The organism is Martelella lutilitoris (genome assembly GCF_005924265.1).
GTDB classification, from domain to species: domain Bacteria; phylum Pseudomonadota; class Alphaproteobacteria; order Rhizobiales; family Rhizobiaceae; genus Martelella; species Martelella lutilitoris.
The window spans coordinates 169654-284996 of the sequence record NZ_VCLB01000003.1 but is presented as its reverse complement, the minus strand read 5'-3'; the positions used below and the strand labels follow the sequence as shown (position 1 = coordinate 284996).

Annotated in this window: 99 protein-coding genes, 1 tRNA gene and 1 riboswitch (2 of these 101 only partly in view); of the genes, 52 read left to right on the top strand and 48 right to left on the bottom strand. The window is 62.1% G+C overall.

Going from position 1 to position 115343, the window contains the following annotated elements; translation table 11 throughout:
• The 6 genes from FF124_RS06375 to FF124_RS06350 form a co-directional block, all read left to right on the top strand.
• Nucleotides 1–730, top strand: the 3' portion of a protein-coding gene (locus FF124_RS06375; RefSeq protein ID WP_138747651.1) for an ABC transporter substrate-binding protein. The gene continues 302 nt to the left of window position 1, outside the view; the window shows 730 of its 1032 coding nt (coding positions 303–1032); its start codon lies off the left edge, out of view; it ends in the stop codon at nucleotides 728–730.
• A gap of 356 nt (nucleotides 731–1086) precedes the next feature.
• Nucleotides 1087–1914, top strand: a complete 828-nt coding sequence (locus FF124_RS06370; RefSeq protein ID WP_138747650.1) for an ABC transporter permease — start codon at nucleotides 1087–1089, stop codon at nucleotides 1912–1914.
• Nucleotides 1907–2710, top strand: a complete 804-nt coding sequence (locus FF124_RS06365; RefSeq protein ID WP_138747649.1) for an ABC transporter permease — start codon at nucleotides 1907–1909, stop codon at nucleotides 2708–2710. Before FF124_RS06370 ends, FF124_RS06365 begins: the two co-directional genes overlap by 8 nt.
• 10 nt (nucleotides 2711–2720) lie before the next feature.
• Complete coding sequence (locus FF124_RS06360) at nucleotides 2721–3752, top strand: ABC transporter ATP-binding protein (protein WP_138747648.1); 1032 nt, start codon at nucleotides 2721–2723, stop codon at nucleotides 3750–3752.
• Between the two features lie 195 nt (nucleotides 3753–3947).
• Nucleotides 3948–5381, top strand: a complete 1434-nt coding sequence (locus FF124_RS06355) for an aminobutyraldehyde dehydrogenase (protein WP_138747647.1) — start codon at nucleotides 3948–3950, stop codon at nucleotides 5379–5381.
• Between the two features lie 41 nt (nucleotides 5382–5422).
• Nucleotides 5423–6352 carry a LysR family transcriptional regulator gene (locus FF124_RS06350; RefSeq protein WP_246072216.1) on the top strand — a complete coding sequence of 310 codons (930 nt, stop codon included), beginning with the start codon at nucleotides 5423–5425 and terminating at the stop codon, nucleotides 6350–6352.
• A gap of 25 nt (nucleotides 6353–6377) precedes the next feature.
• On the opposite strand, the gene metE is transcribed toward FF124_RS06350, so the two are convergent.
• The 4 genes from metE to modA form a co-directional block, all read right to left on the bottom strand.
• Entirely contained in the window at nucleotides 6378–8699 is a 2322-nt protein-coding gene (metE, locus tag FF124_RS06345; RefSeq protein WP_138747645.1) for a 5-methyltetrahydropteroyltriglutamate--homocysteine S-methyltransferase, read from the bottom strand.
• Between the two features lie 106 nt (nucleotides 8700–8805).
• A riboswitch (cobalamin riboswitch) is annotated at nucleotides 8806–9025 on the bottom strand.
• 56 nt (nucleotides 9026–9081) lie between these two features.
• Entirely contained in the window at nucleotides 9082–10158 is a 1077-nt protein-coding gene (gene modC, locus FF124_RS06340; RefSeq protein ID WP_138747644.1) for a molybdenum ABC transporter ATP-binding protein, read from the bottom strand.
• Nucleotides 10155–10820 (bottom strand): molybdate ABC transporter permease subunit, encoded by a 666-nt coding sequence (modB, locus tag FF124_RS06335; RefSeq protein WP_138747643.1) that lies wholly within the window; start codon nucleotides 10818–10820, stop codon nucleotides 10155–10157. The genes modC and modB overlap by 4 nt, the downstream gene beginning before the upstream one ends.
• Before the next feature lie 34 nt (nucleotides 10821–10854).
• Nucleotides 10855–11613: a molybdate ABC transporter substrate-binding protein gene (modA, locus tag FF124_RS06330; RefSeq protein ID WP_138747642.1), complete on the bottom strand. Its 759-nt coding sequence runs from the start codon at nucleotides 11611–11613 to the stop codon at nucleotides 10855–10857.
• Nucleotides 11614–11824: 211 nt separating this feature from the next.
• On the opposite strand from modA, the gene FF124_RS06325 reads away from it, so the two are divergent.
• The 10 genes from FF124_RS06325 (at nucleotide 11825) to FF124_RS06280 (ending at nucleotide 26361) form a co-directional block, all read left to right on the top strand.
• Nucleotides 11825–14269, top strand: a complete 2445-nt coding sequence (locus FF124_RS06325; RefSeq protein WP_138747641.1) for a beta-mannosidase — start codon at nucleotides 11825–11827, stop codon at nucleotides 14267–14269.
• Between the two features lie 189 nt (nucleotides 14270–14458).
• Complete coding sequence (locus FF124_RS06320) at nucleotides 14459–16267, top strand: ABC transporter ATP-binding protein (protein ID WP_187326834.1); 1809 nt, start codon at nucleotides 14459–14461, stop codon at nucleotides 16265–16267.
• Between the two features lie 285 nt (nucleotides 16268–16552).
• Nucleotides 16553–16969, top strand: a complete 417-nt coding sequence (locus FF124_RS06315; protein WP_187326833.1) for a universal stress protein — start codon at nucleotides 16553–16555, stop codon at nucleotides 16967–16969.
• Nucleotides 16970–17031: 62 nt separating this feature from the next.
• Nucleotides 17032–18645 (top strand): BCCT family transporter, encoded by a 1614-nt coding sequence (locus FF124_RS06310; protein WP_138747640.1) that lies wholly within the window; start codon nucleotides 17032–17034, stop codon nucleotides 18643–18645.
• 346 nt (nucleotides 18646–18991) lie between these two features.
• The gene (locus FF124_RS06305) at nucleotides 18992–21073 is read left to right on the top strand and encodes a hydantoinase/oxoprolinase family protein (RefSeq protein WP_138747639.1); all 2082 of its coding nucleotides are present in this window, start codon (nucleotides 18992–18994) and stop codon (nucleotides 21071–21073) included.
• Nucleotides 21073–22764 carry a hydantoinase B/oxoprolinase family protein gene (locus tag FF124_RS06300; RefSeq protein ID WP_138747638.1) on the top strand — a complete coding sequence of 564 codons (1692 nt, stop codon included), beginning with the start codon at nucleotides 21073–21075 and terminating at the stop codon, nucleotides 22762–22764. Before FF124_RS06305 ends, FF124_RS06300 begins: the two co-directional genes overlap by 1 nt.
• A 4-nt stretch (nucleotides 22765–22768) precedes the next feature.
• Nucleotides 22769–23749, top strand: coding sequence for a TRAP transporter substrate-binding protein (locus FF124_RS06295; RefSeq protein WP_187326832.1), 981 nt, complete (start codon nucleotides 22769–22771; stop codon nucleotides 23747–23749).
• Between the two features lie 95 nt (nucleotides 23750–23844).
• Complete coding sequence (locus FF124_RS06290) at nucleotides 23845–24360, top strand: TRAP transporter small permease subunit (protein WP_138747636.1); 516 nt, start codon at nucleotides 23845–23847, stop codon at nucleotides 24358–24360.
• Nucleotides 24353–25642 (top strand): TRAP transporter large permease, encoded by a 1290-nt coding sequence (locus FF124_RS06285; protein ID WP_138747635.1) that lies wholly within the window; start codon nucleotides 24353–24355, stop codon nucleotides 25640–25642. Before FF124_RS06290 ends, FF124_RS06285 begins: the two co-directional genes overlap by 8 nt.
• Complete coding sequence (locus FF124_RS06280) at nucleotides 25639–26361, top strand: GntR family transcriptional regulator (RefSeq protein WP_138747634.1); 723 nt, start codon at nucleotides 25639–25641, stop codon at nucleotides 26359–26361. The genes FF124_RS06285 and FF124_RS06280 overlap by 4 nt, the downstream gene beginning before the upstream one ends.
• Before the next feature lie 28 nt (nucleotides 26362–26389).
• Here FF124_RS06280 and FF124_RS06275 read toward each other — a convergent pair whose 3' ends face one another.
• From FF124_RS06275 to FF124_RS06260, 4 genes are all read right to left on the bottom strand, one after another.
• Entirely contained in the window at nucleotides 26390–27325 is a 936-nt protein-coding gene (locus FF124_RS06275; protein ID WP_138747633.1) for a 5-oxoprolinase subunit C family protein, read from the bottom strand.
• On the bottom strand, nucleotides 27319–28035 hold the full coding sequence (gene pxpB, locus FF124_RS06270) for a 5-oxoprolinase subunit PxpB (RefSeq protein WP_246072214.1): 717 nt from the start codon (nucleotides 28033–28035) through the stop codon (nucleotides 27319–27321). The genes FF124_RS06275 and pxpB overlap by 7 nt, the downstream gene beginning before the upstream one ends.
• A gap of 66 nt (nucleotides 28036–28101) precedes the next feature.
• Nucleotides 28102–29016, bottom strand: coding sequence for an NAD-dependent epimerase/dehydratase family protein (locus FF124_RS06265; protein WP_138747631.1), 915 nt, complete (start codon nucleotides 29014–29016; stop codon nucleotides 28102–28104).
• A complete protein-coding gene (locus tag FF124_RS06260) occupies nucleotides 29013–29771 on the bottom strand; it encodes an SDR family NAD(P)-dependent oxidoreductase (RefSeq protein ID WP_210237446.1) in 759 nt (252 codons plus the stop codon). The genes FF124_RS06265 and FF124_RS06260 overlap by 4 nt, the downstream gene beginning before the upstream one ends.
• A 225-nt stretch (nucleotides 29772–29996) precedes the next feature.
• Here FF124_RS06260 and FF124_RS06255 point away from each other — a divergent pair, with 225 nt between their 5' ends.
• Nucleotides 29997–30398: a hypothetical protein gene (locus tag FF124_RS06255; RefSeq protein WP_138747629.1), complete on the top strand. Its 402-nt coding sequence runs from the start codon at nucleotides 29997–29999 to the stop codon at nucleotides 30396–30398.
• 274 nt (nucleotides 30399–30672) lie between these two features.
• Here FF124_RS06255 and typA read toward each other — a convergent pair whose 3' ends face one another.
• The 9 genes from typA to uxaC form a co-directional block, all read right to left on the bottom strand.
• The gene (typA, locus tag FF124_RS06250; RefSeq protein ID WP_138747628.1) at nucleotides 30673–32496 is read right to left on the bottom strand and encodes a translational GTPase TypA; all 1824 of its coding nucleotides are present in this window, start codon (nucleotides 32494–32496) and stop codon (nucleotides 30673–30675) included.
• A 192-nt stretch (nucleotides 32497–32688) separates the two neighbouring features.
• Entirely contained in the window at nucleotides 32689–34527 is a 1839-nt protein-coding gene (gene feoB, locus FF124_RS06245; RefSeq protein ID WP_138747627.1) for a ferrous iron transport protein B, read from the bottom strand.
• 124 nt (nucleotides 34528–34651) lie between these two features.
• Nucleotides 34652–34939, bottom strand: coding sequence for a FeoA family protein (locus FF124_RS06240; protein WP_210237445.1), 288 nt, complete (start codon nucleotides 34937–34939; stop codon nucleotides 34652–34654).
• The gene (locus FF124_RS20895) at nucleotides 34936–35058 is read right to left on the bottom strand and encodes a hypothetical protein (RefSeq protein ID WP_281285243.1); all 123 of its coding nucleotides are present in this window, start codon (nucleotides 35056–35058) and stop codon (nucleotides 34936–34938) included. The genes FF124_RS06240 and FF124_RS20895 overlap by 4 nt, the downstream gene beginning before the upstream one ends.
• A 298-nt stretch (nucleotides 35059–35356) precedes the next feature.
• Nucleotides 35357–36886, bottom strand: a complete 1530-nt coding sequence (locus tag FF124_RS06235; protein WP_425462514.1) for a UxaA family hydrolase — start codon at nucleotides 36884–36886, stop codon at nucleotides 35357–35359.
• A gap of 80 nt (nucleotides 36887–36966) precedes the next feature.
• Complete coding sequence (locus FF124_RS06230) at nucleotides 36967–38436, bottom strand: mannitol dehydrogenase family protein (RefSeq protein ID WP_138747831.1); 1470 nt, start codon at nucleotides 38434–38436, stop codon at nucleotides 36967–36969.
• Nucleotides 38414–39163, bottom strand: coding sequence for a 2-dehydro-3-deoxy-D-gluconate 5-dehydrogenase KduD (gene kduD, locus FF124_RS06225; RefSeq protein WP_138747625.1), 750 nt, complete (start codon nucleotides 39161–39163; stop codon nucleotides 38414–38416). The genes FF124_RS06230 and kduD overlap by 23 nt, the downstream gene beginning before the upstream one ends.
• The gene (gene kduI, locus FF124_RS06220; protein ID WP_138747624.1) at nucleotides 39163–39984 is read right to left on the bottom strand and encodes a 5-dehydro-4-deoxy-D-glucuronate isomerase; all 822 of its coding nucleotides are present in this window, start codon (nucleotides 39982–39984) and stop codon (nucleotides 39163–39165) included. Before kduI ends, kduD begins: the two co-directional genes overlap by 1 nt.
• Before the next feature lie 322 nt (nucleotides 39985–40306).
• Complete coding sequence (gene uxaC, locus FF124_RS06215) at nucleotides 40307–41710, bottom strand: glucuronate isomerase (RefSeq protein ID WP_138747623.1); 1404 nt, start codon at nucleotides 41708–41710, stop codon at nucleotides 40307–40309.
• Nucleotides 41711–41816: 106 nt separating this feature from the next.
• Between uxaC and FF124_RS06210 the strand changes: the two genes are divergently transcribed.
• Together FF124_RS06210 and FF124_RS06205 are read left to right on the top strand one after the other, a co-directional pair.
• The gene (locus FF124_RS06210; protein ID WP_138747622.1) at nucleotides 41817–42518 is read left to right on the top strand and encodes a GntR family transcriptional regulator; all 702 of its coding nucleotides are present in this window, start codon (nucleotides 41817–41819) and stop codon (nucleotides 42516–42518) included.
• Nucleotides 42515–43423, top strand: coding sequence for a sugar kinase (locus FF124_RS06205; RefSeq protein WP_138747621.1), 909 nt, complete (start codon nucleotides 42515–42517; stop codon nucleotides 43421–43423). Before FF124_RS06210 ends, FF124_RS06205 begins: the two co-directional genes overlap by 4 nt.
• Before the next feature lie 3 nt (nucleotides 43424–43426).
• Here the strand turns inward: FF124_RS06205 and FF124_RS06200 are convergent, their stop codons facing one another.
• Nucleotides 43427–44344: an AraC family transcriptional regulator gene (locus FF124_RS06200; RefSeq protein WP_138747620.1), complete on the bottom strand. Its 918-nt coding sequence runs from the start codon at nucleotides 44342–44344 to the stop codon at nucleotides 43427–43429.
• A gap of 325 nt (nucleotides 44345–44669) precedes the next feature.
• Here FF124_RS06200 and FF124_RS06195 point away from each other — a divergent pair, with 325 nt between their 5' ends.
• The 5 genes from FF124_RS06195 (at nucleotide 44670) to pglA (ending at nucleotide 51556) form a co-directional block, all read left to right on the top strand.
• On the top strand, nucleotides 44670–45554 hold the full coding sequence (locus FF124_RS06195) for a carbohydrate ABC transporter permease (protein WP_138747619.1): 885 nt from the start codon (nucleotides 44670–44672) through the stop codon (nucleotides 45552–45554).
• A 2-nt stretch (nucleotides 45555–45556) separates the two neighbouring features.
• Nucleotides 45557–46468 (top strand): carbohydrate ABC transporter permease, encoded by a 912-nt coding sequence (locus tag FF124_RS06190; protein WP_138747618.1) that lies wholly within the window; start codon nucleotides 45557–45559, stop codon nucleotides 46466–46468.
• A 5-nt stretch (nucleotides 46469–46473) separates the two neighbouring features.
• A complete protein-coding gene (locus tag FF124_RS06185; RefSeq protein WP_138747617.1) occupies nucleotides 46474–47586 on the top strand; it encodes an ABC transporter ATP-binding protein in 1113 nt (370 codons plus the stop codon).
• Between the two features lie 35 nt (nucleotides 47587–47621).
• On the top strand, nucleotides 47622–48896 hold the full coding sequence (locus tag FF124_RS06180; RefSeq protein ID WP_425462510.1) for an ABC transporter substrate-binding protein: 1275 nt from the start codon (nucleotides 47622–47624) through the stop codon (nucleotides 48894–48896).
• 65 nt (nucleotides 48897–48961) lie between these two features.
• Nucleotides 48962–51556, top strand: coding sequence for a polygalacturonase PglA (gene pglA / locus FF124_RS20945; RefSeq protein WP_342777052.1), 2595 nt, complete (start codon nucleotides 48962–48964; stop codon nucleotides 51554–51556).
• Between the two features lie 65 nt (nucleotides 51557–51621).
• Here the strand turns inward: pglA and FF124_RS06170 are convergent, their stop codons facing one another.
• From FF124_RS06170 to FF124_RS06155, 4 genes are all read right to left on the bottom strand, one after another.
• Nucleotides 51622–52419 (bottom strand): ABC transporter ATP-binding protein, encoded by a 798-nt coding sequence (locus tag FF124_RS06170; protein WP_138747615.1) that lies wholly within the window; start codon nucleotides 52417–52419, stop codon nucleotides 51622–51624.
• A complete protein-coding gene (locus FF124_RS06165) occupies nucleotides 52419–53357 on the bottom strand; it encodes an ABC transporter permease (RefSeq protein ID WP_138747614.1) in 939 nt (312 codons plus the stop codon). Before FF124_RS06165 ends, FF124_RS06170 begins: the two co-directional genes overlap by 1 nt.
• 1 nt (nucleotide 53358) lies before the next feature.
• Nucleotides 53359–54339 (bottom strand): ABC transporter substrate-binding protein, encoded by a 981-nt coding sequence (locus tag FF124_RS06160; protein ID WP_138747613.1) that lies wholly within the window; start codon nucleotides 54337–54339, stop codon nucleotides 53359–53361.
• A gap of 196 nt (nucleotides 54340–54535) precedes the next feature.
• On the bottom strand, nucleotides 54536–54907 hold the full coding sequence (locus FF124_RS06155) for a DsrE family protein (protein WP_138747612.1): 372 nt from the start codon (nucleotides 54905–54907) through the stop codon (nucleotides 54536–54538).
• A 132-nt stretch (nucleotides 54908–55039) separates the two neighbouring features.
• On the opposite strand from FF124_RS06155, the gene ung reads away from it, so the two are divergent.
• Together ung and FF124_RS06145 are read left to right on the top strand one after the other, a co-directional pair.
• The gene (gene ung, locus FF124_RS06150) at nucleotides 55040–55741 is read left to right on the top strand and encodes a uracil-DNA glycosylase (RefSeq protein WP_138747611.1); all 702 of its coding nucleotides are present in this window, start codon (nucleotides 55040–55042) and stop codon (nucleotides 55739–55741) included.
• Between the two features lie 155 nt (nucleotides 55742–55896).
• Nucleotides 55897–56286 carry a RidA family protein gene (locus tag FF124_RS06145; protein ID WP_138747610.1) on the top strand — a complete coding sequence of 130 codons (390 nt, stop codon included), beginning with the start codon at nucleotides 55897–55899 and terminating at the stop codon, nucleotides 56284–56286.
• A gap of 127 nt (nucleotides 56287–56413) precedes the next feature.
• On the opposite strand, the gene FF124_RS06140 is transcribed toward FF124_RS06145, so the two are convergent.
• The 7 genes from FF124_RS06140 to FF124_RS06110 all read right to left on the bottom strand — a co-directional run bounded on the left by FF124_RS06140 (nucleotide 56414) and on the right by FF124_RS06110 (nucleotide 64405).
• Nucleotides 56414–58129 carry a GH32 C-terminal domain-containing protein gene (locus tag FF124_RS06140; RefSeq protein ID WP_342777051.1) on the bottom strand — a complete coding sequence of 572 codons (1716 nt, stop codon included), beginning with the start codon at nucleotides 58127–58129 and terminating at the stop codon, nucleotides 56414–56416.
• 214 nt (nucleotides 58130–58343) lie between these two features.
• Nucleotides 58344–58925, bottom strand: a complete 582-nt coding sequence (locus tag FF124_RS06135; RefSeq protein ID WP_138747609.1) for an NAD(P)H-dependent oxidoreductase — start codon at nucleotides 58923–58925, stop codon at nucleotides 58344–58346.
• 1 nt (nucleotide 58926) lies between these two features.
• Nucleotides 58927–60336, bottom strand: coding sequence for an FAD-binding oxidoreductase (locus FF124_RS06130; protein WP_138747608.1), 1410 nt, complete (start codon nucleotides 60334–60336; stop codon nucleotides 58927–58929).
• Nucleotides 60337–60338: 2 nt separating this feature from the next.
• Nucleotides 60339–61649 (bottom strand): cytosine deaminase, encoded by a 1311-nt coding sequence (locus FF124_RS06125; RefSeq protein WP_425462509.1) that lies wholly within the window; start codon nucleotides 61647–61649, stop codon nucleotides 60339–60341.
• Nucleotides 61649–62503 carry an ABC transporter permease gene (locus FF124_RS06120; protein WP_138747606.1) on the bottom strand — a complete coding sequence of 285 codons (855 nt, stop codon included), beginning with the start codon at nucleotides 62501–62503 and terminating at the stop codon, nucleotides 61649–61651. The genes FF124_RS06125 and FF124_RS06120 overlap by 1 nt, the downstream gene beginning before the upstream one ends.
• Nucleotides 62503–63321: an ABC transporter ATP-binding protein gene (locus FF124_RS06115; RefSeq protein WP_138747605.1), complete on the bottom strand. Its 819-nt coding sequence runs from the start codon at nucleotides 63319–63321 to the stop codon at nucleotides 62503–62505. The genes FF124_RS06120 and FF124_RS06115 overlap by 1 nt, the downstream gene beginning before the upstream one ends.
• A 76-nt stretch (nucleotides 63322–63397) precedes the next feature.
• Entirely contained in the window at nucleotides 63398–64405 is a 1008-nt protein-coding gene (locus FF124_RS06110; protein WP_138747604.1) for an ABC transporter substrate-binding protein, read from the bottom strand.
• A 192-nt stretch (nucleotides 64406–64597) separates the two neighbouring features.
• Here FF124_RS06110 and FF124_RS06105 point away from each other — a divergent pair, with 192 nt between their 5' ends.
• Complete coding sequence (locus FF124_RS06105) at nucleotides 64598–65539, top strand: LysR family transcriptional regulator (RefSeq protein WP_138747603.1); 942 nt, start codon at nucleotides 64598–64600, stop codon at nucleotides 65537–65539.
• Here the strand turns inward: FF124_RS06105 and FF124_RS06100 are convergent, their stop codons facing one another.
• Nucleotides 65540–66340 carry a creatininase family protein gene (locus tag FF124_RS06100; RefSeq protein WP_138747602.1) on the bottom strand — a complete coding sequence of 267 codons (801 nt, stop codon included), beginning with the start codon at nucleotides 66338–66340 and terminating at the stop codon, nucleotides 65540–65542. It lies immediately after the preceding gene.
• 127 nt (nucleotides 66341–66467) lie between these two features.
• Nucleotides 66468–67358 carry a DMT family transporter gene (locus tag FF124_RS06095; RefSeq protein WP_138747601.1) on the bottom strand — a complete coding sequence of 297 codons (891 nt, stop codon included), beginning with the start codon at nucleotides 67356–67358 and terminating at the stop codon, nucleotides 66468–66470.
• Nucleotides 67359–67570: 212 nt separating this feature from the next.
• On the opposite strand from FF124_RS06095, the gene FF124_RS06090 reads away from it, so the two are divergent.
• The 3 genes from FF124_RS06090 to FF124_RS06080 are packed head-to-tail and all read left to right on the top strand — an operon-like array spanning nucleotide 67571 to nucleotide 71524.
• Nucleotides 67571–68869: an adenylosuccinate synthase gene (locus FF124_RS06090; RefSeq protein WP_138747600.1), complete on the top strand. Its 1299-nt coding sequence runs from the start codon at nucleotides 67571–67573 to the stop codon at nucleotides 68867–68869.
• Nucleotides 68870–68920: 51 nt separating this feature from the next.
• Nucleotides 68921–70876 (top strand): hypothetical protein, encoded by a 1956-nt coding sequence (locus tag FF124_RS06085; RefSeq protein WP_138747599.1) that lies wholly within the window; start codon nucleotides 68921–68923, stop codon nucleotides 70874–70876.
• A 54-nt stretch (nucleotides 70877–70930) separates the two neighbouring features.
• Entirely contained in the window at nucleotides 70931–71524 is a 594-nt protein-coding gene (locus FF124_RS06080) for a nitroreductase family protein (protein ID WP_138747598.1), read from the top strand.
• Between the two features lie 132 nt (nucleotides 71525–71656).
• Here FF124_RS06080 and rpoH read toward each other — a convergent pair whose 3' ends face one another.
• Both rpoH and FF124_RS06070 read right to left on the bottom strand, forming a co-directional pair.
• Nucleotides 71657–72574: an RNA polymerase sigma factor RpoH gene (gene rpoH, locus FF124_RS06075; RefSeq protein ID WP_138747597.1), complete on the bottom strand. Its 918-nt coding sequence runs from the start codon at nucleotides 72572–72574 to the stop codon at nucleotides 71657–71659.
• Between the two features lie 174 nt (nucleotides 72575–72748).
• Nucleotides 72749–73774: an RluA family pseudouridine synthase gene (locus FF124_RS06070; protein ID WP_138747596.1), complete on the bottom strand. Its 1026-nt coding sequence runs from the start codon at nucleotides 73772–73774 to the stop codon at nucleotides 72749–72751.
• A gap of 73 nt (nucleotides 73775–73847) precedes the next feature.
• On the opposite strand from FF124_RS06070, the gene FF124_RS06065 reads away from it, so the two are divergent.
• Both FF124_RS06065 and FF124_RS06060 read left to right on the top strand, forming a co-directional pair.
• Nucleotides 73848–74240 carry a hypothetical protein gene (locus tag FF124_RS06065; protein WP_138747595.1) on the top strand — a complete coding sequence of 131 codons (393 nt, stop codon included), beginning with the start codon at nucleotides 73848–73850 and terminating at the stop codon, nucleotides 74238–74240.
• Nucleotides 74240–75067, top strand: a complete 828-nt coding sequence (locus FF124_RS06060; RefSeq protein WP_138747594.1) for a TrmH family RNA methyltransferase — start codon at nucleotides 74240–74242, stop codon at nucleotides 75065–75067. The genes FF124_RS06065 and FF124_RS06060 overlap by 1 nt, the downstream gene beginning before the upstream one ends.
• A 6-nt stretch (nucleotides 75068–75073) precedes the next feature.
• On the opposite strand, the gene FF124_RS06055 is transcribed toward FF124_RS06060, so the two are convergent.
• Nucleotides 75074–75346: a hypothetical protein gene (locus FF124_RS06055; protein ID WP_138747593.1), complete on the bottom strand. Its 273-nt coding sequence runs from the start codon at nucleotides 75344–75346 to the stop codon at nucleotides 75074–75076.
• A 13-nt stretch (nucleotides 75347–75359) separates the two neighbouring features.
• On the bottom strand, nucleotides 75360–75980 hold the full coding sequence (locus tag FF124_RS06050) for a DUF1134 domain-containing protein (RefSeq protein ID WP_138747592.1): 621 nt from the start codon (nucleotides 75978–75980) through the stop codon (nucleotides 75360–75362).
• A 205-nt stretch (nucleotides 75981–76185) separates the two neighbouring features.
• Between FF124_RS06050 and chpT the strand changes: the two genes are divergently transcribed.
• The 3 genes from chpT (at nucleotide 76186) to FF124_RS06035 (ending at nucleotide 79595) form a co-directional block, all read left to right on the top strand.
• Complete coding sequence (gene chpT / locus FF124_RS06045; protein WP_138747591.1) at nucleotides 76186–76827, top strand: histidine phosphotransferase ChpT; 642 nt, start codon at nucleotides 76186–76188, stop codon at nucleotides 76825–76827.
• A gap of 172 nt (nucleotides 76828–76999) precedes the next feature.
• On the top strand, nucleotides 77000–78208 hold the full coding sequence (locus FF124_RS06040) for an efflux RND transporter periplasmic adaptor subunit (RefSeq protein ID WP_187326831.1): 1209 nt from the start codon (nucleotides 77000–77002) through the stop codon (nucleotides 78206–78208).
• 79 nt (nucleotides 78209–78287) lie between these two features.
• A complete protein-coding gene (locus FF124_RS06035; RefSeq protein ID WP_138747589.1) occupies nucleotides 78288–79595 on the top strand; it encodes a TolC family protein in 1308 nt (435 codons plus the stop codon).
• A gap of 70 nt (nucleotides 79596–79665) precedes the next feature.
• Here FF124_RS06035 and ctrA read toward each other — a convergent pair whose 3' ends face one another.
• A complete protein-coding gene (ctrA, locus tag FF124_RS06030; RefSeq protein ID WP_138747588.1) occupies nucleotides 79666–80367 on the bottom strand; it encodes a response regulator transcription factor CtrA in 702 nt (233 codons plus the stop codon).
• 432 nt (nucleotides 80368–80799) lie between these two features.
• Here ctrA and FF124_RS06025 point away from each other — a divergent pair, with 432 nt between their 5' ends.
• Nucleotides 80800–81150: a flagellar export protein FliJ gene (locus FF124_RS06025; protein WP_138747587.1), complete on the top strand. Its 351-nt coding sequence runs from the start codon at nucleotides 80800–80802 to the stop codon at nucleotides 81148–81150.
• A 163-nt stretch (nucleotides 81151–81313) separates the two neighbouring features.
• On the opposite strand, the gene sciP is transcribed toward FF124_RS06025, so the two are convergent.
• Nucleotides 81314–81589, bottom strand: coding sequence for a CtrA inhibitor SciP (gene sciP, locus FF124_RS06020; RefSeq protein ID WP_138747586.1), 276 nt, complete (start codon nucleotides 81587–81589; stop codon nucleotides 81314–81316).
• Nucleotides 81590–81974: 385 nt separating this feature from the next.
• Here sciP and FF124_RS06015 point away from each other — a divergent pair, with 385 nt between their 5' ends.
• A complete protein-coding gene (locus tag FF124_RS06015) occupies nucleotides 81975–83855 on the top strand; it encodes a DUF2264 domain-containing protein (protein ID WP_138747585.1) in 1881 nt (626 codons plus the stop codon).
• 51 nt (nucleotides 83856–83906) lie between these two features.
• Here the strand turns inward: FF124_RS06015 and FF124_RS06010 are convergent, their stop codons facing one another.
• From FF124_RS06010 to FF124_RS06000, 3 genes are all read right to left on the bottom strand, one after another.
• Nucleotides 83907–84668: a FadR/GntR family transcriptional regulator gene (locus FF124_RS06010; RefSeq protein WP_246072212.1), complete on the bottom strand. Its 762-nt coding sequence runs from the start codon at nucleotides 84666–84668 to the stop codon at nucleotides 83907–83909.
• 125 nt (nucleotides 84669–84793) lie between these two features.
• Nucleotides 84794–85588: a DUF7402 domain-containing protein gene (locus FF124_RS06005; RefSeq protein ID WP_138747584.1), complete on the bottom strand. Its 795-nt coding sequence runs from the start codon at nucleotides 85586–85588 to the stop codon at nucleotides 84794–84796.
• 12 nt (nucleotides 85589–85600) lie between these two features.
• Nucleotides 85601–87391, bottom strand: a complete 1791-nt coding sequence (locus FF124_RS06000) for a heparinase II/III domain-containing protein (RefSeq protein WP_138747583.1) — start codon at nucleotides 87389–87391, stop codon at nucleotides 85601–85603.
• Between the two features lie 301 nt (nucleotides 87392–87692).
• Here FF124_RS06000 and FF124_RS05995 point away from each other — a divergent pair, with 301 nt between their 5' ends.
• From FF124_RS05995 to galE, 10 genes are all read left to right on the top strand, one after another.
• Nucleotides 87693–88634 carry a carbohydrate ABC transporter permease gene (locus FF124_RS05995; protein ID WP_138747582.1) on the top strand — a complete coding sequence of 314 codons (942 nt, stop codon included), beginning with the start codon at nucleotides 87693–87695 and terminating at the stop codon, nucleotides 88632–88634.
• A 13-nt stretch (nucleotides 88635–88647) separates the two neighbouring features.
• On the top strand, nucleotides 88648–89484 hold the full coding sequence (locus FF124_RS05990; RefSeq protein WP_138747581.1) for a carbohydrate ABC transporter permease: 837 nt from the start codon (nucleotides 88648–88650) through the stop codon (nucleotides 89482–89484).
• Between the two features lie 3 nt (nucleotides 89485–89487).
• Nucleotides 89488–90663, top strand: a complete 1176-nt coding sequence (locus FF124_RS05985; protein ID WP_138747580.1) for a glycoside hydrolase family 88 protein — start codon at nucleotides 89488–89490, stop codon at nucleotides 90661–90663.
• Nucleotides 90664–90693: 30 nt separating this feature from the next.
• On the top strand, nucleotides 90694–91803 hold the full coding sequence (locus FF124_RS05980; protein ID WP_138747579.1) for an ABC transporter ATP-binding protein: 1110 nt from the start codon (nucleotides 90694–90696) through the stop codon (nucleotides 91801–91803).
• 36 nt (nucleotides 91804–91839) lie between these two features.
• Nucleotides 91840–92574 (top strand): DUF624 domain-containing protein, encoded by a 735-nt coding sequence (locus FF124_RS05975; RefSeq protein ID WP_138747578.1) that lies wholly within the window; start codon nucleotides 91840–91842, stop codon nucleotides 92572–92574.
• Between the two features lie 14 nt (nucleotides 92575–92588).
• Nucleotides 92589–93848: an ABC transporter substrate-binding protein gene (locus FF124_RS05970; RefSeq protein WP_138747577.1), complete on the top strand. Its 1260-nt coding sequence runs from the start codon at nucleotides 92589–92591 to the stop codon at nucleotides 93846–93848.
• Between the two features lie 170 nt (nucleotides 93849–94018).
• Complete coding sequence (locus tag FF124_RS05965; protein WP_138747576.1) at nucleotides 94019–95176, top strand: galactokinase; 1158 nt, start codon at nucleotides 94019–94021, stop codon at nucleotides 95174–95176.
• Nucleotides 95177–95192: 16 nt separating this feature from the next.
• Nucleotides 95193–96248: a UDP-glucose--hexose-1-phosphate uridylyltransferase gene (locus FF124_RS05960; RefSeq protein ID WP_246072211.1), complete on the top strand. Its 1056-nt coding sequence runs from the start codon at nucleotides 95193–95195 to the stop codon at nucleotides 96246–96248.
• A gap of 78 nt (nucleotides 96249–96326) precedes the next feature.
• Nucleotides 96327–99347 (top strand): beta-galactosidase, LacZ type, encoded by a 3021-nt coding sequence (lacZ, locus tag FF124_RS05955; RefSeq protein ID WP_138747575.1) that lies wholly within the window; start codon nucleotides 96327–96329, stop codon nucleotides 99345–99347.
• A gap of 54 nt (nucleotides 99348–99401) precedes the next feature.
• Complete coding sequence (gene galE / locus FF124_RS05950) at nucleotides 99402–100394, top strand: UDP-glucose 4-epimerase GalE (RefSeq protein ID WP_138747574.1); 993 nt, start codon at nucleotides 99402–99404, stop codon at nucleotides 100392–100394.
• A gap of 21 nt (nucleotides 100395–100415) precedes the next feature.
• Here galE and FF124_RS05945 read toward each other — a convergent pair whose 3' ends face one another.
• Entirely contained in the window at nucleotides 100416–101960 is a 1545-nt protein-coding gene (locus FF124_RS05945) for a DHA2 family efflux MFS transporter permease subunit (protein WP_138747573.1), read from the bottom strand.
• Nucleotides 101953–103128: an HlyD family secretion protein gene (locus tag FF124_RS05940; RefSeq protein ID WP_187326830.1), complete on the bottom strand. Its 1176-nt coding sequence runs from the start codon at nucleotides 103126–103128 to the stop codon at nucleotides 101953–101955. The genes FF124_RS05945 and FF124_RS05940 overlap by 8 nt, the downstream gene beginning before the upstream one ends.
• A 159-nt stretch (nucleotides 103129–103287) precedes the next feature.
• Between FF124_RS05940 and FF124_RS05935 the strand changes: the two genes are divergently transcribed.
• The gene (locus FF124_RS05935; RefSeq protein ID WP_138747571.1) at nucleotides 103288–103884 is read left to right on the top strand and encodes a TetR/AcrR family transcriptional regulator; all 597 of its coding nucleotides are present in this window, start codon (nucleotides 103288–103290) and stop codon (nucleotides 103882–103884) included.
• A gap of 129 nt (nucleotides 103885–104013) precedes the next feature.
• On the opposite strand, the gene FF124_RS05930 is transcribed toward FF124_RS05935, so the two are convergent.
• Nucleotides 104014–105180: a pyridoxal phosphate-dependent aminotransferase gene (locus tag FF124_RS05930; protein ID WP_138747570.1), complete on the bottom strand. Its 1167-nt coding sequence runs from the start codon at nucleotides 105178–105180 to the stop codon at nucleotides 104014–104016.
• A 164-nt stretch (nucleotides 105181–105344) separates the two neighbouring features.
• Here FF124_RS05930 and FF124_RS05925 point away from each other — a divergent pair, with 164 nt between their 5' ends.
• Nucleotides 105345–108848: a PAS domain-containing hybrid sensor histidine kinase/response regulator gene (locus FF124_RS05925; RefSeq protein WP_138747569.1), complete on the top strand. Its 3504-nt coding sequence runs from the start codon at nucleotides 105345–105347 to the stop codon at nucleotides 108846–108848.
• A gap of 208 nt (nucleotides 108849–109056) precedes the next feature.
• Here FF124_RS05925 and FF124_RS05920 read toward each other — a convergent pair whose 3' ends face one another.
• The gene (locus FF124_RS05920; protein ID WP_138747568.1) at nucleotides 109057–110106 is read right to left on the bottom strand and encodes a DUF475 domain-containing protein; all 1050 of its coding nucleotides are present in this window, start codon (nucleotides 110104–110106) and stop codon (nucleotides 109057–109059) included.
• 411 nt (nucleotides 110107–110517) lie between these two features.
• On the opposite strand from FF124_RS05920, the gene FF124_RS05915 reads away from it, so the two are divergent.
• Nucleotides 110518–110591: transfer RNA gene (locus tag FF124_RS05915), tRNA-Gly, on the top strand.
• A gap of 37 nt (nucleotides 110592–110628) precedes the next feature.
• Here FF124_RS05915 and FF124_RS05910 read toward each other — a convergent pair.
• The 4 genes from FF124_RS05910 to FF124_RS05895 all read right to left on the bottom strand — a co-directional run bounded on the left by FF124_RS05910 (nucleotide 110629) and on the right by FF124_RS05895 (nucleotide 114662).
• A complete protein-coding gene (locus FF124_RS05910; RefSeq protein WP_138747567.1) occupies nucleotides 110629–112569 on the bottom strand; it encodes a glycosyltransferase family 2 protein in 1941 nt (646 codons plus the stop codon).
• A 166-nt stretch (nucleotides 112570–112735) separates the two neighbouring features.
• A complete protein-coding gene (locus FF124_RS05905) occupies nucleotides 112736–113152 on the bottom strand; it encodes a tellurite resistance TerB family protein (protein ID WP_138747566.1) in 417 nt (138 codons plus the stop codon).
• 77 nt (nucleotides 113153–113229) lie between these two features.
• Nucleotides 113230–113910: a S24 family peptidase gene (locus tag FF124_RS05900; RefSeq protein ID WP_138747565.1), complete on the bottom strand. Its 681-nt coding sequence runs from the start codon at nucleotides 113908–113910 to the stop codon at nucleotides 113230–113232.
• A 104-nt stretch (nucleotides 113911–114014) separates the two neighbouring features.
• The gene (locus FF124_RS05895) at nucleotides 114015–114662 is read right to left on the bottom strand and encodes a response regulator (protein ID WP_138747564.1); all 648 of its coding nucleotides are present in this window, start codon (nucleotides 114660–114662) and stop codon (nucleotides 114015–114017) included.
• Nucleotides 114663–114921: 259 nt separating this feature from the next.
• Here FF124_RS05895 and FF124_RS05890 point away from each other — a divergent pair, with 259 nt between their 5' ends.
• Both FF124_RS05890 and FF124_RS05885 read left to right on the top strand, forming a co-directional pair.
• Nucleotides 114922–115269, top strand: coding sequence for a DUF952 domain-containing protein (locus FF124_RS05890; RefSeq protein ID WP_138747563.1), 348 nt, complete (start codon nucleotides 114922–114924; stop codon nucleotides 115267–115269).
• Nucleotides 115266–115343: the beginning of a quinone-dependent dihydroorotate dehydrogenase gene (locus FF124_RS05885; protein ID WP_138747562.1), read on the top strand. It continues 1005 nt past the right edge of the window; 78 of the gene's 1083 nt are visible here — the first part of the coding sequence; it begins with the start codon at nucleotides 115266–115268; the stop codon falls past the right edge of the window. Before FF124_RS05890 ends, FF124_RS05885 begins: the two co-directional genes overlap by 4 nt.

Here is a 115343-nt window from a genome sequence, read left to right as displayed (position 1 = left end):
TCCGTCGAAACTTTCGAACGCCGCCGATCTCTACCCCTTCGCCGGCGCCAATATGGAAAAGGGCGAAGGTCCGGCCTACCAGATCGCGGCCATCGGCCTGCTTTACAACAGCGACGAGCTTGCCGAGGCACCGGCGAACTGGGTCGACCTGATGAAGCCGGAAATGGCGGAAGGCCTGGTGCTGACCGACATCTCCAACACCTACGGCCTGTTCGGTTTCCTGATGTTGAACCAGGTTGCCGGCGGCGATCTCGACAATATCGAGCCGGGCCTCGAGGCGGTGAAATCGATGCTTGAAAACGGCGCCTATGTCGTTTCCAAATCGCCGGAAATCCAGCAGTCCTTCGCGCAGGGCGGCGCGTTCATTGCGCCTTACGCCTCCGACTATGCCTATACGCTGAGAAAGGCCGGTCTGCCGGTCAAGTTTCAGCAGGGCGCGGAAGGCACGCCGGCAAGCTACATCACCACCAATCTGGTGGCGGGCCGCGACAATGAGGATCTGGCGCTGAAGTTCATCGATATCGAGCTCTCGCCCGAAGCCCAGGCCTGCTTCGCCGATGCGCTGCGCTACACGCCGACCAATTCCAAGACCGAACTGCCGGAAGAGGTTGCAGCCGACGTCGCCTATGGCGAGGAGGGCGTGAAGAGCCTTCTGCGTTTCGATCCGGCCGTGATCGAAGCAAACCGCGCCGACTGGGTCGTCGAGTGGAACAAGGCCATCGCCCAATAAGACGGGGTGCGCCCACGCCCCGCATTCCGGACCCCACCGGAATGCGGGGCGAACAAATCGCGCGATGGCAAATTTCAGCCGGATCCCGCGAAGAGCCGATCTCCCTCGTTCAAAGAGGGCGTTTCGGAGTGACGACAAGCCGGTTTGCAATCGCGCGCAATGCGCTCATCCTCTGTCCGTGATCCCGGACTTGATCCGGGGTTAAGGGCTGCGGAACGCCTTGCATGCAACGGGTTTATTTTTGATAGTCCTCGATATCCGGCCTTTTAAGTCGGGTCAGGCCCGGCATGACGGACCTGCCTGTGGACCCTCGTCAAAAACTGATTGCCTTAGCATCAAAGTCGAGAGGAATTTGGATGAAGACCGATCGTGCAGAAAATGCGCTCCTGGTTTCACCGGGGCTCCTGTTGCTGGCGCTTGCCTTCTTCCTGCCCATCGCGCGCATGCTGGGGCTTTCGGTGATGGCGAAGGAGGGGGGCTTTACGCTTGACCACTTCGTCCAGTTTATCAGCGAGCCTTATTATCTCGGGGTCTTGTGGCGCACGATCCGGCTTTCCTTCATCATCACTGCCATCTCCGCCCTGATCGGCTTTCCGCTCGCCTATATCATGGCGCGGACGGGACCGCGCGCGCGGCTGTGGCTGATCATCGTCATCCTGCTGCCGCTGATGACCAGCGTCGTCATCCGCACCTTCGGCTGGATGGTGATCTTCGAGCGCGGCGGCATCGTCTCGACCACGCTTTACGATCTCGGCCTGGTGAAGCGGAGTTTTACCCTGATGCGCACGGAAACGGCGATCGTCATCGGCATGGTGCAGGTGCTGCTGCCCTTCATGACGCTGTCGATCCTCGGCGTCATTACCCGCATCGACCAGCGGCTGGAAGAAGCCGCGCGCACCATGGGCTGCAATTTCCTCCAGTCCTTCCGCCATGTGGTGCTGCCGCTTTCCATGCCGGGAATTGCCGCCGGATCCCTGCTTGCCTTCACGCTGTCGGCTAGCTCGTTCGTTACGCCGAGCCTGCTTGGCGGGCCGAGGCTTCAGGTTCTTGCCGCCTCGATCTATTCATCGGTGACGCAGACCCTCGACTGGCATTTTGCCGCCGCCCAGGCGGTGATCCTGTTCCTCGGGATCGCGCTCACCCTTATTCCCTATTTCAGGCTCACGGGAGGCCGGCATGGTTAAGGCTGTTCCGCTCTGGCTGAAGATCACGACCTATATCTTCATCGCACTGATCGTCGTGCTGATGCTTGCGCCGCTTGTCGTGGTGGTCGGCACGTCATTTTCGGCCAACCAGTTCATTGCCTTCCCGCCGAAGGGCTTTTCGCTGGAATGGTATCAGAAGGTGCTGTCGTCCGATGCCTATCTCGGATCGGCCGGCCTCAGCCTGGCGATCGCGCTTCTGGTCACGCTTTCCGCCGTCATCATCGGCGGTGCTGCGGCGATCGCGATCCACCGGCGGCAATTGCCGAAATCGGAGCTGCTCGGCGCACTGTTCCTGTCGCCGCTGATCCTGCCGACGATCATCTACGCGATTGGCTTGTTGATGTTCTGGAGCGCCACCTTCGGCCGAGTTTCCTTCGTCACGCTGTGGATTGGCCATACGGCCATCACGCTGCCTTACGTGGTGCGCACCACGCTTGCCGTGCTGACGGAATCCGATCCCTTCATCGAGGAGGCGGCGCGCACCATGGGGGCGGGACGCCTGCAGCGGCTGTTCTTTGTGGTGCTGCCGCAATGCCGGCCGGGCCTTGCCGCCGGCGCTTTCTTTGCCTTCAACATCTCGTTTGACGAGGCGGTGCTGTCGCTGTTCCTCAGAACCCCGGACCTCACCACGCTGCCGGTGCAGATCTACGGGCAACTCGAATTCAGCCCCGACCCTTCCGTCGCCGCGGTCTCCACGATCATGATCGCGCTCACCGTCCTGCTCATTCTCGTGATCGACCGCGTTCTCGGGATCGGCAAGTTCGCGAGCGCATAGGAATAAAATCATGTCAGACATTCATCTCGACCAGATCAGAAAATCCTATGGCCATGTGGAAGTGCTGCACGGCATCGACCTGGAGCTTGCCTCCGGCGAATTCGTCAGCCTTCTGGGCGCTTCGGGCTGCGGCAAGACCACGCTGTTGCGCACCGTGGCGGGCCTTGAGGCGGCGACCGCCGGGCGGGTGGTCATCGACAATCAGGACGTCACCAATTTGCCGCCGGAACGGCGCGACATCGCGATGATGTTCCAGTCCTATGCGCTGCTGCCGCACCTCTCCGTCTATGAAAATGTCCGCTTCCCGCTGCGCATGCGCCGCATCGGGACGCGGGCCGAACAGGACCAGCGGGTGAAGGACGCGCTGGAGACCGTGCAATTGCCGCATCTGTCCGATCGCTACCCGCGCCAGCTTTCCGGCGGCCAGCAGCAGCGCGTGGCGCTCGCCCGCGCCATCGTCTCAAACCCGAAAGTGCTGTTGCTCGACGAGCCGCTCTCCAATCTCGATGCCCGCCTTCGCGAGGACATGCAGGTGGAGCTGATCGAGATCCATCGCCGCCTCGGCCTGACGACGCTGTTCGTCACCCACGACCAGGAGGAGGCCTTGAGCCTTTCCGACCGGGTCGTGCTGCTGAACGCCGGCAAGGTTGAGCAGGAAGGCGCGCCGGAGGCGATCTATGCCGAGCCGGCCACCGAATTCGTTTCCGGCTTCATCGGATCGGCCAATATCCTGCCGGCGAAAATCGAGGCGGGCGCGGCGGTGCTGGACGATGGACAGCGCCTCGACCTGCCGATGACCGACAGGCCGGACGGTCCCGTCTCCGTTGCGCTCAGGCAGGAAGACCTTGGCGTTGCCGCCGATGGCGCCGGCCTGATGGCAAAGGTCAAGACCCGCGTCTATCTCGGCGGGCGCAACCGTTATGTTCTGACGCTTGCCGGCCAGACCATCCGCATGCTGACGGCAAACGAGGTCGTGCTCAAGCCGGGCGAAGAGGTGAGGCTTGCCATCGCCGCAGACCGCATCCGCATTCTCGATCGCTAGTGGAATGAATTTGACATTTGCTTCCCGTCGCAGCGAGCGCATACATCAAATGTCAAATTCGAAAATTCCACTAGAAACATAAACTTGCTAGTGGTCCTGTTGATTCCAGCATTTGGCGCCGAGGTCGCTGAAACGGGAACCAAATGTTGGAATCGGACCACTAGAGCGCCTGATTTCAACCGAAGGAAGAACCCCATGTCGGATTTCGAAACGCGACTTTTCATCAATGGCCGGTTCGAGGCCGGCGAAGGCAGTCCTGAAACCGCGTTCGAGCCCGCGACCGGCCGAAAGCTCGCGGATGTCGCCTCCGCGAGCGAGGCGCAGGTGAACCGCGCCGTCGAAGCCGCCGACGCCGCCCGGCATGGCTTTGCGATGACGACGCCGAAGGAGCGCGCTGCCGCCCTCAACGCCATCGCCGACAAGGTCGAGGGCAATGCGGATCTCGCGGCAATCGAATCCGTCAATGCCGGCAAGCCGCTGCGCTTTGTGATCGCCGGCGAGCTTGCCAATGTGGCCGATGTCTTCCGCTTCTTCGCTTCCGCCGTCCGCAACATGCCGGCAACGGCGGGCGGGCACTATCGCTCGTCCGCGATGATGAGCGTGATGCGGCGTGATCCGGTTGGCGTGATTGCCCAGATCGCGCCGTGGAACTATCCGCTATTGATGGCGGCGTGGAAGATCGCGCCGGCCGTGGCGGCCGGCAATACGGTGGTGATCAAGCCCTCCGAGCACACGCCCCTCAGTCTGTTGAAGCTTGCCGAGATCATCGGCGACATCCTGCCGCCGGGCGTCGTCAATGTCGTGCTCGGCAACGGGCTTGCGGTCGGCCAGACGCTGATTTCCCATGACCTTGTGCGGATGATCTCGCTCACCGGCGATGTGCGCACCGGCCGCGCCGTGCTGCAGGCAGCCGCGGGCCCGATGATCAAGCGCACCCATCTGGAGCTTGGCGGCAAGGCGCCGGTGATCGTCGCCGACGACGCGGATCTCGACAAGCTTGTCGCCACGCTGCGCGAGGCGAGTTTCTACAATGCCGGGCAGGACTGCACCGCCGCCTGCCGCATTCTCGTCGACCGCTCGCGTGCCGATGAACTGAAAGAGCGCCTCGTCGCCATGATCGGCGATCTCACCTATGGCGCGCCGGAACGCGACGATGTCGAATTCGGCCCTGTCATCACCGCCCGCCACCGCGACCGCATTGCCGGTTTTGTCGAGCGCGCGAAAGCCGATGGCGGCACGGTGCTGGCCGGCGGCAAGGCGCCGGAAGGCGAAGGTTATTTCTTTCAGCCGACGCTGGTGGAAGCGCGTGCAGAAGCCGAGATCGTGCAGAAGGAGGTCTTCGGCCCGGTGATTTCGCTCACAAGCGTTGCCGACGAGAGGGAAGCGCTCGCCATCGCCAATGCGTCCGAATACGGGCTCGCCTCCTCCGTCTGGTCGAAGGACAGCGCACGCGCGGCCCGCATTGCCGGCGCGCTCGAATACGGCGTCACCTGGATCAACACGCACGGCGTTTTCGCCACCGAGATGCCCCATGGCGGCATGAAGAATTCGGGCTATGGCTCGGACCTCTCCATGCAGTCGCTTCTCGACTATACCCAGGTCCGCCATGTGATGACGGCGCTCGACTGAGCCAGATTGTCTGCTGCAAGGGAGGCTGATAAAAGATGCCCATGCGCATCATCGATATGGCCACCTTTGTTGCCCTGGCACGCAACCGGCATTTCGGCCGGACGGCGCAGGAGCTCAACACCACGCAGCCGGCCATTTCCTCGCGCCTTGCCATTCTGGAGCGCGAATATGCCTGCCGGCTGGTGGAGCGCGGCGACCGCGAATTCCGCCTGACGCCCGCCGGCGAAGAGGCGCTGATGGTGTTTCAGGAGGTGCTGGAAAAGCTCAACACGCTGAAATCCGACCTGAAGGAAGGCGGCAGCGACGCCGCCTATATCGTGCGCATCGGCGCGATCGATTCCGTCGTCGCCACCTGGATGCCGGATTTTATCGAGGCGCTCAGCCATGCCATGCCCAATCTCAGGGTGGAGCTGACCATCGAGGGCACGCGCGATCTGGTCGCCGGCCTGTCGCGCGGCGAGTTCGACCTGATCTTCGGCATCGAGCCGGCGATCGGCGATAATTTCCGCTCCTTCATCGTCTGCTATTACGAGATGGTCTGGGCGGCAGCGCCCGCCGTGATCGACGAGAAGACCACCTACAGCGTCGACGAATTGTCGAACATGCCGATCATCACCTTTCCCAAGGGCACGCCGCCCTACGCCTATGTCGCGCCCTATTTTCAGGACGAGCGGGTGCTGGCCTCCAAGCTCACCAGTTCGAACTCGCTGTTTGCCATGATCAACCTTCTGATCGGCGGTTTCGGCGTTGCCGCCATCCCCTCGGTTGCCATTGCGCGGGAACTCGAAAACCGGTTGCTCTGCCGCGTCAGCGTTGCAAAGCCGTTTCCGCCCATGCCGATCGTGGCGAGTTACCAGACCGCCGTCGGCCAGAATATTCTGCGGGCCGTGGCGGAGGAGGCGCGCAAGAGCGCTGCGAGTTTCTGCGACAATGCGGCCTCCGAAAGCGCCTGGGTGCCGCCGGCGCCGTGAAGCGCCGAGGGCTTTTCAGGCAGGCCTATCCCCGAAGGGCTTTGGCGGCCGCCACCATGTTGGTGAGCGCCGGCCTTACCTCGTCCCAGCCGCGCGTTTTCAACCCGCAATCGGGGTTGATCCAGATCTGGCGATCGTCGAGCCGTTCGCGGGCAAGGCTCAAGAGATCGGTTATCTCTGAAGTCGCCGGAATCCGGGGCGCGTGGATGTCGTAGACGCCAGGTCCGATCTCGCTTGGATAGTCGAAGGCGGTGAAGGCATCGAGCAGTTCCATCCTCGAGCGCGAGGTCTCGATCGAGATCACATCGGCATCCATTGCCGCGATTGCCGCGATGATGTCGTTGAACTCCGAATAGCACATATGGGTGTGGATCTGGGTCGCGTCCGAGACGCCGGAGGCCGCGAGCCTGAAGGCGTCGATCGCCCAGTCGAGATAGGTCTTCCACTGCGATTGTCGAAGCGGCAGGCCTTCGCGCAGCGCTGCCTCGTCGATCTGGATGATCGCCGCGCCCGCCCGTTCGAGGTCTTGAACCTCGTCGCGGATCGCCAGCGCGATCTGGCGGCATGTCTCGGCGCGGGGAATGTCATCGCGCACGAAGGACCAGTTGAGGATGGTGACCGGCCCGGTCAGCATGCCCTTGACCGGCTTTTCCGTCTTCGACTGTGCGAATTGCCACCAGTTGACCGTCATCGGTTGCGGTCGCGAGACATCGCCGAAGATCACCGGCGGGCGCACATAACGCGAGCCATAGCTCTGCACCCAGCCATGTTTGGTAAAGGCGAAGCCGGAAAGCTTCTCGCCGAAATACTGGACCATGTCATTGCGCTCGAACTCGCCATGCACCAGCACGTCGAGGCCGATCTCCTCCTGAAACCGGATCGTCTTCTCGGTTTCCGCCTGAAGAAATGCGTCATAGGCCACGCGGTCGAGTTCGCCGCGGTTGAAGGCGGCGCGGGCCTTGCGCACATCGCCCGTCTGCGGAAAGGAGCCGATCGTCGTGGTCGGAAACTGCGGCAGCCGCAATTTCTCGCGCTGAAGGGCGATGCGCTCGGAAAAGCCGTTTCGGCGGTTCCGGTCCGCTTCCGTGACGCGGACAAGCCTTGCCGCAACCGCCTTATTGTGAACCCGTGCCGAGCGCCGTCTTCCGGCGCGCGCGTCGTCTGAGGCCGCAAGCGCTGCCGCGATGTCTTCGCCGCCGAGACCCCGCGACAGCGCAGAGAGTTCATCAAGCTTCTGCACCGCAAAGGAAAGCCAGCTTTTCAGCTCGGCATCGAGTTCGGTTTCAAGCGCGACATCGATCGGCACATGGAGAAGCGAGCAGGAGGGCGCGATCTGGACCCTGTCTGCGCCCCGGGCGGCGATGACGGGCCGCAGCCTTTCCATCAGCGCCGCCAGATCGGCGCGCCAGATATTGCGGCCGTCGATGACGCCGAGGGACAGCACCAGATCGGCCGGCACTTTCGCCAGAACGTCCCCAAGGGCGTCGGGCGCGCGCACGAGATCGAGATGAAGGCCTGCGACCGGCAGGTTCAGTGCCGTGTCGAGATTGTCGCCGGGATCGCCGAAATAGCTTGCGAGCATCAGCTTGACGTCCGGCACGGCCCTGGCGATGGCATCATAGGCTTCAACAAAGGCGGCGCGCTCGCCTTCTGTCAGGTCGAGGGCCAGCGCCGGCTCGTCGACCTGCACCCACGCCGCGCCCGCATTCCTGAGCCGGACAAGAAGTTCGGCATAGACCGGAATAAGGCGCGGCAGCAGCGTTATCGCCGAAAAGTCACCGTCACGCGCCTTGGAAAGCTTCAGGAAGGTGACAGGCCCCAGAATAACCGGCCGCGTCTCGATGCCGAGCGCTTTTGCTTCGTTGAAATGATCGACCGGCTTGGTCGTGGAAAGCGCGAAGGTCTGGTCCCTGGCAAGCTCCGGGACGAGGTAGTGGTAATTTGTGTCGAACCACTTGGTCATTTCCAGTGCGCGCACGTCGCGGCCATGGCCCGGATGGCCGCATCCGGCTGTATCGCCTGTTGTCTGGGCACCGCGCGCCAAGGCGAAATAGATATCAAGCGGCACATCGCCGCCCGTCCAGCCATAGTCCGGCGGGATCGCGCCGACCATGACGGCCGTGTCGAGCACGTGGTCATAAAGAGAGAAATCGTTCGAAGGGATGACATCGATCCCCTTGTTGCGCTGCAGCAGCCAGGTCTTGCGCCTGAGATGCTCGGCCGTATCAAGAAGTTCGCCGGCGCCGGACTTGCCGGCCCAGAAGGATTCGAGCGCGAATTTCAGTTCGCGCCGGACGCCGATGCGCGGAAAGCCGAGGCTCGCGGCTACAGGTTTGGTAACAGACATTTCATACCCCAAAATTGTTGGGGGCATGGGCTGGCGGAAAGCATGGGAAAACGCGCGGAGGAAAACCGCGCCGGTTTCACAGGCACCACCGGGACACCCCGCCCGTGGACAGTAAAGCACTCTGGCAGGTCTCCTGGCTTGCGGGTCATAACGCCTTTCCGTCTTCCCGGTTTCCCAGTGACATCGTGGAAAGGCACTCACCGCTTACAGTTGCGGGGGCAGCCCCGGACTTGCCGCCGACGGTAAGGTCGGCGAGCGCACCGGATTCCCTCTTGGCGCACACGCGGCGACAGACCGCATGGCGAACCAGAGCGGGGGCAATGTCACTGAAGAAAAAGCGAATGTCAACAACACATAAAGATATATTTATATGTTGATTTCTTTAATCGATTATCGCCGCTGATTTGATCTGGGCGAAGACATTCATTCCTGGCTTCAGGTCGAGCAGATAGGCCGAGCGTGCCGTCACGCGGGCCATGATGACCGTGTTGCCCATTTCAAGCGCGATGATCTGCACCGAAGGATCCTCGCTGCGACGGATCTGGCGGATTATCGCCGGCACCCGGTTGACGATCGAGACCTTGGGGTTCTCGACCAGCGCGATCGAGACATCGCGGGCATGGATCATCAGCCGCACGCGCTCGCCTACCGCCTTTCCGGTATCGCCGATCCACAGCGCGCCGCCGTCGAACTTGGCGAGTGCAAGGTGCCATTTGAGGTCGATGTCGGCGATCGTGGCATCGACCGCGATGCCGGCCTGGCGCTCATGCGCGATCGGCAGGTCCAGCCGCGCAAGCGTTTCCGCCGTCGGTCCGGCGCCGATCACCTTGCCCTCGCGCATGACGACGAGATGATCGGTGAAGCGGGCCACCTCCTCCGGCGCATGGGTGACGTAGAGAACGGGGATGGACAGCGTGTGGCGGAGGTTTTCCAGATAGGGGAAAATGTCCTGACGGGCCTGCAGGTCGAGCGCCGACATGGGCTCGTCCATCAGCAGAAGACGAGGGGCGGAAAGCAGCGCCCGAGCAATGCCGACGCGCTGGCGCTCGCCGCCGGAAAGCCGCCCCGGCATGCGCTCGAGAAGATCGCCAAGGCCGAGCAGAGATGTCAGTTCGTCGAAACGGCCGGCGTTTTCGCCCTTCGCCCGCTTCATGGCGAAGCGCAGATTGTCCCGCACCGTCAGGTGCGGGAAAAGATTGGCATGCTGGAACACATAGCCGACCGCGCGTCGGTGGGCGGGCCGGAAGCGCCGTCCGTCCTGCCAGACCTCGCCGTCGATCGAGAACGCGCCGCCGCTCAGGTGTTCAAGGCCCGCAAAGCAGCGCAGAAGCGTCGTCTTGCCGCAGCCGGACGGACCAAAGAGCGCGGTCACGCCGTTTTGCGGAAAGTCGAATGCCGCATCAAGCGAGAACGCGCCGAGCCTTCCGGCAAACCGGGCTTCAAGCATGGCATCGCTCATGGAAACCGCCTCCTGACGTGACGCTCGATCAGCATGGTGGACAGGATCACGGCAAAGGAAAAGGCCACCATGCCGAAGGCGAGGATATGGGCCTTCTGCCACTGCAGCGTCTCGACATAATCATAGATTGCGACGGAGAGAACCTTCGTTTCGCCGGGAATATTGCCGCCGATCATCAGCACGACGCCGAATTCGCCGACGGTGTGGGCAAAGCCGAGGATCGCGCCGGTCAGAAGGCCGGGGCGCGCCAGCGGGAGCGCGACATTGAAGAAGCGGTCCAACGGCCCGGCCCTCAGCGTCGCCGCCGCCTCCAGCGGATCATTGCCGATCGCTTCGAAGGCATTGCGCACGGGCTGCACGGCAAAGGGGAGGGAATAGATCACCGAGCCGACCACCAGCCCGGCGAAGGTGAAGGGCAAAGAGAAGCCGGTGACCGCCTTGATCGCCTCGCCGAGCGGGCTCTGGGGAGCAAGCGCGATCAGAAGATAGAAGCCGAGGACCGTGGGCGGCAGGACCAGCGGCAGGGCCACGATCGTGCCGATGACTTCCTTCCACCATCGTTCCGAGCGGGCAAGCCACCAGGCGAGCGGCACGCCCAAAAGCATGAGGAAGAAAGTGGTGACGGCTGCCAGTTTCAGTGTCAGAAATACGGCCTCGCCCATCTCTCCTCCTTGCCTTTGCCGGAATTTGCGGGAATCACGGAGCGATCTGGTAGCCGTGGTTCTGGACTATTTTGTGAGCGGCATCGCTTTTCAGGAACGCCATGAAGGAGAAGGCGGCTGGATTGTCCGCGCCGGATGTCAACAGGACGGCATCCTGGGCGATGGGGCTGTAGAGGTCCTGCGGCACGCGCCAGCGCGATCCGCCCTTTTTTCCGGCGACCTGCGAGAGCGCGACGAAACCGATATCGGCATTGCCGGTCGCCACGAACTGGAAGGTCTGGGTGATGTTTTCGCCCCGAACGATCCGGTCCTTCAGCCTGTCGTAGAGTTTCAACGCTTCAAGCGTCTCGACGGCGGCTGCGCCGTAGGGCGCGGAGGCCGGGTTGGCGATGGCGATGCGGTTGAAATCGTCGGGCCGCTCGAGAATGCCGCCGTCATCAACGAGGTCTTCCTCGGCGCTGAAAAGAACGAGGGCGCCGAGCGCATAGGTGAAGCGGCTGTCGGCAAGCGCCAGACCTGCCTCGACCGCAAGGCGCGGGCGTTCCTGATCGGCCGCGAGGAAGACGGAAAACGGCGCGCCGTGCAGGATCTGGGCATAGAGCCTGCCGGTAGAACCGAAGCTGAGCAGGGCCTCGTGTCCGGTCTCCTCGGCAAACAGGGCGGCAATCTCCTCGGCCGCTGCGGTGAAGTTGGCGGCGACGGCGACATTGACGGTTTCGGCAGACGAGGGACGCGTGGCGGCAAAGGCCGCGGCGATGACGAAAAGGGCGACGACGAGGTTTCTTTTTTTCATGGTGACGCCTGGCTGTGAGAGATGCCGGCAACTCTGCATCGCCAAAGGGCCTGCGTCAAACCGCGATCGGCAATGGCCGCGCCGGGTCGGTCAAAATTTCGGCAATTGCGTCGACAAGCCGGTTCGCGACCTGACTTAAATGGATTAAAAGGCTGGGAGACAACGCCGCCGGGTACATGACCCGCCGGGCAGGAAACGGGACGGGAGCATCATGACAGCAGCAGCAGAAACGCTGAACCTCAATGACGGCTGGACGGCAACGTGCGAAGAGGCGGCGGTCTCCGTCGCGCTTGCCGTGCCGGGCGACGTTCACTCTGCCCTGCTTGCCGCCGGCAGGATCGAGGATCCCTACTGGCGCGACAACGAGACGAAGACGGATTGGGTCCATCGCTCGGTCTGGATCGCGCGGCGGTCGTTCAGCCTCGAAAACCTGGATGGCGGCCATTTCACGCTCCGCTTCGAAAGCGTGGATTGCCTAGCCGATGTCATCGTCAACGGCAAGCCTGCCGGGCGCTGCGAAAGCCAGTTCCTGCGTTATGACTTCGACGTGACCGCTCTTCTCAATGAGGGCGAGAATGTGATCGAGGTCGTGTTTCACTCCAATTCGCTGGAGGCGGAAAAGCGGGCGGAGAATTCCGAATTTCCGATGCCCTACAGCAAGAACAGTCGCATCGGCCATCTCAACTTCCTGCGCAAGACGCAGTGTCACGGTGGCTGGGACTGGGGGATCGCGCTTTGCCCGCTCGGCTTTTACGGCGATATCACGCTAGAGCGCACCGGCGCGCTTCGCCTCGATGACGTCGCCATCCGTCAGCGCCATGAAGAAAACGCCGTCGAACTGGATGTGACGCTGCACGCCTTCGCCTTCGCGCCTGCCGTCGAGGACGCTCAGGTCGAGATCGACGGCCACGAGGCGACGGCAACGCTTCACGCCTATCCGGGCGAAAACCGCATCTGCGTCACCGTGAGGGTGGATAATCCACGCCTGTGGTGGCCGGCAGGCCAGGGGGATCAGGCCTTCTACGACCTCGCCGTCTCGCTTGGCGGGCAGAAGCGGGAGTTCCGCATCGGCCTGCGCGCCGTCGCGCTTCTGACCGACGCCGACGCCATCGGCAACCGCTTCGCCTTCCAGGTCAACGGTCGCGAGATCTTCATGAAGGGCGCGAACTGGATCCCGGGCGACGCGCTGCCCGAACGCGCCTCGAAGGAACAGGTGCGCGATCTGCTGGTCTCGGCGGTCGAAGCCAATATGAACATGATCCGTATCTGGGGCGGCGGCCAATATGAGGCCGACTGGTTCTATGAACTCTGCGACGAACTCGGCCTGATGATCTGGCATGACTTCATGTTTGCCTGCAATCTCTACCCCGCCCATGAGCGTCCCTTCCTCGACCTCGTGCGCAAGGAGGCGCGCCAGCAGTTGCGCCGCCTTTCCCGCTTTGCCGCCATGGCGCTGTGGTGCGGCGACAATGAGCTTGTCGGCGCGCTGACCTGGTACAAGGAGAGCCTCGAGAACCGCGACCGTTACCTGGCGATTTACGACCGGCTCAACCACGTTCTGGAAGAAGCGGTGGAAGACGAGGCCCTCGGTCTGCCCTTCCGGCCCTCCTCGCCCTCCGTCGGACGGCTCGATTTCGGCGACGGCTGGCATGTGGATACCTCCGGCGACATGCATTTCTGGGACGTCTGGCACTCGGCCAAGGATTTCGAGCATTATCGCAGCGTCAGGCCGCGCTTCTGCTCGGAGTTCGGCTTCCAGTCCTTCCCGTCCATGCGCGTGATCGAAAGCTTCACCGAAGAGGTCGACCGCAACGTCTCCTCCGCCGTCATGGACGTTCACCAGCGCAATGAGGGCGGCAACAGCCGCATCGTGGAGACAATTGCCCGCTATTTCCGCTTTCCCGACAGCTTCGAGGACATGGTTTATCTCAGCCAGATCGGCCAGGGCCTGGCGATGAAGACGGCGATCGAGTTCTGGCGTTCCAACCGGCCGCGCACCATGGGCACGCTCTTCTGGCAACTGAACGACACCTGGCCGGTGGCAAGCTGGTCGAGTCTTGAATATGGCGGCGGCTGGAAGGCGACCCAGTATCTCGCCCGCCGTTTCTTCGCCGACCTGATGGTGACGGCGCAACCGGATGCCGAGACCGGCGCGATCACGCTGCTCGCCGTTTGCGACGGGCTTACGGACATTCCAATCACGGTTCGGCTCCTGAGCGTCGGCGCGGCGTCCGGAACCGTGAAGGAGATCGGCGCCTATCCCGTCACCGCATCGGCCCAAAGCGTCGTTGAAGTCGCCCGCATCCGCCCGGAGACTTTGGATGACGACGCGTTTCTGGTCTTCGACTGGCAGGATGCGGAAGGCAACATCCTCGGCGAAAACGAGTATCTGCCGCAAAGGCCGAAGGCCTACCGCTTTACAGAACCCCAAATCGAAACGGTGGCTGAAACGCTTGGCGACGGCACGCGCCGCATCACGCTGACCAGCGACCGCCCGGCGCTCTACGTCACCTATGACCACGGCGGCGACGATATCTATTCGGACAATTGCTTCACGCTTCTGCCCGGCCTCGCCAAGACGATCACCGTGAGCCGCGAGCGGCGGTCCCGCCTTCCGCAAGGCGGCGCGCCAGTCGTTAGCTATTTGAGGGGCTGAGAAAGGTTCAGGGCCGGGAACAACCAGAGATCGCCGGGGGCGAATAGGGCGGATAAACGAAGGCTTGCTCTTGCAGGCCGTTTGCCCTATTCCTCTCGCGCCGAGGCCGATCAGGGACCGGAACGCCAAGACAGGCGTCGTCCCTTCGAAGAACGGAGGCCACGAACCTATATGGAAATGCGGATCCCCATGCAGCTATCCAAGCCTTTTGCCGGTTTGCTCAACGCACTGGCGGCGCGGTTCCTTCCGAGAGCGAACCGCAGCCTGCTCTACCGCCTTTTGTCGGAGAACCTGCGCGACCAGGCGCCCTGGTATGCGCTGGCGACCATCGCGATGCTGATCGTTGCCGGCATGACCTCGCTCAGCGCCTGGATCATGAAGGACGTTGTCAACGAGACGGTGGTCTCGCAGAACATGAACCGCATGTTCATGCTGGCCGGGGGCGTGGCGACGATCTTCATCGTCAAGGGCATCGCGACCTATTTCCAGATCGTGATTCTGAGCAAGGCCGGCAACAATATCATCGCCAAGACGCAAAGCAGCATCTTCAGCCGCATCCTGCAGCAGGATCTGAACTTCTTCATCCGGTTTCCGTCCTCCGACCTTGTCATGCGCCTGACCAACAATGCCCAGGCGGCAAGGACGGCGATGGATCTGATCCTGACCTCGGCGATCCGCGACCTGTTTTCGCTGATCGGGCTGGTCATCGTGATGTTCATCCAGCAGCCTATCCTATCGCTTGTTTCCTTTATTCTCGGACCGGCGGCCTTTATCGGCGTTCGCTACCTGACCAACAAGGTCCGCCATATCATGCAGCAGGAACTGACCGCCTTCGCCAAGATCATCGAAAGCGTTCAGGAAGCCTCCACAGGCGTTCGCATCATCAAGGCATTCGGCCTCGAGGAGCACATGCGCAAACGCATGGACGTGCAGGTCACCCAGGTGGAGCATCGCGCCAACAGCATCGCCCGGCTTTCCGCCGCCACAAGCCCGATCATGGAAACGCTGTCGGGTCTGGCAATCGCCGGCGTGATCGCATTGAGCGGTCTTTGGGTCATCGGCGGCCAACAGACGCCCGGCGAGCTGATGTCGTTCATCACGGCCCTGCTTCTGGCCTATGAGCCGGCGAAGCGCCTGGCGCGCATGCGCGTCAATCTCGAAAGCGCCATGGTCGGCGTCAGGATGATGTATGAACTGAAGGATCATCCGATCATGCTGAAGGAGGCCGAGAACGCCCAGCCGATTCCGCCCGGCGGAGGCGAGATCCACTTCGAAAATGTCGTTTTTTCCTATGACGAGAACAAACCTCTGTTCAAGGGCCTCAACCTGGTCTTTCCGGCCGGAAAGACCACGGCCCTGGTCGGCGCTTCGGGCGGTGGCAAGTCAACGATCATCAACCTGGTCATGCGCATGTTCGACCCAGATGAGGGCGTGATCACGGTGAACGGCCTTGACCTGAGGCAGGTTTCCTTCGAGTCGCTGCGCGCGCACATGTCCTATGTCGGCCAGGATACGTTCCTGTTCAACGGCACGGTGCGCGAGAACCTGGCGCTTGGCCGCCAGGGCGTTTCCGAAGAGGAGATTATCGAGGCGGCCAAGGCGGCGCATGCCCATGACTTCATCATGAACATGAACAATGGCTATGATTCGCTTGTCGGCGAAAACGGCGGAAATCTCTCCGGCGGCCAGAAGCAGCGCCTGGCGATTGCCCGCGCCATGTTGCGCGACGCCGATATCCTGATTCTTGACGAAGCCACCAGCGCGCTCGATTCCTATGCCGAATCACTGGTGCAGGATGCGCTTGCGCGGCTGACGAAGGATCGCACGACGATCGTGATCGCCCACCGTCTGGCGACCATCACCTCGGCGGACAATATCGTCGTGCTCGAAAACGGCGAGATCCTCGAACAGGGGCCGCAGCGCGATCTGCTCGCCCATGACGGACCCTACCGCCGTCTTTACGAATTGCAGATTTTGCCTCAGCTCGAAGAGGCTTGAGCCTCGGTTCCAGTCCGGTGTCCAGGAAAAGCCCCATCGCGCAAAGCGGTGGGGCTTTTTTGTTTCGAGGTCGTTCACGTCATTTCACATTGCCTCTCCGGACGACCGGCCGTCGGCTGGAAGGGGATTGATTTGCATGGCGGCTTTGGCGATGTTAGTTGAAATATGGCATTTTCGTGTCCGGCTTTGTCGAGCCGTACCGGCCCCGCCGTTTACGGCGCGGCAGAAGAGGAAGGAAAGATGCGGGTCGGCAAACCCGCGAACGGTGAAGGACCGTAACTCAACATGTTCAAGAAAATCATGGTGCCCGTCGACCTTGCGCATGCCGACAAGTTGACGCGCTCCCTCACGACGGCGGCCGAAATCGCGAAACTCTATGACGCGTCCGTCATCTATGTCGGGGTGACCTCTTCGGCGCCCGGCGCGCTCGGCCACAATCCCAAGGAATTCGAGGCAAGGCTGAAGGCCTTTGCCGAGGAACAATCGGCCCGATACGGCGTTGCAACCGAGAGCCGATCCGTCGTCGCGCATGATCCTGCGGTTGATCTCAACCAGTCGCTTGCCCGTGCCGTCGATGAATTCGGTTGCGACCTGGTGATCATGGCCACCCATGTGCCCAATCTCGCGGATCACTTCATGCATTCGCATGGCGGCCAGCTCGCCACCCATACCGAGGCATCGGTATTTCTGGTCCGCGGCTGACGCTGCGATTGCCCGGCCTGCAGGGGCCGGCGCGAAACGATTGCAAAACAAGGAGATTATTTATGACCGACACGGGGATTCCCGAGCCCGAGGGCGAAACTGAGATTATCGAAACCGATTACGAGATCGGCCAGGATAATATCACGACGAACATCGGTCCCTTCGGGCTGGATATCCATAACCCGGTCTTTCTGATCTCCGGTCTCGCTGTTGTCGCCTTCGTGCTGGCGACGCTGGCCTTTCAGGAAGAGGCTGCGACCATCTTCAACGGCATGCGGGACTGGCTGACGTCGACCTTTGACTGGTTCTTCCTGATCGCCGGCAACATCTTCGTCCTGCTCGGCATCTTCCTGATCTTCTCGCCCTACGGCAAGATCCGCCTCGGCGGCGCGGAGGCCACGCCGGACTATACCTATACCGGCTGGTTCGCGATGCTGTTTGCCGCGGGCATGGGCATCGGCCTGATGTTCTACGGCGTGTCCGAGCCGATATCGCACTTCACATCTTCCGTCGCCGAAAACGCCGGAACGGCGGAAAGCTGGGCGCCGCTCGGCGGCGCGCCCGGAAACCCCGCGGAGGCAAAGAGCCTGGCGATGGCCGCGACCATCTTCCATTGGGCGCTTCATCCCTGGGCGATCTATGCGATCGTTGCGCTGGCGCTGGCGCTTTTCTCCTATAACAAGGGCCTGCCGCTTGCCATGCGTTCGGTGTTCTATCCGATCTTCGGCGACCGCGTCTGGGGCTGGACGGGCCATGTCATCGACGTGCTCGCCGTGCTGGCAACCCTCTTCGGCCTCGCCACCTCGCTCGGCATCGGCGCCGAACAGGCCAATGCCGGCTTGAATCACATCTTCGGGCTTCCCGTGGACGATCTCTCCAAAGTGGTCCTGATCATCGCGATCACCGGCATTGCGCTGGGTTCGGTCGTTGCCGGCATGGATGCCGGCGTTCAGAGGCTTTCGATGATCAACATGGCGCTGGCGGGCATCCTGCTGTTCTTTGTGATTATCGTCGGGCCGACCCTGACCATTCTCGGCAGCCTGTTCTCGAACTTTTTCGACTATGCGCGCTACCTGCCGGAGCTTGCCAATCCGTTCGGGCGAACCGACAAGAACTTCCTTGACGGCTGGACCTCGTTCTATTGGGCGTGGTGGATTTCCTGGTCGCCCTTCGTCGGCATGTTCATCGCCCGCGTTTCGCGCGGCCGCACGGTGCGCGAGTTTATCACCTGCGTGCTGATCATCCCCTCGCTCGTCTCGATCGTGTGGATGACGGTGTTCGGCGACACGGCGATCCATGAGATCATCGTCAACAATTACGAAGCGCTCGGAAACGCGCCGCTCGATCTGAAGCTGTTCATCATGCTCGAGGCATTGCCGCTGGCGACGATCACCTCGATCATCGGCATCGTGCTGGTCATCGTCTTCTTCGTGACCTCGTCGGACTCCGGCTCGATCGTGATCGATACAATCACGGCCGGCGGCAAGGTCGATGCGCCCGTGCCGCAGCGTGTGTTTTGGGCGAGCTTCGAGGGCCTGGTCGCCATCGCGCTTCTGCTCGGCGGCGGACTGACGGCGCTCCAGGCGATGGCTGTGTCGACGGGCTTCCCGTTCACCATCGTTCTGCTGCTGGCCTGCTTCGCCATCATCAAGGGACTGAGAAGCGAGCCGCGCTAGAGCATTTCGCAGTCAGATGGAAACATCTGACGCCCGCGAAAATGCGCCAAAACAAATAGATAGAGCGGATGCGCGTTTCCATGAAAGGCGGAACCGCGCTAGAGCGTCGGGCGAGAAAGTGGAGCCCGGTTTTCGCAAAGCACGGCGCTCTACGACCGACAGCAATGGTTTGACATTTCGGGCGGCGGTCCTTTCGGGGCCGCCGCCCGACCAATTGGTGGAGACTTTCGTCGGAAGTCTCTTCGAAATCGTGGTCGCGCCCCTTTTTTCTTGGTATGAGAGTAACGGTTGCAATCGGAACCGCTCTCCTCTTGACGCCTGCTAAAAAGTACGAACATAATATCTTATGTTTAGACTAGCGATTGATATTGGCGGAACGTTCACGGATATGGTGCTGGAGGGCGACGGCCTCTCCTCGCTCAAGGTCCTGACGACACCGGAAGCGCCTGAAAAGGCAGCGCTTGAGGGTAGCCTGGCACTGCTTTCCGAAAACAATGTGGAATTTGCCGACGTTTCCGCCGTCATTCACGGCACGACGCTTGCGACCAATGCGCTGATCGAGCGGCGCGGCGCAAAGACGGCTCTGGTTACGACCAGGGGTTTCCGCGACATTCTTGAAATGGGCTATGAGCGACGCTTCGAGCAGTATGACGTCAATCTGCAACTGCCCGCGCCGCTGGTGCCGCGCGAGCTGCGGATGACCGTCGACGAACGCATGGATGCCTATGGCAAGGTGATCCGCGCGCCGCAGGAAGACGAAATCGACGCGATCGCGGCGCAACTGCTGGAGAAGCGCGTGGAGGCTGTCGCCATCGGCTTTCTGCACTCGACCGCCAGCGATGCGCATGAGCGGCAGGTGGCCAAGTGGTTGCGGGCGCGTCTGCCGGAGGATGTGACCATCTGCCTGTCAAGCGAGGTCTCTCCTGAAATCCGGGAGTATGAGCGCTTCTCGACCGTTGCCGCCAATGCCTATGTGCGGCCGCTAATGTCGCGCTATCTCAACCGTTTCGACGCGGCAATGCGCGAACGCGGTTTTGCCGGCGAATTCCTGCTGATGCTGTCGGGCGGCGGGCTGACGACGGTCGACCAGGCCGCGCGCATGCCGATCCGGCTGGTGGAATCGGGGCCTGCCGGCGGAGTCGCGCTCGGCGCGCGGGTCTCGCGCGAGGTCGGTATCGCGAAAATGCTTGCCTTCGACATGGGCGGCACGACGGCGAAGATCTGCTTTCTGGAAAATGCGCAGCCGGCCACGGCGCGCCGTTTCGAGGTGGCGCGGGCCTGGCGCGACATCAAGGGGTCCGGCCTGCCGGTGCGCATCCCGACGACGGAGCTGGTCGAGATCGGCGCCGGCGGCGGGTCGATTGCCCGGCGCGATACGCTTGGCCGGCTTGCCGTCGGGCCGAAGAGCGCCGGCGCTGCGCCGGGGCCGGCAGCCTACGGTCTCGGCGGAAGCGAGCCGACCATCACCGACGCCAATGTTGTGCTCGGCAAGCTCTCGCCGGAAGGCTTTGCAGGCGGGCGGCTTGCGCTCAGGCCGGAGCTTGCGGTCGCGGCGATAAAGGAAAAGGTCGTCGGACCGCTTGGCATGAGCTCGCCGGAATGGGCCGCCGCCGGCATCACCGAAATCGGCGAGGAAGCGATGGCCAATGCGGCGCGCGTCCACGCCGTCGAACAGGGCAAGAATGTCTCGGCCTACACGTTGATGGCCTCCGGCGGGGCAGGGCCGCTTCATGCGGTGCGCCTTGCCGAAAAACTCGGCATTTCCCGCGTCGTCATCCCCGCCTTTGCCGGCGTCGGTTCGGCCGTCGGGTTCCTGAGCGCGCCGATTGCCTATGAAGTTGCGCGCAGCGTGCTGGCGCCGCTTGGCCGGATCGACCTCGATCGTCTGAAGCGGCTGCAGTCGGAGATGGCCGAGGAGGCCAATGCCGTGGTTAGGCCGGCGCTTGCCAGGGGAACGCAGCCGGATATCGCGATTGCCGCCGAGCTGCGCTACGAAGGTCAGGGCCATGCTCTCAGGATCAATCTTGACGGTCCCGTGGAAACGGCTGAAGCGCTTGAAAAAATGCGCGTCGCCTTTGTCGAGACCTATCGCGCGGTCTATGGCGCCGAGCATTCCGGCAATGCGATCGAGCTTGTCGCACTCAGCCTCGTCGCCAAGGGTCCGGAACCGGTGGTCGCGACCGCGACCGACGGCTCCTTCGATCCGCGTCCGGCGACAGCCATCGGCACGGCCGAGGTGTTCTCGCCGCTCTCAGGCGAACGGGTGACCTTCGCGCGCTATCGGCGCGGCGATGAACGCCCGGGCGCGGTCTTCGAAGGGCCGATGCTGATCGTCGAGGACCAGACGACGATTTATGCGAGCGAGGGCTGGCAGGGTTATATCCATGCGCTGGGTCATGTCGTGCTGGAGCGGGAAGGAAACGCCTGATGACAGAAGAGCATCTTACCGACGCCGACATCATTGCCATGAACGTCATGTGGAACCGCCTGATTTCCGTCTGCGAGGAACAGGCGAATGCCCTTTTGCGGGTTGCCTTCGGCGCCATTGTGCGCGAGGCGGGCGACCTGTCGGCCGGCATTTTCGATGCGAGAGGGCGGATGATGGCCCAGGCCGTCACCGGCACGCCCGGCCATGTCAACACCATGGCGAAATCGGTCAATGCCATGCTGGAACACGTGCCGGCAGAGACCCTGGAAGAAGGCGACGTGCTGGTGACCAACGATCCCTGGCTCGGGGCCGGTCATGTCTTCGATTTCGTGCTGGTGACGCCCGTTTTCAGGAAGGGGACGATCGTCGCCTATATCGCCTCGACCTGTCATGTCGTCGATATCGGCGGGCTCGGCTGGTCGGCGGAGGCGCGCTCGGTGTTCGAGGAGGGCGTGGTCATTCCGGTGACCAGGCTTCGGCGCAAGGGCGTCGTCAACGAGGAACTGCTTGCGCTGATCGCCGTCAACTCCCGCGTCCCGCGCGAGGCGCGCGGCGACGTGATCTCGCTGATGAGCTGCAATGACGAGGGGCTGAGGCGGTTGCTCGCCCTGATGGACGAATATGACGCAAGCTCGCTCGAACCGCTGGCGGCGTTCATCTTCGCCCGCTCGGCAGAGGCGACGCGGGTGGCGATCGAGAAGGTGCCGGAAGGCGTCTACCACGCCGAGATCGAACTTGACGGCTATGATGCGCCGATCCGGCTGAAGGCGGAGATGACGGTCAGGGACGGCGAGATTTCGGTTGACCTCAAGGGATCGTCGCCGGCCGTCGCCAAGGGCATCAACTGCCCGCTTAACTACAGCCAGGCCTATGCCTCCTTCGGCATCAAGGTGGCAATTGCCCCGGAAGTGCCGAACAACCATGCCTCGCTTGCGCCGATCCGGATCGATGCGCCGCCGGGCCTGATCGTCAGCGCCGAACGCCCCTGGCCGGTGACGGCGCGCCATGTGGTGGGGCAGGCCCTGCCGGATCTCATGCTCGGCTGTCTGGCGGAGGCCAAGCGCGGGGAAATTCTCGCCGAAAGCGCCGGCGCTCTCTGGGTTCTGGCAATCACGGCGGAGGGCGAGGGCGGCTTTGCCTCGCTCAATGTCGCGCTTGGCGGCATGGGGGCGCGTCCGGCCTCCGACGGTCTTTCGACCACGGCCTTTCCTTCGGGCGTCGGCACGGTGCCGGTCGAGGTGGCAGAAACCGTGGCGCCGCTGATCTACGAGAAGAAGGAATTCGCGCCGGACAGCGGCGGAGCGGGCGAATATCGCGGCGGCCTCGGCCAGGAGATCCGCATCCGTTCGGCGCGCGGCCAGAGCCTCACCTTGTCGGCGGCAGCGTTTGAACGCCTGAAAAAGGGCGCGGACGGGCGTGAGGGCGGCAAGGCCGGCGCGCCGGGCCACGCTGAAATCACCGACGGAACCGTGATCACCAGCAAAGGGCTCTACACCATCCCCCCGGGCGAGGCGTTGATCCTGCGCACGCCGGGCGGCGGCGGTTTCGGTCCCCCTGAGCGTCGTGATCCGGGAAAGCTCGCGATCGATCTTGAGCGCGGCCTCGTCAGTTCCGTGTCGGCCGATCGCGATTACGGGTACAATGAAAATGGGCACAATGGTAGGATGCAACCAGCCGACAGAGGAGAATAGGGCAATGCGAACGATATCAATGCTGGCCGTTGCGGCCGTCAGCCTGAGCGCCGCTCAGGCTTCTGCACAAACGACATTGGACTTCTCGACCCCGTGGCCGGATACCAATTTTCAGGCCAAGGCCGCGCGGCAGTTTGCCGAAGCCGTTGCCAAGGCGACTGACGGCGATGTCCAGATCAACGTCTTCAACGCCGGCGAAATCGGCGTGTCGGGCTCCGAGAGCATGGCGGCGGTCGAGACCGGCATCGTGCAGATGGCTGATTTCCTGCTGTTCCTGCAGGCGGGCGAAGAGCCGCTTCTGGCGATGGACACGCTTCCCTATCTGATCCAGGGGCAGGAGCAGATGGCGACCTTCCTCGAAGTGGCCTCGCCGGTGTTCGACGAGATCGCCGCAAGCCATAATCAGAAGATCCTCTATTATGTCCCGTGGCCGTCGCCGGGCCTCTACTCACGCTCGGAGATTACCACGGCCGAGGATCTGCAAGGCCAGCGCATCCGTGCCTTCAATCCGGCCAGTTTCGAATTCCTGACCAAGCTTGGCGCCGCCCCGCTGGAAATGCCCTGGGGCGACGTCGTGCCGGCGCTTGCCGCCGGAACGATCGACGGCGTGGCGACCTCGACCTCCTCTGGCGTCGATGGCAAGCTGTGGGACACGACCTCCTATTTCAACCCGCTGCAGTGGTCGACCTCGACCGATGCGGTAACCATCAACCTCGACGCCTGGAATGCGCTTTCGGAGGAGGACCAGGCCGCAATCGAGGGCGTGGTCGAAGAACTTGAGGCCGAGTTCTGGGCCCAGAGCGCCGCCGAGGACGAGGGAAAGACGGAGATCCTCGTCGAAAACGGGATGACCGTGACCGAGGCCGAGGATTCGATGAAGGCAGTCATGTCCGAGGCCGGGCACGAGATGTGGGGCAGCTTCATCGAGCGCGTCCCGGCCGCAGGTCCGATCATCGAACAGTACACCGAGGCGGCCGGCAAATAGCCGCCATTGCCCGCCGTCTGTTTCTGCGGGCACGTCTTTCATGAACGAGGGTTCCGGGGTTGCGGCCCCGGAAGCCGCCTTGCGCTGGATATTCGATGGTTCGTGCCTTTCTGACATTCACCGACTGGACCGCCAGAATTGCGCAGACCATTGCCATGGTGCTGCTCTATTGTTTCTGCGCGATGATGCTGGCGGAGGTCTTCAGTCGCGGCTTCTTGAGCCGGAGCCTTGCCTTTTCCTGGGAATATTCGGCCTTCGCCATGTGCGGCGTGTTTTTGCTGGGCCTCGGGCCAGCGCTGCAGCATGGCACGCAGGTGCGGGTCTCGCTGCTTCTCTCCCGTGGCCCCCGCTTTGCGCGGCTCGTCGATATCGCCGCCACGCTGGTCGGGCTGGTCCTCGCCTGTCTGCTGCTGGAAGCCTTCTGGACCGTCTTTCATGCCTCCTTTACGCGCGGGCTGCGCCAGTCAAGCTTCATGAATACGCCGCTCGCCATCCCCCAGGCGCTTGCGGTCGCCGGCGCGGCGGAGTTCGTGCTCGCCATGGCGGCGCGGCTTTTGCGGCTTCTTCTCGGCCTGGAACCGGAGCTTGAACGGGAGGCGGAGGATGGTTGAGATCGGCCTCGTCACGTTGCTGCTTTTTGCCGTGCTGCTTCTCGGCTCCGTCTGGGTCGGCCTGTCGCTCTTCGGCGTCGGCTATATCCTGCTTACGGTCTACAAACCCAATATCCCGCTTGAGGCCTTCGCCGGCAAGCTGATGTGGCAGGCGGGCACGGCGCAGGAACTGCTCGCCCTGCCGCTGTTCATCCTGATGAGCGACATTCTCGTGACCGCACGCCTCGGCCGCTCGCTGTTTTCGGGCCTTGCGCCCTGGGTCAGCCGGCTTCCCGGCGGGCTGGTGCATGTCAATGTCGCCGGTTCCACCCTGTTTGCCGCCGTCTCCGGCTCGTCTGCGGCAACGACGGCGATCGTCGGCCGGGTGACGCTTCCCGAGCTTCAGGCGCATGGTTATGACCGCCGTCTGTCGATCGGTTCGCTTGCCGGCGCAGGCACGCTTGGTTTTCTCATTCCGCCATCGATCATCATGATCATTTACGGCGTCGTTTCCGAACAGAGCATTCTCAGGCTGTTCATCGCCGGCATCGTGCCCGGCCTGCTGCTCGCCTGCCTTTACAGCCTCTATATCGCCGCCGCCCACACGGTTTCCGGCGGACGGGCGAGTGCCGAGCGTTACAGCTGGCGCGCGCGCTGGCGGGGGCTGGTCGAGATCGCCCCGATGGTGGCGCTGATCGCCGGCATCATGGGCGCGCTTTATTTCGGCCTTGCAAGCCCGACGGAACTGGCCTCCGTTGGTGTGCTCGGCGCGGTCATCCTGGCGGCGCTCCGGCGTGAACTGACCTTCGCCAATCTCCTGAAAGCCGGCAACAGCGCGGTGCGCACCAGCGCGATGATGGGGCTGATCCTGATCGGAGCGGCGCTTCTCAATGCCGCGCTCGGCTTTCTCGGGCTGCCGCGCGCGATCGCCGGCTGGATCGCCGCGCTTGATCTCGCGCCCTTCGCCCTGATCACCATCCTTCTGCTGTTCTATGTGCTGATCGGCATGTTTCTGGACGGGACGTCGATCATCGTCATGACATTGCCGATCACGCTACCTTTGGTTACATCTGCAGGTTTTGATCCGATTTGGTTTGGTATTTTTGTCGTTGTTGCTGTAGAGATATCCCAGATAACGCCACCGGTGGGATTCAACCTGTTCGTCATACAGGCGCAAACCGGCGAAACGATTGGAAGACTGGTCCGCGCCGTCGCGCCGTTTTTCCTTATTCTGGTCGCCTTTGCGTTGCTTTTGGCGATCTTCCCGCAGATCGTTCTTTGGTTGCCTGGAAAAATGGAATGAGCGCACCGAGACATAAATTGCTGACCCGCTCTTTGCGCGAGGAGATCACTTCCGGTCGCTGGAAGGTCGGTGACCGTCTTCCGCCGGAGGTGGAATTTGCTGTCGAACGGGGCGTGAGCCGCACGACGTTGAGGCGCGCGCTGAGCGAACTCGAGTCCGAAGGCCTGGTTGCACGGCGCAAGCGGGTGGGCACGGTGATCGCCTCGCAGACCCCGCAGCAGCATTTCCGCATGGCCACCAACAGCATGCCGGAATTGATGCGCGTGACGCGGGAAACAGTGCTGGAAGTCTGGACGTCGCGACATGTGGAGAACCATTCCGATCCGGCGCTCGGCGGCCATGAAAGCGCCACCGGCTTCTGGCTGGAGGTCATCGGCGTCAGGCGCATCCCCGGCAGGTTGAGGCCCTTCAACTGGTCGCGCATGTTTGTCGCCGGCCCCTATGCCGGCATAGAGCCGTCGCTCTCGCGCCACCGGGTCGGCTCGGTCTACAATCTGATCGAGGAGATGTTCGACCGGCCGATCGTGCGCGTCAGCCAGAGCGCCAATGCGATCGCCTGTCCGCAACCGGCGGCCGATGCCATCGGCCTGTCGGTTGGAACGCCGGTCCTTTCCATCGATGCCGAGCTCTACAGCCACAATGGCGAGCTGGTCGAGATTTCCCAGGCGATTTACGATCCCGCCCGCTTCCAGCTGCGCAATGACGTGCTGCTGAAATAGAGCGGAAACGCGTTTCCGCGGAGCGGGTTCAGCCCTCTTCGATTTCGGCGATGATTGCGTCGACGGCGCGCCTTGCCGTGCCGAGGCTTTCTTCCGCCTGTTCCTGTTCCACCAGCGCAAAACGGAAGGGCAGGCCGCCCGGCATCTGCGCCAGGCGCGGCAGGTCCGCCGAAATCACCGTCGCGATCTTGGGATAGCCGCCCGTCGTCTGGCGCTCGGCCGTCAGGACGGTTGCCGTGCCCGAACCCGGCACCTGGATCGAGCCGGGCGGGGTGCCGTCGGAGATAATATCGTGGCCGCGCGCGGCATGAAGCGCCGGGCCGAAGAGCAGGCTCGCCATCCGGTCGCGCCGCGTCGAGACGGCGAAGGGCTCCTCGAGAAACAGCGACCAGGCGCGGGCGTCGAAATAATCATCCTGCGGGCCTGCGATCGTCCGGATCGGTCCGGAAGGCCTGCGGAAGATCGAGCGCATTTGGCGCGGAAAAAGCGTCGCCGACGGAAACAGGGTCAGCATGTCGCCATCGGCGAGCGCGCGGCCTTTAAAACCGCCCATGGCATTGCGAACATGGGTGGTGCGCGACCCGAGCACGACGGGAACGTCGATGCCGCCTGAAAAGGCGATGTAGCCCCACATGCCGCCGCGCAGAACGCCGACATCGAGCCTTTCGCCGGGCTCGAGCAGATGGCTTTCCCAGCATGGCACCGCCTGGCCGTTGATCAGCACTTCCGCAGCACCACCGGTGACGGCGACAAGCGTGGGTTCGGAGACGCGATAGCTTCCGCCCGTCTGGGCAAATTCAAGCGCGGCAGCATCCGCATTGTTACCGACAAGCGCCTGTGCGATGCGGAAGGCATCCTCATCCATCGGGCCCGACGGCGAGACGCCGGCGGCCAGATAACCGTTGCGCGGCTTTGCCTGGACCGTCACCATCAGGCCGGCCCTTGCCACTTCCAGCATCACCATGGCGCTTCAGCCTCCACGATCATTTCGCCAAGGGCTGCCCGCCGGTCGAGGTCCGCCATTTCCTCCGGCGGGATGGCGGCAAAGCGGATGATGTCGCCGGCGCGGAAAAAGGCCGGGTCGCTTCGCTCGGGATCGAACAGCCTGAGCGGCGTGCGGCCGATATAGCGCCAGCCGCTTGGGCCGGGAAGCGAGTTGATTGCCGCCTGCCTGCCGCCGATCCCGACCGCGCCGGCGGGTACGCGTTGGCGCGGTTCGGCAAGGCGCGGCGTTTCAAGCGCTTCCGGCAGGCCGCCGAGATAGGCAAAGCCGGGAGCAAAGCCGATCATGAAGACGCGAAAGGTCGCGCCGGTGTGAAGGGCGACGACGTCGTCGGGGTCCATGCCGCGTTCGGCCGCCACGGCATAAAGGTCGAGCGCATCGGCGCCCCGATAGCAGACCGGCACGGTGAAATGGCGCGCGTCCGCCGTACCGGGCGTTGTCGCTGCGTCGACGCGGGCCTCCAGATGGCGCGCCAGATCGCGGCCGCTGAGCACCATCGGGTCGTAGAACACCAGAAGCGAGCGGTAGGTCGGAACGGTCTCCGTAATCCCGGCGAGCGGGTCGTTCTTTAGGGAACGCTCAAGCGTGATCACGCGGGCGCTGACCGCCTCGTCGATGCTGTCGCCAAATTCTATCGTCACGGCCTGATCGCCGGCCGGCTTGATCCGCACCAAAAGCCTGTCCCTGGCTCGATATTGTCCGCACGGCTCTTTTTTCGCCGCGCGGCCCTATATCTATCAGCTATCGGCAGTCGCGCGAAAGGCCTCAATCGTACGGCGGGTGCCTTCTTGGAGGGAAACGGCGTTCCAGTCGCCGAGAAAATCGCGCAGCGGCGCGTTGTCGAGCGCGTCCGGCATCGGTCTTGGCCGGTCGGCAATGGTGATCCGCGCCTCCGGCACCACCGTGCGGATCGCCTCTGCCACATCCTCGCTCGAGCCGATGGCCGTCGTGAGGTCGCTGACGATCGGCGCGGGCGCCGGGCGGTCGAGCGATCGCAGGAAAATCTCGGCCACCTCGTCGATATGCTGGAAGCACATCTTTCCGGAAAACGGGATCTCGTAAGGTTCTCCGCGGGCTGCGGCCCGCATGGCAAGCGTGATCGCCGCCGTCTCCCCGCTGGTGCGGCCCGGCCCGTAAACCACATGCGGCCTCAGGCCCACCGAGCCGAGGCCGTGATCGAGGAAATAGACCTTGGAGATCTCCTCGCAGCAATGCTTGAACGCGCCATAGAGGTTGACGGGCGAGGCGAGGGGGCCGCGGGGGCGGGCGGCAAGCGAGCTTGCGTAGACGATGCGGGAAATGCCGGCCTTCAGCGCCGCCTGCATGATGTTGATATGGCCGACGACATTGACCTGGGCGCCGAGCGCCGGATTTGCCCGGCAGGCGGGAATGACGAGGGCGGCAAGATGCAGGATCGCCTCGGTCCCGAAGCGCGCGATGGTCCCTTCGACCGAGTCCGGTTCTGTGATGTTGCCCTCGACATAGGTGACGCCGGGAATGCGCGCCATCTCCGCCGGAAGTTTGAGGTCGAGAACGGTGACCTGGTCGCCGCGCGCGGCAAGCGCCTTCGTCAGCGCCTGGCCGAGAAATCCTGTTCCGCCGGTGACCAGGACCTTGAGCGGCGTACGTTGTGTATTGTCGGTGTCGCTCATGATGCCATTCCCTGTCCGCCGTTGACGTCGAGAAGTTGGCCGGTGATGAAACCCGCCTCATCGGAAGCGAAGAAGGCGACGGCGGCGGCCACATCCTCCACGCGGCCATGGCGGCGCACCGGCACGCCTTCAAGCGCGCGCTGGCGTTCTTCCGGCGTCATGCGCTCATTGAGCAGCCGTTCGACGCGCGGCGTGGAGATCGCGCCGGGGCAGACGGCGTTGCAGGTGATGCCCTTCGGCCCGAATTCCTGCGCCATCTGCAGCGTCATCGACTGGATGGCGCCCTTGGCAGCCACATAATTGGCGCCGGTGAACAGGCTGCCGTAGCGCCCGGCCTTGGAACCGAGATTGATCACCCGCCCGAAACCGGCTGAAATCATGCCCGGCAACACATGGCGGCTGATCCTGACGGCGGCCGTGACATTGAGCGTCATGACACGGTCCCAGTCCTCGTCCGTCTCCTCCAGAAAAGCGCGCGGGGTGTGCAGTGAACCGCCGGCATTGTTGACGAGGATGTCGAAGACCATGTCGCGCGCGGCAAAATCGGCCATCATCCTGGCAATGTCGTCACCGTCGGTCAGGTCGCCGGCGATGAAGACGGCGGAGGCCAGGCTCTCGCTCTGCCGCGCCTTTTCAATTGCCTCTTCGGATCGGTCGATGATGCCGATGCGCGCGCCCTCGCTTGCAAGCCGTGCCGCGATTGCCGCGCCCAGCCCGTCGGCCGCGCCGGTCACCAGCGCGGTTCTTCCCATCATTCTTCTCAAAACTTTCCTCCCAGTGGACTGAAAAGAGTCCGACCATCAGTAAAATGGTACATAATACCACTATGCAGAACTTATGATCGGCAGGCCAGTGGTTTTTGTGCCGAATCGCCGGGCGGCTGGGAATAGGTGGAAAATTCATGATAAAGATGTGCAAGGCGGACGCCGCCAATCATCGCGACCCGCCCTCTGCGACCTTTTTTGGGAACCCTTGCGCGCATGATCCCCCTTCTTTCTCAGGCTGCCGTCGCGTTTTCTTTCGCAGCCTTCTTCTATTTTATCGTCTCTTACCAGGTCACGGTGGGGTTTCCGCCCTTTTATGTTCCCTTCGGTTCCAAAGACGTTATTTCGCTGAACCGTGCGGTCTCTTTCGTTTTCGCAATGATGTTCGCGATGGCGCTGTATGCGACCACCAAGTTCACCATTTTCTCCTTTGCGTTCGGCTGTATCGCATTGGCAGGAGGCATCGATGCCAGAGGCCGCATGAAGAAAAAGGTCGCCGAGATTGGACTGCCTCAATGGATGTGGATTAGGCTCACGCTCAAATGGCCGATGCTCGTTTTTGATGTCTGGACGATCGCTGCGAGCTGTTATGTCTTCTGGGTTTTATTCCAAAAATAAAAGCGACCGCGATGGGCCGCCTCTAGACTGCTGACAAAGTTCGCCCCACCCTCATCCGTCATGCCGGCCTTGAGCCGGCATCCAGAGCCAAGAAGCGAGAACCATCGCGATTAAAGTGCTGTTATGAATACTGTTTTTGTGGCCCTGGACCCCGGCTCAGGGCCGGGGTGACGGAGAATGGGAGCAGGTTCTTTGCCATTGCAACAGGCTTTTCAACAAAATAAAGGCGACCGCGATGGGCCGCCTTCTTCGTCATCACATACTGATCGCTTGATCAGCCTGCAGCGCGGGTCTTCTCAAACCGCTTGCGCTCGTTGGAGTCGAGATAGAGCTTCCTGAGGCGGATCGACTTCGGCGTGACTTCCATCAGCTCGTCATCCTGGATCCAGGAGAGCGCGCGGTCGAGCGTCATGCGGATCGGGGGCGTCAGCTTCACGGCTTCGTCCTTGCCGGCGGAACGGATATTGGTGAGCTGCTTGCCCTTCAGAACATTGACCTCGAGGTCGTTGTCGCGGGTATGGATGCCGACGATCATGCCGGCATAAACCTTGTCGCCGGGCTCGATGATCATCGGGCCGCGATCTTCAAGGTTGAACATGGCGTAAGCGACGGCCTCGCCGGCCTGGTTCGACAGAAGAACGCCCTGGTTGCGGCCGCCGATCTCGCCCTTGTAGGGCTGGTAGTTGTGGAACAGGCGGTTCATGATCGCCGTGCCGCGCGTATCGGTCAGAAGCTCCGACTGGTAGCCGATCAGGCCGCGGGTCGGGGCAAAGAACACCAGACGCACGCGGTCGCCGCCCGAGGGACGCAGCTCGACCATCTCGCCCTTGCGCTCGGCCATCTTCTGCACGACGATGCCGGAATGCTCCTCGTCAACGTCGATGACGACTTCTTCGACCGGCTCCATCAACTGGCCGGTTTCCTCATTCTTGTGCATGACCACGCGTGGACGCGAAACGGCGATCTCGAAGCCTTCGCGACGCATGGTTTCGATCAGGACGGCAAGCTGGAGTTCGCCGCGACCGGACACATAAAAGGAATCCTTGCCCTCGGCTTCCTCGATCTTCAGCGCGACATTGCCTTCGGCTTCCTTCATCAGCCGGTCGCGGATGACGCGGCTCGTCACCTTGTCGCCCTCGGTGCCGGCGAGCGGACTGTCATTGACGATGAAGGACATGGTGACCGTCGGCGGATCGATCGGCTGCGCCTGAAGCGGCTCGGTCACGGAGGGATCGCAGAACGTGTCGGCAACCGTGCCCTTGGAAAGGCCGGCAATGGCGATGATGTCGCCGGCCTGCGCTTCCTCGATCGGCTGGCGCTCGATGCCGCGGAAGGCGAGGATCTTCGAAACGCGGCCGGTTTCGACGGTCTTGCCGTCCTGGGAGAGGACCTTGACCGGCTGGTTCGGCTTGATCGATCCGGAGAAGACGCGGCCGGTGATGATGCGGCCGAGATAAGGATTGGCTTCCAGCAGCGTGCCGATCATCTTGAACGGACCTTCGGCAACCTTTGGTGCCGGAACATGGTCGACAACAAGGTCGAGCAACGGGCCGAGGCCCTGGTCCTGCGGACCTTCCGGCGCGGTGTTCATCCAGCCCGCGCGGCCGGAGCCGTAGAGGATATGGAAATCGAGCTGCTCGTCGGTGGCGTCGAGTGCGGCGAAGAGGTCGAAGACCTCGTTGACGACTTCATCGGCGCGGGCATCCGGACGGTCGATCTTGTTGATGGCGACGATCGGCTTGAGGCCGACCTTCAGCGCCTTGCCGACCACGAATTTGGTCTGCGGCATCGGGCCTTCGGCGGCGTCCACCAGAACGATCGCGCCGTCCACCATCGACAGGATGCGCTCCACCTCGCCGCCAAAGTCGGCGTGGCCGGGCGTGTCGACGATGTTGATGCGGGTATCCTTCCAGACGACCGAGGTCGCCTTGGCGAGAATGGTGATGCCGCGTTCCTTCTCGAGGTCATTGCTGTCCATCACGCGCTCATCAACGCGCTGGTTCTCGCGGAATGCGCCGGACTGCTTCAGGAGCTCGTCAACGAGCGTCGTCTTGCCATGGTCAACGTGCGCGATGATCGCGATATTGCGAAGTGCCATTTTTATCGATCTCTGGGGCTGGGCGCGGGTCTGTAGGAGCGGTGGGAGGACCGCTGCCGGAAAAGGGGCGCCTGTTACACTTGCCGCGCTCTTACACATTTTTTGACGAAAACGAAAGAGAATGTTTTGTGGCAGGGGCTTTGCGGCCGTCGTCAGAGCGCGATAGACGCCTCGCAGCCCTGTTCCCGCGACCTATTCAAAGCCCAAGAGCAAGGCGCCCTGGTAGAACAGGAAGGCGATCGCCCAGGCGTAGACGAGCGAAAAGATCAGCGAGAAGACCATGAAGCCCCAGGACCGGCTTTCGGCCTTCACGGTGGCCACCGTCGTCAGGCAGGGCGTGTAGAGCAGGCAGAACAGGCAGAAGGAATAGGCGGCAGCCGGTGAGACCGAGATGGCGATCTGGTGGGCGACGAGGCCCGACGACATGGCATAGATCGTCGACAGCGACCCGATCACCACTTCCTTGGCGATGAAGCCGAAGATCAGCGCCAGCGTCAGATAGGGGTTGATGCCGATCGGCGCCATGACCGGCTGGAGAAGCTCGCCGAGCTTGCCGCCCCAGGTCTCAAGCCCGGTGGCATCGGTCGGGAAATTGGTCAGGAACCAGACGGCAATCGTGCCGATAATGATGAAATTCGTCGCCCGGTGCAGGAATTCCCGGAGCTCGCCATAGCCGCGCAGCCAGACCTGGCGAAGCGTCGGCACACGGTAGGGCGGCAGTTCCAGCACGAAGGGCTCGGTATTCCTGAACTGCCTCGAGCGCGAAAAGATCGCGGCGGCGAGGAAGGCCGCGGCAAAGGAGATGACGTAGAAGGAAAACAGGACGATCGGGCCCTGGGCGGGCGGGAAGACGGCGGCGATGATGAAGACGAACACCGCCAGGCGCGCCGAGCAGAGCGAAAACGGGATGATCAGCATGGAGAGCAGCCGGAGTGGCTGCGAGCGCATCACCCGCGTCCCCATCAGCGCCGGCACATTGCAGCCGAAACCCATCATCTGCATGACGAAGGAGCGGCCGTCGAGGCCGATGCGGCGCATCCAGGTATCCATCAGATAGGCCGCGCGCGACAGATAGCCCGAATCCTCCACAGCCGCCATGCAGAAGAAGAACAGCATGATTAGCGGCACGAAGGACGCGACGGTGGCAACGCCGAGCCAGATGCCGTTTATGACGAAGTTCTGCAGCCAGCCCGGGCCGAGGCTGAGCACCGGCTCGAGAATGCGGTTCTGGATCCAGTCGGTGATGACGCCGACCCAGTCCTGCGATGGCAGGCCGATGGTCCAGACGATGTAGAAGACGAACAGCATGACCGCGAAGAACAGCGGCAGGCCGAAAACCGGATGAAGCAGGAAACGGTCGAGCTTCTGGGTGATCGTCTTCGGCGGAGCTTCGGGATAGACGACCGCGCCGGAAAGCGTTTCCGACAGCGTTTCCTCGGTCATCAGCGTCGAACGTAGCGTCTCGTAGTCGGCCAGCACCGGAGGCTGACCGGCGCGTGCTTCGAGCATGGCGGAGACGCTTTCGATCGCCTTGGGATAGCCCTCGCCATATTTGGCGCTGATCAGGTGGACCGGCAGGCCGAGGCGGGCGGACAGCGCGTCCGTATCGATCTCGATGCCGTTCTTGCGCGCTTCGTCGGCCATGTTCAGCATGACGACTGCGGGCAGGCCGAGCTGTTTGACCTGCAGCGGCATCAGGATCTGCCGGTCGATCTGGCTGGCATTGATGACGATGATGACGAGATCGACGGGATAGGTCTTGAGGAAGTCGGCGACGATGGTTTCGTCCTCGGAAAAGCCTTCGAGGTCGTAGATGCCGGGAAGATCGACGAATTCCAGTGTCTTGCCGCCGCGTTTGACGCGCGCATTGGAGAGCGAGACCGTGATGCCCGGCCAGTTGCCGACATAGGCGCTGGCGCCGGTGATGCGGTTATAGAGCATCGACTTGCCGGTATTCGGCTGGCCGATCATGGCGATGCGCGGAACGTCGTTGAGGTCGAGATTGGCTTCTGCCGGCGAACAATGGGACATGGCGTCTTCCGGAGCTTTGGCGGGCGGTGGGCCGCCTGCCAGTCTTGTCGTTTTGCTCGGTGTGGGCCCGCCGGGCATGCTTTCAGATAAACGAGGCGTACCGGTGCGATCCGCCTCGCTCCATTCAGTCTTCGATCTTGCGCACCTTGACCAGTTCGGCCTCCGTGCGGCGGATCGCGATCTCTGTCGCCTTGCCGGCGCGCACAACCAGAGGCCCGCCGAACCAGGCGCGCCGGACCACGGAAACCTGGTGCGGGCTCGACAGGCCAAGCGCCCTCAACCGCACTGACAGGCCGTTCTCGAAACTGCCGGCCTCGACGATTTCGACAATGCCGCTTTCGCCGGGCTGGAGGCTTTCAAGCGAGACGATCCGGCCCTCGCGGAGCGTCTCCATGGTTGGATCGTTGCTCATTTCTGCCCCATGCCCGCGATTTCGCGATCGATGAAGTCATTGGCGTGCGGACCTTCGCCGTTCAGGCGTTCGCCGATCTGCGGCGCTATGGCGCCGGCATTGGTTATGGTCATGCGCATGCCCTTTCGTCTCCTCTCCATCTCCCTTCTGTATGACACGCGGCATGATTGCGCGCAAGATACTTTACTGAAATAGGCAGGATTAATTAAGTCTCTGTAATCATGCCAGAAAACATACGACGCTTGATGGATGTCTATTTTCTAAGGTCAGTATTAGCTAACTAAATAGAGATTTGCCGTCGGCACGAAAAAGCGATGGCGCTTTGCGAAACCGCTATCCTTCCCAAAAAAGGCAAAAAAAAGCCGGACGCCTGTCGGCATCCGGTCTCTCTGAAAAGCGTTCTGATGTGGCGCCGGACTACATCGTCGCGCCAACCTGCCAAGGCACGAATTCATTGTCGCCGAGGCCGAGCGCTTCCGATTTGGTCTTCTGCCCGGAGGCTGTGGCGATCAGATAATCGAGCAGTTCCTCGCCCTTCTTGTGAAGGTCTGCGCCGTCGGAGAGAATGTCGCCGCAATTGAGGTCCATGTCGTCGGGCATGGAGGCATAGAGGGCGGAGTTGGTCGCGACCTTCACCGTCGGCGTCGGCTTGGAGCCGAAGGCCGAGCCGCGTCCGGTGGTAAAGCAGAGGATTTGCGCGCCGCCGGCGATCTGGCCGGTGGCCGAAACCGGATCGTATCCGGGCGTATCCATGAACAACAGGCCCTTTTCGCGGATCTGCTCGCCATATTCGAGAACATCCATCAACGGCGTGCTGCCGGCCTTGGCGACCGCGCCGAGGGATTTTTCCAGTATGGTTGTCAGTCCGCCCTGCTTGTTGCCGGGGGAGGGATTGTTGTCCATCGAGCCGTGGTTGGCGTCGGTATAGTCCTCCCACCACTTGATGCGGGCGAGTAGCTTCTCGGCCACATCTTTGCTGGCCGCGCGGCGGAGCAGAAGCTGCTCGGCGCCATAGATTTCCGGCGTTTCCGACAGCACGACCGTGCCGCCCATGCCGACGAGAAGGTCGGAGGCGATGCCAAGCGCGGGATTTGCGGTGATGCCGGAAAAGCCGTCGGAACCGCCGCATTGCAGGGCAAGCTTCAGTTCGCAAACCGGTATTTCGACCCGGCGGGCCTCATTGACCTTGGGCAGGAGCTCCTTGATGTGGTCAACGATCTTGTCGATCGATTTCTGCGTACCGCCGTTCTCCTGGATGGTCATCATGAAGAAACGGCTCTCGTCCATCTCGCCGTGGATCTCGCGCATGCGGGCAAGCTGCATCTGCTCACAGCCAAGGCCGACGAAAAGCGCGGCGCCCACATTCGGATGCGTCGCATAGCCCCACAACACGCGCTGCAGATTGTCGAAGCCGGGGCCGGAACTGGCCATGCCGCAGCCGGTGCCATGGGCAAAGGCGGCAACGCCGTCGATATGCGGGTAACTATCGAGAATGCCGGACTGGTTGATGATGTCGGCAGCGCGGCGGATCACCGTCGCCGAACAGTTCACCGTGCCGCAGATGGCGATGTAATTGCGCGTGCCGGCGGAGCCGTCGGCGCGGCGATAGCCCATGAAGGTGCGGGGCGCGACTTCGGGGATGGCGGCCCTGGCGGCTTCCAGATCGACGCCGATTTCGTAATCGCGGCCATGGTCGCCGAAAGTGCAATTGTGCACATGCACGTGCTCGCCGGCCTTGATGTCGCGCGCGGCATAGCCGATCAACTGGCCGAACTTGAAGATGCCGCCGCCTTCGGGAATGTCGGTATTGGCGATCTTGTGCCCACGGGTCACGGGCTTGTCGAGCGGCACGCCGAAGCCAAGCGGCGTATCACCCTTGTCGGCGCGTCCGGCAAGGATGGACACCGTGTCCTTGGGGTGAAGTTTGAGACAGAGTTCAGCCACGATAATACCTCCCGACCGGGTGCTCCCCGGGATAACTGCATTGGTCCGGGCGTCGCCGCAGACGGGCGACGCCCTGCGCTTGCCTATCTCACGACCGCTTCGGCCATGGCGCGGGCGCCCTTTTCAACGAGCCCCTCATAAGCGGCGGCGAGACCTTCAACGAAGTCCTTGTTGTCCTGAAGCGCCTTGGGGAACACGTCGGAAACGCCGATCAGCGCCTCGACCTTGTCGCGCGGCGTTGCGCCGGCGTCGGACAGCGCCTTGAGCTTCTCGGCGAGCGGATCGCGCACGTCGATCGGATTGCCGCGTTCGTCGACGCCGCCGATGTAACGCATCCAGGCCGCGATCGCGAGCGAAAGGCCGGGAACCGGGCGACCGGCTTCGAGATCTTCCTGCACCGTTTCGAGAATGCGCTGCGGCAGTTTCTGCGATCCGTCCATGGCGATCTGCCAGGTCAGGTGGCGAATCGAAGGGTTGGAATAGCGCTCGAAAAGGGCGGCGGTGTATTCCTTGAGGCTGACGCCTGGAGGCGCGTCAACGGCGGGAATGATTTCCTTCTCCCACAGGAATTTGCAGTAGGCCGCAAACACCGTGTCGGAGACCGTGTCATAGATCGTTTCCTTGCCGGCCAGATAGCCGAGATAGGAAATCGAGGAATGCGTGCCGTTGAGGCAGCGAAGCTTCATGTGCTCGAACGGGGTCACGTCCTCGACAAGCTGCGCGCCGACAGCGCCGATATCGGGGCGCTCTCCGTCCACGAACTTGTCTTCGACAACCCACTGGCGGAAGGGCTCGTGCATTACCGGAACCGGATCGTAGACGCCGGTGAGCTCCGCGACGCGCTCGATGTCTTCCGGTTTGGTGGCCGGCACGATGCGGTCGATCATGGTGCAGGGGAAGGTGACTTCCTTTTCGATCCAGGCTTGAAGCTCGGGATCGATCATGCCTGCAAGTTCGACAACGACGGCGTGGACGACATGGCCGTTGTTCGGCAGGTTGTCGGAGCTCATCATCGTGAACGGACGGTGGCCGGCCTTGCGGCGACGGTCCAGCGCGCGGACGATATAACCGAGCGCCGATTTCGGCTTGTTTTCGTCCTTCAGGTCTTCAATGATGAAGGGGTGTTCGCGGTTGAGCTTGCCGGTCGAGGGGAAATGGCAATAGCCCTTTTCGGTCACCGTGGAGGTGACGATCTTGATCTTCGGATCGGCCATCAGGGAGAGGACGGCCTCCGGATCATCCGGCGCATCAAGCACATCGTTCAGCACAGGGATCACCTGCGGCTCGATGCCTTCCGGCGCGAGCGAGACGGCCGTATAGGCAAAGCCCTGCGGCTCGAAGATCTCGCGCTGTTTCGGGGGCGTCATCAGATTGACGCCGACAATGCCCCAGTCGCCACCGGACGTTTGCATTGCTTCATAAATGTAAATTGCGCCGTGGGAGCGATAAAACGCTCCCAGGCCCAGATGCACAATCCCCGAGCCCGGACGCGGCGCGTCCGGACGTTTTAAGCGGGGAAGGCTTTCGGCATTAGCGGGCAAGCCACCCTCCATCGACATTAAGGATCGCCCCGTTGATGTAATCAGCGGCGGGCGAAGCAAGAAAGACGGCCGTGCCGCCCAGGTCAGCCGGGTCACCCCAGCGATCGGCCGGAATCCGGCCAAGGATTTCCGCAGAGCGCTTTTCATCGGCGCGCAGTGCGGCGGTGTTGTTGGTGGCGATATAGCCGGGCGCAATCGCGTTCACATTGATGCCCTTGGCCGCCCACTCGTTGCACATCAGCTTGGTGATGCCGGCAACGCCGCTCTTCGACGCGGTGTAGGAGGGGACGCGGATACCGCCCTGGAAGGACAGCATCGAGGCGATGTTGATGATCTTGCCGGTGCCGCCGCGCTCGAGAACCTTCTTGGCGAAGCCCTGGCAGGTGAAGAACACAGCCTTGACGTTCATGTCCATGACGTCGTCCCAGTCCTTTTCGGAAAAGTCGACGGCGTCATCGCGGCGGATCAGGCCCGCATTGTTGACCAGGATATCGATCGGCTTGTCATAGGCCTCGATGAACGTCTTGCCGTTCATCGGATTGGAAAGATCGAGGATCTCGCTGACGGCCTTGCCGCCGGCGTCCTTGATGATCTTCACGGTTTCGTCGCTGTCCTGATGGCTGGTGCACAGCACTTCCGCTCCGGCCTCGCCAAGGGCAATCGCGATGCCCTGGCCGATCCCGGTGTTGGCGCCGGTCACCAGCGCGCGCTTGCCTTCAAGAGAGAAAGAAATAGCCATTACTTGAGGGTCTCCATCGATACCATTTCAACATCCTTGTAGTCGACATTGTCGCCGGCCATAGCCCAGATGAAGGTGTAGTTGGACGTGCCGGCGCCGCAATGGATCGACCAGGGCGGAGAAATCGCGCCTTCCTCGTTCTTCAGCACCAGATGGCGGGTCTCGTCGGGCTCGCCCATCATGTGGAACACGCGGGCGTTTTCATCGAGGTCGATATAGAGATAGGCCTCCATGCGGCGGTCGTGAACGTGGGCCGGCATGGTGTTCCAGATCGAGCCCTTCTGCAGCTTGGTCATGCCGACGACGAGCTGGCAGGACTTCATCACGTCGGGATGGACGAACTGATAGATGGTGCGTTCATTGCAGTTTTCGGGCGCGCCCAGCGTCACATTGGCCGCTTCGGCGATCTTGATCAGGCGCGAGGGATAGGTCTGGTGCGCCGGCGCGGAGAGGATGTAGAAGCGGCCTTCGCCCGAGAAGGTGACCTTTCCGGCGCCCATGCCGAGATAGAGCATGTCGCCGTGGACCATGTCGTATTCGGCGTCGCAGGTGACCTTGCCGGGGCCGCCAAGCTTCACGATCGTCATCTCGCGGCGATCGAGGATCGAAGCCGTGCCGCAGGGCGCGACATGGTCGAGTTCCAGCGGGCCGTCTGCCGGGCAGGCGCCGCCGACGATCATGCGGTCATAATGGGTGTAGATGAGATTGATTTCACCAGGAACGAACAGGTTGCTGGTCTGAAAATGTTCGCGCAGTTCGCTCGTGTCGAACGTGCTCGCCGTGACCGGATCGATCGCATGGCGAATTTCGATATTCAACATCTTATTCTCCTTCACTTTATTGAAAAGACTTCACGCTCGGGACGTAAAGGCATCGGTCACCATGCCCCGTTCATGCCTCCGTCAGCTTTTGGGACCAAGGCCTCTGCCTTGTCGGTGACACCCCCGCCGGTTTCGGCGAGGGAAGGTTTTTCCCGACCGGCCTTTCGGGTGCCTGCTCTGACGGCAAAAAAAGACCGGGGCAGGCCCTCACATAGGGCAGCCGCGCCCGGGAGAAAGGCGCGGCATTGATGGTTGCACAATTTGGCGTCCCGGATTTTTCAAGCGTTTCAAAAATACTCTCCCTGCTTGAAAATGGCTGTTGTTACAGCCGGTATGCGCGCTTGACCAGATTGTAGGTCAAGTCGCGCGCGACTTCCGGTGCCTCGTCTTCGTCCAGGCGTCCGGTGGCGACGAGGGTCGCCAGGAAGGCGCAGTCGACGCGGCGGGCGACATCATGGCGTGCGGGGATCGAGCAGAAGGCGCGCGTGTCGTCGTTAAAGCCGACTGTGTTGTAGAAGCCTGCCGTTTCCGTGACCATTTCACGGTAGCGGCGCATGCCCTCGGGGCTGTCGTGGAACCACCAGGCCGGGCCGAGACGGAGCGCGGGATAGACGCCGGCAAGCGGGGCCAGTTCGCGCGAATAGGCTGTCTCGTCGAGCGTGAACAGCACGATCGTCAGGTCCGGTTCCATGCCCACGGCATTGAGCAGCGGACGCAACGCCTCGACGTAACTGGTCTGAACGGGGATATCGAAGCCCTTGTCGCGACCGAAACGTGCCATGACCTCGTCCGAATGGTTGCGGGATGAGCCCGGATGGATCTGCAGAACGAGGCCATCCTCGACACTCATGCGGGCCATTTCGGTCAGCATGTGGCCGCGGAATGCATCGGCTTCCTCGGCCGAGCATTCGCCCTTCAGAGCCTTGGCAAAAAGTGCCTCGACGTCGGCTTTCGGCAAGTCCTCGGTGCGCGCGGTCGGGTGACCGTGGTCGGTCGCGGTGGCGCCATACTGCTTGAAGAAAGCGCGGCGGATGCGGTGGGCTTGAAGATAGTTCTCGTATTTGGTCGCGTCGACGCCGGTCAGCTCGCCGAACTTCTCGACGTTTTCGGCAAAGCCTTCAAACTCTGGATCGACAACCGGGTCTGGACGATAGGAGGTGACGACCTTGCCGCCGGTCCAGCCCGAATCGCGGATCATCGCGTGCCATTTCAGGTCATCGAGCGGGCTTTCCGTGGTCGAAATCGCCTCGATGTTAAAACGCTCGAACAGCGCACGCGGTCGGAATTCCGGCTTTTTCAGACATTCGTCGATATGGTCGTAGAACTCATCGGCGGTTTCGGGGCCGAAGCGCTTTGTGAGGCCGAAGACATGCTCGAAGGAATGTTCCAGCCAGCCGCGGCTCGGCGTGCCGCGCAGCAGGTAGAAGTTCTCGGCGAAGAGGCGCCAGATCTTGCGGCTGTCGGTTTCCGTCTCGCCGCCGTCAACGCGCGGCACGCCCAGGTCGGTCAGTTTCACGCCTTGCGAGCAGAGCATGCGGAAGACATAGTGGTCGGGAACCACGAACAGTTTTGCCGGATCAGGGAAAGGCTCGTTCTCGGCGTACCAGCGGGGGTCGGTGTGGCCGTGCGGGCTGACGATCGGGAGCGTGCTGATTTCGTTGTAAAGCGCGCGTGCCAGGTCCCGCGTCTTTGGTTCGGTCGGAAAAAGCCGGTCCTTGTTGAGCATGTCTTAGTCTCCCGCATCGGGTTTTTTTGTATGGTCGAAATGCGCGATTGCATTTCACACGAAAACTAATATGTTAGTATGCGAAACCTGTCAATGGGAGGAATGAATGGTCGGGAAATTAAAAATCGGGGCGCTGGAACAAGCCCGTCAGCCGACCGTAACCGATCTGGTCTATGATCACCTTTATCGCCAGGTCATCGAGAATGAACTGCCGCCGGGCTCCAAGCTCTCGGAAGTCGAGGTGGCGCGTGTTCTCGGCGTCTCGCGCCAGCCCGTGCGCGACGCCTTCTACAGACTCTCGCAGCAGGGCTTCCTGCTGATCCGACCGCAGCGGGCGACGCTGGTTACCCATATCTCAAAGCGGGCGGTGATGCAGGCGCATTTCATCCGCAGCGCGCTCGAACTGGCGACAGTAGAGGCGGCCGCCCGGTGCTGCACGCGGGAAGACGCCGATATCCTTCGGGTCAACATCGCCGAACAGGACGCCGCCATCCGCGCCGGCGACAAGACCGGCTTTCACGTCCTCGACGATGAGTTCCACAAACAGATCTGCGAGCTTTCCGGTCATGGCGACGCCTGGGCATTGATTCGCGACCACAAGGCGCATATGGACCGTGTGCGGTATCTCAGCCTGTCCTTCGGCGCGACAAGTGCGCTCAACGAACATGCCGGGATACTGCACGCGATCGAGGCGCATGACGTGGAGGCGGCCGTTTCGGCCATGCGGGAGCATTTGTCGCAGATCGCCAAGATCGTCGAGCGTATCAACGTCTCGCATCCGGCCTTTTTCGAAATGGAAGACGAATGAAAAACCTCCCCAAGACTATCCTGTGCATCGGCGAATGCATGGTCGAGATGGCCCCGCGCGAAGACGGCGCCTACACGCGCGGCTTTGCCGGCGACACCTTCAATTCCGCCTGGTATCTCGCTCGCACGTTGCCCGATGACTTCACCGTCGATTATTTCACCGGCGCGGGAACCGACACGGTCTCCGACGAGATGCTGACCTTCATGGAAAAGGCGGGCGTGGGAACCTCCTCGGTCCGTCGCATCGACGCGCGCACGGTCGGGCTTTACATGATCGCACTGAAGAATGGCGAGCGCAGCTTTTCCTACTGGCGCGGCCAGTCGGCGGCAAAGCTTCTGGCAGAGGACCCCGAGGCGCTGAGAAAGGCGCTTGCCGGCCGAGGGCTCGTGCTCTTCTCCGGCATCACCATGGCCGTTGTCAATGAAGAGCACCGCCAGACCCTGCTCGACCTTCTGGCCGAAGCGCGCGCTGCGGGCACCGTCATCGCCTTCGATCCCAACATGCGCGCACGCCTCTGGCCCTCGCGCGCGGTCATGGCCGAGACGATCATGAAGGCGGCTGCCGTCAGCGACATCGTGCTGCCCTCCTTCGACGAGGACGGCGCGGTGTTCGGCGATGAAAGCCCTGAGGCGACGATCGCCCGCTACCGGGCTGCGGGCGTGAAGACCGTGATCGTCAAGAACGGACCCGACACGATCCATGCCGAGGACGAGGAAGAAGGTCCGGTCACTTTCAAGCCGACACCATCGGAAAACGTTGTTGACACCACCGCCGCCGGCGACAGTTTCAATGCCGGCCTGATCGCGGCGCTGATGACGGGCGCCCCGCTGGTTGAGGCGCTGGAACAGGGGTCGGCGCTTTCGGCTCGCGTCATTGGCGCGCGCGGCGCGCTGGTTGCCGTCTGACGCTCACTCCGCCTGGCGCAGCAGGGGGAAGACGGCCATGCCGTCTTCCTCGCCGCGGGGAAAGGCGCCTTCCTGGTGGCGCTTGTTCAGCATCTTGTAGCCGGCCGGACTGACGCCGATATAGCGCTTGAACATCCGCGAGAAATAATAGCTGTCGTCATAACCGACAAAGGCGGAGGCCTGTTTCACGGTCTGGCCGCTGGCCAGCAGCGCCATCGCCCGCTCCATCCTCTTGAACTCCTGATATTTCGGCGGCGTGAGACCGACCTGTTTCTTGAACTCGCGGCGGAAATAATCCTGGTTGTAGGGGATGGAGCCCAGAACGCGGTCGACCGTGTCCGGGTTCAGGGGGTCGGCGGCGATCTGCGATGCTGCGACCATGACCGAGAGCGACAGGCTGTCCGGATTGTTGACGGCGACGTCCTGCTGCGGCCGCCAGCGGATGAAGGCGGCTTCGACGAACTCTATCAGCAGCACCATAAAAATGTGGTGCTGGACAAAGGTTGTCGAGGACAGAGGGGCGGTTTCGCGATAGTGGCGTGCCAGCGGGGCGATCATTTCCCAGCGCGGCAGATCGACCCAGATCCGGCAGTCCATTTGCTCGAAAAGGTCCATCCGGCCGAAGACCTCCGCCCTGAAATGCTGTGCGACACCGGTATAGAGTTCATCGGATGTCGAGCGCCCAACGAAACGTTCTCCGGCGGGGATCAGCATGGCCCGGCCCGGTTTCATCTCGAAGGTTTCGCCGGAGACCTCGTATTCGGCCCTGCCCGTCAGGCAGATGACGAGGTCATGCACCTTGTTGACCTTGTCCGCCGTCCAGGTCGAGGTGTGCAGCATCCTGATGGTCGAGCGGGTCAGCGTCAGATTGAGGGCGTTAACCGCAAGACCGTCAAGAACCCCACCTTCGATTTTATCCATCCTTTTGTCCGAAACCCTCTATTCCAAAATTGTGGCCAAACATGATTATGAACAGTGGAAGCGCCGAAATAAAGGCGTATCGCATCAAGAAACATCTGGGAGGATGTCGCTCGTATGGGAAAAATCAAAACCCGACTGGGTTGATCCCTCGCCTGCGCCTTAGCGCCATGCACAAATCAGAACACAACAACATCCGTGCTGCCCTTCGGGGTCGGCTGCCTTTTCGCATGCCCTCAGCTCACCGCCTTGACGGTGGTCAAGGCCGTGGCAATGCGCTCCCACGGGTCAGTCGCGCCTGCCGGAACCAACCAACGGGAATGCGGTCATGAGCGGTGAAAATCGTTTCATGGGGCTCGCCTATCTGTCCCCATATATCATCGGGCTGCTGCTGTTCACGGCAGTGCCATTTCTTGCGTCATTCGTGTTGTCGTTCACCGACTACTCGCTGATGAGTTCGCCCCACTTTGTCGGGCTGAAGAACTACATTCGCCTGTTCACCCATGACCGCACCTTCAACAAGTCGCTGTCGGTCACGCTGATCTACGTGTTCTCGACGGTGCCGCTGAAGCTCGCCTTCGCGCTCTTCATCGCAGTGATCCTGAACTACAAGCTGAAGTTCATAAACTTCTTTCGCACGGCCTTCTATGTGCCGTCGATCCTCGGAGGCTCCGTCGCGATCGCGGTGCTCTGGCGCTACCTCTTTGCCGATGTCGGCCTGATCAACATGATGCTGGAAGGCATCGGCCTTCAAAGCGTCAACTGGTTCGGCGATCCCAACAATGCGCTGTTCACCATCACCCTTCTGCGTCTGTGGCAGTTTGGTTCGGCCATGGTGATCTTCCTGGCCGCCCTTCAGAGCGTCGACAATTCGCTCTACGAGGCAGCCGCCATCGACGGCGCCGGCAAGTGGAAGACCTTCTTCTTCATCACGCTGCCGCTGATCACGCCGGTGATCTTCTTCAATCTCATCATGCAGACGGTCCAGGCCTTCCAGGAATTCAACGGTCCCTACATCATAACCGGTGGCGGCCCGCTGAAATCCACCTATCTGCTGCCGCTCTACATCTATGACGAGGCCTTCAAGAACTTCCGCATGGGATATGCCTCGGCCATTGCCTGGGTCATGTTCGCCATCATCATGGTCCTGACGCTGATCGCCTTCTGGTCATCGCGCCACTGGGTCTATTACGCCGGCGACAAGAGGAGCTGATCATGACAGAGCAAACCTTGTCGAGCATGCTGTCCGCCCGCGATCTCGAAGCCATCCGCGCCCGCAAGCGCGAGCAGCGCAAGATCCTCATTTCGTCGATCATCCGCTATGTGATCCTGTTCGTGGTCGGGCTGATCATGCTCTATCCGCTGATCTGGCTGATCGGCGCATCATTCAAGACCAATGCCGAAATGTTTACGAGCGCCGGCTTCTGGCCGACCCACCCGACCGTCAGCGGCTATATCGAAGGCTGGAAGACCTCGACGCCCTATACGTTCGGCCGGTTCTTCCTCAACACCTTTCTGATCCTGATCCCGAAGATGATCGGAACCGCGATCTCGGCCACCGCCGTCGCCTATGGCTTCGCCCGGTTCGAGTTTCCCGGCAAGAAGGTGCTGTTCGCATCGCTGATCGCGATCCTGCTCCTGCCCAACGTCGTCACCCGCATTCCGCAGTATCTGCTGTTCCGTGAATTCGGCTGGCTCGATAGTTTCCTGCCGCTGTGGGTGCCCTCGGCGCTCGCCGGCGATGCGTTCTTCGTCTTCATGCTGGTCCAGTTCCTGCGCGCCATCCCGCGCGACATGGAAGAGGCCGCGCGCGTTGACGGCGCGTCGAGCTGGCAGGCCCTTCTCTTCATCGTCGTACCGCTGCTCACGCCGGCCCTCATCTCGGTCTGCCTTTTCCAGTTCATGTGGACGATGAACGACTTCCTCGGGCCGTTGATCTATCTGTCCTCGGTCGACAAATACCCGGTCTCCCTGGCCCTCAAACTGTCGATCGATACCACCGAAGCATTTGCCTGGAACAAGATCCTGTCCATGTCGGTGCTCGCGATCACGCCCGCCCTCGTCGTGTTCTTCATGGCACAGAAATATTTCATCGAAGGTATCTCCGCTGGCGGAGTCAAAGGATAAAAACCATGGCCAGAGTTCAGCTGAAAAGTCTCGAAAAGGTCTACGGCAAGTTCAAGGCCGTCCACGGCATCGACCTGGAAATCGAGGATGGTGAGTTCATGGTGCTGGTCGGCCCGTCCGGCTGCGCCAAGTCGACAACGCTCAGGATGATTGCCGGTCTGGAGCGCATCTCCGGCGGCGAGATCCGCATCGGCGACGATCTCGTCAACGACAAGCCCCCGGGCCAGCGCGGCATCGCGATGGTGTTCCAGAACTATGCGCTCTATCCGCATATGAAGGTGAAGAACAACCTCTCCTTCGGCCTGCGCCTCAAGCATGCGCCGAAGGCGGAGATTGCCGCCTCGACCGAGGAAGTCTCGCACATCCTCGAAATCGAGGACTATCTGGAGCGCCTGCCCAAGCAGCTTTCGGGCGGCCAGGCCCAGCGCGTCGCCGTCGGTCGCGCGCTGATCAAGAAGCCGCAGGTCTTCCTGTTCGACGAACCGCTGTCGAACCTTGATGCAAAGCTGCGCGCCTCGATGCGCGTGCGCATCACCGACCTGCACAAGCAGCTGCTGGCGGAAGGCATGCACTCGACCGTCGTCTACGTCACCCATGACCAGACGGAAGCCATGACCATGGGCAACCGCATCTGCGTGATGAAGGAAGGCCGGATCATGCAGGTCGCCGATCCCTTCACCCTCTATCGCAAGCCGGCGAACGCCTTCGTTGCGGGCTTCATCGGCTCGCCGGAGATGAATATTGGCGATGCGACGCTGGTCGACGGCAACAAGCTCAGGATCGGCACGCAGACCTTTACCATCGACGACAAGGCCCGCGCCCGCATCGACAAGGATGCGCCGAGCGAGGTCACCTTCGGTGTTCGTCCGCAGCACTTCACGGTGGTGGACCAGAATGCCGAAGAAGGGCTTCTCGGCCGCATCTCCCATGTCGAGTTCATGGGCCACGAGGTCTACCTCTATATCACGGTGGAGGACCAGTCCTTCATCGTCGTCGTCCCGGCAACGGGCATCGAGCGTCAATATCTGCGTGACGATGCCATTCGCATCATGCCGCAGGAGGACGCCCTGCACATCTTCCACCGCCGCACCGGCGAGAACATCTCGCTGTCGGCATAAGTCTTCGAAACCGTCTTTTTCAAAGGGAGGAAAATATGACCATGAAATTGACAATCCTCGCCGGCCTCATGGCCGCAACATCGCTTTCGGTCGCCAATGCCGCCGATCTTCGCATGTCCTGGTGGGGCGGCGACAGCCGTCACCTTGCAACCCAGGAAGCGCTGAAATATTGCGGCGAAAAGCTCGGCCACAGCATTTCTCCGGAGTTCACCGGCTGGTCCGGCCATCAGGAGAAGATCACCACGCAGCTTGCCGGCGGAACCGAAGCCGACATCATGCAGATCAACTGGCCCTGGCTGCCGCTGTTCACCCCGACCGGCGAAGGCTTCGCCGATCTCAACGAGTTCGCCGACATCATCGACCTTTCGCAGTGGACCGATACGGAACTCGCCACCCCGACGGTGAACGGTCACCTTCAGGGTCTGCCGCTGTCGATCACCGGCCGCCTGCCCTGGTTCAACCAGACGACCTTCGAAAAGGCAGGTCTTTCGATCCCGACCACCTGGGACGAGCTCGAAGAAGCCGGCAAGGTCTTCAAGGAAAAGCTCGGCGACGACTACTATCCCTACGAGGCAACCGGCACGGACGGCCTCGACGCGCGTCTTCTGATGACGGCCTACCTCACCCAGAAGACCGGAAAGACGATGATCGATCCGGAGACGCTGGAATTCAACTACACGATGGACGAGTTGGTCGATGCGCTGGAAATGTACAAGCGCTACACCGACGAAGGCGTGATCATCCCCTGGCCGAAGGTCGCAGCCGGCGGCAATCTGGTTCTGCATGAAAACCCGGCCTGGGCCGATGGCCATATCGCCGGCACCTACCAGTGGGATACGGTCTATTTCAAGATTTCCGATCCGCTGCAGGAAGGCCAGGTTCTGGTTCCCTCGAAGATCCTGCTGGCCGAAGGCGCGACCAATGACGGCGTCTACCGCAAGCCGTCCATGCTGTTCTCGATCTCGCGCAACTCCGACAATCAGGAAGCCGCCGCCGAAGTGGTCAATTGCCTGCTGAACGACGGGGGCGCGATCGACATCCTCGGCACGACCCGCGGTATCCCGGCCTCGAAGAAGGCGTTCGATCAGTTGACCGCTGAAGGCGCCATCGAGCAGGAACAGATCGACGCCCACCAGATCATCCTGGATGCGACAGGCCCGACGATTTCGCCCTATTTCGAGCATCCGCAGATCGCTTCGGCCATCGGCGACACGCTTGAAGAGTTCGCCTACGGCCAGATCGACGCCGAAACGGCCGCCGATGACATCATCTACAATGTCGATGAGGTGCTGGACCGCGTCCGCAACTAAGCCTTGCCGGGGGCGGCGCATGCCGCCGCCCCCCTCTTTCCCAAATCCTTTTTTGGACGATTGTGATGTCTGCCATTGAGCTGCTCGCCGTTTCGGCGAGGACGGTGACCTTTGCTGTCTTTTCCGGCGAAAATAAATATTTCCTGAAGGCGCCCGTTTCCTGGCGGCTTGCCACGGAGAGCACCGGTGAGACGGTGGCCGAAGGCGCGAGCGAGCGCACCGTCTTCTCGATCAATGGCCTTGAGCCGCACACCGCCTACCGATTGGTCGCGGGCACGGAGGTGTTCGATTTCGTCACGAGAACCGAGAGCGCCTTTGCCGATGTTTCCGCTCATGGCGCAAACCCAGAATCAGAAAACAACGCCGCGGCGATCCAGACGGCAATCGACCAACTGCCTGAGGGCGCAACGCTTTATTTCGGCCCCGGTGTCTGGAAAACCGGACCGCTGTTCCTGAAATCCGGCCTGACGCTGATGCTCGATGCCGATGCCGTGCTTTATGGCATTGCCGATCGCGATCAATACCCGATCCTGCCGGCCCGCGACGAAGAGGGCCGGGTGCTCGGCACCTGGGAGGGCGTGGCGGAAGCCTGCTATGCGAGCCTGCTGACAGCCATCAATGCCTCGGACATCGCCATCGCCGGCGGCGGCGTCATTGATGCCGGCGGCGATCGCGGCGACTGGTGGAGCTGGCACAAGGAAACCCGCAATGGCGCGCGTCGTCCGCGCAGCCTGTTCTTCAACCGCTGCGAACATGTCACCGTCACCGGCGTCACGGTCCGCAATTCCCCGGCCTGGATGGTGCATCCCGTCTTTACCAAAGACATGCTGGTTGCCGATGTGAAGATCGAGAGCGATCCGGATTCTCCCAACACTGACGGCTTCGATCCGGAATGCTGCGAAGATGTCCGCATGCGCGGCATTCATTTTTCCGTCGGTGATGACTGCATCGCCATCAAGGCGGGCAAGCGCGATCCCAAGGGCGGTCTGGATGGCCCGACGCGCAATATCCGCATCGAAAACTGCTTCATGGAACGCGGTCATGGCGGCGTCGTCATCGGTTCGGAAATGAGCGGCACGGTTTCCGGCGTCACGGTGGCGCGCTGCGAGATGCGCGATACCGATCGCGGCCTCAGGGTCAAGACCCGGCGCGGGCGCGGCGGCTTCGTTTCCCGCATTCTCGTCGAGGATTGCGACATGGACAATGTCGTCAGCCCCTTTGTGATGAATGCCTTCTATTTTTGCGACGCCGACGGCAAGTCGGACTATGTCCAGTCGCGCGATCCACACCCCGTCAGCGCGGTGACGCCGCGCATGTCGGATATCACCTTCCGCCGCATCGTCGCGCGCAATGTCCATACCGCCGCTGCGGCCTTTTACGGCCTGCCGGAAATGCCGATCGAGAATGTAACGATCGAGGATTATACCGTTTCCTATGCGAGCGATGCCGAGGCGCAACCGCCCGTGATGGCATGCCGGATCGACCCCGTGCGCCATGGCGGCATCATTGCCGAGAACGCGGCGATTACCGCCAGGAATGTCGTCTTCGTCCGAGAAGGCGCGGAAGCACCCTTTTACCGTCAGGCGCTTCTGCGCTATTGCGACGAATATGCTGCCGACTACCGGGCCTATAAGGGTGGCGCGCTCTGCTATGAGGATGGCTGCCTCTATCGCGGTCTGATCGCGCTTTATGAGGCGACCGGCGAAGCGCGCTGGTTCGATCACCTTGTGCGCCATGTCAACGCGCAGGTCGATGAGGACGGCCGGATGAGCGGCTATGTCGCCGAGGATTTCAACATCGATAATATCCTCTCCGGTCGCGCGCTGGTCTGGCTGGCGCGACATTCCGACGATCCGCGCTATCGCAAGGCCGCCGATCAGCTGGTCGCCCAACTCGCCGATCATCCGCGCGTCAAGGAAGGCCCGCACTGGCACAAGCATCGCTATCCCGAGCAGGTCTGGCTCGACGGCCTCTATATGGGTCTGCCGTTCAAGGCGGAATACGGTCTCGCCTTCGACAGGCCGGACCTGGTTGCGGAAGCCGCGGATGAACTGCTGGCCGGGCTCGAACTCACCTATGATGCCGACAGCCGGCTTTACCGCCATGCCTATGATTCCGCCAAAGCCCAGCCCTGGGCAGACAAGGATACCGGACAGTCACCGGCCCACTGGTCGCGCGCCATCGGCTGGGCGGCCATGGCCATGGTCGATCTCATCGAATATCTGCCGGATGGCGAGGCGCGCGATGCCATCATTGCCCGCTGGGCCGCGCTTGCCGAACGGCTTTCCGCGCTGAGGACAGCCGACGGTCGCTGGCTGCAGGTGCCGGATCGCCCGGATCTCGGCGGCAATTACGCTGAAAGCTCGGCAACCGCGATGTTCGCCTATGCCTATCTGAAGGCCGACAGGCTTCGCTTCGGCGACGCTGCCGCCATCGGGCAGAAGGCCTTCGAAGCGCTCTACAGACATGCTTTCGAGGTTGATGCCGGTGGCCGCCGCGTGCTCGGCGCCATCGTTTGCGTGGCCGGTCTCGGCGGTTTCAACGGTCATTATCGCGACGGCACGCCGGGCTATTACCTGACCGAGACGATCAATCCCGACGATATCAAGGGCGTCGGTCCGTTCATGATGGGATTTGCCGAACTGCTCGCCCGGTCCTGATCTCAGTCACGCCTTCCTCCCAAGGCGGGCGGCTGGCCGAAAGGTCAGCCGCCATTTTTCGCGCCCTACGCCAGCACCAGCTGGTCGTCGTCGATCTCGGTGCCGGCGGCGCGGCCGAAGCGCTCCAGAAGGTCGGAGACCTTGAGCTTCGAGCGCTCCTCGCCCTTGATGTCGAGAACGATCCGGCCCGCATTCATCATCAGCGTGCGGCTGCCATAGGCGAGCGCGTCACGCATCGAATGGGTCACCATCAGCGTCGTCAGCTTACGCTCCTCGGCGATTTCGGCCGAAAGCGTCAACACCTTGTGGGCGGCGGACGGATCGAGCGCTGCCGTGTGTTCGTCGAGCACGAGGATCTTCATCGGCAGCAGTGTTGCCATCAACAGGCTGACAGCCTGTCGCTGGCCACCGGACAGCGCGCCGATCGGCGTGCCCATGCGGTGTTCAAGCCCGAGGCCGAGCTTTTCCAGATGTTCGGCGAACATCGCCTTCTGGCCCTTTTTGCCGAGGGCGAGCCCCAGACCGCGCTTCTTGCCGCGGGCAGCGGCTAACGCCAGGTTCTCCTCGATCGACAGCGACGAGCAGGTGCCGAGACGCGGTTCCTGGAACACCCGGCCGACATAGCGCGCGCGCTTGGCGGCCGGCCAGTCGGTCACATCAAGCCCATCGAGCTTCACAGTGCCCTCATCCGGCTTCACCGTGCCGACGACGGTGGACAGAAGCGTCGACTTGCCGGCGCCGTTGGAGCCGATCACGGTGACGAACTCGCCCTCGTCGATCTGCATCGAGACGTCGCGCAACGCCTTGACCTCGGTTGCGGTGCCCGGATTGAAGGTGAGGCGGATATCGGAAAGGGAAAGCATCAGTCCTGTCCCTCGTCGTTTTGCTGGGCGCCGCGCACCAGTTTGAAATTGAAGAGCTGCTTGCGGCCGCGCTTGCCCCGCCTCTGGGAGAGAACCACGGCAACGGCGACCACCACGGCGGTGATCAGGTTGAGGTCCTGAGGGCGGATGCCGATGAAGCCGGCGGAAAGCGCAAGCGCAATGAACAGACGATAGACGACCGCGCCGATGACGCAGCCGAGCGTGGCCAGAAACACCGTGCGCCGGCCGAGGATCGCCTCGCCGATGATCAACGCGGCAAGCCCGGTGACGATCGTGCCGACGCCCATGGTCACGTCCGCCACGCCCTGCATCTGGGCAAAGAGGGAACCGCCGAGCGCGCAAAGCGCATTGGCGATCGACATGCCGAGCAGCGTCATTGCGCCGTTGCGGATGCCCTGGGCCTCGGCCATGGCGGGATTTTCGCCGGATGCCCTGAGCCCGAGGCCGATTTCGGTCTTGAGGAACCAGTCGACGATCAGCTTGGCGCCGATGGCGATGATCAAAAGCAGGATCGTATTGCTCCAAAGCCCGGCATCGACCACGCTTTCAAAGCGGGAGAACACGGTGTCCTGACCGTAGACCGGCAGGTTCGGCCGTCCCATGATGCGCAGGTTTACGGAAAAGAGCGCCACCATCGACAGGATGCCGGCGAGCAGGTTCATGATCCCGAAGCGCACGTTCAAAAGCCCGGTGACGAAACCGGCGGCGGCGCCTGCGAGCATGCCGAAGAATGTTGCGATGAAAGGATCGAAACCGCCGACGATGGCGGCGGCCGAAACCGCCGCGCCCAAGGGGAAACTCCCGTCCACCGTCAGATCGGGAAAGTCGAGAACCCGAAAGGACATAAAGATGCTCAACGCCACGAGGGCGAAGAGCAAGCCGGTCTCAAAGGCCCCGGCGAGAGCAAAAAGCGTCATATTATTCGATGACCTTCTTGGCGCTGTTCTTGACGCTGTCGGGAACCGTGATGCCCATGGCTTCGGCAGCCTTCATGTTGAGGAACAGGTCCTGATTGCCGGGCACGACGACGGCGATTTCCGACGGCGACTTTCCGGCGAGGATTTCGGCAACCATGTCGCCGGTGACCTTGCCCATTTCGGCATAGTTGAAGCCAAGGGCTGCAACCGCGCCGCGCTCGACGGAATCCGTATCCGTGGTGAAGACCGGGAGTTTGGCGCGCTCGCCGACGGTGATGATGGCCTCAAGCACCGAGATTACCGAATTGTCGGTCGGCAGCAGGATCGCATCGGCCTTGCCGACGAGGTTGCGCGCCGCATCCGGCACCATGGTCGACTGGGCGGCGGGGCTGTCGACAACTTCGAGGCCGAGTTCGCCGGCGGCCGCCTTGATCTCGTCGACCTGAACGACCGAGTTTGCCTCGCCCGGATTGTAGATCACGCCGATGGTCTTGACGCCGGGCACCAGCGTCTGGATCAGTTCCAGCGCCGGCTTCGGCGGCTGCTTGTCGGAGGTGCCGGTGATGTTTGCTTCCGGGGCTTCCGGATTCTCAACGAGGCCGGCGGCGACCGGATCGGTGACGGCGGCGAAGACGACCGGGGCATCACCCATCGAATTCTTCAGCGCCTGGGCCGATGGCGTGGAGATGCCGACGGCGACATCGGGCTTCAGGCCAGCAAATTCGGAGGCGATCTGGGTCTGCGTCGTCATGTTGCCCTGGGCGGAGCGGGCAACCACGGTGAGGTTGTCGCCTTCGGTATAGCCTTTTTCGGCGAGGCTTTCGATAATGCCCTCGCGCACAGCGTCAAGGGCAGGATGTTCGACGATATAGGTGATGGCGACCGTCTTCTCGGTCGCATCCTGCGCCAGCGCCGGTGCGGTAAAACCCGCAATCGTGGCCACGGCGGCGGTTGCCAGCACCGCCTTCTTGAAGTTGAGCATTTCGAAACCCCCTGTCAGGATTGTTCTCGCGCGGCTTTTCGCGCGCTCGGATCACGCGCGGCAGTTTGGCCCGGCGCAAAGCGCCGGTCAACGCCGGAACCATGCCGTCGGCGACTTTATTTGACGCAGCCATGACGATTGGCCCGCTCGCCGGAGAGGCTGCGGAGAAAGGGATCCCGCCATTCGGGGTAAGGCGTCAGGTGATCTGAAGCGAGCCTTCCGCATTCATAAGAAGATCGATCACGTCGGGTGCGGTGATGATCTCGAATTCCGGGTCCATGTCTTCCGCCGTGAAGCCGTTATGCTTCATGCAGGCGCCGCAGATGGCGATCCTGCCGCCAGCCTCGCGGAAGCGCGCCAGAAGATCGGGAACGGGGTCGAACGGCGCGCCGATCGCCATGCCGTCGGTGGCGCCGGGGCGGCCGAGTTCCACGGCTTCGGCCATCAGGATCATGGTGGCGCTGTGCCCCTTGGCAAGGGCATTGACCGCCATGGTGAAGGCGACCGTGACCTTGTTGGGATTGGATTTGCCGTCGAAGAGCGTTGAAACGAAAGCTGTTGGCTGCATTTTGAGGTCCTCCTTTGTCGTTCAAAACCTAATACGCGGCAATGTGCGTGCAAGTGTGACATATTCGCAGAGAATTGCATCGTCGCGGCGGCGGGGATAACAAGGGGAGCATCTGAGAAGGGAAAGGGTGCGATGGCAGAGAGCGAGATCAGGCTTGAGGACGGTTGGCGGGAAAAACTCAAACCGGAATTCCAAAGCGCCTATATGGCCGAGCTCCGCGCCTTTCTGGTGGAGGAAAAGCGCGCCGGCCAGACGGTCTTTCCGAAGGGCAGCGAATATTTCCGCGCGCTCGACCTGACGCCGCTTGAGAGCGTGCGCGTCGTCATCCTCGGCCAGGACCCCTATCACGGGCCGGGGCAGGCGCATGGCCTCTGCTTTTCCGTTCAGCCCGGCGTGCGCGTGCCGCCGTCACTCGTCAATATCTACAAGGAACTGGCCACCGATGTCGGGTTCCAGAAGGTCAATCACGGCTTTCTGGAGCACTGGGCCCGCCAGGGCGTGTTGTTGCTGAACTCGGTGCTTACGGTGCGCCAGGCGGCCGCCGCCTCCCACCGCGGCAAGGGTTGGGAAAACTTCACCGATGCCGTTATCCGCGTGGTCAATGACGAATGTCCGCATGTCGTGTTCATGCTGTGGGGCGCCTATGCGCAGAAAAAGGCCTCCTTTGTGGACAGGTCCCGGCATCTTGTGCTCAAGGCCCCGCATCCCTCGCCGCTGTCCGCCCATAACGGTTTCTTCGGCTGCCGGCATTTTTCCAGGGCCAATCAGTTTCTCCTTGAAAAGGGCCTGGAGCCGGTGGACTGGCAATTGCCTGACGACCCTTCGGAAGAATAGGAATTGACTTCGGAATGTCGGGGATTAAGCGCCGCGACGCCTTATAATTTCCGTCGCGGCCTCTACATTATCGTTCGGTCCGGGTTGATGGCCGCTTGACAGCCGGGCCCCGATGCGGCCATGCGGTTTGACAGTTTTTCACGAGGCGGTTTCACATGAAGAAGAGCATCAACCCAGTCGGCGTTCGCAAGCCTTTCGGCAATTACAGCCACGGTCTGTACGTGCCGCCGGGGGCCGGCCTTCTTGTCACCTCCGGCCAGCTCGGGATCGGGCCGGACGAGGTCATTCCGCGTTCCGTCAGCGCCCAGGCCGAACTCTGTTTTTCGACCATCGGCAAGATCCTCGCTGAAGCGGACATGGGGTTCGAGGATGTGATCCGCATCACCGGCTACGTGACAACGCGCGAGGATTTCCCGGCCTATATGGATGTCCGCGACCGTTTTATCTCCGATCCGATGCCGGTCTCGACCCTGCTGATCGTCTCGGGCTTCACCCGCGCGGAGTTCCTGGTCGAGGTCGAGGTTACGGCGGCCAAGGTGCCGTAAGGCTGCCGCCAAAGCCTATGACGCAATGGTCATGACCTCCTTTCGCCTTCCCGAGGATGACCCGGCGTGTGGGGAGACGTTTGACAACAGTCGGGCGTTAGCCAAGCTGCCGTAAGCCCCATCTGCCTCAAAGCGCCAGCGACCAGACCCTGGCCGACTTGATCGCGCCTTCGCGAATTCTCAGCGAGTGGATCGGGTCGAAGCCGGCGATGCGTTTGGTGCCGGCCCAGCGACCGTTGTCGGCGAAGACCTCGACGGAGCCGATATCGAGGAATAGCCGCAAATGGCTCGGATTGGCGCCAGGGGCGAAATAATCGGGCGTCGGCGACTTGCTGTCGTCCATGTAGAGAAGTCTCATCCCCTCGGCATCGATCTTCACCGTGATCTCGATATTGTTGTGGTAGAGATCAATTTCGAACGGCCCGTCATTGCGGTCAAGCTCGATGACGATCTCGGCTTGGCCTTTCTCCAGCATCACCGGCTCGCCGGCGGCTAGGGCGGTCTCGTCGATCAACGCGTCCCGCAGCACTTCCACGCCCTCGATCGGCGGCGTCAGAAGCGTGTTGTCGGCAGCGTCATAGACAAGGTTGCGCGGCAGGGTCATCGCCGTTGGAAAGTCGATCTCCGGCGCGGCATCGGCCCAGTTGGCGAGCCAGCCGATGCCGACCGGGCGGCCCTGGTCGAGGAAGGCCTGGAAAGCGTAATTGTCCGTGGCGAAATCGAGCTCCTGCTCGAATTGGGGCGTGAAATGCTTGCCGTCGAAATGGCCCACGGTGGCCATGGTCAGGTTCTTGCGGCCGGTCTCCTCGTGGTGGCTGTGCATCAGGCCGCAGACCAGAACCCAATGGGTCTGCGGATCACCGGCCGGGCCGTCGAGGGGCAGCAGGCAGGGACATTCGACCACCTGGGTATTGAAGCGCCCTTCGCGGTGCAGGATTTCGACGAATTCCCAGCCGCTTGCCGCCGTCAGATCTGCGGTCTGATAGAGTAGGACCACGCCTTCCTCGCCCTGGCGGCTGCCGAGCAGCATCTTCCAGTAGCCATCGGGCCCACGGAAGACGTAAGGGTCGCGGAAATCGAGCGTCAGGCCCTCAAGCTCCGGCCGTTCGTCGATCAGCGGTTTTGCCGCGCCGGCGAAGATCAGCGATTGCGACGTCGCGACCATCTGGATTTCGCGCTCGGGATCGCGCTCGACCACGCTTTCGGTGAAGAATACCCGAATACCGGCGGAGTTTTCCAGCGGGATCGCCGAGCCGGAAAAGGCGCCGCCGCGCTTGTCCGGGCGGTGGGTCAGGTCCTCGGAGGGAAACAGGAAGATCGGCAGATGCCGCCAGTGCAGGAAATCCTCCGAAACCGCATGGCCCCAGTGCATGGTGTTCCACGTCAGCCCGTGTGAATAGTGCTGGTAGAAGAGATGCGCCGAGCCGTTGAAGCGGCCGAAGCCATTCGGATCATTCATCCAGCCGAAGGGCGGGCGGAAGTGATAGCTGCCGGGGGCAGGCGCCGGGGCATTGGCCGCATGGGTGCGCAGCACGGTAATGCCTTCTTCCAGCACCTTGGCATCGGTAAACCAGTAGGCGACCGAGATCGTCGTTGTCTCGGGATCGTAGGAACATTCCAGTTCGCCGCCATGGGGCACGAAGAACATGCGGAATTCATACTCTTCCGCGTTCTGGGCGAAGATATTGCCGAATAATTGGCCGTTGAGCGAAAGCTGTATTTCTGCAGGCGCATGCGGGTGAATGGCTTTCAGCCAGACATGAAGCACGGCATTGACCGGGACGGTGCCGCGCAATTTGCGCAGGCGGGTCTCATCGGCGGTTTTCTGCTCTGGCATGGACATTCGGCCCTATTCCCCGCTGCTTTCGCATGGCGGGGCAATGCCCCCTGAACCATGCGGTATTTCCTGAAAGCCGCAGCCAATCCGCGCAACAGAGTGCGACGGGGCTTGCGGCCTCGCTCAAAAGAGCCCGCAAGCGCCTAAGGGGAGCGCTTGCGGGTTAGTCATAGACCTAGTGGTCTGAGCGGTGATGTAAAGGGGGTGGACGCCGGAAGCGTCAGAAAGCCTCCATCTCGGCTTTCACCTTTGCCAGGAAATCGGCCCTTGTCTTGTCGGTGCAGTTGTTCATGTCGTAATGCGCCATGAAGGAGACCGGCGCGCCGAGCTTGATCTGGGCGCGCAGCACGCGCTTGACGATCTTTTTCGGCGGATTGCCGGCGAGAAATGCCCGCATCGGCGTCGCGCCGTAGGTGAAGACGGCGGCAAGCTTTCTGATATGGCGCAGCGTCGGCGTCAGCTTGCCGTCCTCGAGCGCGAAGGAAACGCCGGGCAGCCAGACCCGGTCGAAATAGCCTTTCAGCATCGCCGGAAAGCCGAAATTCCACACCGGCGTGACGATGACGAGGGCTTCGGCCTGCCGCAGCCGCTCGACATAGCCGGCAACCGGCGCGGTGTTTTCCGGATAGTCGTGATAGCCGATGCGCTCCTCGCGGGTCAGGACCGGCTGGAAGCCCTCGGCGTATAGATCGCAATCATCGACTTCGTGTCCGGCCTTCGTCAGGCTTTCGACGACCTGGGCATGCAGCGCCGCGCCGAAGCTGGTTTCCACCGGATGGCTGAAGAGAACGAGAACGCGCATCCTATTCGGCTCCCGTCTCGGAAAGGCCCTTGAACAGGAAGTTCTTGCCGGCCTTGAAATCGAAATCCGGGTTTTCCCAGGCGATCATCTTGCCGGGGTTCAACAGGCCCTTGGGATCCGTTTCCTTCTTGAAGGCCAGCTGCAATTCGTCGGTCTGCTTCATGCCGCCCTCTTCCAGCGTATAGCGGTGCGGGTTGAAGATCGGGCAGCCGTGCTCCTCGTGAATGCGGATGATCTCTTCCAGCCGTTCGGCGGTCGTGTAGCGCACCAGCGGCAGGCCGGAACACTGGATCGCGCCGTCAAAGCGCAGGAACTCCAGATGGCCGATCACCTCATCGCCGAAGAGCTCGGACATTTCCTGAACCTTGGCCACATGGTCGGGGCCGGGATATTGCACCTGCAGATAGGTAAAGGCATCCGGCTCAGTCTTCAGCGCCCTGAGGGTCGTATGATTCCAGCCGAGCTCATAGGCGCGCGGCAGGCCGCGCAGGCTTTCCGCCTTGTCGGAGCGGAAGCGGATCTCGCCCTTGTAGAGGTTCACCAGCGCCTCGAAGGGCTCCATGGAGTGCGGCGCGACCATGACGACGGAAACGCTCTCGCCCTCCTTGAGGAAAGGCTTGTGGCGGTTGAAGTAGGAATAGGGCACGGGCGCTGCGATCGGAGCGATTTCCTTGACCAGGATGCCGGAGGATTTCGCCAGCCTGTCGGAAAAGCGCACCGCGTCCATGAAGGTCTCGTGGCCAACCATCACGTCCACCCAGTCATAGGCGGGCGCCAGCGGCATCTCGACCTCTGTGATGATGCCGTTGGTGCCGTAGGCGTGGCTGACCTTCAGCAGGTCGCGTGCCGTCAGTTCCATCACCCGCGGCTCTTCCTCCAGCGTCACGATCCGCAAACGCAGCACATTGCCGAGATCGCGAAGCCCGCCCCAGTGGACCGAGCCGACGCCGCCCGAACCGCCGGCGATGAAGCCGCCGAGCGTGGCCTGACCGGTGGTCGACGGGTGGAAGCGCAGTTCCTGCCCGGACTTTTCCTTCAGCTCCCTGTCGAGCTGGGCGCAGATGATGCCGGCTTCGACGACGACGCGGCCGGGATGGATCTCCTTGATCGCGTTCATCCTGGTCATGTCGAGCACGATGCCGCCGGAAAGCGGCATGCACTGGCCATAATTTCCGGTGCCGCCGCCGCGTGCGGTGACGGGAACATCGTTCTTGAAAGCGACCTTCAGGATCCGGATCAGTTCGTCCTCGTTCTTCGGCGAGACGACCAGATCGCCGGTCACACTCTCAAGCTGTTCCTTCAGAATGGGCGAATACCAGTAGAAATCCCGGCTCTTGCGCAGAACCATGTTGGGATTGTCCTCGATGGCGATGCCTTCGAGTTCGGCCTTGATCTGTTGATAGTCCGGCATGTTCACTTATCCATCAGCGGGTCAAGTTCGCGGTAATCCGGCAGGCTGCGGTCGATGCCCATGCCATTCCGCATCACGATGCGGTCAGCCTGCGGACGGGAGAGGAATTCGCTCCAGCGGCGCGCGCTGAAGAGGACGAGATCGGCGGGTCCGCCTTCGGCAATCACCCCGCGTTCGGCCCGACCGAGAATCTCGGCGGGCGTCTTCGTGATGATGCGGGCGGTTTCGTCCAGCGGATGGTCGAGCTGGAGAATGCGCACGGCCTCGCGGATGACCTCGACGGGATCGAGGTCGCCATAGGCGTAAAACGGATCGCGGGTATTGTCGGAGGAGACCGCCGTCTTCACCCCGGCGGCCGCCAATTCCTTGAACAGCGTTACGCCCCGCCAGCGCGGCGTGCGGCCTTCGTGACGGTCCTGCAGATACATGTTGCACATCGGCAGGGAGACGACGGAAAGCCCGGCCCTGGCCACGAGGTCAATCGTGCGTTTCGCCGTTTCCGCATCCTGGCGTGCCAGCGAACAGCAATGGCCGACGGTGACGGACCCCTCGAAGCCGTTGCGAAGCGTGGCTTCCGCGATGCGGCCAAGGGTCAGAACCTCGCGGTCCTCGGTTTCGTCCACATGCAGGTCGATATCGAGACCGTTGTCGGCCGCCGCGCGGAACATGCGGTCCAGCCGCGCGTCAAGGTCCGGCAGCATTTGCGTGACGCCGCCGATCAGGCCGTTGTGGCGTTTCAGGAGCTTCGTCAGATCGTCGAAGAAGGGCTCGAAGATCATGTCGATGGAAAAGAGGGCGACGGCCTGCAGTTCGAGCCGGTCCGCCCATTTTTCCCGCATGTGAGAAAACACCTCGAAGGAGATTTCGTGCTGCGGCGGCAAGCTGTCGAGATGGGTGCGCAAAAGGCCGGTGCCGTGGGCATAGGCCGATTTCAGCGAGAATTCCATGCGGGCGGCGACGTCATCGGCCGACCAGTTGGCCTGCCGATCGGCCATCACGTTTTCCAGCGCACCCATGAAGGTGCCGTCAGGGTTGCGGCGGCGCTCCCAGATGTGGCCCTTGTCGATATGGGTGTGCATATCGGTAAAGGTCGGCCAGGCCATGCCGTCGCGCAGGTCGGCGGCAGGAAGCGCGGCCGGCGCGGTGCCGGCGGGTAGAATGGCGTCGATCTTGCCCTCGGCAACCACGATATCGACCGAAATGAGGCCTTCCTTCGCCTCGAAGCTGCTCGCATCGGCAAGGCAGACGGCCGGAACGGTTGCCCTTAGAAGCGCGAATGTCGGCGCTTCCGGCAGTGTCATGAAATCCGGCATCAGTTTTCCCTCTTGAGGCTGCTTTCGTGCCAGCGGTGCAGGAACAGCCAGGCAATGAAGGAGGTGAGCGCGAAGATCGCCACGCCGAGGCAGGCGAGCATGAAGAGTGCTGCGAAGAGGCGCGGAATGTTGAGCCGGTACTGCGATTCCAGCAGGCGGAAGGCAAGGCCGGAGCCGGCGCCCGCAGAGCCCGCGGCGAATTCGGCAACCACGGCGGCAATCAGCGCCAGGCCGCCGCCGATCCTGAGCCCGGTCATGAAATAGGGGAGCGATGCGGGCAGTTTCAGGTGGATGAGCGTCTGCCAGCGCGAGGCGCCGTAAAGCTCGAACAGGTTCAGAAGGTTATGGTCGACGCTCTTCAGGCCCTGCGCCATGTTGGACAGGATCGGAAAGAAGGCGACGAGGAAGGCGCAGATTAGGAGCGCCACCTGCGTTGTCGGCGTGTAGATCAGGATCAGCGGCGCGATGGCGACGATCGGGGTCACCTGAAGGATGACGGTGATCGGATAAAGCGCGGTCTCGATCCAGCGCGACTGGACCATGATGACGGCAAGGCCAACGCCGCCGACAAGGGCAAGGCCGAGCGAGATGAAGGTGATCTTGGTCGTCACCCACAGCGCCGGCGCGAGCGTGCCCCAGTCCTCGAAAAAGGCTTCGACCACCAGCGCGGGGCCGGGGAGGATGTAATGCGGGGTCTGGTAGATGACCACGATCGCCTGCCAGACGAACACCAGAAAGGCGAGCACGGCAATCGGGATCGCGATTTTCATGATGGTCTCGCCATGGCGGGACCAGAAACCGGGTTTGGCGTAAGCCGCATCGTCGTGCTGCATGGCGCTCACCTTGTCGCTCATCAGTGTTCTCCTCCTGCGGCGTGGATCGCGCCCTGCAGCGCGTGGGACACTTTCGCGCAGGCCTGGTGATATTCGTCGGAGGAGCGATAGTCCTCGTCGCGGACCTGGCTGGTATCGAGCGGAAAATCGTCGAAGACCTGTCCGGGGCGGGCGCGCATGACCACGATGCGGTTGGAAAGATAGGCGGATTCGAAAACGGAATGGGTGACGAAGATGACGGTGATGCCCGTCTCGTGCCAGAGCCGCAGAACATCGTCGTTCAGCCGCTGGCGGGTGATCTCGTCAAGCGCCGCGAAGGGCTCGTCCATCAGGAGAAGCTTCGGCTTGGTCACCAGCGCCCGGGCAATCGAGACGCGCATCTTCATGCCGCCGGAGAGTTCGCGCGGATAGGCATCGGCGAAATCCTGAAGGCCGACGGTCTTGAGGACATCCATGATCTGATCGCGCGTGCCGGATTTCGACTGGCCGCGCAGTTTCAGCGGAAGATAGACATTGCCGAATACGGTCGCCCAGGGCATCAGCGTCGGCTCCTGAAAAACGAAGCTGATATCGCCTTCCGGGCGGCCCTTGGCGGAAATGCGCGAGCTTGGCCAGTCGATCGTGCCGCGGCTGACATCGCCGAGCGCGGCGATGATCCTGAGCGCGGTCGACTTGCCGCAGCCGGAAGGCCCGAGCAGGCTGACAAACTCGCCCTGGCGCACCGTCAGGGACATATCGTTGAGCGCAATGGTCCCGTTGGAGAAGATCTTGGTGACATGCTCCATCTTCACCAGCGGCTTTTGTAGCGATGCCGGGGTTTCGGCATGAGCGTTCGGCATGCGGCTATCCTGCATTCAATTCAAGGTGCCGTTTCGCGCCGGGTGACGCGAAACGGAGTGTCGGCGTGGTTTCGCCTTACTTCATCAGGTCCTTGCCAACGCCCTTGCAGACGAACTGGGTCGTGAAGGCCTTGGTGTAATCGACGTCAGACGTGAACAGGCCGATGTCGACCATGTCGTCGAAGAAGGTCTTGTAGTGGGCATCGGTGATGCAGCCGATGCCGCCTTCATCGGCATCGCCGGAAACAACGATGCCGTATTCCTTCATCTTCTCGATGGAATAGGCGATCTGCTCGTCCGTCATTTCCGGATTATCGGCCTTGATCAGCTCGTTGGCCGCTGCATTGTCGCCGTAGAGATAGTTGTACCAGCCTTCGATCGAGGCATCGACGAAGCGCTGAACCAGGTCCGGGTTTTCCTCGACCAGCTTCTTCTGGGCGGTGATCATCGTCGAATAGGGCGAATAGCCGCTGTCGGCGAGCAGGAAAACCTTAGGCGACCAGCCGGCTTCCTTCTCGACCGAATAGGGCTCGGAGGTGAGGTAGCCCTGCTGGGCCGACTGCGGATCGGCGATAAAGGGCGCCGGGTTGAAGGTGTAGGGCTTGTACTGGGCATCGTCGAAGCCGTCGAAATTGGCCTTCATCCACTGGAAGTAGGAGAGGAAGCCGTCTTTGCCCATGAAGATAGTCGGCAATTTCGCCAGATCGGCGAATTCCTCGATGCCCTGGTCGGGATGGGCCATCAGGATCTGCGGGTCCTTCTGGAACATGGCGGCGACATCGATCAGCGGAATGTCCTCGACCACGGCGTCCAGCTCGCCCTGCGGCGAACCCATGTAGAAATCGACCTTGCCGGCGATCAGGAGCGCGCGGTTGGCGGCTTGCGGGCCGCCCTGGACGATGGTGACGTCGAGGCCGTATTTTTCATAGGTGCCATCGGCAACGGCCTGATAGAAGCCGCCATGCTCGGCCTGTGCGAGCCAGTTGGTGCCGTAGGAAACCTCGTCCAGCGCAAAGGCAGGCGTTGCGGCCGCTGCCATGAGGGCAGCACCGGCGAGCGCGGCGGTCTTTGAGGTAGTCGACATAAGCTATTCCCCTTCGCTTTTCGTCGTTAAATTTTCCGATTTTTGCATTTGAGCGGCTTCACCGCTGTTTGAGAAGCATCAATTTTCGTCCGCATTGATGCTTTTTTTGCACAACCGGCACGATTGTTATAAATGTAATCGAACTGCGCAAAATTTGGTCAGCGCCGGTTCCGACCCATCGAGTCTACGCCCATGCTTCATTCGAGGAAACTGCAATACATCGATGAGATCGCCCGTTGCGGCTCGATCCGCAAGGCGGCGCAGCGACTGAATGTCGCCTCATCCGCCGTCAACCGGCAAATCCTTGCTCTGGAAGAGGAATTCGGCGCGCCGCTGTTCGAGCGCCTGCCGCGCGGCCTGCGCCTGACGGCGGCCGGCGAGATGTGCGTGGAGCATATCCGCGAGGTTCTGAAGAGCTACGAGAAGCTGGAAACCCGTATCCGCGCGCTGAAAATGCCGCAGGCGGGAAAAGTGACGCTGGTGGCAACCGTAGGCCTCGCCGCCGGGCCGCTGCCGGATATCATCGCCCGTTTTGTTGACGAAAATCCAAGAATCCGCATCCATCTCAGATCCGATGGCGGCACCACCACGATCGCCAATGTGCTGACCGGCGATGTCGATCTCGGCCTTGGCTTCAACATTCCGCCGACGCCGGGCATCCGCACTCTCGCCTCCTTCGATGTGCCGATCGGGGCAGTGATGCCGCCTGATCATCGCCTCGCAGAAGAAGAGCGCGTCAATGTGTCCGATATGGTGCAGGAGCCGCTGGTGCTCGCCCAGCCCGGCACCAGCCTGCGCCATGTCATCAACCTTGCGCTGTCACCGCTGTCGCTGCCGATCGAGCCCGTGGTCGAGACGAACTCGTCGGAAATGCTCAAAGCTCTGGTCAAGCGGGGTACGGGGCTGACTTTTCTCAATCCGCTCGACGTCTATGTCGAATGCCAGAAAGGCGAGCTGGCCTTCCGCCCGCTCGCCGATCCGCATGTGCGCCACCAGCCGATGAAGCTGTTTTCGCGGGCCCGCGCGCCGCTCGATGCGGCAAGCAGCCTGTTCGTCGACTACCTGCTGAAGGAACTCTCCGCCATCATCAACACGCTGCAGGAAAAGCACCACCTGCCGCCCGCGCAGGGCTGATCAGGCCGGCGTGTAAAGCTTGTCGAGCGGATAGGCGACCACATCCTCGATCAGTTCGATGAAGCCCGCAATCTGGTGTTGCGCGATTGCCGCGCCCTTTTCGGCCGTTGCGATCGCCGCGTTGCCGAGCGCGCCCTTGGGGTTGAGGTCATGGGCGATCCAGGCCAGCGCATTGGGCGGCGTCGGCTGCAGGCGGCGGGTGTTTTCCTTCTGCCATTTGGCCAGCGACACGAAGTTCTCGGCATTTTCCATCTTCACCAGTTCCGGGCGGAAGTGCAGCATCAGCGAGGTCTCGACCTCGCCGCCGTGAATGCCGTAGGTGCGCTCCTCCTCGCTGATCATGCCTTCCGGCGAACCGAAGCGGGCCCACTGCGTGGCGACAGCAACCATATTGAAGCGCACGCGCATCTCACGCGAGACGATGCTCATGATGTCGAGATTGCCGCCATGGCTGTTGACCATGATGATCTTGCGGAGACCTGCGGCGGCGACCTTCTCGCCGATCGTCGTCCAAGCGGGGATCAAGAGGTCCGCGCCGAAGGAGAGCGTGCCGGGCCCGTGGATATGCTCGTTGGCCTTGCCGATTTCCTGAACGGGCAGCACCAGCACGTTGAGGTTTTCGGGCAGGTTTTCCTTGAGCGTGTCGAGCATGCCCTGGGCGATTGCCACATCGGTTGCGACCGGCAGATGCGGGCCGTGCTGCTCGGTGGAGGCAAGCGGCAGGATGGCGACGGTGGTCGCCGGGTCCAGAGCGCTGAATTCCGGGCTTGTCAGTTCATTCCAGTAGAAGCGCTTGGCCATGTCGATCAACCTGTCTTGTTGTTCCCCGCCGCATCCCTTCGGGCGGCTTCAACACAGGTGTAGGAAAAACGTCATGCGGACAAAAGCATCGTTTTGTGTTCCGTCCGCTGCCTTTTTGCGCGCGCTCTCAGGCCTCCTTCGGTTTTCCCCATTCCGCAAGCGCAATGCCGCCGATGGCAAGCGCAAAGGCAACGGCATGGAAGCCTTCCGGACTTTCGCCGAGGATGGCGACGGCGAGGATCGTGCCGAAGACCGGAATGAGGTTGATGAACAGGCCCGCACGGTTGGGGCCGATCAGCTCCACGCCGCGGATGAACATGACCTGGGAGACGAGCGAAGGAAAAAGGCCGATGAAGACGATGACGCCGAAACCGGTCAGGTCATGCGGCAGCATGGCAAGGCCGAGCGCCGCCTCTGTCGCAACCATCGGCAGGGAGGCGAGGAAGGCGCCGAAGAAACAGGCCATGGCCATGGCTCGCCAGTCGAGCGCGGGCTTGTAGCGCAGGCTGACGGTATAGAGCGAATAGCAAAGCACCGCCATCAGCACGAGAAAATCACCGAAATTGATCTCAAGCGCGAGCAGGCGCGACAGCTCGCCGTGGGAAACCGTAACGGCGACGCCGGCAAGCGTGAGTGCGAAACCCGCAAGCTGGGCCGTCGAGGCGCGCACGCGGAAGAACAGGAAGTTCAGTACGAAGATCAACAGCGGAATGGCTGCCTGGTCGATGGCGCTGTTGATGGCGGAGGTGAAGCGGAGGCCGGAATAGAGAAAGGCGTTGAAGCCGGCAAAGCCGACCGCTCCATAGGCAAAGAGCAGAGGCCAGTTTTTCCGGATCACCGGCCAGTCGCGCCGGAACTGCGGCATGGAAAAGGCGGAGATCACCAGAAACGCGATGCCCCATCGCAGCGAATTCATCACCATCGGCGAGACATGGCCGACCGCGAGCTTGCCCACGGTCAGGTTTCCGCCCCAAAAAAGCGTGGTAATCGTCAAAAGCATATAGGCTCGCCATTGCATGGCCACAGTCCCTGTTATTGGCTCATCCCTGGTTCATGTTTCACGAAGATGGGATGGTGTTTTGAGGCGCTCCCGCCTTAAAGCGTCGTCGCCGTTGCTGTCACGTGAAAATTTTGCGGGCTTGCGGGCCGAAGGGATCGCAATATAGGTCGTGGGTGGTTATAGATGCTGCGGTTCAGCCGCAGGCAAGGCTTCGTTTCTAGGTAGGTAAAATGACAAATGTTGTAGTGGTCGGCTCGCAATGGGGCGATGAAGGCAAGGGCAAGATCGTCGACTGGCTTTCCGAGCGCGCGGATATCGTGGTGCGCTATCAGGGCGGCCACAATGCCGGCCACACCCTTGTGATTGACGGCGTCAGCTACAAGCTGTCGCTTCTGCCGTCAGGCGTGGTGCGCGAAGGCAAGCTCGCCGTCATCGGCAACGGCGTCGTCGTCGACCCGCATGCGCTGATCGCCGAGATCGGCCGTCTGGAAGCGCAGGGCGTTGCGATCTCACCCGAGAATCTGCGCATTGCCGACAATGCGACGCTCATTCTTTCGCTGCACCGCGAGCTTGACGGCATGCGCGAAGATGCTGCCTCCAATTCCGGCACCAAGATCGGCACCACGCGGCGCGGCATCGGCCCGGCCTATGAGGACAAGGTCGGTCGCCGCGCGATCCGCCTGATGGATCTGGCCAATCTCGAAACCCTGCCGGCCAAGGTCGACCGTCTTCTCACCCATCACAACGCGCTGAGGCGCGGCTTCGGCGTGGCCGAAATCGAGCATGCGGCAATCATGGACGAACTGACCTCGATCGCCGACAAGGTGCTGCCCTTCCGCGAGACCGTCTGGCTGCTCCTGGACAAGAAGCGCCGCGCCGGCGCGCGCATCCTGTTCGAGGGCGCGCAGGGAACGCTGCTCGACATTGACCACGGCACCTATCCTTTCGTCACCTCGTCCAACACGGTCGCCGGCCAGGCGGCTGCCGGGTCCGGCATGGGGCCGGGCGCGCTCGAATATGTGCTCGGCATCACCAAGGCCTACACCACGCGCGTTGGCGAGGGGCCTTTCCCGACTGAACTGAAGGACGATGTCGGACAGTTCCTCGGCGAACGCGGCCACGAATTCGGCACGGTCACCGGGCGTCAGCGCCGCTGCGGCTGGTTTGACGCGGTGCTGGTGCGCCAGGCTGTTGCCACCAACGGCATCACCGGTATCGCGCTGACCAAGCTCGATGTTCTTGACGGACTCGACGAGTTGAAGATCTGCGTCGCCTACGAACTCGACGGCGAGCGGATCGAAGCCTTGCCGGCCAGCCAGGGCGCGCAGGCGCGCGTCAAGCCGGTCTACATCACGCTCGAAGGCTGGAAGGAATCAACCGTCGGCGCGCGCAAATGGGCCGACCTTCCAGCGCAGGCCGTCAAATATGTACGCCAGGTTGAAGAGCTGATTGGCGCACCAATCGCGCTTCTATCCACAAGTCCTGAGCGCGAAGACACCATTCTTGTGACCGATCCGTTTGAGGATTAAGCAAAAATCATAGTATTGTTGCGGCAATAGCCCGCACAATAGGGGTAATAAATGGCGGATTTCACAGCAGTCATTCGACGTGCCGTCGAGGGCCTTCCGGAACAGTCTCCGGAGTTGCGCGCGCGCGTTTACGAGAAGGCGCGCTCCGCCGTCATCCGGCAGATGGAGAACATGTCTCCGCCCCCGCCGGAGGCCTTGGTCAAGCGGCAGATCGACAAGATCGACGCGGCCATCGCCGAGGTCGAGAGCGAATTCGCCGAAGCCCTGCCGCCGGCTGATGATGCGCCCGGCGAAGAACCTGTTTCCGAGGACCGCTATGAGGACCTGCCGGAAGATGTTCCTGCGGAAGAGCCTGGTCATGAACCCGAGGATGAGCCGGTCGGCGCGCCTGATGATGCGCCGCCGGCATGGCAGACCGCCGAAGACGAGGCTCGCGAAGGGCAAGAGCCTGTAGAATTCGTCGATGAGCCGGCGACCTCCAACGCCTCCTATCCCGAAGAGCAGTCCTATGACGCGGACGACGATCGCCGGACCGCGCAGGAAGACCTTTATGAGCACGTGCCCGCCCAGACGGACGCGCCTGAAGAGCATGTTGTCGACGTTGCCGCTGAAACACAGGACGCAGGGCAGGCCGATGAGCCGCAGCCGTCCGGCCGCCGAGGCATGCTGCATGGCGCGACCTTTGAACTTGTTCATACGCCGGATCGGGTCGACTATGAGGACAGGGAAGAGGACGAAGAGGCCTACAGCTATGATGTGACCGACGAGCCGGTCGAGACCGACGCCGGGACGGTCATCGTCGAGCCCGACGAAGACCCCGAAGCGTGGGAGGACGACGCGCGGCCCGAGCCGGTCGATGACTGGGACTTCGAGGCGACGACGGCGAAGGCCGCGACGTTCGATCCCGCTCCCCCGCCGCCGCGTCGCTCCGTGCCGGAAAAGGACTGGGCGCATGTCGACAGCCTTCTCGGACTGGAGCCGGAGGAGCCGGGCGACGGTTTCGATGACTTTGACGAGATGGCAGGCGGCCCCGCCGAACACCGTGGTGACGATGAGGCCGAAACGGGCGGACGGCGCAAGGTCGTTCTGATCGCCGGCGCGGTCATCGTCGCGCTGATCCTGGTCGTCGGCGGTTATTTCTCCTGGGTCAATCGCGAGCGCATCATCGCCGCGATTTCGCCGGCCGACCAGCAGCAGACGGCCGAGACGACGCCTGCCGAAACGCCGGAAACGCCTGCGCCGGAACCGCAAGAAACCGAAACGGCGGAGAACGCCAAGCCCTATACCCAGCGACTTCTGCCTGACGGGACGGAGGTCGACGAGGGCCTGCCTGCGGCAAGCGCCGCGTCCGGTCCCGCCCGTTCGGTCGCCAACCAGACGTCGTCCTCGACGCCCGCCGAGACGGCATCGGCCACACAGACGGCCGAGCCGGCGCCGCCGGTGGGGGCTGCCCAGAAAATGTATCTCTACGAGGAGCAACTCGGCCAGTCGGTGCCGTCTGCCTATCAGGGCACCGTCGAATGGGAGCTCAAGCAGGAGAATACCGGCACGGCCGTCTCCGAACCGGTGGTCGAGGGCGTGATGAACGTGCCTGATGCCGGCCTTACCGGCGTGCTGACCTTCCGTCGCAATGACGATCCGTCGCTGCCGGCAAGCCATCTCATCGATATCGCCTTCACGCTCGACGAGAGTTTCGAGGGCGGCGGCATCGACAATGTCCAGCGGATCTCGATGAAGGGCACGGAAGCGGCGCGCGGCGATCCGCTGATTGCGGTCTCGGCCAAGATCACCGATGACCTCTACATGCTGGCGCTCAATGATTTCGATCAGGCGCGCGCGCAGAACCTCGCTCTTTTGGGCGACCGCAACTGGATCGATATTCCGGTCACCTATCGCAACGGCCGCCGGGCGCTGCTGACGCTTGAAAAGGGCACGACCGGCATGGCGATCTTCGACCGTGCCATCCAGGAATGGCAGGCGCTCGGCGACATCAACAGCGGCAATTGAGGCGATTTTCGCTCAAACGCAAGTCGCATGAAGATGCGGAATGGAGCCTGACAGATGGATATAGCGCTTGCGCAGGCACTCTCGCGGCGGCGGTCGGTCCGCGCGTTTGCAGAGCATCCTATACCACTGGAGTCCCTCAAAAAACTCCTGCGGGCCGGCCAGGGCAAAACCGGCGAAGGCGATAAAAGGACTGCTCCGTCCGCGCACGCGCTTTACCCGCTTCGCCTCCATGTGGTGGCAAGCAGGGTCGACGATCTTGAGGGCGGTTTGTACGCCGCTGAACCGGCTGGGCTCGAACTGAAGAAGATCAGTCATGCCGATTTGCGGCCGGCTTTGTGCAAGGCGGCAATTGGCAATCCTGAATGGATTGCCAACGCGTCGTGCATTATCGCCATATGTGCCGACATGCTGACCCCGGCGCGAACGTTTATCGAGCAGTCGCCCTATGGCGCGCGCGGCGAGCGGTATGTCTATTTGGAGGCTGGCGCCGCGGCGCAAAACATCCAGCTACAGGCTGTGGCAGAGGGATTGGGAAGCGTTTTGGTCGGTGGTTTCGATGATGAGGCCACGGCCAGTGTTCTCGGGCTCTCGTCACCAATCGCGCCTATCGCGCTGATGTGCCTCGGGGTTGCGGCCCCGGAAAGCTGATCAATCCTTGCCAGCTCGATGCCCCCAACTTCGTGATACAAGAACGCCTCCGTGCAGTTATGGGCGGAGGCGTTTCGATGTTCAGGCTACGTGTTCACGGCTGGCGCGGCGCTCGGGACCGGGGCAATGCCCTTATTCCGAGGCGTCGTTGCCATCGCGAACCGCACGCACCGCGCGGGCGTCGGCTGCCACCTGTTTCTGCACGGCGTCCTGCACCTTTTCGAAGGCGCGAACCTCGATCTGGCGCACGCGCTCTCGCGAGATGTTGAACTCGCCGGAAAGGGATTCCAGCGTTTCCGGGTCTTCGGAAAGTCTGCGGGCGACGAAGATGCGCTTTTCGCGGTCGTTCAGCACGTTCATCGCCGAAGCCAGCATGTCGCGACGGTTTTCCAGCTCATCCTGGTTCATCAGGATGTCTTCCTGGCTGTCGTTCTCGTCGACAAGCCAGTCCTGCCACTGTCCGCTCTCGCCTTCCGTCGCGCGGATCGGCGCATTGAGCGATGCGTCGCCGGAAAGCCGGCGGTTCATCGAGACGACCTCTTCCTCGCTGACATTCAGCTTGGTCGCGATCTCGCTCACCTGATCGGGATTGAGATCACCGTCCTCGATCGCCTGGATCTTGCCCTTGAGCCGGCGCAGGTTGAAGAACAGCCGTTTCTGGTTGGCGGTCGTGCCCATTTTGACGAGCGACCACGAACGCAGGATATATTCCTGGATCGAGGCCTTGATCCACCACATGGCGTAGGTTGCGAGCCGGAACCCGCGTTCGGGATCGAATTTCTTCACTGCCTGCATCAGGCCGACATTGCCTTCCGAGACAACTTCGCCGATCGGCAGGCCGTAGCCGCGATAGCCCATGGCAATCTTGGCGACGAGGCGAAGATGGCTCGTCACCAGCTTGTGGGCGGCATTGCGGTCGTCATGCTCCTGATAGCGCTTGGCGAGCATGTATTCTTCCTGCGGCTCCAGCATCGGGAACTTGCGGATTTCCTCAAGATACCGGTTGAGACCGTTTTCTCCGGCGCGAATGCTGGGTAATGTATTGGCCACTGCTCTACCCCCTTAGGTAACAGACCCTTCCCTGAAGAGACATGCCGTACGGGCGAGGTTTTCACCCCGCAAACCGGACAATGATGTCATGAAGGGAAACCGGGATTTAATTATGGCAATCTCGTGTTTCAAGGTATTCGAACGGTAAACACTCCATTCACTGGAATGTTCCGGTTATCGGTCGAATGCCGCGCTGAGTTCGCTCATGTCGGCGGGGAGGGCCGCTTCGAACCGCATCTCGGCGCCCGTTGCCGGGTGCTCGATGACGAGAAGCGCTGCGTGCAAGGCCTGGCGGGGAAAGCCGCGCACCAGCGATTGCGCCGGTTCCTCGAGAAGATTGGCCTTGGTCTTGAAGCCGGAACCGTAGAGATTGTCGCCGATCAACGGGTGGCCGATATGGGCCATGTGGACGCGGATCTGGTGCGTGCGTCCGGTCTCCAGACGGCATTCCACAAGGCTTGCCAGCGCCGTTCCGTCGGGGCGTTCGCCGAAGCGCTGCTCGACATTATAATGGGTGATGGCGAAATCGGCATCGGCGCTGTCCCTCGACTTGACGGCGCGGCGAATGCGGTCGGAGGCGCGGCCGAGCGGCGCGTCGATCGTGCCGTGCAGATTGCGCGGCCGGCCCCAGATCAGCGCCTTGTAGGCGCGCTGCAACGGCCCTGTGCGGCCGTGATCGGCAAATTGCTGAGCGAGCGCCTGATGGGCGGCATCGTTCTTCGCCACGATCATCACGCCGGTCGTATCCTTGTCGAGCCGGTGGACGATGCCCGGCCGCTTGACCCCGCCAATGCCGGACAGCGTGTCGCCGCAGTGATAGATCAGCGCATTGACCAGCGTTCCGGTCCAGTTGCCGGCGCCCGGATGCACGACGAGACCGGCCTGCTTGTTGATGACGATGATGTCATCATCCTCGAAGAGGATGTCGAGCGGAATGTCCTCGCCTTCCGGCTCGGCCTCTTCGGCTTCCGGCACGATGACGGTGATTTTTGTCCCGGGCGTCACCTTACGGCTTGGCTCGGTCGCCGGTTCTCCGTCGATGGTGACGGCCCCCTTGCCGATCAGCGCCTTGATGCGCGTGCGCGACACGCCATCGCCCATCTGCCGAGCGACAAAGGCATCGAGGCGTTCTTTCGTGCCATCGGGAACGAGAAGGACTTTTCTATTGGCCTCGGTTTGTTTAAAGGGGTCGTCTGTCATCTGGATGTTTTTTTGAGAGCACAGGTGCGAGAGTGGCGCTTTTATGCCAAACCATCCTGCGGAGCAATGGACAATGTCGCAACACCGTAACGAAGACCAGGAAGAAGAACAGCCGCTTGATCCGGCCGTCGAACTGGTGCGCCGGCGCATGCTGCGGCTGCAGATCATTTCCGCCCTGATCATGATCGTCTCGCTGATGGCCGTTTTCGGCGCCGTGCTCTACAAGGTCTTCGGAGAGGCTCCGGACGAGCAGACCGCAGCGGCATCGTCGGGCGCGATCGTGCCGGCGGATGCGCCGCGCGCGCTGACCGCAACGCTGCCGCGCGGTTTTACGATCGCCGACATCAGCTATGGCAACGGCCAGGCGCTGATCTACGGCCAGAAGGAAAACGGCGAGCAGACCTTCTATCTTTTCGATCTCAATTCCGGCCGCATGGCCGCCGATGTCGAGATCCGCTTCGACTGATGGCGGCAAGCCCGATCACGATTCTGGAGCCGGAAGATGCGCGCATCGCGCCCTTCCGCGCCATAAGGGAGAAGGATCTGGTCGGCCGTCGCGGGTTGTTCATCGCCGAGGGCACGGTGGTGCTGCGGGTGCTGGCCGAAGCGCATGCCAAGGGGCGTTTCCTCGCTGATCGCATTCTGGTGCTCGAAAATCGGCTCGCTGGCATTGCCGATATGCTGTCGGCCTTCCCTGACGATATTCCGGTCTATGTCTGCAGTGCCGGGGTGATGAATGCGATCGCCGGTTTCGACATGCATCGCGGCGTGCTGGCGCTTGGCCGCGTAAGTGAACCTCCGACGGCCGCGGAGGTCATCGCGAAACTTGGCGAAACGGCGCTCGTCGCCGTCGCCATCGGCCTGTCCAATCATGACAATGTCGGCGCGCTCTTCCGCAACGCCACGGCCTTTGCCGCAGATGCCGTGCTGCTTGATGCGACCTCTTGTGATCCGCTCTACAGAAAGGCGCTCAGGGTCTCGGTCGGTTCGGTTCTGAAGTTGCCCTGGAGCCGGGGCGGAAGCGCCGAAGACCTTTTGACTGCGCTGGATGCGGCCGGTTTCCAGGTGGTCACCCTTTCGCCATCCGGCGACACGGCGCTTAACGCGCTGCCGCCGGCACGGCGCACGGCGCTGGTGCTGGGCACGGAAGGGGAGGGGCTGCCGGCGGCGATCCTCGAGGCGTTCCGGCCGGTGCGCATCCCGCAATCGCCGGGGCTCGACAGCCTCAATGTCGCGACGGCTGCCGGTATCGCGCTCTATCAGCTCGCGCTGTCGACCGGCCGCATCGGCTGATCGGCGTCAGTCGTTCTTTGCAATCAGTTGCAGCGCTCGGGCGGCAAGGCTCAGCCGGTCGCTGCCGCTGCGCTCCCCGTCGCGCGAAAGGGCTTCCAGGATCGCCTTCTGCGCGCCGGTATCGTGGGCATAGGCAATCATCATCGCCGCGAGTTCGGCAAAGGCTTCTCTCAGCGCCGCATCCTCTTGCGGCGCGCCGGCGGACGCTTCCACCCGCGCGCAAAGCGCGGCGTAGCGCGCCTCGATTTCGCGCTTTCGTGTTTCAGGCTCGACCGCCAAGCAGCATCTCCGCTCAGAAGGGGTTCCAGGTGGGTCTCGGGGTCAGTTTCAAATAGCCGACATTGACGCCGAGACGGGCGCCGACGCCGGAGCGCACGGGCACGATGACGATGTTGCGGTTGGTATAGACCTGCATGGAAAAACCGGCAATCACATAGGCCGAGCCCGAGACGCCGCCATAGCGGCGATAAAGATCGGGGACTGACGGCAGGTTATAGACCAGCATCATCACCCGCGAGCCGTCGCCGCCATAATCGATGCCGAGCGAGGGTCCCTGCCAGAAGACCTTGTGCATGCCGGCATTCTTCGTGTTGAGCTGGCCCTCGCCATAGGTCAGACCGGCGATGAAGGCGCCGGAGCCTTCCGAACCTAAAATATAGCCATTCGGCAGGCCGTATTTCGAGAAGGCGTTCTGCAGGGCGGAGGCAAGGCCGGAACTGGCTGAGCCGAAGAAATTATTGCCGGCATCAAGCACCTCGTCGGCGGTGAAACCGCCATTCTGCTGCGGCTGGACGACGGCCGGCGGTTGCTGCGGCTGTGTCTGGGCCTGCGTTTCAAGCGTGCCAAACGCCGTCAGCAGAAGCAGGGCAAAAAGGAGGGCCGAGACGGGCCTCAGAACTGTTCGAGCGAGCATGGCGGTTCCATTCCTGTTGCTTTCTGGCATGACCGGGGCGCTCTGCCATTGCCTTTTTCTGTGAATGTGGCAAGCGTGGAGCCCGCCGCCATTGTGAGCATGACCTCTTAACAATGGATTTACCAAATGTGGCGATTTTCCCTGAATGCCTCTTTGAAGGGTCAATGGCCTGGCGCCCGGTCCAATCGGAAGGAAGTCTGAACCGATGAAAAATCCCAATCTGACGCTGAGCGGCGCCGACCTCGCCGCGCTTCTGGCAAGCCGCATCTGCCATGATGTGGTCAACCCCATCGGGGCAGCCGGAAACGGGCTGGAACTGCTGGATGAGGGCGGCATGGACGAGGAGGCGCTGCACCTCATCCGCCAGAGCACGTTGAGCGCCACCGTGCACCTGAAATTCGCCCGGATCGCCTTCGGCGCATCGGGCACGCTGCAATCCCCGCTGGATACCGGCGAGGCCGAAACGGCGGCACGCGACCTGATCGGGCTCGGAAAGCGGGTGACGCTGAACTGGACCGGCCCGCGCCTCAATGCGCCCAAGGACCGGGTCAAACTGCTCCTCAACCTGTTTCTCGTCGCCCAGTCGACCATTCCGCGCGGCGGCACGATCGATGTCGGGCTTGACTCGGCCGGCGACATCTTCGCCTTCATCATCCGCGCTCGAGGCCCTTATGTGCAGGTGCCGACCGACTTCGCCCGCATCTATGGCGGGGTGATGGAAGACCCGATCACCTCGCACAATGTCCAGCCCTATTACACAGCCCTTCTCGCCGAGGAATCCGGCATGTCCGTCGAGTTTGTCGTCAATGAGGGCGAAGTGGTGTTCGAGGCGAAGCCGGCGGTCTGAGCGCTTCGAACGCACGAAAATTTCGCGCTGCAGCGTGGGGCCATCCCATTTTCGTCACGCTTTGTCCTCATCCTCTTTCGGGCAAGGGAAACGCCGAAACAAAATCGTCGGTTCGGCGTTTCGAAGGAAATCGAGATCACCCATTTCCCGTCAGTTTCTGAGGGAGCCTGCCGTGTCTTTCGTCAAAGCCGCGCTGAACATCTCAGCGGGCGCGCTGTTTGTTGTCCTGCCGGGCCTTGCCCTGGCGGACCAGACCTATCAGATCGCCGTCGCCGATCCGGCCCGAAAGGCGCGGCGCGTGCCAGTCGAGATGCGACCCTTTCCGGAGGAGATCCTTCGCGCCTGCAAAATCGGCTATGGACGGCCGATGGCGGTGGTCGCGCCGGTCTCCGGACGTCTGGCGCTTGACGTTGCCGACGGGCGTTCCGTGAAGGCGGGCGATGTGATCGCGCGTTACGATACGGACGCGCTGAAGCGGCGGGCCGAGGAGATCCGCCTCGATCTGGATTATGTGCGGGCGCGGCTCGATTACCGGACGGGCGCCTATCAGGAAAACACCCGCGCCATCCAGAGCCTAGACGAAGCGGAGAAGGTGGCGACGCGCGACTATCTTGCCGCCCAGTTTGCCGAAATGAAGCGGCTTTATGGCCAGGGCCGGCTGGCGCTTGGCCGCTATCAGGAAGCCCAGCGCAAGCTGCACGAGGCCGATGCCGCGCTTGAACGGGAGCGGCGGGAGACCGCCCTTGCGCGCCAGGAATCAGGCCTCGAGGTTATCCGCCTGACCCATGATGTCAGGAAACGCGAGAACGCCCTCGCCGAGGCGGAGGCAAAACTCGAAAACGCGGTTGTCAGAGCGCCGGCCGCAGGCCGGTTGGTCGATGTCGAAACCACGACGGCTGCCGACGGCAAGCTGACTGTGGATGAAGGCGACCGGCTTGCCCTTCTGGTCGACCCGGGGCAACTCGGCGCGCGGCTTCAGTTCAACGATGCCGAGATGCGTCTGGTGCGCAACGCCGACGTTACCGTCGCCCCGCAGGTCGACGGCAAGCCCCGTGCCGCCGAAATCTCCGCCTTTCGTGCGCTGGAAACCCCGGCGGAGCGCGCAAGAGGCGCGCTTTCGACCGAGGTGGAGGTGGCCTTTCGCGATCCGGCCGGGCCCGCGCTTTTGAACCAGACGGCAACCTGCCGCTTTACCAAACCGAGCGTGCGTGAGGAGCCCGCAGTGCCGGTCTCCGCCGTGGTGATCAAGGATGACCAGACCTTCGTGCGCAAGGACGAGGGTGAGGAGCCGGAACTGATCAGGGTCGAGCTTGGCGATATCTCCGACGACTATATCCGCGTGCTTTCGGGGCTCAATCCGGGTGATTTCGTCCTTGACTAGAACTGCCGACGTTTTTTCGAGACGGGAGCTTGCGAGAAGTCGCAGCCGTCGCCGAACCGCTCTTGCCGGCGCCGCCCTGTTGGGGGCCGCTGCCCTTTCCGGCTGCGCCTCGAGCCAGCTGAAGGAAACCGTGCAGCGGATCGATGTGATGGAGGCGGAACTCAACGCCCCGCCGCCAGATCCGCCCGATGACGGCAAGGCGCTTGGCCCGTCTGAACTTCTGACGAGCGCGAATGCCAGGGGCAAGGACTTCATGCGCGCGCGCATCGCCCGTGCCCGCGCCGTGCTCGATCTCGACAAGGTGAAATCGGCCCGCTATCCGCGCGTCAGCGCCGAGGCGCGGCAGATCTCGACCTTCAACAGCGATTTCGAGGCGACTGACAGCGTTTCCAACATCGTGCTCGGGGTGAACTGGGATATCTCGCGTGCCCTTCTGAGGCTCGACCGCAAGACCGTGAAGGTCGCCGGCCGCCTCATTCCGGTGCAATACCAGGTGGCCCAGCGCAATGCCACACGCGAACTGCTCGACACCTATAACGACTACACCGCGCTCGACTTCCAGCGCGAGACCGTCGCGCTCAAGCGTAAGGCACTGCAATGCCGGGTGGATGATCTGGAGGTTGAAGTCGCGCTCGGGAACTCGAGCGCCATGGAGCTCGAAACGCTGAAGGACGAGATTGACACCGCCCGCCGCGAGGCGATGGCGGTCTCCCGGTCGCTGGCCTCGAAGCGGGACGAGTTGCTCGGCCTTTCAGGACTTGCTGAGGGGGGCTACGCGGTCGCCCCCGGCCGTTCCCTGACGGCGGCGCTCGCCGGTTACCCGAAGGCGACCAGCGAAAATGCCGAGGCCTGTTTTGCCCGCTCCGGCAAGAAGCGGCTGGAGGACCTGCTGGTCGAGGCCGCCGCCGCCCAGCTCGAGATCGCACGCCAGTCGCGTTTCACCCGGCTGACGACCTCCATCCCAAGCTTCATGACCCAGACCGGGGGCTTCAATCTTCAGTTCCTGATCTCCTACGTGCTGCCGATCATCGACGAGGGCGACGCGCTGCGCATGACCCAGGAGGCGCGGCTGACGCTGCTCGACACGATCCTGACGGCGCGTGACAACCGACGCGCCTTCATGAGCGATTTCGACTCGCTGAAGCTGGGGATCGCGGGGGCCGAGAGCGAACTGGCTGCGGCGAGCTCCGTCCTGGCCCGCGCCGAAACATTGCTGGAAAGCGCCGATCCGGCGGAGCGCTGCACGGCGGCAAATGACGTGCAAAAGGCCCGCGCCGACGTTCGCGCGGCCCGCTACAAGATCGAGCGGCTGAAGGCCGATCTCAGGCTACTTTGCGCGCCGCCGGCCGAGAAAACGGACGATGTGGCGGGCGCCGCGACGCAATAGGCCGGACGGGAAGGGCGCATAAAAAAAGCGGCGCCGGGCGCCGCATTTTTCGGGAGGAGACGCGGCAGGCTCAGGCCCGCTTCTGCATTTCCTGCTGGTCGGGATCGCGCAGCACATAGCCGCGTCCCCAGACGGTTTCGATGAAATTGGTGCCGCCGGCGGCATTTGCGAGCTTCTTCCGGAGCTTGCAGATGAACACGTCGATGATCTTCAGCTCCGGTTCGTCCATGCCGCCGTAAAGGTGGTTGAGGAACATTTCCTTGGTCAGCGTCGTGCCTTTCCGGAGCGAAAGAAGCTCGAGCATCTGGTATTCCTTGCCCGTCAGATGGACGCGCTGGCCGTCGACCTCGACGGTCTTGGCATCGACGTTCACGGACAGATCGCCGGTGGTGATGATCGACTGGGCGTGGCCCTTGGAACGGCGGACGATGGCGTGAATGCGCGCGACCAGCTCTTCCTTGTGGAACGGCTTGGTCAGGTAGTCATCCGCGCCGGAGCCGAAGCCGCGCACCTTGTCGTCGGTGCCGGACATGCCGGAGAGGATGAGGATCGGCGTGGCGATCTTCGAAACCCGAAGCGCCTTCAGCACTTCATAGCCCGACATATCGGGAAGGTTGAGATCGAGAAGGATGATGTCGTAGTCGTAGATTTTGCCGAGGTCGACGCCTTCTTCCCCGAGATCCGTCGTATAGACGTTGAAATTCTCGCTCTTCAGCATCAGCTCGATGCTCTGAGCCGTGGCGCTGTCGTCTTCGATTAAAAGAACCCGCATGTCTTTCCCCTTGAACCGCCGCAATTGAAAGGTCTGGTGTCGCCCCGACGCGATACGGACTCAGTGATGACCTGATTTAGAAGCTGCCATTGAATGGTTAACAAATTCTGATTCATTTTGGCAATACGAACATAATTCATTAATGAACATTTCAATATCATTGAAATCATTATGTTTTTTCGGTCATCAGGTCCGACAAAAAAGATTAACCAAACTGCCTAAGTGATTCATTCGACTCGCAAGTTTTGGTTTTTTGCCGCTTTCGGTTTACCGACCCTTAAGTGATGCGTCCTATGATCATTGATGACTGTAAATGAAAGGTTACCGGGATTTCGAATTCGTTAATCAATTCCCAGGGACTGGAGAACGAATCAGAAATCATGAAGGGGGGCGCCTTTCGGCAATGCGTTCGTCAGCCGGGGAGTTTTGCGTATGAAGGCACGAAACAGTCTGTTGCGTCTGAAGGCGTTTCAGGTAAAGGAAAAAAAGCGGCAGTTACAGCAACTGCAGCTTATGATGGATGAGTTCGCGCGCATGTCGGACGAACTCATGCAGCAGATCGCGGCGGAAGAAAAGCGTTCCGGGATTTCCGATCCCGCCCATTTCGCCTATTCCACATTCGCCAAGTCCGCCCGCCAGCGGGCAGACAATCTGGCCGTTTCCGTGGCAGACCTGCGCCAGCAGCAGGCGGTCGCAGAAGCCGAGCTTGCCCAGATGGAAGTCGATTACGAGCGCGCTGCGGCGCTGGAAATGCGCGAAGGGCCGAACCGCAAACGCGCTTGAGCCTCCGCTGTCGCCATGAACGCATCAAGGCCGCATCCAGAAGGGTGCGGCCTTTCATTTTGAGGTCTGTGGGAGACGAAAAAAGCGCCGCCGTCCTTGCGGACGAGGGCGCCGTTTTCTCGTTGGTTGAACCGCGCCCAGGGGGAGGGTCCTCCGCGTCGCCTCAGTTGCGGTATTGCTGGATGCGGGTGGTCCGGAGGCCGGCAAGGCCGTGATCATCAATTGACGACTGCCAGGAGAGGAATTCCTCGACCGTCAGGCAATAGCGCTCACAGGCCTCCTCCAGGCTTAAGAGTCCGCCGCGCACGGCAGCGACCACTTCGGCCTTGCGCCGGATCACCCAGCGTCTTGTGTTGGAGGGCGGCAGGTCTGCCACGGTCAACGGACTGCCGTCCGGGCCTATGACGTATTTTGCGCGAACGCGGGCTAATTCGGTCATCGTACTCTCTACACAAACTCACAACCTATGGCGTCAAGCTAGCGCGGTACTTTTAAAATTTGCCTAAGGGCGGGGTAACCCTCTGGTAACCAGAATGCCTGTCTCCCAGCCGCTTCACGGGCTTAGGGAACGACAGTACGGGCAGCAATGCACCTGTGCCGGCTCCTGCGTTCAGGAATATTCGAAACTTCAAAGTTAGTTATTTCTTACATTGATGAAATTGGCTACCGTGCATGGCCGGGAGGTGCTGTTCCTGTCGTCAGCAGGGCCGCCCCGCACCGGATAGCGCCGGCCGCTTTCAGGTGCCGACCTTTCATTTGACGCTGCATCGCGGTAGACCTGCCGCAGAGGATCGAGGCAGGACGCACAAGAGGAGTTTGAAGGCATGGTTTCCGGACAGTCATTTTCGCAATGGGACCGCCAGCCGCTTGTGCGGCGCATGGCGGACTGCAATCCCATGGCCGGCAACCCGCTCAAGACCAAGGAGGACCTGCAGGCTGCCGTCACCGTTTTCCATGCGCCGCTCGTGCCCTGGTATTCCCCCGGCAATGCGCGGCTCCGGCTTTCGGCGGGCTCCGCCCATTATGACGACGACGCGGCCGAGATGGAGGCCTTTGTCCGTCCGCTCTGGGGCATCGTACCGCTGGTTGCCGGCGGGTTCAATTTCGAGGATTGCCGGCGCTTCGTCGAGGGCTTCTCTCACGGCATGGACGTCAACCATGAGGAATTCTGGGGCGAACCCGGTGATTTCGACCAGCGGCTGGTCGAGACCGCGGGCATTGCCCTTGCGCTTCTCCTCGCGCCGGAATGTTTCTGGCGGCCGATGTCCGAGCCCGCCAAGGACAAGGCCGAACGCTGGCTCCTGATGATCAACGAGCGCGAGGTGCCCGACAATAACTGGCTGTTCTTCCGCGTGCTGGTCAATCTCGGCCTGAGAAATGTCGGACGCCAATGGTCGGAGGAGGCCGTGCGCGCCGCACTCGAGCGCATCGAGACCTATTATCTCGGCGACGGCTATTATCGCGATGGCAAATGGGGCCACCGCGACTACTACCTGCCGATGGCGCTGCACTTCTACGGGCTGGTCGTCGCCAAATACGCCGGGGACGTCTTCCCCGAGCATGCCGCGCGCTACCGGGAGCGCGCCCGCATTTATGCCCAGGATTTTCAGCACTGGTTTGCCGATGACGGCGCGGCGGTGCCGCATGGCCGGTCGCTGACCTATCGCTTTGCCGAGGGCGCGTTCTGGGCGGCCTGCGCCTTTGCCGATGAGGAAGTATTGCCCTGGGGGCGGATCAAGGGTCTTCTTCTCAGACATCTGCGCTGGTGGTCGAAAATGCCGATCGCCGACAGGGATGGCGTGCTGACGATCGGCTATGCCTATCCGAACCTGTTGATGTCAGAATCCTACAATGCGCCGGGCTCGCCCTACTGGGCGCTGAAATCCTTTCTCGTCCTGGCGCTTGAAGACGACCATCCCTTCTGGACGGCGGAGGAAGAGCCGCCGGAGGCGCTGCCCGGCGGCCGGGTCTTCTCGCCGGCGGCAAGCTTTATCCTCAGGCGTGCGCCCGGTGATGCGGTAATGCTGACCGGCGGGCAGGACGGGCGCGAGCACCGCGCCCATGACGCCAAATATGCCCGTTTCGCCTATTCTTCCGCCTTTGGTTTCTCGGTGAAGGCCGATGTCACCCTGCCGGATCACCCCGATCGCAGCGCCGTCGATTGCGGTCTTGCCGTCTCGCGCGACGGGCTGAGCTATCTTTCGCGCGCGGTGATCACCGAAGAGGGCGTCGACCGCGGCATGGTCTGGGGCGCATGGCAACCGGACGACAGATTGCGGATCGATAGCTGGCTGGATTTCGCCGGCGAGGGGTGGCATGTCCGCGTGCATCGCATCAGAACGGAGGACCGGCTGTTCGTCAGCGAAAGCGGCTTTGCCGTTGATCGCACCGGCGAGCGTGAGCCGGCCTTTGCCGGAGGTCTCTCCGCTGCTGCCGGCCGCGCGCGCATCGCGACGCCGACCCATACCACCGCGATCGTCGATCTTTCCGGAACGCGCGCCGGCGAGATCATCCGGGCGGCGCCCAACACGAATATCCGTTTTCCGCGCACGCTCTTCCCCCGCCTTTTCGGCGAGCTTCCGGCCGGCGAGCATTTTCTCGCAACGGCGGTCTTTGGTGTGACAAAGTCGATGGAGGCGTTGCCGCCGGTCGACCTTCCGGAAGCGGTCAAGGCGTTCTGCGCCGAGAATGGCGTGACGATCTGAGAAACGTGGGCAGCCGGGGCGGGCCGGAAGCCGGTCACGCAGCCGTGCGTGTCAAGCTTCGCTGTCTTGCTGAAGCCTTGCCATATGGCGCACGCGCTCCTCGCGCAGAAGGTTGCGGTAGCGCCCGAGGCTGCCTTTCAGGTGCTCGCGCATCGCATCGCGCGCGCCCTGTTCGTCGCCGTTGGAAATGGCGAAGATGATCCGTTCGTGTTCCTTGATCAACAGGTTGCGATAGGCGACCTCGCCGCCGTCATCGGTTTCTATCACCTGGCCTGTCTGGGGAATGATCGCCTTGCCCTGCATTTCCAGGAAGGTGGCGAAAAGCGGATTATTGGTGGCCTTGGCAATGGCGAGGTGCAGTCCGATATCCGCCTCGCTCCACGCCTTGCCGTCATTGCGTCCGGCAATGCCGGCGGCATGCTGCTCGAAGATCTCTTCTTCCTGCGCCGGCGAACGCCTGAGGGCGGCAAGGCCAGCAGCCTCGATCTCCAATGGCGTTCGTGCCTCGAGAATCTCCAGCGATGTATAAATCCGATCCGAATCGACCATCGGATTGGTGCGCCTGAAGGCGAATGAGATCGGGTCGAGAACGAAGACGCCGGCGCCCTGGCGCGGTTCGACAAGGCCATCGGAGCGCAACGCGGCGACAGCCTCGCGCACCACGGTGCGCGAAACACCGTGCTCCTGCGTCAGCTGGGCCTCGCTCGGCAGTTTCTCGCCGGGCATGAACACGCCGTCCAGAATGGATTTCCGCAAGGCTTCACTGACCTTGTGGACCAGGGTGCCGTTACGGGCGGCGGTTTGCGTTGCCAAGTTTCATCCCCCTGTGTGATCGGACCGTTCAGGTCGAGCCGGACGCGAAACGTCTCCTCGCCCAAAATTGTATGATAAGTTGGCAGAAAATGCAATACAACATTGTCTTCACCCGAGATGAGTGGTCACGCCGGGGTTTCCCGCCCCCAGACCTCGATCTGGGTCAGCGCCGGGAAGGGGGAGGGGTCGTCGGCCTTGATCAGCCGCTCGAGCCGCACCCATTCCGTTTCGCGTTCGGGGAAGGCGAAGCGCTGGCCGGCGCCGGTTTTTTCAAGCGGCACATCGATGGAGTGGCCGTCGCTGAAGGTGACGCGGGCCGAGGTCCACCAGGCGTCATGCGGGAAATCGGCGCGGGTATAGAGCACGACCGATTGGGCGATGACCTTGCGGCCAAAATCGACCGTCATCGTCGCTTCCGGGTCGCAATTGATGCCCCAGCTTGTATAGGGCCAGAAGCCGTGGTCGTCGCTGGCGATCTCGCCGTCGATGGCATTGCGCGCGGCAAAGGCGGCCTCACCACGCGTCTCGACGCTGGCGGAGGCATGCGGGTAGGCGGCGCGGTTTCCCCCGTGATCTGCCGGGTTGAGGGCCAGGTTGCGAATGCCGGAAAGCGCGTCCGCGCCGGTCGCATGCGCCGCAATCCTGTGGTTGCCGCCCGAGAAGGCCGTCGGCGCGTAGATGGTTTTCGCGTCGCCGAAGGGGACGGGAAAGCTGAAGCTCCCTTCCTTCAGCAGCATGATCGCCGGCGCGAGTGCGTTGTCGATTGCAAGCGTCACGAAGCGTCCGAGGCTGTCGGTTTCGACGGTGATGCGGTCGCCGGCTTCGTAAATCTCCCTGAAAAACAGTGAAACGGCCTCGGTTCCGGTCTTGCGGGCGCGCACCTTGCCGGCCTTGTCCAGAACGGAAAGCGTGATCTCCATGGGTGTCTCCCGTCAGTTGATGAGAAGCCTGAGCGTCTTGCCGCCCAGGGGGATTTGTATGCGATAGAGCGTGTCGGGCCAGGCGGCTCTCAGGCGCTGATCGGTGATGGCGATCGCCTCGACTTCAGGCATGCCGCCGCCTTCGACGGCGATCTCTCCGAGACCGGCGAGGGTGATCCGTCTCTCGGTGACCTCGGGTTTGGTCGCGACCATCAGCGAGAGTATGGCGGGCCTTTCGGCGTCGCATATGTCCGTGATGTCGATGCCCCGTCCCTTGGTGAAGGTCACCGTGCGACGGTAGCTTTTGACGCCCGCCTCCCTCGGATAGGCCCCGGCCAGTTCCATGGAGATGCGAGCGGCATCGGTATCGAGCGTGACAGCGACGTCACGTGCAGCAAAGGCTTCTCCGTCCTGCTGCATCACCCCGCCGAAGCTCGGCAGGTTGTGATAGGCCGACTGCATGGTCCAGATTTCATAGCGCCGGGGGGAGAAGGTCCTGGCGGTATAGGTCTCCACGCCGACATCGATGAGGAAGGGCTTTTCGTCCTTGTAGAGGGTGAAGCTACCGGTGTCGTTGTGATTGTGGCTGTCGCCGTTGTCGCCGGCCTTTACCGCAAGCGCATAGCAATCATCACGCGCCACCATCAGCCCGATGCTCGGGAAGAAGCAGTCTTCGGGCGTCGGGCGCGGCGCCTGATGCGCCGCCAGTTCCGAGGCGGTCATGGCGCCCTGCAGGCGGTAGAACAGGTTGATCTCTTCCGGGGCGTCGGGTTCGGGCGAAGTCTTCCAGTCGGCGGCGGCGAAATCGGCAAGCATGGTCGAACCGACGGCCTTGCCGAAGAGATATTCGCGCGCGCCGCAAAAGCCTGCCCGCGCGGACGAATCGGCGAAATTGAAATAGCGGTCGCCGCCGACATGCATGGACGCGATGAACTCCGCCATGTTGCGGATCTTCTGTTCGCGAAAGAGCGGGGCAAAGGCGTCGGGCGCGACCGTAGCAAGGATATTGAGGGCGTTGAACAGGCAGAGCCCGGCATGGCGATAGTAGAGCACGCCCTCCTCGCAGGCGCCGTCATCACCGTAATCCTTGAGGAAGAAATCGAGGCTTGCGGCAGCTTTCTGGACAACGCTCAGGCGCGTTTGATGATCGAAGGGACGGGAGAAGGCGGCCAGCAACACATTCTGCGTGCACCAGGCCGTCCAGTTGTTCATCGGTTCGTCGCCCCGCCCCATCCACCAGAAATGCTCTTCCAGATAGGGGCGGATGACGCGGCGGCTGATCTCGCAGTCAAGCCGGGCCACGATCATCGGCGTCACCGCGTTCAATTCCGCTTCGAACAGGGGCGCAAGCACGGCAAGCTCGGCGCCGGTTTCCGCCGCGAACAGGTCGACGACCGGGCGGCGCGGATCGGGTAGCGGCAATACCTTGGCATCGCGGATATAGACATTGTGGGCCGGCAACTGCCAGCCGCTTTCCTCGGCGATCAGCAGCGCGCCGTCGATGATCCGGTCGAGATAACGCCCGTCGCCGGCAATGCATTCGCCGAGCGCCAGTGCGTTCAGCATGCGCCGGCGCTGCATGTAGGGCGTCTCGTAGCCGATGCGGTCGCCATTGCGGGAAAAGGCGAGATAGCCGCTCGCGGAAAGCGCCGGCCACGCGGCGGGACAGTTTTCGGCGGCCTCGGTCAGCCGGGCGGCGTATTCCTCCGGCAGGGATGACCATTTGTCGCGGTCGGCGGCAGGCCAGCCCGGCGAGAAAGGCTCGAAGGCATCCGGCAGGGCCTCAAGGCGCTCGCGAAACATTCCGTCCTCCCGTATCCGGCCGGACCCGTTTGCGGACGGGCGACGGCGCGGCATGAACTTGTTCTTTTTCCGTGCCTGTCCTCTGGCCGCGAGGCCCTCTGTCAACGGAGGGAGGCATGGGTTTCGCTATGCTCTAGCACATATGTCGGATAAGTTTTAGTCAGAAAAATACATTTTTGGCTACTTGTATTATATCTTTTCCGACGATAGGATGAGCCAAAATCACGGATGCCCGCCATGGCGTCTGTAAAAGGCTTTCCCGGTCTGTCGCTTGCGGCGGGCCGCAGGATGGGAGGATCACGTGGCTGCCACCGGCTTAGGATTAGCGACCGGGGAGAAGAGGAAGAAACGCCGTGTGCTGACAAAGCGTCAGCAGAAGCGGCGGGCAAACCTCGTCGCCTTCTCCTTCATTGCGCCGAACTTCCTCGGTTTTGCCGTCTTTACCCTCGGCCCGATCATCTTCGCCTTCGCCCTTGCTTTCATGCACTGGGACGGCTCCAATCCGATCGAGTTCGCCGGACTTGCCAATTTCTTCGAGCTTTTCCGCGACAGGGCCTTTCAGGCTGCCTTCTGGAACACGATCATCTACACGGTGTTTTCCGTGCCGCTGACCATGGCCTGCTCGCTCGGCCTGGCTATGCTCTTGAACAAGAAGATCTTCGGGCGCGATTTCTTCCGCGCGGCGATGTTCTTTCCCTATGTCGCCTCGCTGGTGGCCGCAGCCGTCGTCTGGAACATGCTGTTCAACCCGGAAATGGGTCCGGTCAACATGATCCTCTACACGATGGGCGTTGATCCGAAGAACCTGCCCGGCTGGGCCGCCGACAAGGACTGGGCGATGGTCACCATCATCCTGTTCGGCATCTGGAAGCAGGCCGGCTATTTCATGGTGATCTATCTGGCCGGCCTTCAGGGCGTGAACCGCGAACTCTACGAGGCGGCCGATCTGGATGGCGCCAATGCGTGGCAGAAGTTCTGGAACGTGACGCTGCCGCAACTGGCGCCGACCACCTTCTTCGTCTCGGTGATGCTGACGATCAACTCCTTCAAGGTGTTCGACCAGGTCTACATGATCACGCAGGGCGGACCCGGAACCTCGACGCTGGTGCTGGTCTATCACATCTACAACGAGGCCTTCATCTCCTGGGATCTCGGCTATTCGAGCATGGTCGCCCTTGTCCTCTTCGTCCTGGTTCTGGCTGTCACGCTGATCCAGTTCCGTTATTCGCGCAGTCTTGATTAAGGGAGAGGGTCAGATGCAAATTTTCGGTCGCAAGATCAAGCTGTCCACGATCGCCCTCTACGCGCTGATCATCGTCATCACCATCATCATGCTGCTGCCGTTCGCGTGGATGCTCTCGGCGTCGCTGAAGTTCAACCGCGAGGTGTTCGAATTCCCGATCCACTGGATCCCGGAAAATCCGCGCTGGGAAAACTACGTGCAGATCTGGACCAAGATTCCGCTCGGTCTCTTCGTCTTCAATACGGCGAAGATCACGATCATGGTGACGCTGCTGCAGCTCTTCACCTCGTCCTTTGCAGCCTATGCCTTCGCCAAGCTGAAATTCCCCTATCGCGACGTGCTGTTCCTCGGCTACATCGCCACCATCGCCATGCCCTGGCAGGTCTACATGGTGCCGCAGTTCATCCTGATGCGGGAATTCGGGCTTTATAACACCCACTGGGCGCTGATCGCGCTTCAGGCCTTCACCGCCTTCGGCGTGTTCCTGATGAAGCAGTTCTACATGTCGATCCCGGACGAGCTCTGCGAGGCCGCCCGCGTTGACGGCATGAACGAGTACCAGATCTGGTGGAAGATCATGCTGCCCTTGTCTAAGCCGGCGCTGTCGACGCTGACGATCTTCACCTTCGTCTTCGCCTGGAACGACTTCCTCGGCCCGATGATCTACCTGACCAAGACCGACCTGAAGACCATCCAGATCGGCCTTCGCATGTTCATCTCGCAATATTCGGCGGAATACGGCCTGATCATGGCCGCCTCGGTTGTTGCCATCATTCCCGTCCTCGCCGTCTTCCTGGCGCTGCAGCGCTTCTTCGTCGAAGGCGTCGCCAATGCCGGGATCAAGGGGTAGACCATGACCATATATCAGAAAGACTTCGCCGTTCAGCCGATTTCCGAGGCCGAGATTGCCGACGCGATCGCCGTGGCCGTCGCGCAGGTGCGCCGCAATCTGCCGGCCTTCACCTATCGCCAGCAGAACCATTCGAGCGTCGACAATTTCTATCCGGCGATCGACAACGACCAGTGGACCTGCGGCTTCTGGCCGGGCGAGATCTGGCTCGCCTATGAGCTTTCCGGCGACAAGGTGTTTCGGCACGCCGCACAGATCCAGGTGCAGAGTTTTCTGCACCGAATCGAAAACAAAATAGAAGTCGACCATCATGATATGGGCTTCCTCTATTCGCCGACCTGCGTCGCCGCCTGGAAACTGGTGGGCGACGAGGACGGGCGAAAGGCCGCGATCCTTGCCGCCGATCAGTTGATCGCGCGTTTTCACGAAGTCGGCGGCTTCATCCAGGCCTGGGGTGAAATGGGGGCGCGGGAGAATTATCGCTACATCATCGACTGCCTGTTGAACCTGCCGCTGCTCTATTGGGCAAGCCGCGAGACAGGCGACGAGAAGTACCGCGACATCGCCCGCATTCACGCGGCGACCACGTTGGCCAATTCCTTCCGCGAGGACGGCTCGACCTACCACACCTTCTTCATGGATCCGGAAACCGGCGGCCCGGTGAAGGGCGTCACCGTGCAGGGCTACCGCGATGACAGCGACTGGGCGCGCGGCCAAGCCTGGTCGGTCTACGGTCTCGCGCTCTCCTATCGCTACGACCCGAAGCCGGAATATGCAGCGATGTTCAAGAAGGCGCTCGATTTCTTTATGACGCGGCTTCCCGCCGACATGGTGCCTTATTGGGACATGATCTTTTCCGACGGCGATGACGAGCCGCGCGACAGTTCGTCCGCTTCGATCGTCGCCTGCGGCCTGCTCGAAATGGCCGATATCGTCGGCGGCGACGAGGCCGGCGAATACCGCGATATCGCCCGGCGTTTCGTGAAAAGCCTTGCTGACAAATACGCGGTGAAGGATCCGGCGGTTTCCAACGGGCTCGTGCTCCACGGCACCTATTCGAAGAAGACCCCCTACAACACCTGCACGCCGGAAGGCGTCGACGAGTGCGTGTCCTGGGGCGATTATTATTATCTCGAGGCGTTGACGCGGCTTTCGCGCAACTGGTCCTCCTACTGGTAACGCCCGCGGCGGCTTTGAGAGGATAGGATTATGTCCGGTATCTCGCTGAGAAAATTGAGAAAAACATACGGCGCGCTGACGGTCGTTCACGACATCGATCTGGAAATCGCCGACAAGGAATTCATCATTCTGGTGGGCCCCTCCGGCTGCGGCAAGTCGACGACGCTGCGCATGATCGCGGGGCTGGAAGAGGTTTCGGCGGGCGAGCTCTATATCGGCGACGAACTCGTCAACGACGTGCCGTCGAAGGAACGCGATATCGCCATGGTGTTCCAGAACTATGCGCTCTATCCGCATATGACGGTCTACAAGAACATGGCCTTCGGCCTGCAGCTGAGAAAGGCGCCGGAAGCCGAGATCGAACAGAAGGTCCGCGAAACGGCCAAGATCCTCGATATCGAACATCTTCTAAACCGCAAGCCGAAGGCGCTTTCCGGCGGCCAGCGCCAGCGCGTGGCGCTCGGCCGCGCCATGGTGCGCAATCCGGAGGTGTTCCTCCTCGACGAGCCGCTGTCGAACCTCGATGCCAAGCTGCGTGGTTCGATGCGCACGGCGATCACCAAGCTGCACCGCCAGCTCGACAGCACCTTCATTTATGTGACCCACGACCAGGTTGAGGCCATGACCATGGCCGACCGGATCGTGGTCATGAAGGATGGCCATATCCAGCAGGTCGACACGCCGCAGATGCTTTACGACAATCCGGTCAACATGTTCGTCGCCGGCTTCATCGGCGCGCCGCAGATGAACATGATGACGGTGACCGTCGAGCGCGACGGCGACAACTGGGTCGGCCGGTTCCACGAAACGGCCTTCCCGCTGATCGTTGGCGACAAGGCGGACAGGTTGGCACCCTATGAGGGCAAGGAAATCATACTCGGGCTTCGGCCGGAGAATTTCCACGAATCCCAGCCTTATGACATCGCGCCGGAACTGACCTGCCCGTTTACCGCGCTGGTCGATCTGGCCGAGCCGATGGGCGCCGAGATCCATCTCAACATGACGGCCCATGGACACGACATGATCGCGCGCGTTTCCCCACGCTGCACGGCAAAGGACGGCGAGACCATCGATCTGATTGCCGATCTCGTCAATCCGCATCTCTTCGACAAGGAAACGGAGCAATCCATCCTCTTTTAGCAATTCGGATTTGAGGGGCGCGGGAGGCGTTCTGACATGAACTGGCTGACCAACTGGATGATGCGTGAAGGGCCGGGCATTCCCAAGAATGCGCCGAAGAAGAAGGGGCTTGCCCTCTTCGCCTTCATTCTCGTCCGCGAGGCCTGGGACCTGTTCAAGCTCAATATCCTGATGCTGGTCTGCTCCATTCCCGTGGTCACGGCGCCTGCGGCACTCGCCGCCGGCATGAACATCGCCAATGTGATGATCGAGGACGAAAACGTCTGGCTCTGGCGGGACTTCCGCCGCGCCTTTGCCCGCCATTTCCTGCAGGCAACGGCATGGGGGCTCGCCGCGGCGCTCGTCCTCGGCCTTGCCGGCTATGCGGTCTATATCTATGGCCAGCTTGCCCGCCACGCGCTCGTCTATGTGCTGCCGACGGCGATCGGCGTCTGCGTCATCGCCTTTGTCGCGATCGTGGCCGTCTGCCTGTTTTCGGCGATGACGCGGTTCGAGCTTTCCGGCGCGCGGCTGCTGCAGACGGCGCTTCTCGCGGCGATCGCGCGGCCGCTGCCGGTGCTTGCCGGGATCGCCTTCGTCGCCGCGCTTTGGCTCGTCCATATCATCTTTTATCCGGTCACCGTGTTCACCCCGGTGGTCTTCAACTTTTCCCTTGGCGCGCTCGCACTGGCATTTGGGGCGCACAAGGCAACCGGTTTCGCGTTTTCCCGCATATTGGGGGTGGATAGTCCGGACGCGCAAACCATGGCAACGGCGCAAAAGCGCGTCTAAACGGAGGAGTGACTATGAAGAACCTGCTCAAACTGACCCTTCTGGCAACAGTCGGCCTGATGCCGCTCGCAGCCCAGGCACAGGACAAGACGACCATCAACTGGGCGCTCTGGGACTGGGATGCAACGGCCTACTACCAGCCGATCATCGACGCCTTCGAGGCCAAGTATCCCGACATCACGGTCGAACATACCGATCTCGGCTCGGCCGATTTTTCCACCATGCTGATGACCCAGCTTTCCGGCGGCGGCTCCGATCTCGACGTTGTTCAGGTCAAGGACATTCCGGGCTATGCCAATCTGGTCAAGGCCAATCTCCTGGCCCCGCTCAATGAAGACATCGCCGAAAACGGCATCGACACAAAAGCCTATGGCGGTCTGATCGAGGCCCTGACGGTCGATGGCAATGTCTATGCCCTGCCGTTCCGTTCCGATGTCTGGATCCTCTACTACAACAAGGACATCTTCGACGAGGCCGGCGTGGAGTACCCGACCAATGACATGACCTGGGACGCGTTTGCCGACAAGGCCCGTGCCCTGACGTCCGGCTTCGGTGCCAACAAGAAATATGGTGGCCTGTTTCACACCTGGCGTTCCACGGTGCAGCTTCCCTGCATCATGGATGGCGAACATACGCTCGATGGCGGTTCTTACGAATTCCTGCAGTCCTGCTATGAGCGCGTTCTCAGCCTTCAGGAAGACGGCGCCGTGCCGTCCTACGCCCAGTTGAAGACTTCCGGTACGCATTATTCCGGTCCGTTCTACAACGGCACGATCGGCATGCTGCCGATGGGCAGCTGGTTCATCGGCACCCAGATCCAGAAGGTCGATTCGGGTGAGTCTCTGGCCACCAACTGGGGCATTGCCCGCTATCCGCACATGGAAGGCGTTGAGGCCGGCACGACGGCTGCCACGGTGACCTCGATCGGTGTTGCCGCCAATTCCGAACACAAGGATGCCGCCATGAAGTTCGCCAACTTCATCGCCGGTCCCGAAGGCGCCAAGGTGATCGCCGAAACCGGCACCTTCCCGGCGCTGATGACGGATGAGGTGCTCGCCACGATCACCTCCAAGGAAGGCTTCCCGACGGACGAGACCAGCAAGGGCGCGTTGAAGACGGTCCAGAGCTATCTCGAAATGCCGGTCAACCTGAAGGCTGCCGATATCGAGGTTGTGCTTAACCGAGCTCACGACAACATCATGACCGACAACATCTCGGTCGAGGATGGCCTGAAGAACATGGATGAAGGCGTTCAGCAGATCCTGAACAACTAAGTCCCGAGCACCGAGAGCGCGTCCCGGCAAAGCCGTCGGGGCGCGCTTTCATGCCAGACTTGCTTTTTTTTGGTTTTCCGCCCGGAAAAAGCCAGTCTTCTTGACAAGTCTGGTTGACGCCAAACCGCATTCAGCATCACATGCGCCCGTCTTATTTTCAGGGAGGGAAAATGTCCGACACCGTTTTTCTGCGCGAGGCCTTCGCCGAGCGTTTCGACGGAACCCCTCAGCTTTTCCGCGCGCCGGGACGTGTCAACCTGATCGGCGAGCATACCGATTACAATGACGGTTTCGTCATGCCGGCCGCGCTCGAATTCGAGGCGCAGGCGGCAGCCGCCGCGCGCGACGATCGCATCGTCCGCATCCATTCCCTCAACAACGGCAAGAGCGCCGAAATCGATCTCGACTCGGAGGCGAACGCGCCGCGCGGCGACTGGACGGACTATGCCTTCGGCGTCGCCGTCATGATCGAAAAGGCCGGCACGACGCTCAAGGGCGCCGATATTCTGGTGTCATCGAGCGTGCCCGTCGGCTCCGGCCTGTCCTCTTCCGCCGCGCTTGAAGTTGTCGTCGGCTATGCGCTGCTTTCGCTTTCCGGCCATGAAGTCGATACGGTCGCGCTCGCCAAACTCTGCCAGAAGGCGGAGAACGAGTATGTCGGCATGCGCTGCGGCATCATGGACCAGTTCATTTCCAGCAACGGCGTTCACGATCACGCGCTGATGATCGACTGCCGCACGCTTGAGCGCACACCGGTGCCGATCGACCCCAGAGCGCGTATCGTTGTGGCCAACTCCATGGTGCACCATGCGCTGGCCGATGGCGAATACAACAAGCGCCGCAATTCCTGCGAGGAGGGCGTGCGCCTGCTTCAGCCTGCACTTGGCGAGATCACGGCGCTGCGCGATGTGAGCTTCGATGCGCTGGAAGAAAACCGCGACTTCCTGCCGGAGCTGACCTATCGCCGCTGCCGCCATATCGTCACCGAAAACGAACGCGTTCTGGCCGCTGCCGATGTGCTGGAGCGCGGCGATCTGGAGGCTTTCGGGCAGTTGATGAACGCCTCGCATGCCTCGATGCGCGATGATTACGAGATTTCCTGCGCCGAGGTCGACACGCTGGTTGAGATCGCCCAGTCGCAGCCAGGCGTTTTCGGCGCGCGCATGACCGGCGGCGGCTTCGGCGGCTGCGTGGTCAGCCTGGTTGCCGCCGAGGCGGTCGATGACTTTGTCGAAAGTGTGCGTGCGGCCTATTCCGAGGCCACCGGCCATACCTCCGACATCTTTGCCTGCGCACCGCAGGATGGCGCCGGTCCCCTTGTCGGATGAATGAGAGGCCGGATGAATGAGAGGAGTTGAACCGATGAATGCGTTTTCCGATCACCCGCATCGCCGCTACAATCCGCTTTCCGGCGAATGGGTTCTGGTCTCGCCGCATCGCTCCAAGCGCCCGTGGCAGGGCCAGGTCGAGGATGCGGTGACCGAAGAGATGCCGGCCCATGATCCCGAGTGCTATCTTTGCCCGGGCAATACCCGAGTGAACGGCGAAACCAACCCGGACTACACGGGCACTTTCGTCTTCGACAATGATTTCGCCGCGCTGACGGAGCACGCGCCAAAAGAACGTTTCGAAGAGGGGCTTCTGCTCGCCGAGGGTGAATGCGGCATCTGTCGCGTCATCTGCTTCTCGCCGCGTCACGACCTGACGCTGGCTCGCATGGCGGTCGCCGATATCGCCAGGGTGGTCGATGCCTGGGTGGCACAATATGAGGAGCTCGGCGTCCACCCTGATATCAATCACGTCCAGATCTTCGAGAATCGCGGTGCGATGATGGGCTGCTCCAATCCCCATCCGCACGGCCAGATCTGGGCAAGCCGCAGCCTGCCGAATGAAGCGGCGAAGGAAACGGAAAACCAGCGCGCCTATTACGAGAAGCATGGAAAGCCGCTTCTGATGGCCTATCTCGAGCAGGAACTGGCGCTCGGGGAGCGCATCCTGTTCGAAAACGAGGGCTTCGTGGTGTTGGTGCCCTATTGGGCGGTCTGGCCGTTCGAGACCATGGTTCTGCCGAAGCGCCATATCCGCTCCATGGAGGAGATGACGGAGAAGGAACGCGACGAGCTCGCCGAGGCGCTGTCGAAGGTCACTGTGCGCTACGACAATCTGTTCAAGACGTCCTTTCCCTATTCCATGGGCTTCCACCAGCGCCCGACCGACGGCGATGATCATGATGAATGGGTGCTGCATGCCCATTTCCTGCCGCCGCTCTTGCGTTCGGCCACGGTGAAGAAATTCATGGTCGGCTTCGAACTGCTCGGCTCGCCGCAGCGCGACCTGACGCCGGAGCAGGCGGCCGACCGGCTGCGCGCGCTTCCCGAGATCCACTATCTCGCAGACTGATTGGCCGGAGAGCCAGGATATTGAAACCGGCGGCTGTTGCCGCCGGCCACGACGCGTGAAGACCCAGAAAGATAGAAAATGCCACTGAAGCCGCATATCGATTGGCTTTCCGATCCTGAAATCTTCGCGGTCAACCGCCTTGATCCCGTTTCCGATCACATCGCCTGGCCGTCCGCCGAGGTTGCGGCGAAGGGCGAAGAAAACCCGTTTCGCCAGAGCCTTTCCGGCCGCTGGGCGTTCAGGCTGGCAAGGTGCGTCGCCGACCGACCGGCCGGCTTCCACGCGCGCGACTTTGACTGTTCGGGCTGGGAAAGCATTGACGTACCCGGCTACATGCAGCTTCAAGGCTTCGGCGAGAACCAGTATGTGAACACCCAATATCCCTGGGACGGGATCGAGGCGCTGCGTCCGCCGCAAGTGCCGGAGGCCAATCTGGTCGGCTCCTATCTGCGGGATTTCACCTTCGAAAAACGCGCCGGAACCGGCCGGGTGGTCCTCACTTTCGACGGGGTCGAGACCGCCTTCTTCGCCTGGCTCAACGGAGCGTTCCTCGGCTACAGCGAAGACAGTTTCACGCCCGCGCGCTTCGACATTACCGACCTTCTGGAGGAGGGTGAAAACCGGCTGGCGGTGCAGGTGTTCCAGCGCTCCTCGGCCAGCTGGATCGAGGACCAGGATTTTTGGCGCCTGACCGGCATTTTCCGCGATGTCTGGCTGGAACAGCAGCCCGGTCTCCATCTGGAAGACCTTTTCGTCACCACCGATCTCGCCGAGGATTTTTCTGCGGCGAAACTCAGGCTGCGGCTGAAGCTTGCCGTTCAGGGAGAAGGCGCTTCGATCGAGGTGGCGCTTTCCGGCAGGAATGGCGAAGCGGTTGTCGCGCCGCGTCGTTTCGATGCCGCGCCGGAAATGGACCTTGTCTTCGACATTGCCGCGCCGCATCTCTGGAGCGCGGAAGCGCCGAACCTCTATGATCTCTCGATCACATTGATCGGTGCAGATGGCCAGACCGTCGAATTTGTTCCCGAGCGCGTCGGCTTCCGCCGCTTCGAGATCATCGACCGCGTCATGCATCTGAACGGCAAGCGCATCGTCTTCAACGGCGTCAACCGGCACGAATTCAACCCGGTGCGGGGCCGGGCGGTGACCTATGACGACATGCTCTTCGACGTTCGCTTCTTCAAGCGTAACAATATCAATGCCGTGCGCACCAGCCATTACCCCAACCAGTCGGCCTTCTACCGGCTGTGTGACGAATACGGGCTTTACGTTATCGACGAGGCCAATCTGGAGAGCCACGGCTCGTGGCAGAAGGACGGCGCTGTCGAACCAAGCTGGGTGGTGCCCGGCGACCGGGCGGAGTGGCGCGCGGCCGTCATCGACCGCGCCCGTTCCATGCTGGAGCGCGACAAGAACCATGCCTCGATCCTGATCTGGTCCTGCGGCAATGAAAGCTTCGGCGGCAGCGTCATTTTTGACATGTCGAACTGGTTTCGCGACCGCGATCCCTCGCGGCTCGTGCACTATGAAGGCATTTTCCACGACCGGCGTTTCGACGGCACATCGGACATGGAAAGCCGCATGTATGCGAGGCCGCAGGATGTCGAGGCCTGGCTGAAGGATGATCCGCAAAAGCCGTTCATTCTCTGCGAATACACCCACGCCATGGGCAATTCCTGCGGCGGCATGCATCTCTATACCGATCTCGTCGACCGCTATCCGCAGTATCAGGGCGGCTTCATCTGGGACTATATCGACCAGGCGCTGGCGCTCGGCGACGGCGTGAGCGATCGCCGGCTCGGCCTTGGCGGCGATTTCGATGACCGGCCCTCCGACTATACGTTCTGCACCGATGGTATCGTCACGGCATGGCGGCAGGAGACGCCGAAAGTGCAGGAGGTGCGGGCGCTTTACCAGCCCTTCGACATTACGCCCAAGCGCGATGCGATCACCATCCGCAACAGGAACCTGTTCGTTTCCTCCGCCACTCTTCTGCTCAAGATCCGGCTGCTGAAGGATGGCGTCGCGGTTTTCTCAACGGCTCTGGATCAGGAGATTGCAGCCGGCGAAACGGCCACGCTGCCGCTCGAACTGCCCGGTGACCTGGCTGCGGGCGAATATGCCCTGCAGGCTTCGCTTTGCCTGAGGCAGAAGAATGCATGGGCCGATGCCGGCCATGAAATAGCCTTCGGCGAGCATGTCTTCACCGTCGAAGGCGCGCCGGTCATGCCCGAACCGGTGTCGCTGGAACTGGTTCGCGGCGATCTTCATCTTGGCGTCGAGACGCCGGGTTATTTTGCGCTGTTTTCAGACGTCTTCGGCGGCATGACGTCGCTGAAGGCCGGCGGCATCGAATTCATGCATCGCCCGCCGCGCCTCACTTTCTGGCGTGCGATGACCGACAATGATCGCGGCCGCAATCACGGCTTTGACCATGCCATCTGGCAAATGGCGAACCTCCATGCGAAACGCGGGCCTGTCGATTTTGATATGAATGGCGACGAGCCGGTGGTGCGGTATCGCTTTCCGCTTCCGGGTGTCCCGGTCGTACCCGAAGTAGCGTACCGGGTCGGGCGCGATGGCTTGATTCATGTGAAAGCCGATTTCCCCGGCGGCGAGGGATTGCCGGACCTGCCGATCTTTGGCCTCCAGTTCACGCTTCCGCCGGCCTTCGATCGCTTTCGCTACTACGGGCTCGGGCCGGAGGAAAATTATACCGACCGGTGCCGCGGCGCCCGCCTCGGCATTTTCGAGCGCTCGGTCATCGGCAATCTGTCGCCCTATTCCGTGCCGCAGGAATGCGGAAACCGGATGGGCACGCGCTTTGCCGAGGTGACGGACGACAAGGGCAGGGGCCTGCGGTTTGTCGCCGAAGGCGCGCCGTTCGAGTTCAATGCGCTGCCCTATGGCACGATGGAGCTTGAAACAGCCGAGCGGCCGGAGCATCTGCCGCCGGTGACCAAGACGGTGGTGACGATTGCGGCGCGGCAAATGGGCGTTGGCGGGGATGACAGTTGGGGGGCGCCGGTGCACGAACCCTATCGCATCGCTTCCCATCAGCCGCTTTCTCTTGCATTCTCTGTCGCGCCGATCGGCTGACAGGGCGAGGATGATTTGAGGGCACCCATGGGTGCTGACAAGGAGATTGATGAAATGGCAATACTCGTAACAGGCGGCGCCGGCTATGTCGGAAGCCACATGGCCCATGCGCTTGTCGATCGCGGCGAAGATGTCGTGGTCATCGATGATCTTTCGACCGGCCACCGTGAACTGATCCCGGAAAAGGCCAAGCTGGTCGAAGGCGATATCGCCGACAAGAAGCTGGTCTCCAAGCTGATCGCCGATGAGAGGATCAACGCCATTGCCCATTTCGCCGGCTCCATCGTGGTTTCCGATTCAGTGTCCGATCCGCTGACCTACTACGAAAACAACACGGTCAAGTCGCGGGCGCTGATCGAGACGGCGGTCGCCTCCTCGATCGAGGCCTTCCTGTTTTCCTCGACGGCTGCCGTCTACGGCGAACCCGGCGTCGATTTGTTGGATGAGGAGCAAAACCTGCAGCCGGTCTCGCCCTATGGCTGGTCGAAGCTGATGACCGAGGTGATGCTGCGTGACAGTGCTGCCGCCTATGGCCTGAAATATGCAGCGCTCCGCTATTTCAACGTCGCAGGCGCCGATCCTGAAGGCCGCACCGGCGAGACCCGCGAACATGCCACCCACCTGATCGAGATTGCCGCCCAGGCCGCGACCGGACGGCGCAACCGCATGCAGATCTTCGGAACGGACTATCCGACGCCGGACGGCACCTGCCTCAGGGACTATATCCACGTTACCGACCTGATCGATGCCCATGTGAAGGCGCTGATGCATCTTCTGAATGGCGGCGAGAATTTCGTCGCCAATTGCGGCTATGGTCACGGTTTTTCGGTTCTTCAGGTGGTCGATGCGATCAAACGGGTCTCCGGCGTCGATTTCCGCGTCGACATGGCCGAGCGCCGCCCGGGCGATCCGCCCGCACTGGTCGCCGATTCCGCCCGCGTGCGCGAAATCCTCGGCTGGGAGCCGAAATATGATGATCTCGAAACCATCGTGCGTCATGCGCTCGCCTGGGAAGACCAGCTCGTGAAGGGACGGGTGAAGCTTTAGGATCCGGCTATGCGCCGGACCTCAGTGTCCGGCGTCGGCGGGGTTCGGAGAGACCTTCAGGGCGCCAGGCTTGCGTAACAGGAGAACCAGCGGCATCAGCGCGAAGGTCACGATCATCATCAGCTTGAAATCGTCGAGATAGGCGATCATCGCAGCCTGCAGGCTGATCTCCGAATTGACCAGGAAGACAAGGATCTGATGGCCGAAGCCTGTCTTCTCCGCGATGTCGGCAAGGCGGGGCCCGTCCTCGACGAGTTTCGCCGTCATCTCCGTGCGGTTGGTGGCGATGTTCCAGGCCAGCACCGTGGAAAGCAGCGAGATGCCGACGCTGGAGCCGATATTGCGCACCAGGTTGAAGACGCCGGCGGCTTCCGCGCGAAAGCGCGATTCGAGCGTCGCATAGGCGAGCGTCGACAGCGGCACGAAGACCAGGCCGAGGCCGAAACCCTGGATCACGCCGGTCATGATGATCGGCTGCTCGCCCATATCGACGGAAAAGCCCGTCATCATGTGCATCGACCAGGCGGTGAGCGCGAGGCCGAGGAGGATGGCGATGCGGCTGTCGATCCGGTTTGAAAGCCGGCCATAGATCATCATCGCAATCATCGTACCGAAGCCGCGCGGGGCCATGATCAGGCCGGAGCGGCTGGCGGTATAGCCGAGCACGTCCTGCAGCATCGCCGGCAGGAGCGCCGATCCGCCAAGCACCATGGCGCCGACAAGTGCGCTTAGGGCAAGCGCCGTCAGAAGGTTTTTGTCCTTCAGCACATGAAGCGAGATGAACGGGTCGCGGGCGTTGCGGATATGGATGCCGAACACCCAGAGGCCGGAGATGAACAGGCCGGTCTCGATCCAGATTTCCGTCGACTGGAACCAATCCTCCGCCTGACCGCGGTCAAGCACCATCTGAAGCGCGCCGATGGCGATCGCCAGCATGGCAAAGCCGAAAAAGTCGAACCGGCGGACCTTTGGCGGCGTCTTGGGCAGGAACAGAAGCATGCCGGCGATGGCGAGAATGCCGACCGGCAAGTTGACGTAGAAGACATAGCGCCAGCCCCAGTTTTCCGTCAGCCAGCCGCCGAGCGTCGGGCCAATGATCGGGCCGAGCATGACGCCCATGCCCCAGATGGCCATGGCCTGGCCGTGGCGTTCGCGCGGGTTGATGTCGAGCAACACGGTTTGCGACAGTGGCACGAGGCAGGCGCCGAAGAGGCCCTGCAACACGCGGAAGGCGACCATCTCGTTCAGGCTGGAGGCCATGCCGCAGGCCATGGAGGCAACGACGAAACCCGCCGCCGAGACGATGAAAATCTGCCTCAGGCCGAAACGGTCGGAGAGCCAGCCGGTGACCGGGGTGATGATCGCCGAGGCGACGATATAGGAGGTCAGGACCCAGGTGATCTGGTCCTGGCTGGCGCCAAGCGAGCCGCGCATGGAAGGCAGCGCCACATTGGCAATCGTGGTGTCCAGCACCTGCATGATGGTCGCCAGCATGATGGAGATCGACAACAACCCCTTGTAGGGAATGTTGAGCATATCCACCGGTTCGGCGGTGGCCTCACTCATTTTTCTCACCGTCTGCGGCGATGGCCGTCTGTCCAAAGCCGATGGCGGCCAGCCCGTTTGAAACGATGCGCGGCAGGCCGCGGGCGTGTCCGGTGTCAACGCCGACGGTCGCGCTCATGCCGATGCGCAGCGGCGGCGTCCGGTCGTTGATAGCGAGCGCGATGCGCACGGGCACGCGCTGGACGACCTTGACCCAGTTGCCGCTGGCATTCTGCGCCGGGATCAACGAGAAGGCCGAGCCGGTGCCCGCGCCAATGCTTTCGACCGTGCCCTTGATGGGCGCGTCGGGATAGGCGTCGATCGTGATTGCGACCGGCTGTCCGGCCCGCATATGGGCAAGGTCGGTTTCCTTGAAATTCGCCTCGATCACCGTCGATCCGGTTTCGACGAGGGTGAGCACGCTGGACGCGGTGGAGACATACTGGCCCGGCCTCAGCGAGGTCGTCTGGGTGACGATCCCATCGGCGGGTGCGGTGACTTTTGTTCGCTTGAGGTTGATTTCCGCTGCCGAAAGGCGGGCAAGAGCCGCCATCACATCCGGGTGCCTGTCGGTTTCGATGTCGGGATCGCCGCCAAGCGCAGCCTTGGCGCTGGCGACATCCTGCCGGGCGCTGACAACGGCGCCCTCGGCGGTCTTCAGCGTCAGGTCGGCTTCATCAAGCGCGGTCTGGCTGACGGCGCCCTGGTCGAGAAGCGTCTTCTGGCGGGTCTCGCGCGTGCGTGCGATCTCGAGCGCCTCTCTTGCGGTATCAAGCTGGGCCTCGGCCTTCAGATAGTCGGATTTCAGCTTTTCCACGCCAAGCCTTGCCGAGGCGACGGCTGCCTTCGCCTGGTCGACGGCATTCACATAGGTCGTGTCATCGATGGCAAAGAGTAGGCTGCCCCTGGCAATCCGGTCGTTCTCGTCGGCGCCGACCGCAGTGATTTCGCCGCTGACCTGCGGCACGATCCGGACCTGATCCTGGCTGATATAGGCGTTTTCGGTGGAAACAACCCGGCCTCCGGTGACATAGACATAGCCGCCGACGGCGGCAAGCAGCACTGGCAGGGAGGCCATCAGCGCAAACCGGCCCGGCCGGCGGCGCGTCGGGGGAACAATGGTGACATCATTTTCGGCGATCACCGGGGACGGCTCGACCGAAACATCCTGATCGGTTGAACGACTCATGGTTTTTTCCTGATAATAAGAGCCGTCGCGGCGGCTGAGAATTGTGTTCCCGCTGAAATGTCTCTTGGGCGACATTGTCAATTAGGATACATTGATGTATCTAATGTATCAAACGCACCCTGTCAACAGGATCCACGCGTGTTTCTTATAGAGGTGAAGATGACAGGTCCCAAGTCCGAACGCAGGCGTGGCGAGGCGCTGGAAACAGCGATCCTCGAGGCGGCCTTCGATATGCTGGTGGAGGCCGGCTATGGGGGAATGACCATGGAGGCCGTTGCCAAGCGCGCCGGCACCAGCCGTCCTGTTCTCTACCGGCGCTGGCCCAATGCGGCGGAGCTGACGGTCGCGGCGATGCGCCATCACCTCGCCGCCCATCCGCTGGAAATCCCGGATACCGGCAATCTGCGCGATGACGTGATGGGTCTGCTTCGCCATATCGTCGAAAGGCGCACGCGGCTCGGCGCGCTGATCTCGGTGGAGCTCAGCGATTTCTTTCGCGAGACAAATTCAAGTCCGGCCAAGCTGAAAACTCAGATCGTCTCGCGCGAACAGCACGTCATGGAAGTGTTGCTCAGCCGGGCGATCGCGCGCGGCGAGATCGAGGACCGGGCCTTTCGCCCACGCGTCATCTCGCTGCCGGTCGATCTTCTGCGCAATGAGATGATGATGACGCTTGAACCCGCCAGTGAGCGGGCGGTCTCAGAGATCGTGGACGAGATTTTCCTGCCGCTGGTCGGGTATCGGGGAGAGCGGTGAGGATGCGACTGGCGACGAAGGGCATGGGTTTTGTATTCCATGCTTCCGCTCCAATTCATCTCCCCCTCAAGGGGGGAGAATGTTGGGGAGACGGCAAGGCTATCAGGGCCTTTCCGGCCGGCAACGCCCCTAAAGCCTGCCGATATAATCCGCCAGACGCTCGGCCGCGTCTTCCAACTGGCCGGCATTGCGCAGGAAACAGGCCCGGAGAAAGGGCTCGCCGCCGGGACCGAAGGCAGAGCCGGGTGCAAGGCCGACGCCGGTTTTGTCGACGATGTCGAGCGCGGCCCTTCGGCTGTCAGTCAGCCCGTCGACCTTGAGAAAGGCATAGAGCGCGCCGTCGGGCTTCAGCGTCTCCACCCGATTGGTGGTCAACAGCCGGTCGCAGAAAATGTCGCGTCCGGCCCGCGCCCGCTCGTAATTTTCCGCAATCACAGCGTCCCCGTCTCGGATTGCGGCGAGCGCGCCCTGCTGCATAAACTGGGCAACGCCCGAGGTCGTGTACTGAACAAGGTTCTCGATCGTGTCGCCGAGTTCCGGCGGGGCGACCAGCCATCCGATGCGCCAGCCGGTCATCGACCAGTTCTTGGAGAAGGAATTGATGAACACGATCCGGTCGCCGTCTTCCTTGATATCGAGGAAGGAGGGCGCGCGGCCGCCGGCGAAGTGATAGAGCGCGTAGATCTCGTCGGCGAGGATCCAGATGCCGTGGCGGCGCGCGATATCAAGCAGCGCCGACAGGTCCTCAAGGCTTGCCGTCCAGCCGGTCGGATTGGCCGGCGTGTTGACGAAGATCATCCGCGTCTTGTCTGTGATTGCGGCTTCGACGCGGGCCGGATCGAGGTTCCAGCGACCATCGGCGAATTCCAGCGGCACGCCGACCTTCTGCGCCCCGGAAACGCCGAGCGCTGCGGCGATATTCGGCCAGGCGGGGGTGAAGTAGATCGCCTCGTCGCCGGGCTCCGTCATCGCCTCGACCATGATCTTGATCGCATGCATGCCGGAGCCGGTGACATAGACATGTTCCGGCGCAAGCTTCGCGCCGAAATGGCGGGCGTAGTAATCGGCGATCGCGGCGCGCAGCGGCGGGATGCCGCGCTGATGGGTATAGAAGGTCTCGCCATTGTCGAGCGCCGCCTTGGCCGCATCACGGATGAACTGCGGGGTCGGCAGGTCGCCCTCGCCCGCCCAGAGCGGCAGAAGCCTGTCGCGGTCGCGACCGTAATTGATGATTTCGACAATGCCGCTTTCCGGCGCGTCCTGTGCCCTGAGGCTGAGGCTTTTCGTGAGTGACATGCGGTTCTCCGTGCTCAATCCGTTTTAATGCGGAGAACGGCCTGCATTCCATCAAATTCAGGAACGAAATCATTGTTTTTTGTGATGGTATCTGCTGCGACAGTCGCATTTGAAACCGGACGCCGATAGCCTATGGTGGAGAAGGTCCCGAAGGGAGGCGTTTCATGCTGCCGGGCTGGCTGATCTTGTTGGCGGCGCTGCTCTATATCATGCTCCTGTTTGCCGTGGCGAGCTACGGCGACCGGCGGGCAAAGCGTGAACTCGCGCCGCGGTCGGGTCGCAATTTCGTCTATGCGCTGTCGCTTGCCGTCTACTGCACTTCCTGGACCTATTTCGGCGGCGTCGGCCTCGCCGCAACGCGCGGGCTCGAGTTCCTCGGCATCTATATCGGGCCCATTCTGGTCTTCACCATCGGCATGCCGGTGGTCCGGCGCATCGTTTCGCTGGCGAAATCGGAAAAGCTGACCTCGGCGGCCGATTTCCTCGCCGCCCGCTATGGCAAGAACCCGATGGTTGCGGGGCTCGTGGCGTTGATTTCGCTGGCTGCGGCCATTCCCTATATCGCGCTGCAATTGAAGGCTGTTTCGGATTCGGTTGCCGTCATGGTCGGCGGCACGGTTGATCCGCCCTCCGTCGGCGCGGCCTTCGGCGTCGGCCTGCCGCTTGCCGTCACATTGGCGCTCGCAAGCTTTGCCATCGTCTTCGGCACGCGCCACACGGACGCGACCGAGCACCAGGACGGCCTGATCCTGGCGATTGCCATGGAATCGGTGGTCAAGCTGGTGGCCTTCGGCTCCGTCGGCCTGTTCGTGCTGTTCGTTCTCTACAACGGACCTGCCGATCTTCTGGCCGCAGCTCGGGAAAATGCCGCCGCCGCAGCAGCACTCACCTATGAGACGCCAATCAGCCGCTGGGTGCTGCTCACCGTGCTGTCGGCCTTTGCCATCCTGCTTCTGCCGCGCCAGTTTCACGTCACCGTCGTTGAAAACCGCACGGAAGGCGAGCTCAGCCTCGCCCGTTTCCTGTTTCCGGCCTACCTGATCGCCATCAACCTTCTGGTCCTGCCGGTCGCCATCGGCGGCGCGATGACGCTCGACCCGGGCGTGGATCCCGATCTCTATGTGCTGCAGCTGCCTTTGACCATGGGGCAACCCCTGATCTCGCTGGTCACTTTCCTTGGCGGCTTTTCGGCGGCAACCGCGATGGTGATCGTCGCCTCGGTGGCGCTTGCCATCATGCTTTCGAACGATATCGTCAACCCCATTCTGCTGAGGCGGCGCATGATTGCCGGCGGCGCCCACCGCCAGGATTTCTATTCGCTTCTCCTCAACATCCGCCGCGCCTCGATTCTCGGCGTCATGCTGCTCGGCTATGCCTATTACCGCCATATCGACAGCGATCGCGGCCTGTTCTCCATCGGCCTTCTGGCCTTCGCAGCGATCGCGCAGGTGGCGCCGGCGCTCTTCATCGGCCTTGTCTGGCGCACGGCCAACGCACGCGGCGCCATTCTCGGCCTGTCGCTCGGCTTTCTCACCTGGGTCTATCTGCTGTTCGTGCCGAGCCTTGGCGGGCCGGACCATTCGGCGATTGCCGGCGAAGTAATGAACTTCATCATTCCGGGCACCGGACTTTTCGTCGGCCCGGATGCCGATATTCTTCTCAACGTCACCTGTCTGTCGCTGCTGATCAATGTCGCCGGCCTCGTTCTCGGTTCGCTCAGCCGCCAGGCCCGTCCGCTGGAGCGCATCCAGTCCGGCATCTTCGTCAAGCGCCAGGCCCGCTGGCAGTCGTCCGCGCGCGGCATCGGCACGGGCGTTTCCGTCGGCATGCTGCGCGAGACGCTGAATGGCTATCTCGGCACGGAACGCACGGCGCGCTCGTTTGCCACCTTCGAGCGCAATGCCGGCAGACGCATGGGCGATGACGAGCAGGCCGACATGGCGCTCATTCATTTTTCCGAGCAATTGCTCGGCAGCGCCATCGGCTCGTCCTCGGCGCGCCTCGTCCTGTCGCTGGTGCTGCAGCGCGCCGAAGCGGCCTCCGGCGATGCCGCCTTCCTGCTCGACCAGGCAAGCGAGGCGCTGCAATATAATCAGGGCCTGTTGCAGACCGCTCTCGCCCAGATCGATCAGGGCATTGCGGTTTTTGATGCCTCCAACCGGCTCACCGTCTGGAACAAGCGTTTCCGCGCGCTGCTCGACCTGCCGGAAGAGGTCGGCCAGGTGGGCTATCCGCTGATCAACATCATGGGCCGGCTTTCCTCGCGCGGCGATCTCACCGGCGATGAGGCGCGCGAGGCGCTCAGACGTTTGAGAGCGCATGAAAGCGCCTTTCCGATGGTGCTCGACAAGGGGCGGCGGATCATCGAGGTACAGTCGCGCGCCATGCCCGAAGCCGGCATGGTCGTCACCTTCACAGACATCACGCGGCGGGTGGAGGCCGATCTCGCGCTCAAGCAGGCCAACGAGACGCTGGAGCAGCGCGTTGCCGCGCGCACGGCTGAACTGACCGAGGTTAACAAGGCGCTGCGTGTTGCGCGCGCGGCTGCCGACGAGGCCAATATCGGCAAGACGCGGTTCTTCGCCGCCGCAGGCCACGACATCCTGCAGCCGCTCAATGCTGCGCGGCTTTACGCGACGGCGCTCGGTGAGCGCATGCCGGCCGATGGCGAGGAGCGCGCCTTTGCCGAGAAGATCGATTCCGCGCTGCAATCGGTCGAGGATATTCTCGGCGCCGTGCTCGATATCTCCAGACTTGATGCAGGGGCGATGAAGCCGCATTTTGCCGCGGTGAACCTCGGCGAAATGTTGAAGCGGGTCGAAACCGATTTCCGTCCGCTTGCCGATGAGCGCGGGCTGGATTTCACCGTGGTCAAGTCGTCGCTCAAGGTGCGCTCGGACGCCCACGCCCTCAGGCGTCTGGTGCAGAACCTGGTGTCGAACGCGATCAAGTACACGATCACCGGCAAGGTGCTGGTCGGCGTGCGCCGCCATGGCGACCAGGCGATCATCGAGGTGCATGATACCGGGATCGGCATTCCTGCCTCCAAGGCGGAAAGCGTTTTCAAGGAATTCACCCGGCTGGATGAGGGCGCCCGCGCTGCCCAAGGGCTCGGTCTCGGCCTTTCGATCGTCGACCGGCTGGCCCGCATGCTGGAACATCCCGTCGCGCTGTCCTCCGCGCCGGGCGAGGGGACCGTTTTCCGGCTGACCGTGCCGCTGGCAGACGCCGCCAGCGAGACCGCGCCGCAGGCGGCGAAGCCGGCGAGCCGACTGCCCGGTCATGCCATTGCCGGCCTCAAGGTGCTCTGCATCGACAATGAGGAGGCCATTCTGGAGGGCATGCGGGTTCTGCTCGGCGGCTGGGGCGCGGACGTTCATGTCGCCCGCAGCGCCGAGGCCGCCGGTGCGCTCGATATCATGCCTGACGTCATCATCGCCGATTATCATCTCGACAACGGCGGAAGCGGCGTGCGTGCGGTCGTTGCCCTGCGCGAGCATTACCAGCGCCATATCCCGGCCCTGCTTTTGACAGCAGACCGTACCCAGGATGTCCGCGATCTGGCGGCGGAGGAGGATATCGTGGTCCAGCACAAGCCGCTGAAACCGGCTCTGCTGCGCGCTTTCCTCAACCAGATCGCGATCTTCCACAAGGCAGCGGCCGAGTGAGCCGCTGGATCACCGGGCGGTTAATCTGAACCGCCCGGTGATCTGGTTTCTTGCTTTACGCGTCGGGTGATCGAAAAACCGGTAGCCACTTTTTCGCCTGATGCTCTAGCGCATCGGCCCGAAAATCGGAATCGATTTTCGGAAAGCACGATGCGTAGATTCAATAGGTTAGTGCGTCCTTTGTGCGTCCGAATGGACGCACGGCGCTCTAGCCTGTCTGTCCTGCCTGCTTCTGCCGGCGCCAGCGCAGTGACGACCAGAGCGAGAGCCCGATCAGCCCGGCGCCGATCAGGCCGGTGACGGCTTCGGGAATATGGACGAGGGTCTGGGCGAACATGATCACTGCCAGCACCAGGATGGCATAGAAGGCGCCGTGTTCGAGAAAGCGGAAATGCGACAGCGTCTTTCGGTCGACCAGCAGGATCGTCAGCGAGCGCACATACATGGCGCCGATGCCGAGCCCGATCGCGATCACCAGCAGGTTTTTCGTCAGCGCGAAGGCGCCGACCACGCCGTCGAAGGAAAAGCTCGCATCCAGAACCTCCAGATAGATGAAGGCGCCAAGGCCGCCCTGCGCCGCCGTCTTTGCCGCCTTGGCCTGGCTGGCATCGAGAAAGCCGCTGAGGATCTCGACGCCGAGAAAGGTGATCAGCCCGTAAAGCGCGGGATAGAGAAAATCCTCCGAGCGCTCCTCCGCCACAAACCCGGAAAAGATCAGCACGAGGATGAGCGCGACGCCGATCTCGATGCCCTTGATCGAGGCCGAGCGCGCCATCGGCTCCTCCAGCCAGGGCAGCCAGTGCACATCCTTGTCACGGTCGAAGAAATAGGTGAGGCCGACCATCAGCAGGAAGGTGCCGCCGAAGGCCGCGATCGACAGATGCGCATGATGCATGATGTCGGCATAGGCGCGCGGCTCGGCAAAGGCGAGGTGAACCGCGTCCATCGGACCGATCTTCGCGGCAAGCGCCACGATGACCAGCGGAAAGATGAGCCGCATGCCGAAAACGGCGATCAGAATGCCCCAGGTCAGAAAGCGCCGCTGCCAGGCATGGCTCATCGCTTTCAGCTTGTTGGCGTTGACGACGGCATTGTCGAAGGAGAGCGAGATTTCGAGCACCGCAAGCACGGCGGTGATGAACAGGAAGGTTACGGCGCCGCTCGTCCCGAAGCTGAAATAGCCGTAGGCGCCGCTGGCCAGAAGGCCGACCGCCGTGACGATGAAGGCCCATTTGAAATAGGAAAGGGTGGAGGTCATGGCAGCACCTTCGATGGTGCGGCGATGTCGTTGGACGCGCATGCGCCTTGCGCACGCGATCCGACGCGATGGTTGTGAGGCATGATAAACATGTCCGCCGGCTAATTTGCGGGCGGTGCCGACATCACGAGAGCGCCGTCAAACTCTCGCCAGAGGGGCCCGGCACCGGGTTTGCCGTCGTGCGCGGATTTTGGGGGATGGCCCCGTAGCGCGAAAAAATGGCCGGCCCCTGCGGGTCTGCCTTGTTGCGATCGGCGCTCACAGATTTAGCCACGCCGCGCGCGCCGTCAACCCCTCCGGCGTTGCTGCCTCTGATTATGGACTGTCGGCTCCGGCGCTGCGGGTCGCCGACCTGTTTTTCAGCTTGCCGGAAAGCCTGCGGCGGTGGTAATGATCGCCATCAGGCCATGCGCGGGTATGATGTAATGGTAGCCTGTCAGCTTCCCAAGCTGAACGCACGGGTTCGATTCCCGTTACCCGCTCCAATGGATCCGGCTTGCTGAACCGAAGCCGGGGCGCGTTTTACCCTTCTCCCTGGCCTTTGCTCCCGCTGCTTTTTTCTTCTGAACAAGCGTCGTTCGTCCCGCTCGGTCTGTGGGCTGTCTTCCGCCACAGAAACGGGGCGTGATAGAGCTCGGCCAGTGCTTTCCATGCGGCGAAGGAGAGCATCAGCCAGTAGAGCGGCAGGTAGAGCGCATCGGCGCGCATCTGCCGCGCCTCTTGCGGTTCCATCCGTGACAGGCCGAGCCTCATGAACACCCAGTAGCTTGCCAGAATATTGGCAATGTCGATCCCAGACAGCAGTTGATGGAACGGTCCGGGATCATAGTTCGGATGGACGATCGTCGCAGCCGTCATGAACAGCGCGACGAAAAGAAGCGGATGCAGAAGCGATGAAAGGATGACGCCCGCGCCATTGGCGAGGAAAACCAATGCGCCGAGCGTGCCCAGTTCCGAAAAGAGCCGGGATGGCTCGCGCAGGGCCACCAACAGTGTCTGCAGCCAGCCCTTGATCCAGCGCGAGCGCTGGGGGATCCATGTTCCGGCCGAAACCGGCGCTTCTTCAAGCGTCGGCCTGCCGATCACGCCGCAATGATAGCCGAGCCGATGAAGTCGCAGCCCGAGATCGGCATCCTCGGCCACATTGTAGGGGTCCCAGGCGCGACATTTGCGCAAGACTTCGGTACGGAAATGGTTGGACGTTCCGCCAAGCGGCAGGGGAAAGCGGTGTCGCGCCAAAAACGGCAGGATCCCGCGAAAAAGTCCGGAATATTCGCAGGCAAACAGCGCTGCGATCCAGTTTTGCCCGATATTGTCGACGATGAGTGGCGCCTGAAGGCAACCGAGCGAGGCCGGCCCCTTGCGAAATGCCCGCCAGGCTTCGCGCAACTGGTCGGGATGCGGGCGGTCCTCTGCGTCATAGATTGTCAGCAAAGAGCCGCGTGCGCCGGACAGCGCGTAGTTCAGTGCCTTCGGCTTGGTGCGGGGCAAGGCTGGCGGGACGCAGACCAGTTCGAAATGCGGCGGCAGGTTCTCAGCCCTTATGGCGGCAATGGTGGCGCTGTCATCTGCTTCGCAGACAAGCTTGATGTCGAGCCGTGAGGCCGGCCAGTTCAAGGCTTTCATATTGTCGACCAGTTGCGGGATCATGTTGGCTTCGCGGTAAAGGGCGATCAGCACGGAATAGACGGGCATGGGACCGTCTTCTCCCGCCGCCGCGGGCTCGGCTTTCCGTCTGTGCCCGCTCCTCACCGCCGCTAACCGGATGATGAGGGAGAGCGCGTAAAGCATTAAAAACAGGATATGCGTCACGAGCAATGTCTCGGCGGTGAATAGCACGAGGCCTGTAAGTAGGGTGGCAACGCCGCCGCCAAGCAGAAATCCCTGCTTGCCCCAGAAGACGATCCTTGCCGAGAAGCGTGGCTCCCAGATCATCAACCGGTGAATGGTGTTGGCGAGCCGGCGCTGGGCTCCCACCTGCCAGACGGTCTCGCGGATCGACGACGGCATGGTCACCACCACGGCGCGGCGGATCGCGGGGCGGAAGGAAAGGCGGTCGTGCAGATCGGCCAGGTCGCGCGCGCGCGGGATGATCGCGAATGTGGCGCCGCCCTCGCCGCTTTCCAGGCGCAGGCCCGAGGGGGAGGCGAGCAGGCGGTCGATCTTCCGCCGGTCGGCGACCGAACCGGCATCGATTGAGGCGAGGAAGGGGAGGCCGAGATAAAAGGCGAGCCGGCGATAATAGGCCTCCGGCGCAACAGCGCCCGCTGCGAGAAGTTCGTCCTCGATGGCGGTGCCGTTCCGCCGGGCGGATGTCTCGGCCGGTTCGATCAGCGCGTCATCAAAGCCGAGCCGGCGCAGCATGCGCCGTTCGCCGGCAAACGGATCGTCGACGGATCCGTGTTGCCGGGTCGATGACTTCGGGCTTGGGCGCGATGATGCGAACAAGGGCGAAGCCTTCATCGAGCCCTCCTTTTAACCCGCTATGCGCGTAACCTCGCAGGTTTCAAGTAAAGGCCGAATTTTGAAAAATCACAACATGTAATAGTAAGGAATCTTTATACACGCAAAGATTCCTGAATATTTCAACCTGAAGAAACGAAAACGGTCTTAAATTCCGAAAATGCACTCAAAGCGCGCGGTAGCGCGCAATTGCGCCGCGCTCGATTGCCGAGCAGGTCAGCTTGTCGAGATTCAACCGATCACGCAGCAGTTGCAGCAGGCGGATCTCCTCCGGACGGATCGCCTGGTCCACCGACATGATCTCCACCGCAAGCGCATAGGCGGTGTCGTAAAGCCGTGCCGGCAGCGTGTCGCGGATGATTTCGAGGGCGATATCCATGCCTTCGCTGCCGGACAGGATGTCGGCGCAGGCATGGGCCACATCGGTGATGCGGTCCTCGTCGAACCCTTTGAAAACTGGAAGAGAGCGGGTGATATGGCCGATGCGGGAAAGTTCGCTGTCGCTCATGGCGCTGTCGACGGCTGAAGCCATGACCATCACATAGATCAGGGCATCATAATGGTTAAGCGGTGTCCGGTTCATGGGCATGTCTTTCGATTGAATGCGGGCGATTGAATGCGGGCGATTGAATGCGGGCGATTGGATGCTGGTTCGATCTGCTACTGGCTTGCCCAGATGATGCGGGCAATCCATTCCACCGCTGCAAGATCGAAGGTCAGGTTTTCATGGGCGGGATTGATCGACATGAGTTCGATCTGGCGGCTGGTGCGGCGCACCAGAACCTTGGCCATGACTTCGCCCTCATGGGTCTTGACCACAACGCGGTCGCCCTTGCGGGTCTCGGCATTGGCCTCGACGATCAGCACGTCGCCGTCGCGGTAGAGCGGCAGCATGCTGTCGCCCTGCACCTCGAGCGCGTAGACGCTGTGGCTGCCGCGCGCGGGTGCGGGAAAGTCGACCTCGTCCCAGCCCTGGCCGACGGGAAAGCCGCCATCGTCGAAAAAACCACCGGTCCCGGCGCGGGCAAGGCCGAGCAGGGGAATGGTGGAGGGCTGCGGCGGGAATACGCCTGAAGGCGGCGCGCCTCGCTCTGCCGCACGACCGCCGGCTTCCGCGCGGAGAAAGGCGGAAAGGTCGCTGCCGGTCGCATCCAGAACCTTGGCGATGGATTCCATCGAGGGCCAGCGTTCGCGCCCGTCCTTGCCGAGCCGTTTGGATTTGTTGAAAGCGGTCGGATCAAGGCCTGCCCGGCGCGCCAGACCCGAAGGGGTCAGCTTGTGGCGCGCGGCCAGATCATCGATCGCGTCCCAGATGGCGCTGTGGCGAAGCCTGCTGGACATGGCTGTTCACTCCGGCCGCGATGGCGCGTTGATAACGACCGGACTATACCGCATGGCTTGTCGCCGCGTAAAGCCATGACAGGAATAAAATCCTTTGTCGGTCTTCAGGCAACCATGGCCATGTTGACCTTGCCGAGCTGGATCACCGCCTGGGTGCGGCTGTCGACATTGAGCTTCAGCAGGATCGCGGAAACATGCGCCTTGACGGTCGCCTCGGACACGCCGAGCTCATAGGCGATCTGTTTGTTGAGAAGGCCTTCGCACAACATGCGCAGCACGCGCGATTGCTGCGGCGTGAGCGTCTGCAGCCGTTCCAGCATGTCGGCGATGTCGGGATCGGTCTCCTCGCCGCCCTCGAAATCCTCGGGCGTGTATATTTCGCCGGACAGAACGGTGCGAATGCCGTTGCGCAGTTCGTCGATGCCCGCGGATTTGGATATGAAGCCGGAAGCGCCGAGCGCCAGCGAGCGGCGGATCGTGTCCTCGTCGTCGCTTGCAGAGATCACCACGATCGGCAGGCTGGAAAATTCCGCCTTGAGCGTGATCAGGCCGGAAAGCCCGCTGACCCCTGGCATGGCCAGATCAAGAAGCAACAGGTCCGCTTCGGGGTTTTCACGGGCGGCCTGCTGCACGCCGTCGAAATCGCCGGCCTCAACAACGGCGTAATAGGTCGCCATGCCGCTGATGGCCTGTTTCAGGGCACTGCGGAACAAGGGATGATCGTCGGCGATCAGAATTGTCTGTCCGGTCATTTCCTGCCTCCTCCCAAAGGCAATGTCACAACCTCGGCCATTTGTCACGTGATAGAGGCAACGCGTCAATGCTGCAACAAATCGGCGAAAATTTCTTCCATGATCGCGTGTTTGAGCGGGATATCAATAAAAAAAACCGGATCGGCACGGAAAAGCCGGCATTTGCTGTTGCTTTCGCGCGGCGGGTCTCAATTGTCATGGACTTTTGCCCCTTACTGGTTCAAACCGTGCCGCAACCAGGCCACGGGAGTCGATGCCCATGTCGCAACCGATATTCAAGATCGTCGCGCGCCCAGAATGGCAGGCCGCACGCGCCGCCGGCGTCTATCAGGGCGCTGCCGTCGACCTTGCCGACGGGTTCATCCATTTTTCGACGGCAAGCCAGGTGGCGGAGACCGCGGCCCGCCATTTTGCCGGCAAGCGCGATCTGTTGCTGGTCGCCGTCGACCCCGAGGCGCTCGGACCCGCGCTCAAATACGAGCCGTCGCGCGGCGGCGCGCTCTTTCCCCATCTCTACGCGGCCCTTCCCCTTTCCGCCGTGCTCTGGGAAAGGCTGATCCCCGAAAATCGGGACGGCGGCCATGATTTCAGCGGGCTATTGTCATGATCAACCTGTTCAAATGCGGCGCGCGCAACGCCGTTTTCATGCTCGATCCGGAAGTGGCCCACAGCCTCACCGTC

Coding starts and splice junctions, on each gene's coding strand:
- FF124_RS06140 (WP_342777051.1), bottom strand. CDS start 58,129: ATGTCCATGCCAGAGCAGAAAACCGCCGATGAGACCCGCCTGCGCAAA.
- FF124_RS06350 (WP_246072216.1), top strand. CDS start 5,423: ATGCGCATCATCGATATGGCCACCTTTGTTGCCCTGGCACGCAACCGG.
- FF124_RS06210 (WP_138747622.1), top strand. CDS start 41,817: ATGGTCGGGAAATTAAAAATCGGGGCGCTGGAACAAGCCCGTCAGCCG.
- galE (WP_138747574.1), top strand. CDS start 99,402: ATGGCAATACTCGTAACAGGCGGCGCCGGCTATGTCGGAAGCCACATG.
- FF124_RS06070 (WP_138747596.1), bottom strand. CDS start 73,774: ATGACAGACGACCCCTTTAAACAAACCGAGGCCAATAGAAAAGTCCTT.
- FF124_RS06285 (WP_138747635.1), top strand. CDS start 24,353: ATGGTTGAGATCGGCCTCGTCACGTTGCTGCTTTTTGCCGTGCTGCTT.
- FF124_RS05935 (WP_138747571.1), top strand. CDS start 103,288: ATGACAGGTCCCAAGTCCGAACGCAGGCGTGGCGAGGCGCTGGAAACA.
- pglA (WP_342777052.1), top strand. CDS start 48,962: ATGTCTGCCATTGAGCTGCTCGCCGTTTCGGCGAGGACGGTGACCTTT.
- FF124_RS06000 (WP_138747583.1), bottom strand. CDS start 87,391: ATGTTTCGCGAGCGCCTTGAGGCCCTGCCGGATGCCTTCGAGCCTTTC.
- FF124_RS06120 (WP_138747606.1), bottom strand. CDS start 62,503: ATGAGCGACAAGGTGAGCGCCATGCAGCACGACGATGCGGCTTACGCC.
- ctrA (WP_138747588.1), bottom strand. CDS start 80,367: ATGCGGGTTCTTTTAATCGAAGACGACAGCGCCACGGCTCAGAGCATC.
- FF124_RS06135 (WP_138747609.1), bottom strand. CDS start 58,925: ATGCGCGTTCTCGTTCTCTTCAGCCATCCGGTGGAAACCAGCTTCGGC.
- FF124_RS05960 (WP_246072211.1), top strand. CDS start 95,193: ATGAGAGGAGTTGAACCGATGAATGCGTTTTCCGATCACCCGCATCGC.
- FF124_RS06005 (WP_138747584.1), bottom strand. CDS start 85,588: ATGGAGATCACGCTTTCCGTTCTGGACAAGGCCGGCAAGGTGCGCGCC.
- FF124_RS05890 (WP_138747563.1), top strand. CDS start 114,922: ATGTCGCAACCGATATTCAAGATCGTCGCGCGCCCAGAATGGCAGGCC.
- FF124_RS06360 (WP_138747648.1), top strand. CDS start 2,721: ATGTCAGACATTCATCTCGACCAGATCAGAAAATCCTATGGCCATGTG.
- FF124_RS06165 (WP_138747614.1), bottom strand. CDS start 53,357: ATGACGCTTTTTGCTCTCGCCGGGGCCTTTGAGACCGGCTTGCTCTTC.
- FF124_RS06015 (WP_138747585.1), top strand. CDS start 81,975: ATGGTTTCCGGACAGTCATTTTCGCAATGGGACCGCCAGCCGCTTGTG.
- chpT (WP_138747591.1), top strand. CDS start 76,186: ATGAAAAATCCCAATCTGACGCTGAGCGGCGCCGACCTCGCCGCGCTT.
- FF124_RS05945 (WP_138747573.1), bottom strand. CDS start 101,960: ATGAGTGAGGCCACCGCCGAACCGGTGGATATGCTCAACATTCCCTAC.
- modA (WP_138747642.1), bottom strand. CDS start 11,613: ATGAAAAAAAGAAACCTCGTCGTCGCCCTTTTCGTCATCGCCGCGGCC.
- sciP (WP_138747586.1), bottom strand. CDS start 81,589: ATGACCGAATTAGCCCGCGTTCGCGCAAAATACGTCATAGGCCCGGAC.
- FF124_RS06300 (WP_138747638.1), top strand. CDS start 21,073: ATGACAGAAGAGCATCTTACCGACGCCGACATCATTGCCATGAACGTC.
- kduI (WP_138747624.1), bottom strand. CDS start 39,984: ATGTTGAATATCGAAATTCGCCATGCGATCGATCCGGTCACGGCGAGC.
- FF124_RS06130 (WP_138747608.1), bottom strand. CDS start 60,336: ATGCCGGACTATCAACAGATCAAGGCCGAACTCGAAGGCATCGCCATC.
- FF124_RS05900 (WP_138747565.1), bottom strand. CDS start 113,910: ATGTCCAGCAGGCTTCGCCACAGCGCCATCTGGGACGCGATCGATGAT.
- FF124_RS06080 (WP_138747598.1), top strand. CDS start 70,931: ATGGATATAGCGCTTGCGCAGGCACTCTCGCGGCGGCGGTCGGTCCGC.
- FF124_RS06295 (WP_187326832.1), top strand. CDS start 22,769: ATGCGAACGATATCAATGCTGGCCGTTGCGGCCGTCAGCCTGAGCGCC.
- FF124_RS06305 (WP_138747639.1), top strand. CDS start 18,992: ATGTTTAGACTAGCGATTGATATTGGCGGAACGTTCACGGATATGGTG.
- modC (WP_138747644.1), bottom strand. CDS start 10,158: ATGAGCGATGCCATGCTTGAAGCCCGGTTTGCCGGAAGGCTCGGCGCG.
- FF124_RS06025 (WP_138747587.1), top strand. CDS start 80,800: ATGAAGGCACGAAACAGTCTGTTGCGTCTGAAGGCGTTTCAGGTAAAG.
- FF124_RS06095 (WP_138747601.1), bottom strand. CDS start 67,358: ATGCAATGGCGAGCCTATATGCTTTTGACGATTACCACGCTTTTTTGG.
- lacZ (WP_138747575.1), top strand. CDS start 96,327: ATGCCACTGAAGCCGCATATCGATTGGCTTTCCGATCCTGAAATCTTC.
- FF124_RS05920 (WP_138747568.1), bottom strand. CDS start 110,106: ATGACCTCCACCCTTTCCTATTTCAAATGGGCCTTCATCGTCACGGCG.
- FF124_RS06100 (WP_138747602.1), bottom strand. CDS start 66,340: ATGGCCAAGCGCTTCTACTGGAATGAACTGACAAGCCCGGAATTCAGC.
- FF124_RS06050 (WP_138747592.1), bottom strand. CDS start 75,980: ATGCTCGCTCGAACAGTTCTGAGGCCCGTCTCGGCCCTCCTTTTTGCC.
- FF124_RS05990 (WP_138747581.1), top strand. CDS start 88,648: ATGCAAATTTTCGGTCGCAAGATCAAGCTGTCCACGATCGCCCTCTAC.
- FF124_RS06290 (WP_138747636.1), top strand. CDS start 23,845: ATGGTTCGTGCCTTTCTGACATTCACCGACTGGACCGCCAGAATTGCG.
- FF124_RS06205 (WP_138747621.1), top strand. CDS start 42,515: ATGAAAAACCTCCCCAAGACTATCCTGTGCATCGGCGAATGCATGGTC.
- FF124_RS06315 (WP_187326833.1), top strand. CDS start 16,553: ATGTTCAAGAAAATCATGGTGCCCGTCGACCTTGCGCATGCCGACAAG.
- FF124_RS06145 (WP_138747610.1), top strand. CDS start 55,897: ATGAAGAAGAGCATCAACCCAGTCGGCGTTCGCAAGCCTTTCGGCAAT.
- FF124_RS05925 (WP_138747569.1), top strand. CDS start 105,345: ATGCTGCCGGGCTGGCTGATCTTGTTGGCGGCGCTGCTCTATATCATG.
- feoB (WP_138747627.1), bottom strand. CDS start 34,527: ATGTCCCATTGTTCGCCGGCAGAAGCCAATCTCGACCTCAACGACGTT.
- FF124_RS05930 (WP_138747570.1), bottom strand. CDS start 105,180: ATGTCACTCACGAAAAGCCTCAGCCTCAGGGCACAGGACGCGCCGGAA.
- FF124_RS06260 (WP_210237446.1), bottom strand. CDS start 29,771: ATGATGGGAAGAACCGCGCTGGTGACCGGCGCGGCCGACGGGCTGGGC.
- FF124_RS05985 (WP_138747580.1), top strand. CDS start 89,488: ATGACCATATATCAGAAAGACTTCGCCGTTCAGCCGATTTCCGAGGCC.
- FF124_RS06090 (WP_138747600.1), top strand. CDS start 67,571: ATGACAAATGTTGTAGTGGTCGGCTCGCAATGGGGCGATGAAGGCAAG.
- FF124_RS06255 (WP_138747629.1), top strand. CDS start 29,997: ATGATCCCCCTTCTTTCTCAGGCTGCCGTCGCGTTTTCTTTCGCAGCC.
- FF124_RS05975 (WP_138747578.1), top strand. CDS start 91,840: ATGAACTGGCTGACCAACTGGATGATGCGTGAAGGGCCGGGCATTCCC.
- FF124_RS06240 (WP_210237445.1), bottom strand. CDS start 34,939: ATGAGCAACGATCCAACCATGGAGACGCTCCGCGAGGGCCGGATCGTC.
- FF124_RS06155 (WP_138747612.1), bottom strand. CDS start 54,907: ATGCAGCCAACAGCTTTCGTTTCAACGCTCTTCGACGGCAAATCCAAT.
- modB (WP_138747643.1), bottom strand. CDS start 10,820: ATGGGCGAGGCCGTATTTCTGACACTGAAACTGGCAGCCGTCACCACT.
- kduD (WP_138747625.1), bottom strand. CDS start 39,163: ATGGCTATTTCTTTCTCTCTTGAAGGCAAGCGCGCGCTGGTGACCGGC.
- uxaC (WP_138747623.1), bottom strand. CDS start 41,710: ATGCTCAACAAGGACCGGCTTTTTCCGACCGAACCAAAGACGCGGGAC.
- FF124_RS06085 (WP_138747599.1), top strand. CDS start 68,921: ATGGCGGATTTCACAGCAGTCATTCGACGTGCCGTCGAGGGCCTTCCG.
- FF124_RS06105 (WP_138747603.1), top strand. CDS start 64,598: ATGCTTCATTCGAGGAAACTGCAATACATCGATGAGATCGCCCGTTGC.
- FF124_RS06325 (WP_138747641.1), top strand. CDS start 11,825: ATGACAGCAGCAGCAGAAACGCTGAACCTCAATGACGGCTGGACGGCA.
- FF124_RS05895 (WP_138747564.1), bottom strand. CDS start 114,662: ATGACCGGACAGACAATTCTGATCGCCGACGATCATCCCTTGTTCCGC.
- FF124_RS06195 (WP_138747619.1), top strand. CDS start 44,670: ATGAGCGGTGAAAATCGTTTCATGGGGCTCGCCTATCTGTCCCCATAT.
- FF124_RS06265 (WP_138747631.1), bottom strand. CDS start 29,016: ATGAGCGACACCGACAATACACAACGTACGCCGCTCAAGGTCCTGGTC.
- FF124_RS05910 (WP_138747567.1), bottom strand. CDS start 112,569: ATGAAGGCTTCGCCCTTGTTCGCATCATCGCGCCCAAGCCCGAAGTCA.
- ung (WP_138747611.1), top strand. CDS start 55,040: ATGGCAGAGAGCGAGATCAGGCTTGAGGACGGTTGGCGGGAAAAACTC.
- FF124_RS06310 (WP_138747640.1), top strand. CDS start 17,032: ATGACCGACACGGGGATTCCCGAGCCCGAGGGCGAAACTGAGATTATC.
- FF124_RS06355 (WP_138747647.1), top strand. CDS start 3,948: ATGTCGGATTTCGAAACGCGACTTTTCATCAATGGCCGGTTCGAGGCC.
- typA (WP_138747628.1), bottom strand. CDS start 32,496: ATGGCACTTCGCAATATCGCGATCATCGCGCACGTTGACCATGGCAAG.
- FF124_RS06065 (WP_138747595.1), top strand. CDS start 73,848: ATGTCGCAACACCGTAACGAAGACCAGGAAGAAGAACAGCCGCTTGAT.
- FF124_RS06280 (WP_138747634.1), top strand. CDS start 25,639: ATGAGCGCACCGAGACATAAATTGCTGACCCGCTCTTTGCGCGAGGAG.
- FF124_RS06230 (WP_138747831.1), bottom strand. CDS start 38,436: ATGGAGGGTGGCTTGCCCGCTAATGCCGAAAGCCTTCCCCGCTTAAAA.
- FF124_RS20895 (WP_281285243.1), bottom strand. CDS start 35,058: ATGCGCATGACCATAACCAATGCCGGCGCCATAGCGCCGCAGATCGGC.
- FF124_RS06115 (WP_138747605.1), bottom strand. CDS start 63,321: ATGCCGAACGCTCATGCCGAAACCCCGGCATCGCTACAAAAGCCGCTG.
- metE (WP_138747645.1), bottom strand. CDS start 8,699: ATGTCTGTTACCAAACCTGTAGCCGCGAGCCTCGGCTTTCCGCGCATC.
- FF124_RS05970 (WP_138747577.1), top strand. CDS start 92,589: ATGAAGAACCTGCTCAAACTGACCCTTCTGGCAACAGTCGGCCTGATG.
- FF124_RS05965 (WP_138747576.1), top strand. CDS start 94,019: ATGTCCGACACCGTTTTTCTGCGCGAGGCCTTCGCCGAGCGTTTCGAC.
- FF124_RS06370 (WP_138747650.1), top strand. CDS start 1,087: ATGAAGACCGATCGTGCAGAAAATGCGCTCCTGGTTTCACCGGGGCTC.
- FF124_RS06185 (WP_138747617.1), top strand. CDS start 46,474: ATGGCCAGAGTTCAGCTGAAAAGTCTCGAAAAGGTCTACGGCAAGTTC.
- FF124_RS06320 (WP_187326834.1), top strand. CDS start 14,459: ATGCAGCTATCCAAGCCTTTTGCCGGTTTGCTCAACGCACTGGCGGCG.
- FF124_RS05980 (WP_138747579.1), top strand. CDS start 90,694: ATGTCCGGTATCTCGCTGAGAAAATTGAGAAAAACATACGGCGCGCTG.
- FF124_RS06170 (WP_138747615.1), bottom strand. CDS start 52,419: ATGCTTTCCCTTTCCGATATCCGCCTCACCTTCAATCCGGGCACCGCA.
- FF124_RS05940 (WP_187326830.1), bottom strand. CDS start 103,128: ATGAGTCGTTCAACCGATCAGGATGTTTCGGTCGAGCCGTCCCCGGTG.
- FF124_RS06275 (WP_138747633.1), bottom strand. CDS start 27,325: ATGGTGATGCTGGAAGTGGCAAGGGCCGGCCTGATGGTGACGGTCCAG.
- FF124_RS06180 (WP_425462510.1), top strand. CDS start 47,622: ATGACCATGAAATTGACAATCCTCGCCGGCCTCATGGCCGCAACATCG.
- FF124_RS06190 (WP_138747618.1), top strand. CDS start 45,557: ATGACAGAGCAAACCTTGTCGAGCATGCTGTCCGCCCGCGATCTCGAA.
- FF124_RS05905 (WP_138747566.1), bottom strand. CDS start 113,152: ATGAACCGGACACCGCTTAACCATTATGATGCCCTGATCTATGTGATG.
- FF124_RS06160 (WP_138747613.1), bottom strand. CDS start 54,339: ATGCTCAACTTCAAGAAGGCGGTGCTGGCAACCGCCGCCGTGGCCACG.
- FF124_RS06060 (WP_138747594.1), top strand. CDS start 74,240: ATGGCGGCAAGCCCGATCACGATTCTGGAGCCGGAAGATGCGCGCATC.
- FF124_RS06110 (WP_138747604.1), bottom strand. CDS start 64,405: ATGTCGACTACCTCAAAGACCGCCGCGCTCGCCGGTGCTGCCCTCATG.
- FF124_RS06365 (WP_138747649.1), top strand. CDS start 1,907: ATGGTTAAGGCTGTTCCGCTCTGGCTGAAGATCACGACCTATATCTTC.
- FF124_RS06125 (WP_425462509.1), bottom strand. CDS start 61,649: ATGCCGGATTTCATGACACTGCCGGAAGCGCCGACATTCGCGCTTCTA.
- FF124_RS06200 (WP_138747620.1), bottom strand. CDS start 44,344: ATGGATAAAATCGAAGGTGGGGTTCTTGACGGTCTTGCGGTTAACGCC.